At 70.3% G+C, this 115,343-nt stretch carries 85 protein-coding genes and 3 pseudogenes (1 of these 88 running past the window's edge); 31 read left to right on the top strand and 57 right to left on the bottom strand.

The window, feature by feature from the left end:
• The 4 genes from A6A25_RS10820 to A6A25_RS10805 all read right to left on the bottom strand — a co-directional run.
• A protein-coding gene (locus A6A25_RS10820) for a DUF1702 family protein (RefSeq protein ID WP_073888133.1) crosses the window boundary here: on the bottom strand, positions 1 to 636 show its 5' portion. 246 nt of this gene lie to the left of the window's left edge; the window shows 636 of its 882 coding nt (coding positions 1-636); it begins with the start codon at positions 634 to 636; the stop codon falls past the left edge of the window.
• Positions 637 to 899: 263 nt separating this feature from the next.
• Positions 900 to 2,657 (bottom strand): ABC transporter substrate-binding protein, encoded by a 1,758-nt coding sequence (locus tag A6A25_RS10815; protein WP_073888132.1) that lies wholly within the window; start codon positions 2,655 to 2,657, stop codon positions 900 to 902.
• Between the two features lie 39 nt (positions 2,658 to 2,696).
• On the bottom strand, positions 2,697 to 3,182 hold the full coding sequence (locus A6A25_RS10810) for an SRPBCC family protein (protein ID WP_073888131.1): 486 nt from the start codon (positions 3,180 to 3,182) through the stop codon (positions 2,697 to 2,699).
• Between the two features lie 104 nt (positions 3,183 to 3,286).
• Positions 3,287 to 4,693 carry a cytochrome P450 gene (locus A6A25_RS10805; protein WP_073888130.1) on the bottom strand — a complete coding sequence of 469 codons (1,407 nt, stop codon included), beginning with the start codon at positions 4,691 to 4,693 and terminating at the stop codon, positions 3,287 to 3,289.
• Between the two features lie 439 nt (positions 4,694 to 5,132).
• Between A6A25_RS10805 and A6A25_RS10800 the strand changes: the two genes are divergently transcribed.
• A complete protein-coding gene (locus tag A6A25_RS10800) occupies positions 5,133 to 6,164 on the top strand; it encodes a TerC/Alx family metal homeostasis membrane protein (protein WP_073888129.1) in 1,032 nt (343 codons plus the stop codon).
• 181 nt (positions 6,165 to 6,345) lie between these two features.
• Here the strand turns inward: A6A25_RS10800 and A6A25_RS10795 are convergent, their stop codons facing one another.
• The gene (locus tag A6A25_RS10795; protein ID WP_241828586.1) at positions 6,346 to 8,574 is read right to left on the bottom strand and encodes a rhamnogalacturonan lyase family protein; all 2,229 of its coding nucleotides are present in this window, start codon (positions 8,572 to 8,574) and stop codon (positions 6,346 to 6,348) included.
• Between the two features lie 552 nt (positions 8,575 to 9,126).
• Here A6A25_RS10795 and A6A25_RS10790 point away from each other — a divergent pair.
• The gene (locus tag A6A25_RS10790; RefSeq protein ID WP_083668242.1) at positions 9,127 to 9,984 is read left to right on the top strand and encodes a DUF4253 domain-containing protein; all 858 of its coding nucleotides are present in this window, start codon (positions 9,127 to 9,129) and stop codon (positions 9,982 to 9,984) included.
• A 167-nt stretch (positions 9,985 to 10,151) separates the two neighbouring features.
• Positions 10,152 to 10,631, top strand: coding sequence for a hypothetical protein (locus A6A25_RS10785; protein ID WP_143193072.1), 480 nt, complete (start codon positions 10,152 to 10,154; stop codon positions 10,629 to 10,631).
• Positions 10,632 to 10,641: 10 nt separating this feature from the next.
• Here the strand turns inward: A6A25_RS10785 and A6A25_RS10780 are convergent, their stop codons facing one another.
• Positions 10,642 to 10,881, bottom strand: a complete 240-nt coding sequence (locus A6A25_RS10780; RefSeq protein WP_143193071.1) for a hypothetical protein — start codon at positions 10,879 to 10,881, stop codon at positions 10,642 to 10,644.
• A 30-nt stretch (positions 10,882 to 10,911) separates the two neighbouring features.
• Positions 10,912 to 11,133: a hypothetical protein gene (locus A6A25_RS10775; protein ID WP_073888125.1), complete on the bottom strand. Its 222-nt coding sequence runs from the start codon at positions 11,131 to 11,133 to the stop codon at positions 10,912 to 10,914.
• A 14-nt stretch (positions 11,134 to 11,147) separates the two neighbouring features.
• Between A6A25_RS10775 and A6A25_RS46785 the strand changes: the two are divergent.
• Together A6A25_RS46785 and A6A25_RS10770 are read left to right on the top strand one after the other, a co-directional pair.
• Positions 11,148 to 11,327, top strand: a pseudogene (locus A6A25_RS46785) (DUF7507 domain-containing protein); the annotation flags it as partial.
• 33 nt (positions 11,328 to 11,360) lie between these two features.
• The gene (locus tag A6A25_RS10770) at positions 11,361 to 11,909 is read left to right on the top strand and encodes a DUF7507 domain-containing protein (RefSeq protein ID WP_443217049.1); all 549 of its coding nucleotides are present in this window, start codon (positions 11,361 to 11,363) and stop codon (positions 11,907 to 11,909) included.
• Between the two features lie 6 nt (positions 11,910 to 11,915).
• On the opposite strand, the pseudogene A6A25_RS10765 reads toward A6A25_RS10770, so the two are convergent.
• Together A6A25_RS10765 and A6A25_RS10760 are read right to left on the bottom strand one after the other, a co-directional pair.
• Positions 11,916 to 12,560 (bottom strand): annotated as a pseudogene (locus A6A25_RS10765) (DUF1152 domain-containing protein); the annotation flags it as partial.
• Between the two features lie 192 nt (positions 12,561 to 12,752).
• Complete coding sequence (locus A6A25_RS10760) at positions 12,753 to 13,019, bottom strand: hypothetical protein (RefSeq protein ID WP_143193069.1); 267 nt, start codon at positions 13,017 to 13,019, stop codon at positions 12,753 to 12,755.
• 226 nt (positions 13,020 to 13,245) lie between these two features.
• On the opposite strand from A6A25_RS10760, the gene A6A25_RS10755 reads away from it, so the two are divergent.
• A complete protein-coding gene (locus A6A25_RS10755) occupies positions 13,246 to 14,124 on the top strand; it encodes a LacI family DNA-binding transcriptional regulator (protein WP_083668228.1) in 879 nt (292 codons plus the stop codon).
• 71 nt (positions 14,125 to 14,195) lie between these two features.
• Here the strand turns inward: A6A25_RS10755 and A6A25_RS10750 are convergent, their stop codons facing one another.
• The 6 genes from A6A25_RS10750 to A6A25_RS10725 all read right to left on the bottom strand — a co-directional run bounded on the left by A6A25_RS10750 (position 14,196) and on the right by A6A25_RS10725 (position 22,236).
• The gene (locus A6A25_RS10750) at positions 14,196 to 15,977 is read right to left on the bottom strand and encodes a SulP family inorganic anion transporter (RefSeq protein WP_241828584.1); all 1,782 of its coding nucleotides are present in this window, start codon (positions 15,975 to 15,977) and stop codon (positions 14,196 to 14,198) included.
• Between the two features lie 31 nt (positions 15,978 to 16,008).
• Entirely contained in the window at positions 16,009 to 16,593 is a 585-nt protein-coding gene (locus A6A25_RS10745; RefSeq protein ID WP_083668227.1) for a carbonic anhydrase, read from the bottom strand.
• Positions 16,594 to 16,697: 104 nt separating this feature from the next.
• The gene (locus A6A25_RS10740; protein ID WP_073888121.1) at positions 16,698 to 18,278 is read right to left on the bottom strand and encodes a sensor histidine kinase; all 1,581 of its coding nucleotides are present in this window, start codon (positions 18,276 to 18,278) and stop codon (positions 16,698 to 16,700) included.
• Positions 18,275 to 18,997, bottom strand: a complete 723-nt coding sequence (locus A6A25_RS10735) for a response regulator transcription factor (RefSeq protein WP_083668226.1) — start codon at positions 18,995 to 18,997, stop codon at positions 18,275 to 18,277. Before A6A25_RS10735 ends, A6A25_RS10740 begins: the two co-directional genes overlap by 4 nt.
• Before the next feature lie 306 nt (positions 18,998 to 19,303).
• Positions 19,304 to 20,905, bottom strand: a complete 1,602-nt coding sequence (locus A6A25_RS10730) for an aminotransferase class I/II-fold pyridoxal phosphate-dependent enzyme (RefSeq protein ID WP_073888120.1) — start codon at positions 20,903 to 20,905, stop codon at positions 19,304 to 19,306.
• A complete protein-coding gene (locus A6A25_RS10725; protein ID WP_198932645.1) occupies positions 20,902 to 22,236 on the bottom strand; it encodes an NAD(P)/FAD-dependent oxidoreductase in 1,335 nt (444 codons plus the stop codon). The genes A6A25_RS10730 and A6A25_RS10725 overlap by 4 nt, the downstream gene beginning before the upstream one ends.
• A 233-nt stretch (positions 22,237 to 22,469) precedes the next feature.
• On the opposite strand from A6A25_RS10725, the gene A6A25_RS10720 reads away from it, so the two are divergent.
• Both A6A25_RS10720 and A6A25_RS10715 read left to right on the top strand, forming a co-directional pair.
• The gene (locus A6A25_RS10720; protein ID WP_073888118.1) at positions 22,470 to 23,351 is read left to right on the top strand and encodes a sigma-70 family RNA polymerase sigma factor; all 882 of its coding nucleotides are present in this window, start codon (positions 22,470 to 22,472) and stop codon (positions 23,349 to 23,351) included.
• Between the two features lie 85 nt (positions 23,352 to 23,436).
• Positions 23,437 to 23,907, top strand: coding sequence for a carboxymuconolactone decarboxylase family protein (locus tag A6A25_RS10715; RefSeq protein ID WP_073888117.1), 471 nt, complete (start codon positions 23,437 to 23,439; stop codon positions 23,905 to 23,907).
• Between the two features lie 200 nt (positions 23,908 to 24,107).
• On the opposite strand, the gene A6A25_RS10710 is transcribed toward A6A25_RS10715, so the two are convergent.
• Positions 24,108 to 25,994, bottom strand: coding sequence for a CBM96 family carbohydrate-binding protein (locus A6A25_RS10710; protein ID WP_143193068.1), 1,887 nt, complete (start codon positions 25,992 to 25,994; stop codon positions 24,108 to 24,110).
• A 528-nt stretch (positions 25,995 to 26,522) separates the two neighbouring features.
• Between A6A25_RS10710 and A6A25_RS42160 the strand changes: the two genes are divergently transcribed.
• The gene (locus A6A25_RS42160) at positions 26,523 to 27,815 is read left to right on the top strand and encodes an RICIN domain-containing protein (RefSeq protein WP_198932644.1); all 1,293 of its coding nucleotides are present in this window, start codon (positions 26,523 to 26,525) and stop codon (positions 27,813 to 27,815) included.
• A 33-nt stretch (positions 27,816 to 27,848) separates the two neighbouring features.
• Entirely contained in the window at positions 27,849 to 29,357 is a 1,509-nt protein-coding gene (locus A6A25_RS10695; protein WP_083668225.1) for an RICIN domain-containing protein, read from the top strand.
• Between the two features lie 253 nt (positions 29,358 to 29,610).
• Here the strand turns inward: A6A25_RS10695 and A6A25_RS10690 are convergent, their stop codons facing one another.
• Positions 29,611 to 30,828 (bottom strand): AGE family epimerase/isomerase, encoded by a 1,218-nt coding sequence (locus A6A25_RS10690; protein WP_083668224.1) that lies wholly within the window; start codon positions 30,826 to 30,828, stop codon positions 29,611 to 29,613.
• Positions 30,829 to 31,151: 323 nt separating this feature from the next.
• The gene (locus A6A25_RS10685; protein WP_073888115.1) at positions 31,152 to 32,168 is read right to left on the bottom strand and encodes a LacI family DNA-binding transcriptional regulator; all 1,017 of its coding nucleotides are present in this window, start codon (positions 32,166 to 32,168) and stop codon (positions 31,152 to 31,154) included.
• A gap of 569 nt (positions 32,169 to 32,737) precedes the next feature.
• Here A6A25_RS10685 and A6A25_RS10680 point away from each other — a divergent pair.
• Together A6A25_RS10680 and A6A25_RS10675 are read left to right on the top strand one after the other, a co-directional pair.
• Positions 32,738 to 35,650 (top strand): family 43 glycosylhydrolase, encoded by a 2,913-nt coding sequence (locus A6A25_RS10680; protein WP_073888114.1) that lies wholly within the window; start codon positions 32,738 to 32,740, stop codon positions 35,648 to 35,650.
• Positions 35,651 to 35,688: 38 nt separating this feature from the next.
• Entirely contained in the window at positions 35,689 to 38,040 is a 2,352-nt protein-coding gene (locus A6A25_RS10675) for a family 43 glycosylhydrolase (RefSeq protein ID WP_073888113.1), read from the top strand.
• A 43-nt stretch (positions 38,041 to 38,083) separates the two neighbouring features.
• On the opposite strand, the gene A6A25_RS10670 is transcribed toward A6A25_RS10675, so the two are convergent.
• Positions 38,084 to 39,433, bottom strand: coding sequence for an extracellular catalytic domain type 1 short-chain-length polyhydroxyalkanoate depolymerase (locus A6A25_RS10670; RefSeq protein WP_073888112.1), 1,350 nt, complete (start codon positions 39,431 to 39,433; stop codon positions 38,084 to 38,086).
• Between the two features lie 184 nt (positions 39,434 to 39,617).
• On the opposite strand from A6A25_RS10670, the gene A6A25_RS10665 reads away from it, so the two are divergent.
• Positions 39,618 to 40,637 carry a PaaX family transcriptional regulator gene (locus tag A6A25_RS10665; RefSeq protein ID WP_073888111.1) on the top strand — a complete coding sequence of 340 codons (1,020 nt, stop codon included), beginning with the start codon at positions 39,618 to 39,620 and terminating at the stop codon, positions 40,635 to 40,637.
• Positions 40,638 to 40,902: 265 nt separating this feature from the next.
• Here A6A25_RS10665 and A6A25_RS45385 read toward each other — a convergent pair whose 3' ends face one another.
• Positions 40,903 to 40,986 (bottom strand): hypothetical protein, encoded by an 84-nt coding sequence (locus A6A25_RS45385; RefSeq protein ID WP_241828592.1) that lies wholly within the window; start codon positions 40,984 to 40,986, stop codon positions 40,903 to 40,905.
• A gap of 311 nt (positions 40,987 to 41,297) precedes the next feature.
• On the opposite strand from A6A25_RS45385, the gene A6A25_RS45380 reads away from it, so the two are divergent.
• Positions 41,298 to 41,624, top strand: coding sequence for a hypothetical protein (locus tag A6A25_RS45380; protein WP_241828583.1), 327 nt, complete (start codon positions 41,298 to 41,300; stop codon positions 41,622 to 41,624).
• 736 nt (positions 41,625 to 42,360) lie between these two features.
• Here the strand turns inward: A6A25_RS45380 and A6A25_RS10655 are convergent.
• From A6A25_RS10655 to A6A25_RS10630, 6 genes are all read right to left on the bottom strand, one after another.
• Entirely contained in the window at positions 42,361 to 43,470 is a 1,110-nt protein-coding gene (locus A6A25_RS10655; RefSeq protein WP_073888109.1) for a ricin-type beta-trefoil lectin domain protein, read from the bottom strand.
• 57 nt (positions 43,471 to 43,527) lie between these two features.
• On the bottom strand, positions 43,528 to 45,906 hold the full coding sequence (locus tag A6A25_RS45375) for an RICIN domain-containing protein (protein ID WP_083668223.1): 2,379 nt from the start codon (positions 45,904 to 45,906) through the stop codon (positions 43,528 to 43,530).
• Positions 45,907 to 45,986: 80 nt separating this feature from the next.
• Positions 45,987 to 47,174: a mandelate racemase/muconate lactonizing enzyme family protein gene (locus A6A25_RS10645; protein ID WP_073888108.1), complete on the bottom strand. Its 1,188-nt coding sequence runs from the start codon at positions 47,172 to 47,174 to the stop codon at positions 45,987 to 45,989.
• A gap of 1 nt (position 47,175) precedes the next feature.
• Complete coding sequence (locus A6A25_RS10640; protein WP_073888107.1) at positions 47,176 to 48,003, bottom strand: carbohydrate ABC transporter permease; 828 nt, start codon at positions 48,001 to 48,003, stop codon at positions 47,176 to 47,178.
• On the bottom strand, positions 48,003 to 48,950 hold the full coding sequence (locus tag A6A25_RS10635; protein WP_083668222.1) for a carbohydrate ABC transporter permease: 948 nt from the start codon (positions 48,948 to 48,950) through the stop codon (positions 48,003 to 48,005). Before A6A25_RS10635 ends, A6A25_RS10640 begins: the two co-directional genes overlap by 1 nt.
• A 4-nt stretch (positions 48,951 to 48,954) precedes the next feature.
• On the bottom strand, positions 48,955 to 50,226 hold the full coding sequence (locus A6A25_RS10630) for an ABC transporter substrate-binding protein (protein WP_073888106.1): 1,272 nt from the start codon (positions 50,224 to 50,226) through the stop codon (positions 48,955 to 48,957).
• A gap of 275 nt (positions 50,227 to 50,501) precedes the next feature.
• Here A6A25_RS10630 and A6A25_RS10625 point away from each other — a divergent pair, with 275 nt between their 5' ends.
• Positions 50,502 to 51,548, top strand: a complete 1,047-nt coding sequence (locus A6A25_RS10625; RefSeq protein ID WP_073888105.1) for a LacI family DNA-binding transcriptional regulator — start codon at positions 50,502 to 50,504, stop codon at positions 51,546 to 51,548.
• 100 nt (positions 51,549 to 51,648) lie between these two features.
• On the opposite strand, the pseudogene A6A25_RS10620 reads toward A6A25_RS10625, so the two are convergent.
• From A6A25_RS10620 to A6A25_RS46265, 4 genes and pseudogenes are all read right to left on the bottom strand, one after another.
• Positions 51,649 to 52,899, bottom strand: a pseudogene (locus tag A6A25_RS10620) (RICIN domain-containing protein); the annotation flags it as partial.
• A gap of 130 nt (positions 52,900 to 53,029) precedes the next feature.
• Positions 53,030 to 54,727 (bottom strand): ThuA domain-containing protein, encoded by a 1,698-nt coding sequence (locus A6A25_RS10615; protein WP_073888103.1) that lies wholly within the window; start codon positions 54,725 to 54,727, stop codon positions 53,030 to 53,032.
• Between the two features lie 22 nt (positions 54,728 to 54,749).
• Positions 54,750 to 57,545, bottom strand: coding sequence for a PQQ-dependent sugar dehydrogenase (locus A6A25_RS10610; RefSeq protein WP_198932642.1), 2,796 nt, complete (start codon positions 57,543 to 57,545; stop codon positions 54,750 to 54,752).
• Between the two features lie 200 nt (positions 57,546 to 57,745).
• Positions 57,746 to 57,880: a hypothetical protein gene (locus A6A25_RS46265; RefSeq protein WP_274534301.1), complete on the bottom strand. Its 135-nt coding sequence runs from the start codon at positions 57,878 to 57,880 to the stop codon at positions 57,746 to 57,748.
• Between the two features lie 101 nt (positions 57,881 to 57,981).
• Between A6A25_RS46265 and A6A25_RS10605 the strand changes: the two genes are divergently transcribed.
• The 4 genes from A6A25_RS10605 (at position 57,982) to A6A25_RS10590 (ending at position 66,188) form a co-directional block, all read left to right on the top strand.
• Positions 57,982 to 60,831 carry a glycosyl hydrolase family 95 catalytic domain-containing protein gene (locus tag A6A25_RS10605; RefSeq protein WP_241828582.1) on the top strand — a complete coding sequence of 950 codons (2,850 nt, stop codon included), beginning with the start codon at positions 57,982 to 57,984 and terminating at the stop codon, positions 60,829 to 60,831.
• 149 nt (positions 60,832 to 60,980) lie between these two features.
• Complete coding sequence (locus A6A25_RS10600; RefSeq protein ID WP_241828581.1) at positions 60,981 to 61,766, top strand: FadR/GntR family transcriptional regulator; 786 nt, start codon at positions 60,981 to 60,983, stop codon at positions 61,764 to 61,766.
• A gap of 301 nt (positions 61,767 to 62,067) precedes the next feature.
• A complete protein-coding gene (locus A6A25_RS10595) occupies positions 62,068 to 65,535 on the top strand; it encodes a ThuA domain-containing protein (protein WP_073888101.1) in 3,468 nt (1,155 codons plus the stop codon).
• 53 nt (positions 65,536 to 65,588) lie between these two features.
• Positions 65,589 to 66,188 (top strand): hypothetical protein, encoded by a 600-nt coding sequence (locus A6A25_RS10590; protein ID WP_143193067.1) that lies wholly within the window; start codon positions 65,589 to 65,591, stop codon positions 66,186 to 66,188.
• 668 nt (positions 66,189 to 66,856) lie between these two features.
• On the opposite strand, the gene A6A25_RS10585 is transcribed toward A6A25_RS10590, so the two are convergent.
• From A6A25_RS10585 to A6A25_RS10555, 7 genes are all read right to left on the bottom strand, one after another.
• On the bottom strand, positions 66,857 to 68,410 hold the full coding sequence (locus A6A25_RS10585) for a glycoside hydrolase family 43 protein (protein ID WP_073888100.1): 1,554 nt from the start codon (positions 68,408 to 68,410) through the stop codon (positions 66,857 to 66,859).
• Between the two features lie 24 nt (positions 68,411 to 68,434).
• Positions 68,435 to 69,283 (bottom strand): carbohydrate ABC transporter permease, encoded by an 849-nt coding sequence (locus tag A6A25_RS10580; RefSeq protein ID WP_073888099.1) that lies wholly within the window; start codon positions 69,281 to 69,283, stop codon positions 68,435 to 68,437.
• Complete coding sequence (locus tag A6A25_RS10575; RefSeq protein ID WP_073888098.1) at positions 69,280 to 70,230, bottom strand: carbohydrate ABC transporter permease; 951 nt, start codon at positions 70,228 to 70,230, stop codon at positions 69,280 to 69,282. The genes A6A25_RS10580 and A6A25_RS10575 overlap by 4 nt, the downstream gene beginning before the upstream one ends.
• A 4-nt stretch (positions 70,231 to 70,234) precedes the next feature.
• Complete coding sequence (locus tag A6A25_RS10570) at positions 70,235 to 71,500, bottom strand: extracellular solute-binding protein (RefSeq protein ID WP_073888097.1); 1,266 nt, start codon at positions 71,498 to 71,500, stop codon at positions 70,235 to 70,237.
• 270 nt (positions 71,501 to 71,770) lie between these two features.
• Entirely contained in the window at positions 71,771 to 73,150 is a 1,380-nt protein-coding gene (locus A6A25_RS10565) for a glycoside hydrolase family 43 protein (protein WP_083668240.1), read from the bottom strand.
• On the bottom strand, positions 73,147 to 74,802 hold the full coding sequence (locus A6A25_RS10560) for a glycoside hydrolase family 27 protein (RefSeq protein WP_073888205.1): 1,656 nt from the start codon (positions 74,800 to 74,802) through the stop codon (positions 73,147 to 73,149). The genes A6A25_RS10565 and A6A25_RS10560 overlap by 4 nt, the downstream gene beginning before the upstream one ends.
• A 350-nt stretch (positions 74,803 to 75,152) precedes the next feature.
• Complete coding sequence (locus tag A6A25_RS10555) at positions 75,153 to 76,217, bottom strand: LacI family DNA-binding transcriptional regulator (protein ID WP_073888096.1); 1,065 nt, start codon at positions 76,215 to 76,217, stop codon at positions 75,153 to 75,155.
• Between the two features lie 104 nt (positions 76,218 to 76,321).
• On the opposite strand from A6A25_RS10555, the gene A6A25_RS10550 reads away from it, so the two are divergent.
• From A6A25_RS10550 to A6A25_RS10505, 10 genes are all read left to right on the top strand, one after another.
• A complete protein-coding gene (locus A6A25_RS10550) occupies positions 76,322 to 77,668 on the top strand; it encodes an ABC transporter substrate-binding protein (RefSeq protein WP_073888095.1) in 1,347 nt (448 codons plus the stop codon).
• The gene (locus A6A25_RS10545) at positions 77,665 to 78,507 is read left to right on the top strand and encodes a carbohydrate ABC transporter permease (RefSeq protein ID WP_198932641.1); all 843 of its coding nucleotides are present in this window, start codon (positions 77,665 to 77,667) and stop codon (positions 78,505 to 78,507) included. Before A6A25_RS10550 ends, A6A25_RS10545 begins: the two co-directional genes overlap by 4 nt.
• Entirely contained in the window at positions 78,504 to 79,298 is a 795-nt protein-coding gene (locus A6A25_RS10540) for a carbohydrate ABC transporter permease (protein ID WP_073888204.1), read from the top strand. Before A6A25_RS10545 ends, A6A25_RS10540 begins: the two co-directional genes overlap by 4 nt.
• 220 nt (positions 79,299 to 79,518) lie before the next feature.
• Complete coding sequence (locus tag A6A25_RS10535) at positions 79,519 to 80,967, top strand: endo-1,4-beta-xylanase (RefSeq protein WP_143193066.1); 1,449 nt, start codon at positions 79,519 to 79,521, stop codon at positions 80,965 to 80,967.
• Between the two features lie 47 nt (positions 80,968 to 81,014).
• A complete protein-coding gene (locus tag A6A25_RS10530; RefSeq protein ID WP_073888090.1) occupies positions 81,015 to 82,541 on the top strand; it encodes a non-reducing end alpha-L-arabinofuranosidase family hydrolase in 1,527 nt (508 codons plus the stop codon).
• Positions 82,542 to 82,620: 79 nt separating this feature from the next.
• Positions 82,621 to 84,714, top strand: a complete 2,094-nt coding sequence (locus tag A6A25_RS10525; RefSeq protein ID WP_073888088.1) for a family 43 glycosylhydrolase — start codon at positions 82,621 to 82,623, stop codon at positions 84,712 to 84,714.
• Between the two features lie 337 nt (positions 84,715 to 85,051).
• Positions 85,052 to 86,413: an endo-1,4-beta-xylanase gene (locus A6A25_RS10520; RefSeq protein ID WP_073888086.1), complete on the top strand. Its 1,362-nt coding sequence runs from the start codon at positions 85,052 to 85,054 to the stop codon at positions 86,411 to 86,413.
• Positions 86,414 to 86,488: 75 nt separating this feature from the next.
• Complete coding sequence (locus A6A25_RS10515) at positions 86,489 to 87,763, top strand: cellulose binding domain-containing protein (protein ID WP_073888084.1); 1,275 nt, start codon at positions 86,489 to 86,491, stop codon at positions 87,761 to 87,763.
• Positions 87,764 to 87,972: 209 nt separating this feature from the next.
• A complete protein-coding gene (locus A6A25_RS10510) occupies positions 87,973 to 89,319 on the top strand; it encodes a cellulose binding domain-containing protein (protein ID WP_073888081.1) in 1,347 nt (448 codons plus the stop codon).
• 76 nt (positions 89,320 to 89,395) lie between these two features.
• Positions 89,396 to 92,128, top strand: coding sequence for a beta-L-arabinofuranosidase domain-containing protein (locus A6A25_RS10505; protein WP_073888079.1), 2,733 nt, complete (start codon positions 89,396 to 89,398; stop codon positions 92,126 to 92,128).
• A 906-nt stretch (positions 92,129 to 93,034) separates the two neighbouring features.
• Here A6A25_RS10505 and A6A25_RS10500 read toward each other — a convergent pair.
• The 17 genes from A6A25_RS10500 to A6A25_RS10420 all read right to left on the bottom strand — a co-directional run bounded on the left by A6A25_RS10500 (position 93,035) and on the right by A6A25_RS10420 (position 110,448).
• On the bottom strand, positions 93,035 to 93,457 hold the full coding sequence (locus tag A6A25_RS10500) for a hypothetical protein (protein WP_198932640.1): 423 nt from the start codon (positions 93,455 to 93,457) through the stop codon (positions 93,035 to 93,037).
• 241 nt (positions 93,458 to 93,698) lie between these two features.
• Positions 93,699 to 94,799, bottom strand: a complete 1,101-nt coding sequence (locus A6A25_RS10495; protein ID WP_380735565.1) for a family 2 encapsulin nanocompartment cargo protein terpene cyclase — start codon at positions 94,797 to 94,799, stop codon at positions 93,699 to 93,701.
• Positions 94,800 to 95,317: 518 nt separating this feature from the next.
• Positions 95,318 to 96,178: a geranyl diphosphate 2-C-methyltransferase gene (locus tag A6A25_RS10490; protein WP_073888077.1), complete on the bottom strand. Its 861-nt coding sequence runs from the start codon at positions 96,176 to 96,178 to the stop codon at positions 95,318 to 95,320.
• A 25-nt stretch (positions 96,179 to 96,203) separates the two neighbouring features.
• Complete coding sequence (locus tag A6A25_RS10485; protein ID WP_073888075.1) at positions 96,204 to 97,610, bottom strand: family 2B encapsulin nanocompartment shell protein; 1,407 nt, start codon at positions 97,608 to 97,610, stop codon at positions 96,204 to 96,206.
• Positions 97,607 to 99,025 carry a family 2B encapsulin nanocompartment shell protein gene (locus A6A25_RS10480; protein ID WP_083668238.1) on the bottom strand — a complete coding sequence of 473 codons (1,419 nt, stop codon included), beginning with the start codon at positions 99,023 to 99,025 and terminating at the stop codon, positions 97,607 to 97,609. Before A6A25_RS10480 ends, A6A25_RS10485 begins: the two co-directional genes overlap by 4 nt.
• A 482-nt stretch (positions 99,026 to 99,507) precedes the next feature.
• A complete protein-coding gene (locus A6A25_RS10475; protein WP_073888071.1) occupies positions 99,508 to 100,554 on the bottom strand; it encodes an NAD(P)-dependent alcohol dehydrogenase in 1,047 nt (348 codons plus the stop codon).
• 88 nt (positions 100,555 to 100,642) lie between these two features.
• Entirely contained in the window at positions 100,643 to 101,743 is a 1,101-nt protein-coding gene (locus A6A25_RS10470) for a BMP family lipoprotein (RefSeq protein WP_073888069.1), read from the bottom strand.
• A gap of 646 nt (positions 101,744 to 102,389) precedes the next feature.
• Complete coding sequence (locus A6A25_RS10465) at positions 102,390 to 103,010, bottom strand: adenosylcobinamide amidohydrolase (protein WP_073888067.1); 621 nt, start codon at positions 103,008 to 103,010, stop codon at positions 102,390 to 102,392.
• Positions 103,007 to 103,810, bottom strand: coding sequence for an ABC transporter permease (locus tag A6A25_RS10460; RefSeq protein WP_073888065.1), 804 nt, complete (start codon positions 103,808 to 103,810; stop codon positions 103,007 to 103,009). Before A6A25_RS10460 ends, A6A25_RS10465 begins: the two co-directional genes overlap by 4 nt.
• A gap of 10 nt (positions 103,811 to 103,820) precedes the next feature.
• On the bottom strand, positions 103,821 to 104,774 hold the full coding sequence (locus tag A6A25_RS10455; RefSeq protein WP_073888063.1) for an ABC transporter ATP-binding protein: 954 nt from the start codon (positions 104,772 to 104,774) through the stop codon (positions 103,821 to 103,823).
• The gene (locus A6A25_RS10450; RefSeq protein ID WP_073888060.1) at positions 104,759 to 105,616 is read right to left on the bottom strand and encodes a phytanoyl-CoA dioxygenase family protein; all 858 of its coding nucleotides are present in this window, start codon (positions 105,614 to 105,616) and stop codon (positions 104,759 to 104,761) included. Before A6A25_RS10450 ends, A6A25_RS10455 begins: the two co-directional genes overlap by 16 nt.
• Before the next feature lie 25 nt (positions 105,617 to 105,641).
• Positions 105,642 to 106,547 (bottom strand): SAM-dependent methyltransferase, encoded by a 906-nt coding sequence (locus tag A6A25_RS10445; RefSeq protein WP_073888058.1) that lies wholly within the window; start codon positions 106,545 to 106,547, stop codon positions 105,642 to 105,644.
• On the bottom strand, positions 106,544 to 107,023 hold the full coding sequence (locus tag A6A25_RS10440) for a hypothetical protein (RefSeq protein ID WP_198932639.1): 480 nt from the start codon (positions 107,021 to 107,023) through the stop codon (positions 106,544 to 106,546). Before A6A25_RS10440 ends, A6A25_RS10445 begins: the two co-directional genes overlap by 4 nt.
• 30 nt (positions 107,024 to 107,053) lie before the next feature.
• Positions 107,054 to 107,632 (bottom strand): hypothetical protein, encoded by a 579-nt coding sequence (locus A6A25_RS10435; RefSeq protein ID WP_073888056.1) that lies wholly within the window; start codon positions 107,630 to 107,632, stop codon positions 107,054 to 107,056.
• Positions 107,633 to 107,670: 38 nt separating this feature from the next.
• Entirely contained in the window at positions 107,671 to 108,456 is a 786-nt protein-coding gene (locus A6A25_RS46260; RefSeq protein ID WP_073888054.1) for an ABC transporter ATP-binding protein, read from the bottom strand.
• A complete protein-coding gene (locus A6A25_RS10425) occupies positions 108,453 to 109,547 on the bottom strand; it encodes a FecCD family ABC transporter permease (protein ID WP_073888199.1) in 1,095 nt (364 codons plus the stop codon). The genes A6A25_RS46260 and A6A25_RS10425 overlap by 4 nt, the downstream gene beginning before the upstream one ends.
• A 16-nt stretch (positions 109,548 to 109,563) precedes the next feature.
• A complete protein-coding gene (locus A6A25_RS10420) occupies positions 109,564 to 110,448 on the bottom strand; it encodes an ABC transporter substrate-binding protein (RefSeq protein ID WP_241828580.1) in 885 nt (294 codons plus the stop codon).
• 356 nt (positions 110,449 to 110,804) lie between these two features.
• Here A6A25_RS10420 and A6A25_RS10415 point away from each other — a divergent pair, with 356 nt between their 5' ends.
• Positions 110,805 to 110,999: an ATP-dependent Clp protease proteolytic subunit gene (locus A6A25_RS10415; protein ID WP_073888050.1), complete on the top strand. Its 195-nt coding sequence runs from the start codon at positions 110,805 to 110,807 to the stop codon at positions 110,997 to 110,999.
• A 106-nt stretch (positions 111,000 to 111,105) separates the two neighbouring features.
• Positions 111,106 to 111,522: a hypothetical protein gene (locus A6A25_RS10410; protein WP_143193064.1), complete on the top strand. Its 417-nt coding sequence runs from the start codon at positions 111,106 to 111,108 to the stop codon at positions 111,520 to 111,522.
• Positions 111,523 to 111,620: 98 nt separating this feature from the next.
• Here the strand turns inward: A6A25_RS10410 and A6A25_RS10405 are convergent, their stop codons facing one another.
• The 3 genes from A6A25_RS10405 to A6A25_RS10395 all read right to left on the bottom strand — a co-directional run bounded on the left by A6A25_RS10405 (position 111,621) and on the right by A6A25_RS10395 (position 114,462).
• The gene (locus A6A25_RS10405; protein WP_083668217.1) at positions 111,621 to 112,067 is read right to left on the bottom strand and encodes a DUF4279 domain-containing protein; all 447 of its coding nucleotides are present in this window, start codon (positions 112,065 to 112,067) and stop codon (positions 111,621 to 111,623) included.
• Between the two features lie 227 nt (positions 112,068 to 112,294).
• Positions 112,295 to 113,128: a hypothetical protein gene (locus A6A25_RS10400; RefSeq protein WP_073888044.1), complete on the bottom strand. Its 834-nt coding sequence runs from the start codon at positions 113,126 to 113,128 to the stop codon at positions 112,295 to 112,297.
• 185 nt (positions 113,129 to 113,313) lie between these two features.
• Positions 113,314 to 114,462, bottom strand: coding sequence for a cystathionine gamma-synthase (locus A6A25_RS10395; RefSeq protein ID WP_073888042.1), 1,149 nt, complete (start codon positions 114,460 to 114,462; stop codon positions 113,314 to 113,316).
• Positions 114,463 to 115,343 lie beyond the last annotated feature (881 nt).

The following is a 115,343-nucleotide window of genomic DNA, read 5'->3' as shown; positions in this document are numbered from 1 at the left end:
GTCGAGCATTTCGGTGCGCGCCGCTTCGTCCGCCGCGCCCGCGTACGCGGCGGCGAGCCCGACGCCGCTCCACAGGTGCGGTCGCGCGACCGGGGGCGTGCGACCGATCACGTCGGCGACCCCCGACGGGCAGGCGGACTGGGCGAACCACAGCGCGCGCCCGCACCCGGCCAGGCGCGCCCGCCACACCGCTCCCGGGGTGCGTGCGGCCCGGCGCAGCAGCGCCCGCGTGCCGCCGAAGTACACCTCGCCGAAGCCCGAGCCGTCCACGGCGAGCCAGCGCAGCAGCGGTGTGCCGGGCAGGCGCGGCAGCACCGGCACGCGTGCCGCGGTGAACAACCACCCGGCGCCGACGTGCACCAAGTGGGCGTACGCGTCACCCGGCCCGGCGAGCAGCCGGTCGAGGGCGCGTGCCCGGCCGGCGGTGGCCAGGTCGAGCAGCCCGGCGAACATGGCGGCGCCTTCGTAGGCGAACCCGCGCTCCTCGCCGTCCACCCGGCTCAGCGGCTCGTGCGGTTCCCGCCACGACCGCACCGCGAGGTTGAACCCGGTGAGGAAGCTGCGGGCGTGCCCTTCGAGGACGGCGCGTTGGGCGGGGAGGTCGGTCCGGAAGCCGCGACGCGAGAAGTCAGCCATCCGGGGCGGCAACCGCAGTCGCGCCGCGACCGCCGTCGTCACCCCGGAGCCGGTAAAAGCAAGCCCGGAAGCTGCATCACTCCTCCAACGACCCCGGAATCACCATTTCCGGACACGATTGACACCGTGATTCCTGCCTACCAGAGCGCCTCGACCGGCCCAAGATCCACTGGTCATCTTCACGCGATGGTGGCGCCGGATATCCTGTGGCCACAACGAAAACGGAGTGAACCGAGGCGTGGGTAGCAGCTCGTCGGGCGTGCTCAGCCCGAGGTCGACTCGTCCGCGTCCGCCAGCCAGAGGTTGGTGAGGTCGCCGTTGAGCACCGGGTAGGGCAGCCAGTCGCGCACCCTCGTGGAGTGCCACCAGTACTGGTGGGCGAAGAGGATGGGGACGATCGCCCCATCCCCCAGGACCTCCGCCTCCACCTCCCGGAACAGCCCGCCGGCACGTTCCTCGTCGGCACAGGTCAAGGCCTCGGTGAGCAGCCGGTTGACCCGCTCGCTGCGGTAGCGGCCGAAGTTCGAGCCCCAGTCGCCGTCCTCCGGCACGTCGCGGCTGTCGAACAGCGGCTGCAGGTAGGTGCGGGCGTTGTTGCCGTACCAGTCCGGTTCCCAGCCGGTGAGCGCGAGCTCCCAGTCCCGCGACCGCGCCGACGACGAGGACAGGAACTCCGAGAACAGCTCGTTGATCGACGCCGGGACGAGCCGCACCCGGATGCCGGCCCGGGCCAGCGCCGTGCGCACCACCTCGGCGGTGGCCGGGTGGATGTCGCGGTCGCGGTAGACCAGCCGCAGGGTGAGGCCGTCCGGGTACCCGGCCTCGGCGAGCAGCCGGCGGGCCCGCTCCGGGTCGCCCCGGCCGCCGTCGGTCGCGTAGGGGTGGTTCTCGCGGTGGGCCTTGCACAGCGGTGGGAGGACCTGGTCGGCGATGTCGTTGAGCCTGGGCCCGCCCCACACCTGTGACACCGCGGCCTTGTCCACCGCGTACTGCAGGGCGGTGCGGACGGCTTGCTTGCCAGTGGCGCCGTCCTCGGCCGTGCTGGCGAAGTTCACCACGATGTACGGGCTGAGCAGCCCGGCGGGGCACACTTCCAGGCGGGGGTCGTCGGTGGCGAGCAGCGCGGGGAGTTCCTCGGTGAGCGGCTGGACGTCCCAGAGCATGTCGGCCGCGCCGCGGGCGACGAGGTCGTGCGCCTCGCGCTCGTCCAGGCCCTGCCTGATCACGATGCCGTCGACGTGGGCGGCTCGCAGGTTGTCGGTCCCGGGGTCCCAGGCCGGGTTGCGGCGCAACTCGATCCGCTCGCCGGGCCGGTACTCGGTGAGCAGGTAGGGGCCGTTGGAGATGATGGCCTGGTCCAGTTCGGGGCAGCCCGGCGCGAAGTGCAGGTACTCCCGCGGCGCGGGTGAGGCGAACGGCAGGGCCAGCATGTTGAGGAAGTCCGACATCGGGTACCGCGTGGTGAAGCGGACCTCGGTGTCGTCGAGCGCGACGACACCGCTGATCTCCGTGTGCTCCAACCGGTCCGCGACGGCTTCGACCGTGCGGGGCGAGGCCGCGAGCACGTCGCGGAACTCCGCCATGCCCTCGATCGCGTTGAGGTAGTAGGCCAGCCCGGGGCTGTTGGCCATCGGGTGCGCCAGGCGCTTGATGCCGCGCACCACGTCCCACGCGGTGACCGGGCGGGCGCCGCTCGGGGCGTGCCACCGGACGCCTTCGCGGAGGGTGAACGCGTAGCGGGTCCCGCCACCGGTGAGCCGACCGTTCGCCGCGGTCGGCACCTCCGTTGCCAGGTCCGCGACGAGCTTCCCCGCCTCAGCGCGGTCCCGACTGGCGGCGTACCCCACGAGTTGCCGGGTGTACGCGCGCAGGATTCCCCTGGTGACGGTGTGGTAGGCCAGTGCCGGGTCGAGGTGGTCGACGTCGCCGGCGCCGACCATCGTCAAGGTGCCCCCGCGCCGGGGCGTGACGCCGACCGCCGTATCAGGGGACCCGCGCAGCGCCTGCCGCACAGTGGACATCACGCCTCCACCGGGTAGCCGGGACTCCGGGTGGCGCGCTCAGCTCCCGCCGATGCCGTCGGGGTGCCGATCGGCCACGAGGGTCAGCACGATGTCGTGCTCCAGCAACGCCTTCGCGGCGGCGAGCACCTCGGTGAACCCACCCATCGAACCCATTGCCCAGGCGACGACCGCCTCGGGGTCGTCCCCGCCGAACCCGGTCTCGGTGAGGTCGACCTTGGTCGTGTCGTCCGGGTAGGGCGTGAACCGCATCTCCCACGTCGTCGGCCGCGGCCCGTTCTGCCACTCGATGACGAATCGGCGGTCCTGCTCGAACTCCTTCACCCGCACCGTGATCGACAGGTCGTACATCTCCCACGTCCAGCGCAGTTCCGCGCCGGGTTCCACCGGACCGCTGCTCTTGGTGAACCAGATCTTGGTGGTGAGCTCGGGATCGGTGAACGCGCGGAAGACCTCGGCCGGTGGCCTGCGGATCAGCATCGTCGTGTTGACCACGGGAGACAGTTCGGGGCGGGAATTGCCCATGGCTCTTCCTTCGGGACGTGACCCACAACCTGGCGCCCAGGGACGTTACCGCACCAGGATGCCGTGGATCAGCGCCCCGGCCCGGTTGACCCCGATCGAGTGCATCAGCCGTGGTGGCTCCGGTCTTCCCGTGCCACCACACGGCCATCGGCACGAGAGCCGACGCCGCGGCTGTGCGCGATCATGGGCAACGCGTTGACCGGCATCGTGATGGCGGGCTTGGGCCGCACGCGGTGGCCGGGCACCGGCACCAGCCGCCAGCGCGCGGCGATCGTGGCCAGCGAGACGGTGAGCTCGGCCCGGGACAGCCCTTCGCCGAGGCACCCGTGCAGCCCGATCCCGAACGGCAGGAACGCGGCGCGCGCCACCGGGTCGACGCGCTTGGGCAGCCACCGGTCCGGGTCGAACCGGTCGGGGTCGGGGTGGATGCGCGGGTTGTGGTTGAGCGCGTGGGCGCTGTAGAGCACGACGGTCCCGGCGGGGACGTGGTACTCGCCCAGTCGGGTGTCCACTGTGGCCACTCGGCTCTGGAACAGGCCTTGCGTCCGATACCTGAGCGTCTCGGTGATCACCTGCTGGGTGTACTCCAGGCGATCGATGTCCTGATAGGTGGCGGTCCGACCGGCCAGTACCCGGTCGACCTCCTCGTGCAGGCGGCGCTCGACGTCCGGGTGCGCACCGAGTTCGTGGAAGGCCCACGACAACGTGTTGCCGACGGTGTTGTAGCCCGCGATCAGGAAGGTCATGACCTCGTCGTGCAGCTGTTGGTCGCTCATGGCCGGTCGGCCGTCGTCGTCGCGGGCGAGGACCATCTTCGAGAGCAGGTCACCGCGATCGGTCGGGGTCGCCAGGTAGTCGTCGACCACCGCCCGGATCGTCCGCCGCAGGTACGCCTCCGCTTCGCGGTGACGACGATTGGCCGGCGTCGGCAGCCTGGACACCAGGGCCGGACCCGTCATCCGCCGGAACAGCCCGCCGAGCACCACCGCGGTCGCGGCCATGAACCGCGGCCGGTCCAGCGCGGCACCGTCGGCGACGATGACCCGGACGATGTTGGCCAGCGCGAGTTCGTCCATCTCCTCGTGCACCGCGAGCCGTTGGCCGTCATGCCACGAGTCCGCCTTGTCCGCCACGTGCCCGCTCATCACGGCGACGTAGTCGGCGATCCGCCCGTGGTGGAACGCGGGCAGGATCAACCTGCGCTGCCGACGGTGGAACGGACCGTCGGAGATGCCCAATCCGTTGCCGAACATCTGCCGGAACCGCTCGGCGATCGGGCCGCCCCTGGCGAACGCGTCGGGTCGGCGCATGACGTCGCGCACCAGGTCCGGGTCGTTGACGACGTACATCGGCTCGCGCCCGAGCCTGATCCGCACGACCGGTTCGCCCGACTGGAGCTCGAGCAGGAACGAGCCGGGGCTTCGCTTCATGCGCAGCGCGTGTCCGAGCAGGGGCAGCGCACCGGGGTGCGTTCCAGGTGGACGGATGACGCCGGTTCCGCTGGGAGACATCGGCTGTCCTCCCGTCGAGCGCTGGTGACCTCCAGGCAATGTAGCCGTGGGAGGTGGATGCGGCGACCCGTCCGCCTGGGACGGCCGGGGCCGCACCACCGCTGGGCGTTCCGGTGGGACCGACCCGATCACGACCGCCGACCGGCGTCACGCTGCGTGACCGGCGGGCACCCGGGCCGCACCGGCGGAACGCCCGAGGCGCGCAGATCCGGACCGCGGTCCACGTGCGCCGGTCGTGACGGTGCCTTTACCCAATCGAGCTACACCCATCGCTTTACCGGGTCTTTACGCGGTGGCGGCGCGGGCCGATACTGGGCGCCGAGGGGAGTACTTCCCAAGTGCCTGCCCGGTCAGTACGGACACCTCGATCGATGTCCCCGGGAGGCCGCCCCACCCGGGGTGAAGGAGACCTCGGACATCGACTGTTCGAGGAGGCCCGGTGCCCCTGTCAGCGGCAGTGCCGGCGAGTCCGGTGGAGTCCATCGGGTCGGTGGGGCTGTGGTCGGTCAGCCTCGCCGCCCTGGTCGCGCTGCTGGTCGCCGACTTCGCGGTCACCCACCGCCCGCACGAGGTGTCGATGCGCGAAGCGATCGGCTGGTCGGTGTTCTACTTGACCTTGCCGGTGGTGTTCGGGCTCTGGTTGTGGCGGGCGTTCGACACCGACGTGGCGTTGGAGTTCATGACCGGGTTCGTGGTCGAGAAGTCCCTCTCGGTCGACAACCTGTTCGTGTTCATGCTCCTGCTCGCCGCCTTCGCCGTCCCCGCACAGGTACAGCAACGCGTCCTGCTCTACGGCATCGTCGGCGCCCTGGTGCTGCGCGGTGTGTTCATCGCGGCCGGTGCGGCCATGCTGTCGGCCGGGACGTGGGCGTTCCTGGTGTTCGGGCTGATCCTGTTCGCCTCGGCGCTGAAGATCATCCGTGAGCTGACGACCGAGGTGGTCGTGGAGCACCACGTCTCCGACCTGTGGTCGGTGCGGCTGCTGCGCAGGCTGATGCCGGTCACCGACGACTACCACGGCGCCCGGCTCACCGTCCGCGAGCACGGGCGACGCGCCCTCACCCCCCTGGCAGTGGTCGTCGTGGCGGTCTTCGCCACCGACGTGGTGTTCGCCGTCGACTCCGTCCCCGCCGTCTACGGCATCACCGACGACCCCTACCTCGTCTTCGCCACCAACGCCTTCGCCCTGCTCGGCCTGCGCGCCCTCTACTTCGTCCTGCACACCGCACTGGCCAAACTCGTCCACCTCAACCACGGACTGGCCATCATCCTCGCCTTCATCGGCGCCAAGCTCATCCTGCACTGGGCACACGGCACCTGGCCCGCCGTCCCCCAGATCCCCACCCCGCTCTCCCTCGCGGTGATCATCGCCGTGCTCGGGACGGTCACCCTGACCAGCCTGCGCACCCGACGACGTACCGACTCCCCCTCCGCCCAACCGACCGAGAAGGCCGCCACACCCCTGGACTGACCATGCTCTTCGACTGGCTCTTCGACGTGCTGATCACCACCTTCATCACCGTGCTCGTCCTGGCCTCACTGGTGATCACCTGCGCCGCCCTGCACCCACCGCGCGGACCGCACGCCTGATCCGTTCCGACGATCGGTGGGCGGGTCGACCTCATCGGCCGGCCCGCCCACCGATCGGGTACTCAGCGGACGTAGATTTTCGGTTGGGGCGGGGTGCTCATGCCGTTGCCGAGGAAGAAGCTCGGGTGCGGCGGCTGGTTGTAGGCGGTGTTCTGCCAGGCGATGGCCACGCGGTACTGGGCGTCGTGCATGAGGGTGTGGATCCGCCGGTCGGTCTGCGTCGTCGTGGCATAGATGCGCAGCGCGGCGTTGTCGTCGCGGGGCAGGATCACCTCCTCCCGCCAGTCGCCGAACAGGTCACCGGACAGCGACGGGGTCGACTTGGTGCCGTTGACGGAGTGCGCACCGGTGCCGGTCATCAGGCGGGTGTCGCCGCCGGTGCCGTACTTGTCGACGTGGTTGCCGTCCAGCAGTTCCCGCACCGGGTCGGCGTCCCACCAGGCGACGAAGTTGGCGCTGCCGGGCGTGCGGCCGACGTTGCCGCCGGAGCCGTTGAACAGGCTGGTCAGCCCGGTGCCCCGGCCCCAGAACTCGCCGCCCGCGTTGCCGGCGTACACGTCGCCGGCCGCGCCGCGAGCGGGTCCTTCGCAGCTGCAGGTGTTGTTCTTCTGCATGATGACCGCGCCGCTGTTGCCGTCACGCAGGGTCGCGGCGGCTCCGGAGCTCTGCTCGTGGATCATCCAGATTTCCTTGCCGGGTCGGCTGGGGAGGAAATCACCGACGTGCAGCGCGTCACCGTGGGCGTAGAAGCTGGTGGTGTACCGCCCGGTGCCGTTGGAGTTGATGGTCATGCCGCCGTAGATGATCTCGTCGGTGCCGTTGCCGTCCACGTCGGCGATGGACAGCGAGTGGGCGCCGCGCCCGGTCCACTGGCTGCCGGCGGAGCTGGAGTCGAACTTCCAGCGCCGGGTGAGCTGCCCGTTGCGGAAGTCCCACGCCGCGATCGCGCTCTTCGCGTAGTAGCCGCGGCCCATGATGATGCTGGGGCGCTGCCCGTCCAGGTAGGCGGTGCCGGCCAGGAACCGGTCGCCCCGGTTGCCGTAGCAGTCGCCCCAGTCGCAGATGTTCCCGCGGGCCGGGTCGAAGGGCACCGTGGACATGGCCGCGCCGGTGAGCCCGTTGAACACGGTCAGGTACTCGGGTCCGGTGAGGACGTAACCGGAGGAGTTGCGGTGGTCGGCGCTGCCGTTGCCGATTACCTGACCCGTGCCGGACACCGTGCCGTCACCGGTCTTGACCGCCATCTCGGCCCGGCCGTCGCCGTCGTAGTCGTACACCTGGAACTGGGTGTAGTGCGCGCCGGCGCGGATGTTGCGGCCCAGGTTGACGCGCCACAGCCGCTGCCCGTTGAGCTTGTAGGCGTCGATGTAGACGTTGCTGGTGACCCCGGACTGGGAGTTGTCCTTCTGGTCGCTGGGGTCCCACTTGAGGAAGATCTCGTACTGGCCGTCGCCGTCGGCGTCGCCGACGCTCGCGTCACCCGCCGTGTAGTTGCTGCCCGGCCGGGAGATCGGCACGTCCAGGTAGTTGCCACCGGTGAAGCGCAGTGACGGCGTGGACGGCGCCTGCTCCACCCCGCCGACGACCGCGCGGACCGTGTACGAGGCGTCCCCCGCCGCGCCGGAGTCCAGGAAGTTGGTGGAGTTGGTGATCGGGGAGGCGTTCAGCTTCGTCGTGCCCCGGTAGACGTTGAACCCGGTCGAGACCGATTCGGTCCCGAGCAGCCGCCACGAGACCAGGTTGCCGGTGCCGGAGCGCACGCTGACCAGGCCCCGGTCGAGGTCCTCCAGCTGCTTGCCGGAAGGCTGGGGGCCCGCGACGTCGATTTCCAGGTAGTCGATGTTCGCCAGGCCGGTCGCGGTGGTCGGGCTCAACCGGATCGTGTTCGTGCCGGCGTTCAGCGGGACGGTGAGCGTCTTCGTGGTCCACGTGCTCCAGGCGCCGGTTCCGTCGAACGCGCTGCCCGCGTGGGCGACCGCACCGTTGACCAGCACGTCCGCGGGCCGGTTGGTGGTCGTGCCGTTGGCGTACCGGACGGCGACGGTCGCGGAGCCCGCGGTGGCCGCCGTGACGGTGAACTGCGCCGCCGCCCCGACCGCGTTGTCCGCGTTGCAGAAACCGCTGCCGGAGTAGCCCGCGTGGTTGGACTCGATGGCGCCGGCGCAGGTGGCCGGTGAGCTCTCCGCTTCGTAGCGGGTCGGAGCCGCCGAAGCCGGGAAGAGTGCGACACCGCTGCCGGCGACGGTCAGGGCGACGCCGGCGGCGAGCAGTGCGGAGCGCCGTCTGGTCACCGACATGGCGGACCTCCGGCAGGACGTTGACTGAAAGTGAGCACCGTTGCTCCTCCGTCGCAGGGTCTGGGAGCGTTCCCAGACGTAACCGGGTGCGTCCCCCCGGTTAGCAAGGCCGCAGGATGGCACCAGGCCGGATTGAAACGATTCATCTCGCCGGACGATTCGCTGGAAAGCGCTATCCCAGTGGTGGTCACCTCAGCCGCGAGATCACGCTGAACGGCTTCGGTCATCGTCCGATTCCGTTGGCACCTATCGAGGTTCGGGCGCCGACGTTGCTGGGGTAGACCGTACGAACGCCGCCGTCCCGGTGTCAACAGCCCCGGCGAAAGTTTTCGGACCGATCCGGCACCGGGGCCATTCGGGCTACAGATCGTGAGGAATGCTCGCGACCCATCGGGGGGCGTGGTCGCGGAAACCCTTGACACGACGACTGGAAAGCGCATTCCATGGATGGTGTCGAGCGGCTTGCTCCGAGGAGTGATCGGTGGACCGCACCGATCGCCCGAGGGTTCGCCGACGGTGTCGGACCGGCGGCCTACGATCCGCGTCATGATCTCCGAACCGCCGCTGCCCGCCGAGCTCCGGGCGCTGTTCGCCGACGGGTCCGACGCCGCTCGGACGCTGTCGGTCCCGCTGCCGCCCGGACGTCCGGTCCGATCCGAAGAGGAGCCCTCGGAGCGGCCCGCGTTCTGGCTCGGTGACGGTCCGGCCCCCGCGGGACTGTGGGCCCGGCTGCGGGCCGAGCACGTCCGATCGGGGCTGTGGCCGTTGCTGCTCGACTCGCTGGACGACGAGGACGCCGACTACCGGCCGTGGGGCAACGGGGAGGTCCTGCCCGGTGAGATGTCGTCGCCCGACGACCACGACCCGGACGCGTTGCTGGCGCGCTGGTGGGTCGACCACACCGCCGACGACCCGGACGACCAGCTGACACCGGCCGAACGCGCGGCGGTGACCGCCCCGTTCGGTCGCACCTGGCCCGGACTGGCCGTCGCCCCACCCCGAGGCAAGGACCCGGACCGCATCGCCGACGGCCTGGCCGAGCAGCTGGTCGCGGGGCACCCGTCGGTCCGCATCGGCCTGGTGGCGGCGGACCGCGGCGCGGACGCGGTGACGGTGGCCGGCTGGACCGGTCCGACGAACTACACCGGCGACACCGCGGAGGTCTCGGCGGTGCTGCGCAGCTGGGAGGACCGGTTCGGCGCACGGGTCGTCGGCGTCGGGTTCGCCACGCTCGTGCTCGCCGTCGCCGCCCCGCCGACCACCCGCGAGGCCGCCATGGCGGTCGCCGCCGAGCACTTCGCGTTCTGCCCGGACAACATCTGGCAGGGCGAGGCACCGCACACGCTGGCCGCCTACGCCGACCGCCTCGTGGACGACCACTCGTGGACGTTCTGGTGGGACTGACGCGATGACCTGTCCGGCAGCGAACTCGTCGTGCTGTCGGCGCAGGACATCGGTCGTGGCCTGATCGGTGATCCAAGTTCACTCCGCCGGGTGGAGTTTCGGGTGCCGCCGCTCCGTGCTCGGAGCGATCATGCTGCCCCTGTGGTGCTGTGTGCCGAAGACCACGAGTGCGCACGAGGACCCGGGAGGCGAGCGTGGTGCGGTCGACGGTGCGTCGGATCGGATCGGTGACGGCCGCGGCGGCGTTGGTCCTCGGTCTGCTCGTCTGGCCCGGTCCACTCGGGACGTGGCAGCGGTTCGCCGTCGCGGCGGCGAACTTCAGCTGCGGCTCGCTGTACTCGTTGCAGGGCACGAGCACCACGGCCTCCCGCACGATCTGGTCGATCAACCCCGCGAACGGCGCCGGCACGGCGTTCGCGTTGTTCAGCGGTGTGGTCGGCACGATCAACGCGCTCGGCATCGCCCCGGGCGGCAGCGCGGCGTACGGCGTGGCCGCCAACGGCACGGCCCGCACGATCTACCGCTACGACACCGCGAGCGGCACGACGACGGCGGTGGCCGCCGTGCCCGACACCCCGGTGACGCACGGCGCGGTCAACCCCCGCAACGGCTTCTACTACTACGGAGGTTCGTCGGGAACACGCTGAGGGTCTACGGCTACGACCCCAACACCGGCACCTCGCTCGGCCTGGTCGCGGAGGGCGTCATGCCGACCGACTGCCCCAACGGCGACTGGACGTTCGACCAGCAGGGCAGGCTGTACGTGGTCGGCGGTGTGCTGGGCGGCACGAACAGCGTGTTCGTGGTCAACGAGGACATCCCGACCACCCCCGGTGCCGCGAAGCCGATCACCGGCACCCGGATCACCACGATCAGCACGCCCAACCAGGCGCTCAACGGCATCGCGTTCGCCGGCGACGGCTACCTCTACCTGGCCAGCGGGACGACGCTGTACCGGGTGAACCCGAGCACCGGCGCGGTGCTCGACACCCGCGCCCTGTCGCAGACCGGCTCGGTCGACTTCGGCTCGTGCGCCTCGCCGAACACCATCACGGTGCGCAAGAACTTCCCGGCGGGCCGGGTCAACCCCACCGACCAGGCCACGGTGACGGTGACCGGCGGCGGCATCACCACCGGGAACACCGGCACGCGGAAACGTCACCCTCGACCAGGTCACCGTCACCGACCCCGAGGTCGGCGCGATCACCTGCCCGACCACCACCCTGGCCCCCGGCACGTCCACGACCTGCACCGCGGCTCCCTACGCGCTCACCCAGGCCGACCTCGACGCGGGCGAGGTGGACAACACCGCGACCGCCACCGGCACGCCACCGACTGGCGACCCGATCGTCAGCAGCGACGACACCACGACACCGGTGGACGCCGCCGCCCGGTTGACGCTGGACAAGCAGGCCGCGCTGGTCGACACCAACGGTGATGGCAAGGCGCAGGTCGGCGAGCGCATCGACTACGCGTTCGTCGTGACCAACACGGGCTCGGTCACGGTCACCGACCCGACGATCGCCGACGACCGGCTGGCCGGTGCCGGGATCGCGGTCACCTGCCCGACCGGGCCGCTGGCGCCGGGAGACCAGGTCACGTGCACCGCGTCGTACGTCGTCACGCAGGTCGACGTCACCGCGGGCAGTGTCGTCAACACGGCCACGGCCACCGGCAAGACGCCGGGCGGGGATAACGTCAGCTCGCCGCCGGACGTCGCGACCGTGCCGTCCGGCGAGGTCCCGGGGGCCATCCCGCCCAAGCCGACCCAGCCGCCGGTGCTGCGGCCGGAGGACCAAGTGCCGCCGTCCGACGACCTGTCGAGCACGGGTGTGAGCGTGGCGCTGACGATCCTGGGCGGGCTGGCGGCCTTGGTGCTCGGGCTGCTGGCGCTGTTCGTCGGGAGGTCTCGCCGGGAACGGTGAACCCGGTCAATGCGGGAAGGTGCGCCGTGCCCGTCGGGTGACCTCGTCGCGGTGGTCCTCGATGACCAGCGCCACCTCGGTCATGGTCCTGGTGTCCCGGAGCCGGTCCGGGTAGTCCACGGCCGCGGCGAGCACGGGCAGGTCGACCGAGAAGTACACGCCCATCAACGGGTTGACGAACAGGTCGCTGTCCGCGGTCCGCGTGCTGAGCGGCACGTTGCCGAACTCACCGCGCAAGGCCGCCGCGATCTGGCCGTTGACGATGCTGGGCCGCAGCGGGGTGGCGGCCTGGGCGTGCGCGACGGCATCCAGGTAGGCCCGCGCCTCGGCGGAGTCGGACGGTATCGACAGGGCGCCCAGGTAGCCGCCGGCCCGGTCCAGCGCGGCCAGGTTCTCCAGCACGTGGGCGTGGCACACGCCGTGGTAGGCGTCGATGCCGAAACCCAGGCACACCACCAGCCGCTCCACGCCGTCAAGCCCCGCGACGGCGGCGAGGCTGGTCATGTCCTCCTCGGGAGTGCCGATGCCGGCCTCGTCCCCGCGCATCAGGATGTCCGTGCCGCCGTCGACCAGCACGACCGCGTCCACGCCCAACCGTTCCACCAACGTCCGGTAGGCCGCCCTCAACGGCCGCACCCCCGTACGTGGGACAAGGAGAACACCCCGTGATCATAGGCACGGCAGCATGTGCGGCCCGAGGCGATTTCCGGGCGTGTGGCGGTGACGAGGTGAGGCCGTGTCGCGTCGGGCTAATCCGTCGCGTGGGAAGTCGTTGAAGTCGAAATCAGTTCGAGGCCCGTTCACATACGTGACCAAAAGCGGTCTAATCAGGTTCGTCGGCGCTCAGTCGTCGTCCACGTCGTCGCCCCCGTCGTAGTCGTCGTCGTTGCGCGGAGGAACCGGCGGAAGAGGTGATGGTGCCTCAGTCGTCCCGACCGTCGTTTCCGGTGGCGTTTCGTCGGTGGTGGAGGGCGGCACGAAGCCGACCGTGATCGCCGGCGGGACGCCGGACTCGGCTCCTACCAGCGCGGACACCCCGGCGAGGCAGGTGGCAGCAGCCAGGAAGGTCACCGCGACCCAAATTGGGAGGAACCGCATCGATCCACGCACACCGCTCATAGTGCCCGCGTGCAAACCGTGCGGCAATGCGCGAATCGGGTTTTCTTCGGGGCGAGTGGCGCAATGGATTGCGAACGTTCTTCACAACAAGTCGTGGAGTGATCCGATGGTTCAGCCGGTCAACAAATGACCAATATGCACAAAAGGACGTCCGGTCGGGCCGCTCGGGCTAATCTCGCGTTTTGGCTCGCGGTTGACGAGCCGAGGTGGCTCGGTGATGAGGAGGGCCGGCGTGGTCACGCTCGCCGACGTCGCCAGGCACGCCGGGGTGGCCGTCAGCACCGTCTCCTACGCGCTCAGCGGCAAGCGGTCGATCTCCGCGCGCACCCGTGAGCGCATCGAGCACAGCATCACCGCGCTGGGCTACCGGGCAGGCAGGTTGCGGCGCACCGCCGTGCTCGGCGTGGTGCTGCCCGCCGACCTCGACCCGGTCTGGACGGGCGGTTTCCTGGCCGCCGTCGCGGCGACGGGACGAGACCGGGGCGCGGACGTGCTCATCAGCTTCGAACCGAGGCGGCGGCACGTGGGCGCGGTGGTGGTCGTGTCGCCCGCGTCCGTGCCGGCGGCGGACGTTCCGGTGGTGCGCGTCGGGCCTGCCGACGGGACGCCTCACCTGTGCCGCGTGGACGTGAACCGGGTCGCGGCGGGCGTGGAGTGCGGGCGGCACCTGGCGAACTTGGGACACCGCAACGTGATCTTCGCCCACCGCACCCCGTTGGACGACTTCCACCGCGCCGTCCGGGCGGTCATCGGGTCGCGGGGTGGGGTCGTGCGGCCGTGCGCGGGTGCGGCGGAGGTGGAGCGGGCTTTCGCGGTCGGCACCAGGGTGCCGACCGCGGTGGTGGCGGCGGACGGGGCGGCGCTGGACCTCGTGCTGACCGAGTTGGACCGGCGTGGGCTGCGGGTGCCGCGGGACGTGTCGGTGATCGCCCTCGGTGCGGAGACCCGGCGAGCCCGCGCGGTGACGTCGCTGACGGTCTCGCCGACCACGTTGGCCCGCGCGGCCGCGGAAGCCGTGCTCAGCGGGGACGCCCGCGATCGGTTGTTCACCCCCCGCCTCACGTCACGCGGCACCACCGCCCGCCGACCCCTGTGACACGCGAACGCGGGGCGCACCTTGTCCCCAGGTGCGCCCCGCGAAGCCGCCGGGGTGAACGATGGCACGTGTCAGTGAGCCCCGTCGTCGGTCGGGTGCTCGTGTGCTCCCGGCGGCCACGCGGTCGTGACCTTCGCTCCCTCCTTCCCGCGCTGCCGCGCCCAGTCGTCCACCACGCCCCGGCAGGTCCGGTCGAGGTGGGTCAGGGAGGACAGGTCCAGGTGGGCGTCACCGCGCACGGCGTCGAGGGCGGTCTGCAGCTTCGGCACGGTCAGGAACGTCGCGCTGCCGCCGAACCTCAGTTCGACACGGCCGTCGGGTGCGTCGCGGCGGTCCACGGTCAGTCGCGACATCTGCCACGCCACCTTGAACAACGCCGCCACGAGGCCGATGACCACGCCTTCCAGCAGGTCGGTGGCGATGATCGCGGAGATCGTGACGACCAGCACCGCCGCCTCGCCCCGGTCGTGCCGCCACAACCGGGGCAGCTGCCCCGGGTTGAGCAGCTTCCAGCCGCTGTACACCAGGATCGCCGCGAGCACCGTGATCGGCACCAGCCGCAGCACGCCGGGCGCGAGCATCGCGAACGTCAGCATCCACACGCCGTGCAGCACCCGCGACAGCTTGGTGTGCGCCCCGGCGTGGACGTTGGCCGCGCTGCGCACGACGACGGCGGTGAGCGGGATGCCGCCCAGGAAGCCGGAGACGACGTTGCCCGTGCCTTGCGCGAGGAGTTCCTTGTTGTACTGGGTCTTCGGGCCGGTGTGCATGCGGTCGACCGCGGTCGCGCCGAACAGGCTCTCCGCCGACGCGATCAACGCGAACACCACCGCCGTGCCGAGGACGGCGGGTGAGAACAGGGTGGCGGCCGACTCCGCGGTCGGCAGGTGCACCGCGTCGAGGAGGGCGCCGACGGACAGCATCCGCACGTCGGCGTGGAAGAACGCGGCGAGCACCGCCACCACCAGCACCGCCGCGAGCGGACCGGGCACCACGCGCAACGCCTTCGGCGCACGTCCCCAGCACGCGATCACCACCAGCCCGCACACGCCGAGCAGCAACGCGCTCCGTGCCGCCGGATCACCCGAAACCTCCGGCAGCAGGGCCGGCAGGCCGATCAGGTTCTGCACCGCATCGCCCGGCGCCTTCCGGTCGGCCAGCGCGTACACCTGGCCGAGCAGGATCAGCAGCCCGATGCCCGACAGCATCCCGGCGACGACCGAGGACGCCATGGCCTGGAACCACTTGCCGAGCCGGGCCAGCCCCATGACGATCTGCAGCACGCCCGAGGCGAGCACGATCATGCCGAGGGTCGCCGTCCCGTGGACCTGCACGGCGTCGAACACCAGCACCGCGAGCCCGGCCGCCGGTCCGCTGACCTGGAGCGAACTGCCCGGCATGACACCGGTCACGATCCCGCCGACGATGGCGGTGATGATGGCGGCTTCCGGTTGGACGCCCGAGGCGACCGCGATACCGATGCACAGGGGCACCGCGACCAGGAACACGACGATGGACGCCAGCACATCCGCCCGCAAGCGGCCGATGAGGTCGTTGCGCCCGGGTCGGGGGGGTTCGCCGGTCGGGGGCGGGTCGTCGCGCGTGATGGGCAGGGGGCCGGTCGGTGCTTCCGGGTCGAACTCGCTGGTGGGGCGGCCCGGTGACGTCCGGTGGTTCGGTGGCGACGGGCGGCCGGGTGGGCGGCGGGGGTGGTGCGGGTGGGATGGGTGGTGTGGCTCGGGTGGGCGGACCTGCGGCACGGTCGGCTGGTGGTGCGGCGCGGTTCTCGGCGGCGGGACGGTGTGGGGCGTGCGGTGGTGGTCGGTGGGCTCGACGGGCATTTCCACGGCCATGGGGAGATGTCCTCCGGGGTTCTCGGGTGGGTCAGAGGGCGACGAGTGAGCCGTCGCGTAGTTGCCTGACCTCGCCGGTGTGCACTTCGTAGAACCAGCCGTGCACGCGGAGGCGGCCATCGGTGACGCGGCGGTCCACTTCGGGGTAGGTGCGGAGGTTCGCCAGCTGGGTGGCCAGGTGGCGGGTCACCGAGCCGGTCAACGCGGGGTCGTCCGCTTCGCTCGCGTGCGCCAAGCCGGGACCGATGTCGTTGCCGCGCAGCCATTCGCGCACGGCGGGGACGAAGCTCAGGTCGTCGCCGCGCACGGCCGCGCCGACCGCTCCGCAGTGCGAGTGGCCGCAGACGACGATGTCGCGCACGCCCAGCACGTGCACCGCGTACTCGATGGTCGCGCTCGCCGCGCACGGTCGGTTCGACGTGTACGGGGTGATCACGTTGCCCGCGTTGCGGTACTCGAACAGCTCGCCCGGTTCGGCGCCGGTGATGAGGCTCGGTACGACGCGCGAGTCCGAACAGGACACGAACAGCACGGTGGGCCACTGGCCGCGGGCGAACGCCGCGAGGCGACCGCCCCAGGTGCGCCGGAACGCGGTGACCTTGTCGATGTCGAGCACGTCGGCTCCGCCTTTCGTCGGGGGGTGGGGTGTTCCGACGATGGCCGCTGCTCGTGACCGCGGGAATACGGAGAAGGTGGATCTAGCGTCGTTTTAGGGTTGTTTTAAGACGCGCGGGCGAAGGTGAGCACGACTCGCGCACCACCCAGCGGCGACCGGTTCAGGTGGACCACGCCACCGGTGGCTTCCACGACGCGGCGGGCGATGTCCAGGCCGAGCCCGGTGGAACCGCTCGCCTGCCGGGCGGCCGGCGCACCCGGCCAGTTGCCGCCCGCGCCCTCACCCGCCGGTTGGGCTGCGGCCGAAGGGGCGGGCCGGCCAGGGCCCGGGTTCCCGGTGTCCTGCCGGGCCGCGGTCGACGCCTCCGGCCACACCGGGCCCGCGCTCCCGCTCCCCGGACCGGCCCCGGTCGACCCACCCGGCCAACCGGAACGCGGCTCCTCACCCACCGACCAAACCGCGGTCGACGCGTCCGGCCGGCTGGGGCCCGCGTTCCCACTCGGCGGCCGGGCGGCGGGTGGCGGATCCCGCCGGCCCGGGTTCGGGTCCCCGCTTCTCGGCCCGGTCGCGGTCGGCCGGTCGGGGAAGCCGGGGCCCGCGTCGTCCACCACGAGAGTCACCCGGGAACCGTCCGCGTGCACGGCGAGCCGGTACGCGGTTCCCAGCGCGGTGTGGCGGAACACGTTGCCGATCAGGATGTCCACGACGGCGGCGACGTCCTCGCGGCCCACGGGCACCGGTACCGGGCCGGTCGGGCACCGGACCTCGTGCGGTCGTCCCTCGTCCTCGGCCAGTGGTGACCAGAACGCGGCTCGTTCGGTGACGACGGCCGCGAGGTCGCACGAGGTGGCGGTCGGTGGGGTCGCGGGGCGGGAGGCGTCACGGATCATCCGGTCCAGTTCGGCGTCCAGGTGGAGGGCGGCACGCACCACGCGGGCGGCGGCGGGGTCGCGGAGCTTCTCGGCGTCGATCCGCAGCGCCGTCAACGGGGTGCGGAGCCGGTGCGACAGGTCCGCGGCACGGGAGCGTTCGGCGGCGAGCAGGGCGGTGATGCGCTGTGCCATGCGGTTGAACGTGAGCGCGACGTCGACCAGTTCCGGAGGTCCGGTGGGGTCGATGCGCTCCACCAGGTCGCCCTGCCCGAAGCGGTGCGCGGCGGACGCGAGACGGCGCACCGAGCGGACCAGGCCGAGCGCGAGCCGGTCCACCAGCAGCACCGCACCGGCGACCATCGCGATGACCACGGCGGCCAGCACCGCCCACGCCCGCCCCACGCCGTCCACCAGCCGCTCGTCCGGCAGGAACACCTCCACCACGAACGTCCGCTCCCCCAGCCGAACCGGCCGCAACAGCACCACACCGCCCGCCGACGGCTCGACCACCGGTGTCACCCGCGCCGCCTCGACCTGTGGCCGGGTGGCCTGCGGGAACCCCACCGGCCCGTCGGGCGTGTGCACGGACACCGCGTGCCCGGAGACGGCGACGACCTCGGCCAACCCGCGCGCGACGTCACCGCGACCCTCGGCGCCGGCGAGCAGGCCGACCACGGCCGTGACGGAGCGCTCGGCGTCGGCGAGGGCCGTGCGCCGCGCGACCTCCCGCGTGACGACGGCCAGCGGCACCAGGACCGCGACCAGGATGGCCGACGCGCACGCCAGCGCGACGAGCACCAGCGCACGTCTCACGCGGGCTCGACCAGGCGGAAGCCGACGCCGCGCACGGTGAGCAGGTGACGTGGTGCGGCGGCGCTCTCCCCGAGCTTGCGCCGCAGCCACGACACGTGGACGTCCACGCTCTGCTCGCGGCCGGAGTGATCACGCCCCCACACGGCACCGACCAGTTCGGCGCGCGGCACCACCCGGTCACGGTGCTCCGCGAGGTACCGGAGGATGTCGAACTCCTTGCGGTTGAGCTCCACCGGTCTGCCGTCGACGTGCACCTGTCTCAGCGCGAGGTCGATCCGCAGCCCACCCACGGTGACCGCGCGCGGTCCCGGCTCACCGACACCGCGCACGCGCCGCAGCACCGCACTCATCCGGGCGACCAGCACCGGTACGGAGAACGGCTTCACGAGGTAGTCGTCCGCACCGGCGTTGAGCAGCTGCACGACGCGCAACTCGTCCCGACGCGCGGTCGCGATCACCACGGGCACGTCGCTAGCCCCCCGCATCATGCGCAACGCGTCCGCGCCGTCCACGTCGGGCAGGCCGAGGTCGAGCAGCACGATGTCGGGCTCGTCGTGAGCGATGATCCGCAGGGCTTCCAACGCGGTGGGCACGCCGCGCGACCGGTAGCCCGCGCCGCGCAGTGCGTCGACCAGGGCGGTCGACAGGGACGGATCGTCCTCCACCACCAACGCCGACAGGATGGGCCCCAGCGTCGGTCGGCCATGGCGCGTGTACATCGCCTTCTCCGTCTGCTCGTTCCGGGGGCGGCGGCACGATGCGGCGGCTCATCGTGCCGGGAACGACCCGAAGGCCGCAAACACGTGTCGAACCCCCTGTCGAACGACCGGGCTCCGGAGCGTGAAGCTGATCAGAGATCCAACCGGCTTCCGGCAGCCGACCAGGGCGTTTCAGGCGTTCCTGCGCAGCGGTTCGGCAACCGCGCGGCCAGCCCGAACCCGCGGCGGAGAAGGGCGCCCCGGTTCCCCGCGAGCGCCCGTTCCCGCCTATCCCGCCCGTCCCGCCAGTGCCGCGACCGGCACTGATCAGAACGAGTTGCCGAACGCGCTGGACAGGTACTCCTTCGCGTCGCGGAGCGCCTCGTCGATGATCCGGGCCGCTTCCCGCGCCTGCTCCGGCTCGTGCGCGGCCTGCACCTGCAACCGGAAGCGCGAGGCGCCGGTCGGGGTGACGGGGAACTCGACCATGAACGCGAGCACCCCGCGGTCGAACAGCAGGCGGTTGACCGTGCGGGCGAGCTTCTCGTTGCCGATCAGGACCGGCACGATCGGGCTCGGTGAGCCCATGCAGGTCAACCCGCGGGTGGTCAGCTCGTCACGCAGGGCGTGGATGGCGGTGAACAGCCGTCCGCGCAGGGCCTCACCCTCGTCGGTGCGGATGATCTCGGCCGCCTTGAGCACCACCGCGGTCTGCATCGGTGACAGGGCGTTGGAGAAGAAGTGGGACCCGGCGAACATCTTGATGTACTGCTTCACCGCGGGCGACTTGGCCGCGACGAAACCGCCGTTGGAGGCGAACGTCTTGGAGAACGCGCCCATGACCAGGTCGACCTTGCCCAGCATGTCCTGCATGCCGAGCACACCGGTGCCGCCGGGTCCCATCGAGCCGAGGTCGTGGGCGACGTCGACCAGCAGGGTCGCGTCGTAGGCGTGGCAGACGTCCTGCAGGGCGACGACGTCCGGCCAGTCGGCGTCCACCGAGAACAGGCCGTCGGTGATGACCATGATGCCGTTGTTGGTGTCGGTGGCCCGGATCCGGGCCAGGTGCGTGCGCACGGCCTCGACGTCGAGGTGGGTGTAGCGGGTGATGTTCCTGGTCGCCGCCCGCGCCCCGCTCTGCAGGCACGAGTGCGCGAGGCGGTCGATGAGGATGTGGTCCTCCTGGCGGACCAAACCGGTGACCGTGCCGAAACCCGCCGACCACCCGTTCGAGAACAGCGTCACGTGCTCCAAGCCGACCAGCGCGCCGAGGGCCGCCTCCAGCTCGTCGGAGATGCGGGTGTTGCCCAGCACCATCGGCGACCCGGCGCTGTGCGGGCCGAAGTCGCGCATCGCCCGGACCGCCGCCTCCCGGATCTCCGGGTGCGCGTTGAACGACAGGTAGTCCTGGGAGTTGAAGTTGATGCCCCGGGCGGGCTTGCTCAGGTCGTTGGTGATGGTCGCGACCCCACCGGGCGCCGCCTCCAGGACCCGCGAGTACTGCCAGGTCTCGGTGCGCCTGCGCGCCTCCACCCAGCCGTGGAACTCCTCGGTCCGGGCGAGCAGGTTGGCACCTACGGGCCGGAAGAAGTCGTAGGCGTTCTTGTCGAGCGCGTAGTCCTCGTCCGGGTCGATCGCGGGCGCGGCCGTCGTCGCCGGTTCCCACATCGGTTCCAGGTCGGCCCGGATCGCCGGGAAGTCTTCGCCGAAGAAGCGGACGACCTCGTCCTCCGGGAGGGTGTCCACGTCCTCCAGGTCCTCCCACGGGATGTGGCTCGCCCAGTTCCGCATCATGTCCGACACCTCGCGCGCGGCGGCGGCGACCGCCTTGGCGGCGGTGAGCGGGTCGGTGCCGGCCGTGTCCGCGGCGGCGATGAGCGCGGCGACGACCTCGCCGTCCTCGCGCTCGTGTGCCAGGGTGCCGGTCATCGGGTCGCCTCCGCTTCGGCGAGCAGGAACGGGTTGCGCTGGTGCTCGCGGTAGGTCGCCTCGAAGTCGGCGAACGCACCGAGGTCGCGCGAGGACTCCTTGGCCGTGTCGTTGAGCAGGAACACGTTGGACGGGTCGAAGAACTCCGAGACGGGCGCCACGTCGACGTGGGTGGCGATGAAGCGGTCGATCTCGGTCTGGTTGCCTCGGAGGATCGCGAACAGCTGCAGCTCGTCGTGCCGCAGCGGTTTCATCTCCGCGAGCGTGCACACGTAGTCGTAGTAGGCCGCGGCGGTCTGGCTGCGGCGCTTGGTGGCGTAACCGGCCATCGCGGTGTCCCGGTCGGTTTCGCCGCCGAGCCACCGGCCGACCGCCTCCGCGGCCAGTTCCGCGTCACGCAGGGCGTGGGTGATGCCGAGAGCCGTGCACTGGTCCTCGAACGACTCGGCGTCGCCCACCAGCACCCAGCCGGGCCCGTGCAACTGCCTCAGGTACGCGGCCTGGTCGAGGGTCCCGTAGAAGCGTTCCTCCCGGCGTGCCCCCGCCACGGTGGCCGCCGCCTCTTCGCTGATCAGCCCGAGCGCACGGTGGAAGTTGCCCTCCACGTCGGCGCGGAACTGCGCGGCCCACTCGCTCGGCCCCCACGTCAGCACCATGGTCCGGCCGTGGTTGGTCGACGCCATCGCCATCCCGAGCCTGCCCCGCCGGTGGATCTGCGCGTCGGCGTCGGGGATGCCGCTGAAGTAGCTCCAGTAGGCGAAGGTGCACCGCGGCCGTTCGTCGAACTTCTCCACCCCGAGGGCGCGGGCGACGAAGGAGTTGCGGCCGTCGGCCCCGATCACCACCTGCGCGTGCTCGACCGTGCCGTCCCGGCCCTTGATGCCGATGACCGTGCCGTCCTCGTCCCGCAGGAGTTCCTTGACGGTGTAGCCCTCGCGGAACTCCACCCCGGCCCGCACCGCGTTGTCGACCAGGATCTTGTCCAGCACGTGCCGGCGGACCGAGAAGTACTCCGTGGTGATCCCGCTGTCGTCGTCGTGCAGCAACCGGAACTGGTTGCGCAGCAACTCCTCGGGAACGCTGCCGCGCAAGGCGATCCCCTCGTTGACCAATGTGACCTCGGTGTGCGCGGGCGTCACGGCCCGCACCTCGTCCAACACGCCCAACCGGTTCAGGTAGGACGCGCCGTGCGGCCACACGAAGTGCGTGGACAGCACATCACTGGGAAACCGCGACCGGTCCACCACCAACACCCGCAGCCCTCGCCGGGCCAGGTGCGCACCGACCGCCGCACCGGCGCACCGGCCACCTATCACAATGGCGTTGTACATGCCGATCATCCAACCGGACGCCCATACCCTGTACAGGCCCGAACGGCCGACGATTTCGGCAGCTCAACGGGTGTGTATATGACTCTGATGGATACCGGAATGGCGAGATCCGTTCCGCGCCGTCCGAAGTGGATTCCCCCGGCTCCGACCTCCAGGGCGCACGCCGGACGGTTACCTCGGCACGGTCGGGCCCGTCATGACCATGACGGAGTTCGCGCGAGGAAGGTGACGACATGGCCGGGTCAGGTCCGCACGACGCACTGGCGGAAGCCCTCGAACAGCAGCGCGAGCGCCTGGTGGCGGTCGCGTGCCGGATGCTCGGGTCGCGGGTGGACGCCGAGGACGCGGTGCAGGAGGCGTGGCTCCGGCTGGCGCGGCAGGACGCGGCCGCGATCGACAACCTGGCCGGTTGGTTGACGACCGTGGTCGGGCGGATCTGCCTGGACGTGCTGCGCTCGCGCACGACCCGGACCGAGATGTCCTACGACGACCGGCTGCCCGAGCTGGTGGTGACCGCGGACGACGGGCCGGCGCCCGAGGACGACGCGGTGCTCGCCGAATCGGTCGGGCCGGCACTGCTGGTGGTGCTCGACACCCTCACGCCCACCGAGCGGCTGGCGTTCGTGCTGCACGACGTGTTCGCGGTGCCGTTCGCCGAGATCGGGGAGATCATCGGCCGGTCCACCGACGCGACCAAGATGCTCACCAGCCGGGCCCGCCGGAAGGTGCGGGGCACACCGCAGCCGGAGCAGGAGCCGCGGCGGCAGCGCGCCGTGGTCGACGCATTTCTCGCCGCGGCGCGGAACGGGGACTTCGACGGGCTCGTACGCCTGCTCGACCCGAAGGTGACCTGGCGCACGTACCACCCGCAGGGCGTGATGACCACGGTCGGAGCCGCCGAGGTGGCCGATCCGATCCTGCGCGGCATCCGTTCGATGACCTCGGCGCTCCCGGTCCTGGTCAACGGCGAGCCGGGGTTCGTGACCTGGGGTGCGAAGGGCAAGGTGCTCGGCGTGGCGGCGTGCACCGTGGTCGACGGCCGGATCGTCGAGATTCTGACCGTCAGCGACCGCAAGCGCCTCGACGCCATGAACCTGCCCGCGCGGCCCGCGTAGCACACGTCGAGCGCAGGGGGCTGTTACGTCGTGGCGGGGCGCTTCGTCGTAGTGGTGCAAGCACCCGAAGACGGAGGAGATCGAGATGGAAACCCGGATCAACCCCATGCTCAACGAGGTCGGGTCGAAGTGGGCCAAGCACATCATCTCGTCGAACAAGGTCATCGCCGACTCGGCGCTGCCGCAGGCGGTGCAGGAGCTGGTGAAGATCCGCGCCAGCCAGATCAACGGCTGCGGCGGCTGCCTCGACATGCACACCAAGGACGCCGCGGCCGCCGGCGAGAGCGTGGTGCGGATCAACCTGGTCGGGGCGTGGCGGGAGACGACCGTCTACACCGAGGCGGAGCGGGCGGCGCTGGAACTCACCGAGCAGGGCACCCGCCTCGCCGACTCCAGCGGCGTCACCGATGAGGCGTGGGCGAACGCGGCGAAGCACTTCGACGAGGACCAGCTCATGGCCCTGGTGTCGCCGATCTGCCTGATCAACGCGTTCAACCGGCTGAACGTGATCACCCGCACGCCCGGCGGCGAGTACCAGCCCGGTCAGTTCGGCTGACCCGGAACACTCCCTCAAGCGCTAGCGCGGACCCGGGTCCGAGTCGGCTCCCCGCACGGTCAGCGGGGCCAGGGCCTCGGCGCAGAGCGATGCGAGCCGCGCGAAGCCGCAGAGGCTGCCGCGGGCCGCACCGCGACCGTGCCTCGATGGTGACCGGAGCACCGTCCCTCCCCGTCGCGCGACGGAGAGGGACGGGACGATCAGGCGACGCCGAAGGAATACGTGGCGTCGTAGGTGCTGATGCTGCCGTCGGGCCGGACCGCGTAGACGCTCAGGCTGTACCAGCCGGGACCCGGCGGCGTCCAGGTGATCGTCGCGGTGCCGTCAGGGCCGGCGGCGACATCGGTGTACGGCTCCAGCCAGTCGAACGTGTACCGGTACGCGGCGACTTCCGACCAGGTGGGCGGAGGCGTGAAGGTGAACTTGCCCGGCACTCCCGCCGCGCCGTGCGGCTGGTCGTCGGACGGGTAGACCTCCGAGGTGACGCCCGGCCACGGCGGGAAGTCCAGCCACCAGGACGCCTCGTTCGAGGTCCAGCCGTTGTCGCTGCGGCTGCGCACGGTCACGTGGTGGCCGTGCTCACGGTCGGCGCGGAACGTGACGGTAGCCGCGCCGTCCGGACCGGCCTGCACGACGCGCGGCTCCTGGCCGTCGAGCTGATAGGTGAAGTCGACCGTGCGGGCGGCGACGTCCGGGTGCGGCGTGAACTTCAGCGTCACGTCCTGGTTGAACCGGGGCGGCTCGCCGACGACGGACACCTCCGGGTGGCTGCTCGGCACGTAGATGGTGACGAAGACCGGCGACGAAGTGCGGCCCGCGGTGTCGACCGACCGCACCCCCAGCCTGACCAGTCCTGATCTGGACGGGGTGAGGTTGACGGTGGCCGTGCCGCCGGGCCGGTCGGCCCGGGCGGTGTTCCGGCCGGCGAGCCGGTCGGGGAGGATCACCCTGTTCAGCTCGCCGTACGTGTAGGTGTACGCCGAGAACTCGTCCCAGGCCCAGTCGAAGCCGGCGACGTCCGGGTTGCCACCGCCGTCGAACGTGAACACGCCCGGTTCGCCCAGCGGAGCCCACGTGGACCCGTCGAGCGGGTAGTTGGCCGAGGTCACCGCAGGCACGGGCGGGTCGACGGTGTCGACGGTGAAGTGGCACGGCTCGGACCACGCGGAGGTGTCCACCCCGTCGGTGACCCTGGCCTGCCACGAGTAGGTCTGTCCGTCAGTGGCGAACAGGGTCGCCGGGACCTGCCACCGGGCCACTCTGGTGGGTTCGGTGGAGGGCGCTCGCTGCTCGGTCCGCGCCGCCGGGTCGTCCTGAGGCCACAGCGCGAAGTCGATGGTGAGACCACCAACCCTCTGGTCGCCGGGGTCCGGGTCAGTGGGCAGGGCTTCCAACGCGACGAAGTGCTGGTCCAGCCTCGGGTACGGTGCGGTGGTGGCGCACGCCTGGCCGCTGTTGTAGCGGTGCTGGTCCACGATGGACGGAGCCCGGTTGTGCTCCACGCTCAGCGCCGCCCGGTGGTACCCGTTGAGCGTGCGGCCGTAGGTCACGTCACGCTCGAACTGCTGGGGGACCCTGACCTCCAGTGTGATCCTGGACTTGCCCCGGCTCACCGCGTCGCGCACGACCGGGGCCACGTCGAACGACGGGTAGCCGACGCAGGTGCCGGTGCTGGTGCTGGTGACGTCGTCCACCCACCGCTTGGGCTCCGGCGCGTGCGCCCACGTCGGGTCGGCGGTGGCGGTCTTGGTCTCCCACACCTCGATCGCGCGCTTGGCGCAGTCGGCGACTGCGCTCTCCCGCAGGGACAGGGTCGCGGCACCGATCCCCGCGCCCGCCAACGCGGACACGTCGAACGTCAGGTAGACGCGTGAAACGTGCGGCCGGCCGTCCGGTTTCGACGAACCCAGCGGGGCGTCCTGGCCCGTCCACGGGAACGCGGTGTGCGGCGCCGCGGAGTCCGTGTAGGAAGCCAGCACCGGGCTGAGCCCGGTGTAGTGCGGTGCGGCGGTCGCGGTCCCCGGCAGTGCGGTGAGCGCGACGGCGACGGCCCCGCAGAGCGCGAGCAGGGATCTTCGCCTCGACATGGTCCCCCCCTTGGTCATGGGTGCGGCCGGACCCGCTCGGGCCCGGCCGCCGCACATCTTCCCGCATACCACCGCTCGAGCCAGGGGATTTCGCCGCTCCGACGCACCCGGCACGTGCGGGACGCGGTCTGGAGGGTTCGGCGGTACCGCACCGGCGCGGCGATCGGCGGCGGGCGGAGGTGGGGCGAGGTCACGCTCTTGACACCGTCGTGTCACTGCTCCCACACTATGACCGCTCGAATGTTAACGCAAACATTCGCGGTTCCCGACCTAGCGGCACGCCGTCGACCCGCAGTCGACGGTGGTGCCGTGCTGGGCCCTCGCCGATGAGCCGTCGGTGCCCCGCCCGGGTCAGGGCGACCGGCGCGTCATCGACAGCCCGAGGAGATCAACGATGAACTCTTCACCCTCCCGGCGGGAACGCCACCCGCGTGCCGCAGCGATGACCAGGCGCCCTCCTTCGAGGTGAGGTCTCCCGTCTGTCCGAACCAGACACTCGCGCACCCCCTTCACCCCGGGAGTCCACCCGTGATCAGACTGCTGGCCCGACTCTGCCTGGCGGTGCTCACCGCCGCCTCGACCGCGGTGGCCGTCGCGCCACCGGCCCAAGCCGCCCCCGGCTACGTCTACACCACGTTCAAGGGAGATGCCGCGGCCGACCAGGAGCTCTGGGTCTACTCCTCGTCCAACGGCACGAACTTCAGCGTGCTGGCCGACACGAACTACCGCGGCCCCTCCGGGGTGCTGCGCGACCCCAGCATCATCCAGCACAACGGGCTCTACTACATCGCTCACACCGTCCAGTCGTGGACCACGAACTCGACCCACTTCAACATCGCCTCCAGCCCCGACCTGGTCAACTGGACGCACGTGGCCAGCGTCAACTCCGGCGTCGCCAACACGCGGTTCACGTGGGCGCCGGAGTTCTACGTCGAGAGCGGCACCGTCCGGATCATCGTCAGCATCGCCCAGACGACGTGCTCCAACTGCTTCCGCCCCTACATCTTCACCGCCCAGAACAGCGCGCTGTCGTCGTGGAGCGGGCCGGTGCAGATGGGTGGTCTCGGCTACAACTACATCGACACCTACGTGGTGAAGTCGGGCAGCACCTACCACGCGTTCACCAAGAACGAGACGTCCAAGTACATCGAGCACTGGACCAGCACGAGCCTGACCAGCGGGTGGGGCAACCGGGGTCAGTTGTGGACCTCGGGCTACGAGGGACCGGCCGTGCTGCGGATGGGCGACGGCTCCTGGCGCATCTGGATCGACAAGTACACCAACGGCGGCATCTGGACCGCGACGAGTTCGAACCTGGACTCCTGGTCGGGCTTGAGCCAGATCACGTGCCCCGGTTGCCGCCACGGCACGATCCTGCCGGTCGCCGACGTACCCGGCTCGGTGCCGGCCTACCGCGTGACCAACCGCAACAGCGGCAAGGTGCTGGACGTCGTCTCGGCCTCCACCGCGAACAACGCCGAGGTCAAGCAGTGGACCTGGAACGGCGGCGGCAACCAGGAGTGGGAGTTCCAGGACGCGGGCAGCGGCTACTTCCGCATCGTCAACCAGAACAGCGGCAAGTGCCTCGACGTCGCGAGCGGGTCCACCACCGACGGGGCCAACGTCATCCAGTACACCTGCGGCGGCGGCACCAACCAGCAGTGGCAGTGGCAGGCCACCGGGAGCTACTTCCGGATCGTGGCTCGGCACAGCGGCAAGTGCCTCGACGTCGTCGGCTCCGGCACCGGCGACGGCGCCGACGTCCAGCAGTACACCTGCGGCAGCGTGAACAACCAGCAGTGGAGCCGAACCCAGGTCTGAAACCGACCGGCAACCCTAGTGATTGGACATCTCATGACACTGATCATGACGTCTGGCGGTCACCCGTCAGGACCGTCGTGGCGCGCCCGGTCGTCGCGCCGGTTGCTGATCGCCCTGGTGGTGACCGCGTTCACCGCGGCGGCGAGCCTCGTCGTCTACTCGCCGCCGGCCGCTGCCGCCACCAGCCAGTTCCGCGGCATGAACTGGGCGGTGCTGGGTGACAACTTCAGCACCGGCGCGCTGGTCGTGCAGGGCCTGAGCCAGTCCGACAGCAACGCGACGGTGCGGGCCAAGGCCAACGCCCTCTACGACGACATGGCCGCCACCATGGGCGTCAACACCGTCCGGCTGCCCATCAACACCCACACCGTGGCCAACACGACCTGGTGGAACGCCTACCGCGGCGCCATCGACGCCGCCACCGCCCGCGGGTTCAAGGTCATCCTCGCCTACTGGGAGGACGGCGCCGCTTCCGGCGGCCGGATCACCAACCTCGCCGCGTGGAACACCATGTGGTCCAGCGTGACCCACACCTACGGCTCGAACGGCAACGTCTACTTCGAGCCGATGAACGAGCCACACGGCTACTCGTCGGCGGACTGGCGCAACGTCGCGGCGAACTGGCTGGGCCACCACACCTCGGCGGTGCCGAGCCGGGTGCTCATCGGCGGCACCGGCTACAGCCAGGACCTGCGCGACATCTGCAACGACAGCCGCTTCAACAACACCCTGCTGTCGTTCCACCACTACGCCTTCTTCTACAGCCCGATGACCTACGACCAGTTCCGCACCCACATCCAGACCCGGCTGGGCAACTGCGCGTCCCGTGCCGTCGCGACCGAGTTCGGCGCACCGATGTCGACCGGTCTCGACTACGGCGACCCGAACAGCACCGACAACTTCGTGCGCCACATCCGCGCCATGGCCCAGGTCATGCGGGACAACAACATGGGCGGCACCTACTGGCCCGCCTTGGGCGGCAAGCCGGGCACCATCGGCTACGACTGGTACTCGATGTACTCCCTGAGCGGCAGCGGCACCGACCTCAACCTGACCATCCGCAACGCCTCCGGCGCCGACCGGGTCAAGTACGCCTGGGGCGACAACTCCACGACCCCACCGCCAACGTACTACCGGGTCGACGTGCGCCACAGCGGCAAGGCCATGGACGTCCAGCAACCCAACACCGACAACGGTGCGCGCGTCGGCCAGTACACCTACGGCGGCAACGCCTGGCAGCAGTGGCAGTTCCAGGACGCGGGCAGCGGCTACGTCCGCATCGTCAGCCGCCACAGCGGCAAGTGCCTCGACGTGGTCAGCGCCTCGACCGCCGACGGCGCCGAGCTCATCCAGTACACCTGCGGCTCCGGTACCAACCAGCAGTTCCAGCTGGTCGCCAACGGCAGCTACTTCCAACTCCGGGCCCGGCACAGCGGCAAGTGCGTGGACGTACCGGCCGCCTCGACCACGGACGGCACGATCCTCAAACAGTACACGTGCAACACCGGCACCAACCAGCAGTGGTCCCGCACGGCCGTCTGACGGTCGTCCCGACCTGACCTCGCACCACGGACCCCCACCCCGGCGCCGACGCCGTTCCCGCGCCGGGGTGGGGTCCGATCTGTTCACGGTCTGGGTGCGGGTCAGCGCTTCTCCCGCGGACCGGCGCGGCAGACCGCCCCGGCCCCCGGCCGTCCTCCAGGCCACTCCCGATGAGCAGGGGCAGCTCAACGGCGTGACGGTGTCGGGCGGCGAGGTCCGGGCCGTGGGCTACCACTACGGCAGGGAGCCGACCTCACCGGCTGCGGTCCGCGCGGTCGACCCCGAGGCGCTCCACGAGCTGGAGGCACAGGCGTCCGTTGTGGTAGCAGCACTTCCACGGACCGGCCACCTCCTTGCGCAGCGGCACGTTGTCGGCGTCGCGGGCGTAGAACCACTCGCCGGTCGGCCGGGGATCGACCATGTTGGCGGCGATGTAGTCCCACGTGCCGCGCGCCAACGCGAGGAACGCCGGGTCGCCGGTGCGTTCGTGCGCGTTGACGAAGCCCACGACCGCCTCCGCCTGCACCCACCACACGCGCGTGGCGTCGACCCGGCCCGCGACCGCCTCGTTGGCCACCGAGCCATCGGCGAGCACGGCCCGTTCCGCCGTGGCCCCGGCCAACCCGATCACGGCGTCCGGCAGGTCCGCGCCGATCTCCCGGCACGCCTCGTCGATCAGCCAGCTCGCCTCGATGTCGTGCCCGAACGACACCAACTCGCCCAGCTCACGCCAATCGGCGCCCAGGAACACCCGCAGCGAACGGCGGCGCGGGTCGTAGAGCCGGTCGCGGAAGGTCTCCAGCAGGGTCGCGATGCGACCGGCCACGGCGGCAGGTGACGGCGCCACCGCGTGATAAGCGGTCAACGCTTCCAGCACGTGCAGGTGGGTGTTCATCGTGATCTCGGCCAGGTACTCCTCACCCAGCAGGACGTTGGGCTTCGGCACCCAGGAACGGTCGGACTGCTCGCGGTACGCGCCGGTGGCCGGGTCGAACCCGACACCGGTCACGACCTCGTACAGCTCCGCCGCCTTGGCCGCCGCACCCGGGTCGTCGGTGGCGCGGTGGTACTCGCTCACCGCGTAGAGCGCGAACGCCTGGGCGTAGACGTGCTTGTCGGTGTCGGCCGGCGCACCGGTGTGGTCGACCGACCAGAACACCCCGCCGTGCACGGGGTCGACCAGGTGGGCGGTCACGAACCGGTACATGTCCCGTGCCGCGGCCATATACGACAGATCACCGAAGGCGCGGTAGGCGGCGGAGAAGGTCCACAGGAACCGGCACGCCATGACCGCGCCCTTGTCGGCCGTCTGGTCGACCACCAGGTCCGCGTCGACGTACCCGTGCACACCACCGTGCTCGCGGTCAACCAAGCCGAGCCAGAACGGCAGGACGCGGTGCCGCAGCTCGGTCTCCGCCTCCCACCGAAGGCCGTGGTCAGGGCCGCTTAACCGGTTCGGTTCCGTGGTCATGGGTGGCAGGCTAGCGTGCGGCGGTTCCCGTCCGCGGAGGCGATGGCGGACGGGAACCGCCGCAGGGCCGGTTACCGGGTCAGGAGCGGACGGTGCCCGACCACCCGCTGACCACGCGATGGGTCACCGTGCAGCCGCCGCCGGGGTTCGACCGGATGACGTTCATCCGGCAATCGAAGAAGGCAAGCGACTTCGAAGCAATCTAGTCACGCGGTGATCACGCAGTCAATCATCAGCCCGCGCTAAAAATGGCGTCCCGGAATTTAGCCGACACCGCTCGCGGACGACTGCCCGCGCGACGGGCAATGTTTCGCAAGTTCCTTTCACGACTGCTTGCGGATCGCGCGGAACGCCCGGTCCGACGGCGGTCGGACGCTGTCCCGCGGCACGAGCGTCGGCGTGGACGTGCGTTGGGCCTCGCCGATCGGGTTGCCGTCGATCCGGGCCATCAGCAGGTCCAGGGCATCGCGGGCGACGGCGCCGAAGTCCGGCTTGACGGTCGTCAGCGGCGGGATGAAGTAGGCCGCCTCGGGCACGTCGTCGAAGCCCACGACGCTCACGTCGTGCGGCACCCGGCGGCCCCGCTCGTGCATCGCGCGCAGGATGCCGAGCGCCAGGTGGTCGTTGGCCGCGAAGATCGCCGTGACCTCGGGCATCCGGGCCAGCACCTGACCCGCCCGGTAACCCGACGCGGCACTCCAGTCGGCCGGCACGATCGGCGGCTCCTCCGCGCCGGCCGCCCGCAGCGCCGACCGCCAGCCCTTGATCCGGCCGAGGCTGTCGAACCAGTCCGAAGGGCCGGACACGTGCCACACCGTGCGGTGACCCGCCTCCAGCAGGTGGTTGGTCGCGGCGAGCGCACCCGCAACCTGGTCCACGGTCACCAGCGGGGTCGAGCGCTCCACGTCACCGTCGACCATCACCAGCGGCACGTCCGGGGGAACGGTGTCCACCGCGTCGTGCGCCGACGCGGTGGGCGCGATGACGACGATGCCCGCCACCCGCTGGTCGCGGTGCCGCTCCAGGGCCTTGGTGATCGACTCGCGGTCCAGCACGTTGACCCGGTGCGCGGTCACCACGAACCCGGCCGCCACCGCCACCTGCTCGAACGCCGCCAGCAACGACACGGGCCCGCACAGGGTCGTGTTCTGGGCCACCACCCCGATCAGCTGCGAACGGCCCGTGACCAGCGCGCGGGCCACCCGGTTCGGCCGGTAGCCGAGCTCCTCGATCGCCGCCTGCACGCGCGAGCGCGTCTGCTCCTGGACGTACGGGTGGCCGTTGAGCACCCGCGACACCGTCTGGTGCGACACGCCCGCGAGCCGGGCGACATCGGCCATCGCCGGCGCACCGGAAGTCCTGTTCCCCACTACCGCCCCCCAATCCACGCGCGCTCACCGAACCGAGGCCGAGCAGCGGAGAGCGCACCGCCGGGTTTGTCGCGGGGGAACTCCCAACGTCATCGTCAACGGGATGCCACGGCGGTGAACGGCGGTCCGCAATCGAAAAGTTTCGACATCGGGACTGATCGGCGGTGATCGGCGACTCAATGTAGCCAGGCGCCATTCGGGCAGTCAACGCGGGTGTGCGCTAAATATCCGGGCGTTCTTTTTAGCTGCCGTCGCCGCTGGTCACGCCCGCCGGTCACGCAAATGTTTCGCACGGTCGCGGTCGCCGGACAACGGAGCCGGCGAATCAACCTTGACACCTTGTTGTGTTATCGCTAACACTGTCCTGCAACATCACGTTGACACTGCCGACCCATGTCGTGCACCAGGACACGACGACTGCTTTGCTTCCGCGTTTTATCGCGCCCGGATGTTAGCGGTCACATGTGTCCCAACCGCGGGCTGCGCTCGACTGCCCGGAAAACACCCGGTTTCCGCCACGACCGCGTCTGGAGCCGTCCATGCCCCTGACCGTCCACGCACCCCCACCTCGGCGGAGAGCCGCGACCGCGGCCATAGCCGTGGTCGCCGCCGCCCTGACCTCGGTCGCCCCGCCGGCCCAGGCGGCGGACGAGTGGGTGCCCGCGCCCTCGTACACGTCCACCGACCGGGGTGAAGGGACCTACTCCGTGCCCCTGCTCAACTCCGACGTGCCCGACGTCAGCGTGGAGCGCGTGCCCGCGGCGGAGCACGAAGAGGGCCGCGACGTCTACTACATGATCAGCACGACGATGCACCTGAGCCCCGGCGCGCCGATCATGAAGTCCTACGACCTGGTCAACTGGGAGATCGTCAACTACGTCTTCGACCGGTTGGGCGTCGGCGACTCGTTCTCCCTGCGCAACGGCCAGAACTCCTACGGTCAGGGCCAGTGGGCGTCGTCGCTGCGCTACCACCGCGGGAAGTTCTACGTCGCCTTCAACACCAACAACCTCGGCGGCTCCTACCTCTACAGCACCGACGACATAGAGGACGGCGCCTGGACCCGGCTGCCGCTGGGACGCGCGTTCCACGACCCGTCGCTGTACTTCGACGAACGCGACGGCGGCACGCCGTACATCTTCTACGGGTCGGGGTCGACCAGCGCGGTCAAGCTGGACAGCGGCCTCACCAGGGTGGTGGCGGAGTACCCGAACATCCTGCGACCGGCGGACTACCCCGGCTCGCCCTTCCTCGGCGGGCTGTTCGAGGGCGCCCAGGTGCAGTACATCGACGGGCACTACTACGTCGTGATCATCACGTGGCCGCCGGGTCAGGGACGCCAGGTGGTGCTCTTCCGCTCGACGGAACTGCTCGGGCGGTACGCGACGGCCGACGGCAGCAACCCGTACCAGGCGCGTGGCGTGCTGAACTCGAACGGCTTCGCGCAGGGCAGCCTCGTGCCGATCGCCCGCGACGGCGGCCGGACCGACTGGTACGGCATGTTCTTCCGCGACTCGTTCCCGGTCGGCCGCATCCCGGCGCTCATCCCGGCCACGTGGCAGGACGGCTGGCCGACCTTCGGCGACAACGGTGTGGTGCCGGTGAACGGGGAGTTCGCCAAGCCGATCCGGCTGAGCCCGGCGCAGGAGGCGCTGGAGCGGCAGAAGAGCGTCGTCGCCTCGGACGACTTCGCCAACGACGCGCCGCACAAGGCCTACATGGACGAGCGGTGGACGATCCCGTCCCCGCCCGAGATCGACGAGTCGCTGCTCGGCGTGGAGCTGGTGCGCAACCCCGGCTTCGAGTCCGGCGCCGTGTCGCCGTGGGCGGCCCAGTTCGGCGCGCAACTCACCCTGGAGCCCGCCGACGGCACCACGGTGCTGAAGGTGGCGAACCGGACGCTCAACGGCTCGGGGCCGAACCAGTCGCTGGACGGGGTGCTGCAACGCGGGGTGACGTACCAGGTGTCGGCGAAGGTGAAGTACTCGGCGGGCCCGGCGACCGTGCGGTTCAACCTGGTCGCGGACTGGGGCGCGGGTGTGCAGGTGATGGCGTCCGGCGACGTCCCGGCGGGCCGGTGGACGACCGTCTCCGGCCGGTACACGGTGCCGAGCACGGCCGAGACCGGCAAGGTGAAGTTCGCGGTCGAGACGCCGTGGGCCAACCCGCAGCCACCGTCGTCCAGCGTCGAGTACCTGCTGGACGACGTCTCGGTCGTCGGGCAGCCGGTGACCACCGAACACCCGGCCGAGGCGGAGATCAGGCCCAACGGCTCACGGCTCGGCATGGCCTGGCAGTGGAACCACGCCCCGGACAACCGCTACTGGTCGCTGACCGACCGGGAGGGCTGGCTGCGGTTGACCACAGGAAAGGTCGTCACCGGGGACTACGTCTACACCAAGCTGTCGAACCGGGCCGAGCTGACGTGGTTCGAGGAGGCGCGCAACACGATCTCGCAGCGCACCTTCGGCCCGAAGTCCTCAGCCGAGACCAAGCTCGACTTCTCCCGGATGCGGGACGGCGACGTCGCGGGCCTGGCGATGTACAACCGCGGCTTCTCCTACGTCGCGGTGAAGCGGGTGAACGGGCAGCACACCCTCGGGGTGGTCAACCGGGTGCAGCCCTTCCCGGTCACCTTCGACCAGGCGACCGCGGAGAGCTTCGTGCCCGGCATTGCGGTGCCGCTCGGCGACGCCACCACCGTGCACCTCAAGGGTGACGCCGAGTTCGACGCGCCGACAGGTCAGGGCTGGACCACGTTCCACTACAGCCTCGACGGGCTCACCTGGCACCGGCTGGGCGACCGCGTCGGGCCGCAGACCCTGGACGGCAGCCTGGCCCACTTCATGGGCCACCGGTGGGGCCTGTTCAACTACGCGACCGCGCGGGCGGGCGGGCACGTCGACTTCGACCACTACCTGCTCAGCGACACGCTGACCGCCGAGGGCAAACCGCTCGACACCGGCGACCTGGACGCCGCGATAGCGCACGCGGCCACGTTGGACGAGCACCACTACCCCGCGGACGCGTGGGCCGCGATGCGCGCGGCGTTGGGCAAGGCACAAGCCGCGCGGGCGTCCGCCCTCGGGACGCAGAACCAGGTCGACGCGCCGGAGCGGGCGTTGAGCCTGGAGCTCGCCCGACTGGGCGTGGCGAGGTTCCCGGTGGCGGTGGCGGTGTCCGCGCGGACCCGGTGCGCGGGACCCAACGTCGTGCTCACCGTCGAGGTCACCAACCACGAGGAGGTCCCGGTGGACGTCTCGGTGGACACGCCGTACGGCAGGAAGTCGTTCGACGACGTCGAGCCGGGCAAGACCCGCTTCCACCCGTTCCAGACCCGTGAGCGGCACGTGCCGGCGGGTTCGGCGTCGGTCACCGCGTCCGCGACGGTCGACGGCGAGCCGCGGACCGTCGAGCTCACCGCACCGCACGAGACGCGCACCTGCCGGTGAGCGCACCCAGACCCCCACACCGAGAACAAGGAGAACCCGTGGATCGACAACGTCCGCAACGGCGCAGAGCCGCCGTGCTCTTCGCCGTCGGAGCCCTGCTCGCCGGCGGCCTCGCGGTCCCACCGGCAGCAGCCGCCGCCGGGCCGAACCTCATCACCAACCCCGGCTTCGAGGACGGCCTGTCCGGGTGGACCGTCAACAACGGCAACGCCACCGACGGCGCGACCCTGGCGCCCACCGGTGACGCCCACTCGGGTTCCGGCGCGGTGCTGGTGACCGACCGCAAGACGACCGGGTCGGGACCGGCGCAGGACCTGGCGGGCAAGGTGCAGGCCGGCAAGACCTACACCGTCACCGCACGGGTGAAGTACGAGAACCCGGCGAGCCCCGCGACCAAGCAGTTCTTCGTCACCATGCACTACGGCGGCTCGACCTACACCAACCTGGGCACCGGGACCGTGCCGCGCGGCCAGTGGGGCCTGCTCCAGGGCACGTTCACGATCCCCGCCGCCCAATCGGTCGCGACGCCGCGCGTCTTCGTCGAGACGCCGTGGGTCGCCGACCCGGCCGCCGCGCCGGCGACCCACCTGATGGACTTCAAGGTGGACGACGTCGTCCTGCGCGAGTTCACCCCGTCCACCACGATCGAGGTGCTCGGCAAGAACCCCGGCGAGGGCAACCCGCTGATCTCCCACAAGTTCGGCGCCGACGGCAACGCGTTCGTGCACGACGGCCGGGTGTACGTGTACATGACCAACGACACCCAGGTGTACAACCCGGGTCCGGACGGCACCTCCCCCACCAACACCTACGGCGGGATCAACACGATCACCGTCATCTCGTCCGACGACCTGGTCAACTGGACCGACCACGGCGAGATCCCGGTCGCCGGGCCGAGCGGACTGGCGAAGTACGCCTCGCAGTCGTGGGCGCCGGCGGTCGAGAGCCGCGTGGTCGACGGCAAGGAGCAGTTCTTCCTCTACTTCGCCAACAACGGCGCGGCGACCGGCGTGCTGGTCGGCGACTCGCCGCTGGGCCCGTGGCGCGACGAGCGCGGCAGCCTGCTCATCACCGCCCAGACGCCCGGCGCCTCCGACGGCCGCAACTGGCTGTTCGACCCGGGCGTGTTCATCGACGACGACGGCCAGGGCTACCTGTACTTCGGCGGTGGCGGCAACGACGGTTCCAACTCCTACGAGAACACCAACCACCCGAAGTCCACGCGCGTCATCAAGCTCGGCGACGACATGATCAGAACCGAGGGCGTGGCCGAGACCATCGACGCGCCGCTGATGTTCGAGGCCGGGCACGTCTTCAAGCGCGAGGGCAAGTACTACTACTCCTACTCGTCCAACTTCGGTTTCGGCGGTCCGATCGACCCGAACGGCCCGCCGACCGGCGCGATCGCCTACCTCGTGGCCGACAGCCCGATGGGCCCGTGGACGCCCGAGAAGTACGCGGGGGTCATCTTCAAGAACCCCGGGGTCTACTTCGGTGCGGGCGGCAACAACCACCAGTCCGTGTTCGAGCTGAACGGCGAGCACTACCTCACCTACCACGCGCAGACGCTGAACCGGCGCATCACCGGTGGCGCGACGCAGGGCTTCCGCAGCCCGCACATCGCGAAGCTGGAGTTCAACGCCGACGGCACGGTGAAGGAGGTCCTCGGCACGTTCGACGGCGTCGAGCAGATCCGCCACCTCGACCCCTACCGGGTGATCGAGGCGGAGACCATCGCGTGGCAGCAGGGGTTGGCCACCAAGCGGCTCAACGCTCCCAACGACGTGCCGCAGCTGGCCCTGCACGACGTCGACAACGGTGACTGGACGTCGTTGTCGTCGGCCGACTTCGGGTCCGGCGCCACCGGCGTGTCGGCGCGCGTCAAGCCGCTGGTGGCCGGTGGGAGCATCCAGGTCCGGCTGGACGACCGCACCGGTCCGGTCGTGGCGACCATCCCGGTCGACGGTCCGGTCGGGCAGTGGACCGAGGTCGGCGCCGAGCTCGACGGTGTGTCGGGTGCGCACGACGTGTACTTCACGTTCGTCGGACCTGACGGCCAGGACCTGGTGGAGGTCGACAGCTGGCGGTTCGCGAAGCCGTCGCTGAAGGTCGAGGGTGCCGCGGACACCCGGTGCGCCGGGCCGAACGCCAAGCTGACCGTGCGGGTGACCAACAACGAGTCCGTGCCGGTCGACGTGGTCGTGCAGACGCCGTACGGCTCGAAGTCGTTCGAGGACGTCGAGCCGGGCAAGACCCGTTTCCACCCGTTCATGACCGGTGAACGGGCCCTGCCCGCCGGTGCGGCGACGGTCACCGCGACCGCCACCATCGACGGGCATGAGGTGTCGAGCGAGCTCTTGGTGCCGTACGACGCACGCACCTGCCGTTGAGCGGCGAGGCGGCCCGGGAGGTCCCCCGGGCCGCCTCGTCCCGTCAGGCGGTGGCGCAGGCCATGCCGTTGAGGGTGAAGGAAGCGGGTTTGGCGGTGTTGCCGCCGTGGGTCGCCTGGAACCCGATGCCGATCGAGCCGTTCGGCGGGATCGAGGCGTTGTACGCGACGTTGCGAGCCGTCACCTGCCCGGACGTGGGCGAGTAGGTGGCGCTCCAGCCGGAGGTGATCCTCTGCCCGGTCGGCAGGGTGAAGACCAGGGACCAGCCGTTGATCGCGGTCGTGCCGGTGTTGGTGATCGTGATGGACTCGGTCAAGCCGGTGTTCCAGGCGTTGACGGTGCTGGTGACGCGGCACGTGCCGGGCGGTTGCGTTGTGGTTGTGGTTGTGGTTGTGGTTGTGGTTGTGGTGGAAGTCGTGGTCGACGTGGTGGTGGTCGTGCTGGTCGGGTCGACGGGGCGGTCCAGGCCGAAGAACGCGATGGCCTGGGCGGCCATGCCGCTCGACGGCAGGCTGTGACCGGCGCCCTGGATGCTGTACGCCTCGACGCGGGTGGTGCCGGAGGAGTCGTTGTAGCGGCGGCGGTTCCAGTTGGTCTGCGGTGTGTCCGTGGACGACGGTGTCTGGCTCAGCCCGAACACGTTGGTCCACTGCTCGATCGTCTCCTGGAGCAGCGAGTACGGCACGAGGGTGTCGTTGGTGCCGTGCCAGAGCTGCACGCGCGGCCGGACGCCGGTGTAGCCGGGGTACGCCTGGCGCACCGCGTCACCCCACTCCTGCGGTGTGCGGTTCGCGCCTCCGCTGCCGGTGCACCTGCTGCTGCCGGGTGGGTAGTCGGCGGCGTTGGCGAAGCAGTTGAACGGCACGCCCATGAAGGCGGCACCGGCCTTGAACACGTCCGGGTAGAGGGCGAGCATGTGGTTGGTCATCATGCCGCCGGACGACGAGCCGGTGGCGTAGATCCGGTTCGGGTCGCCGCCGTAGCGCTGCTGGACGTAGTTCACCATCGACACGATCGACACCGGGTCGCTGCCGCCGCCGCGCCGCTTGGCCGCGTCCGACCAGGTGTCGAAGCACTTGCCGAAGCCCGCCTGCTGCTCGGCGCTCGGGTAGATGACGACGAAACCGTGCCGGTCGGCCAGCGAGGCGAACTCGCTGCCCGAGTAGAAGCCGGGGCCCGAACCGCCGCAGCCGTGCATGGCCACGACGATGCCGGGGTTGGCCGGGCGCGAGTCCGGCACGTAGACGTGCATCCGCATCCCGCCCGGGTTGGTGCCGAAGTTCGTGACCTCGGTCAACGACGCCGCGGACGCGGGCGCCGGCGCGACGGAGACCAGGCCGGCCACGACCAGTGACGTCGCCGCGGCGAGTAACAGACTCGGTTTGACCTTCATGCGCTTGACTCCTTTGGTTCGCGCACGGGTGGCTGGTCGAATCCCCCTTCATATGACAGTTAGGGTGCCGCTCGGTCCATAAACTGTCAATCGACTGTCTCGACGGGTCGGTGTGCCCGCGCGGCGGGCCCGGCTTGATTAGGGTCGGTGGCGACGCCCTGTCCGAGCCACCGCCGGAGCCGCCGTGACCAGCCCGTACGACATCGAGGAGATCTTCCCGGACGACTCGGTCCGGCTTCCCCGACGGCAGTCCGGCAACTCACCGCAGGGCCTGACCGTGACCCTGCTGGCCGACTACACCCTGCGGGACAGGGCCTGGCTGCCGTCGGCGGCGATCGTGGCGCTGCTCGCCGAGGCGGGTGTCAGCCACGCCGGGGCACGCACGACCATCAGCAGGCTGGCCCGTCGCGGCATCCTCGAAGGCAGCAAGCAGGGCCGCAACAGCTCCTACCGGCTCACCGCGCCCGCCGCGCTCAACCTCGCCGCAGGCGGTCGGTTCATCGTCGCCGCAGGCGCCGTCGACGAGCCCTGGGACGAGCAGTGGACGTTGATCGCCTTCTCACTGCCGCAGGACGAGGTCGCGCAACGGCGCGAGCTGCGCAGCCGACTGCGCTGGTTCGGCTGCGCACCCCTCTACGACGGCCTCTGGATCTCGCCGCACGACCTCACCGACAAGACCAGGGCACAGCTGGCCGAGCTGGCGTTCGGCACCATGACCGTCTTCCGCGCACGCCACGTCGAACTCGGCACCTCAACCGGCCGCGCCCCGATCGATGCCTGGGACACGGCCGCCATCGCCCGCCACTACGAGGACTTCATCCGCCGTTGGCACCCGGTCCTGCCCGACATCCGCGCCTCCCGCATCACCGGCCTCGAAGCAGTCCGCGCCCGAACGGAGGTCATGGACACCTACCGCCGCCTGCCGATCCTGGATCCCCGTCTGCCGTTGCGGCTGCTGCCGTCGGAATGGCCCCGCGAACCCGCCCGGGACTTGTTCGCCGCGGTGTACGACGGCCTCGCCGGCCCCGCCCAGGACCACGTGCGTGCCGTGGCGAGCCGGTTCACCACCGACCCTCTCACCGACGTGCGGGCGCACACCGTCGCAGACATCCTCGTCGGCTTGGAGGGTGCCTGGGAGTCGGAGTCGCAGGTCGAAGGCGTACTCGCGGCCCGCGAGCGGGCACCGCACAGGCCGCGTCGGTAGGAAGATCACGCCCGCGCGGGTCCGGAGTCGCGCAACGGTACGGCGGACGAGCGGTTCCGTCGAGTCCTCGCCGGTTCACGCTTCCGGTCGATGGCGGACACGCGCGCGACCGACGGGGAAACCCTTCCCGGCGTGCCGGGCCCCGCCGGAACAGCGGTTCGGAATCGGCGGCGGTCGTCCACCTTGACCGCGAGTGACCGCCCGGTCGTCTGGCCGGCCCCGGTCTGCCCGCCCGCACGTACTCGGGCGGGCGTGCAGACGTGGATCACCCTCGGCCGGAGCGGCGTTTGCGGCTCAGGAACGCGAGCGCCGCGCCCGCGCCGAGGACCAGGACGCCGACGAGGATCACCCACGGCAGGTTGGACGAGACGCCGGTGGATGCCAGCGGGCCCTTCCCCTTGGCGGCCGTGGTCGTGGTCGTCGGTGGCACGGACGTCGTCGACGGGGTCGTCGTGGTCGTCGGCGGCGCGGGGATGTGCACGCCGGCGTCGATCGTGTGATCGACTTCGCCGGGGTTGTCCGGCGCCGTCACGGGCGCGTACCCGTTGCACAGCTGCCCGCTGGTCGGGGGCTCCACATTGGAGTCGTGCACCCGGTCGCTGCCGACCACCGGGAGCGTGAACCGCAGGTCGGTCGCGGGCGGCTGGTTCGGCACGGTTGATGTCGCCACCGGAGAAGCCGTTCTCCGGCAGGTCGTTGCCCGGTCGCGGGTCGAGCCCGCCCCAGCCGGCCACGTCCATGAACCGGTCGCGGAAGCCGAGGATCATCGACCCGTCGCGGGCGAAGGCCATGCTGGCCAGTTGCGGCTGCGGGTCGATCAGCGCGGCGCCGTCCGGGGTCACCTCGTGCCGGTCCCAGGACGCCGGGCTGGTGTTCCACGGGTTCCAGCCGTTGGTCTGGCCGGGGACGTTCCGGCCGGCCAGGACTTCACCGCGCTCGGCGGTCAGCGGCTGGGTCAGCACCGTGGTGAACCGCGTGCCGTCGTAGGTGTGGACGACGACTTCCAGGTCCGCGCGGTCCTGCGTGCTCTCCGCGCTGCACACACCACCGACGTACAGGGTGCTGTCGTGCGCGGCGACGCTGAACGGCCGCCAGTCGGTGGGCGCCGCGCAACCCGGGTCCGGGATCGGCACCGTGGCCCCGGGCGTCGAGGCCGTGGCGCCGGTGGCGTCGAAGCTGACCAGGCTGCGGGTCAGCAGGTTCACCGCGTACAGCGTGGCGCCGTCCTCCGACAGCGCAAGGCCGCCGATGCTCTCCTTGCCGGGCGCGTCGGTGAACCCGGCGTCCTTGATGAGGTTGGCCGTGTCGTGGGGCGTCACCGCGGCGCCCGGCACCTTCGCGAACAGGGTCGGCGCGCCACCGCCGTCGACCGGCACGGTGTCAGAAGTAAGGGTTCGTGTCATCCCGCCGACCTGGCTTTGCCCTACCGCACGTGTCAAGGGGGCACCTCTCGGCATGACCGGAACGTCGGGCTGGAACTGCCCCCTTGACGCGTGTGGTAGCCCGGAGGGGGTCGGTGGGATGACACGCACCCCGGACCCACAACCCAACCGGACTTCCCAACGGAACAAGAGCGAGACGGAACCGGGGGATGTCATCCTGCTGATCTGCCCGTCCGGCGAGGACGCTCTTGATCTTTCAAGCTTTTCAACGCTCTTCAAGGCACTTCAAGGCACTTCAAGGCACTTCAAGGCACTTCAAGGCACTTCAAGCTCCACACCCATCACCCCGGAACCCGCATCGCCCACTGCTGATTGGACTGGCCGCTGCACGTCCACAGCACCAGCTTGGTGCCGTTCCCAGTACCGAAGTTGTACGCGTCCAAGCACAACCCCGACAGCACGTTGGTGATCGTGCCGTTGGCGTTCACGTTCCACTGCTGGTTGGTATCACCGTGGCAGTCCCACGTCACCACCTGGGTGCCGTTGGTCGTACCCCGGCCATAGGCATCCAGGCACTTGGTACCCAGAACCACCAACTGCCGAGCCGAGTTGTGCGTCCACGACTGGTTGGGCCGGCCGTGGCAGTCCCACAGCTGCAGCTGCGCACCGTTCGCAGTCGTCGACCCCGGCACGTCCAGGCAACGGCCCGAGGCCACGCCGACGACCTGCCTGCCCGACGAGGTGACCGGGTCCCCGATGCTCCCGGGCACGGCGCGCAGCGCGGCGTACCAGGTCGCGGCCATCTTGTCGTAGCCGGTGGCGGTGGGGTGGATGCCGTCGATCAGGTCGGCCGTGGTCAGGGCGGAGTGCATGTCCACCAAGCGCACCCGCTTGCCCGCGTTGACCTTGCCCTGCACGATGCCGGGGATCGCGGCGTTGTAGGTCCTGGCCGCGGCTGCCTGACCGGAGTTGGCGAGCGGGATGATGGTCGCGACGAACACGTCGGCGTTCGGCGCGGTCGTGGTGATGCGGTCGACCAGGGCCGACAGGCGGGCGGGTGCGTTGGCCACGTTGTAGTTCTGCAGGATGTCGTTGGTGCCGATGTGCAGCAGCACCGTGCGCGGGTTCGTGTTGCGCAGCCAGGTGACGACGTTCGCGTCGATCTGGTCGATGCGCCAACCCGGGTGGCCCTGGTGGTCGTGGTCCCCGAGCGAGGCCGGACCGTTGAACTGGGAACCGACGAAGTCCACCCGGTAATCACCCGCCCCGAACCGCTGCCACAGCCCGATCCGGTAACCACCGGGCACCTGCGTCCCCTCGGTGATGGAGTCGCCCAGCGGCATGACCCGGACACCGCCGTTGGACTCGGCGGCGGCGGGGGTGGCCGTCAGCAGCGCGGCGGTGACGAGGGCCGCGGCGCAGGCGGCGAGCTGTCGGAGGCGTGGTCGCATGTGTTCTCCAGGGAGTTCGAACCGAGGTTCCGGACGGGTCGGCCACCGCGGCCGGGCTCAGGCGCGCACGCTCCACTGCTGGTTCGTGCCGCCGTGGCACGACCAGAGGTGGATCAGGGTGCCGTTGGCGGTCCCGTTGCCGCTGGCGTCCAGGCACAGCCCGGACTGCACGCCGGTGATGCTGCCGTTGGCGTTGAGGTTCCACTGCTGGTTCGTCTGGCCGTTGCAGTCCCAGATGATCGCCGCGGTGCCGTTGGTGGTGCCACGGCCGCTGGCGTCCAAGCACTTGCCGTTCACCATGAGCTGCTTGCCCGCGGTGTAGGTCCACCGCTGGTTGGCGCCGCCGTTGCAGTCCCACAACCGCGCCTGGGCACCGTTGGCGCTCCCGACGGCGACCTCGACGCAGCGACCCGACTGGGTGCCCACGAGCATGGCGTTCTGCGGGCCACTCGTACTGCCGCCGGGACTGGCGTTGGCCATCACGGCCTGCGCGCCGGACGGCCAGTTGCCACCGGTGACCGTGACGTTGCCGGACACCACGTTGCCGCGATCACCGTTGGTCACGTTGGTGCTGTTGTTGGTCGACCAGTTGTTGGTGACGGTCCAGTTGCCCATGTTCTCGCCGCCCCAGTAGTTGGCGGTGGCCCAGACCCCGGTGGACGAGAACACGTTGTTGGTCACCGTGTAGTACCGGGAGCCCTCGTCGAAGTAGACGCCGAAGTGGCCGTTGGTCCGCAGGCAGTGGTTCCCGCTGATCATCGCGTTCGGGTTCCACGCCAGGGTGTAGATGCACCCGCCGTCGTTCATCTGCTGCATGACGTCGTGGATGTAGTTGTTGATCAGCCGGTTGTTGGACGCGGTGGTCGGGGTCGTGTAACGCGGCTGGTAGTTGTACAGGCCGCGGTTGGCGTAGTGGTTGCTGCCGCCCGCGTCGTTGGCGCCCCAGCCGTAGCCGATCGACATGCCCGAGTACGGCATGTTGTAGACCTCGTTGTGCGCCACGGTGGCGGTGCTGACGTAGGTGTTGAGCACCGAGACGTTGCCCCGGTACTCGATGCCGAGGTCGTGGATGCGGTTGTGGCTGATGGTGATGTCGCGGTTGACCATCCGCTGGTCGCTCGGGTGGTGCGCGTCCGCGCGCACGCCGCCGACCACCACTCCCCCGGCCGAGCTGCGGGCGATCTCGGACCGGGTGACCGTGATGTCGGCGGCGCCCAAGCCGACCCCGCTGGCGTGGGCGTTGGCGTCGTTGCCGATGCCGATCGCGGTCTGGCCCAGGTTCACGAACTGCGACTCGCTGAACGTGATGTTGTTCGCGGCGGACACCTGCACGGCCGCGGGCATCTGCGACCAGTGCGGTCGGACGGCCTCGAACTGGGCGCACCCGTTCTGGCACGACGTGATCCGGTCGGCGGGCCAGTTCCAGTTGCCCGCCATGTAGGCGCCGGTCTGCTGGTCGGCGTACCCCTGGTTGCTGCTGGGGCCCAGCCAGCTCGTGCCGGTGAACGTGATCCCGCTGAACGAGATGTGGTGCGCGGGCGCGTCGTAAGTGCCCCCGACGTTCACCAACGACTGCAGCACCGGCAACTCCACGCTCACGGTGCTCATGTTCTGCCCCGCCAACGGGATGTAGGACAACGCACCCGTCCCCGGGTTGAGGTACCACTCCCCCGGCGAGTCCAGGAACTCGTAGGCGTTGGCCAGGTAGAAGGGGCCGGCCCGGTGCGGCTGGCTGAGCGTGTCGTAGCCGAACGTGTTGTTGTTCCACGCGGGCTGCTGCATCGTGAGGAAGTTCCCGCTGATGCTCTGCACCGGCGAGTACCGGTCGGTGAACGAGTTGACGCTCTCCACCTCGACCCGGTTCTGGTTGGCCAGGTTGTTCAGGTAGCCCAGCGCGGAGTTCGAGAACCTCATGCCGGTACTGGTGAACGTGAAGTCGGCCCGGTTCACCTGCGTCCGCGCCCGGGTCGCGACCGCGCCGTTGACGTACAGCTGCCGGGAGTCGATTCCGGTGGGCACGTTCGCGCGCCAGATGTTGCGACCCGCGTCCACGAGCGACCAGCCGGTGACGGCACGGGCGCCGCTGATCGCGGGACGCGCGGACGGCGCCGCCTGCCACAGCACCCGGTAGCCGTTCGTGCCGGAGTCCGCCGCGGTCAGCCGCAAGGGCTCGGCGAGCCGGTACACGCCGTCCGCCAACTGGACGACGATGTCACCGGACATGGCACCGACCTGCGACCGCACCGCCGCCTGCGCGGCGGACAGCGAACACGGCTGTGCGGCGGAACAACTCGTGCCGGTACCGGAAGGCGACGCGTAGAGGGTCGTGGTGGCGGCGTGCGCGGGCGGCGCGACGGCCACCACCGCCGCCAGCACCGCGGCAGCGGCGCCGACCGACAGCGGCCTTCGCACCGCGGAGGACGAGGACGCGAACAAGGGGGCCTCCTGGCATTTGCGGCGGCCGGCCCGCAACGGGCTCGGCACAGGGTCGGAACGTGCTCTTCACGAACGGGCGATCAGGACGGCAGTGGGTCCAGGTGATCGGGGGTGACGGCGTCCCGCACCTCCGGCAGCAGCCGCTGCCCGGCGCGTTCCGGCCGGATGTGGGGGCCGTCGGCGGTCGGCGCGGCGGGCCGGAACCGGGACGCCGTGATCGCCTCCTCATCGACCCGCAGGCCCAGCCCCGGGCTGTCACCCAGCACGAACGCACCGTCCTCGATGCGGAGGTCGATCGCGACACCGGACGGCGGCCGCAGTTCCTGCAGCTCGCTGACCAGGTGGTTCGGCACCGAGGTCGCCGCGTGCAGCAACCCGATCGGGGTGTTGCCGATGGGGCTGACGGGCAGGTCGTGCGCGTGCGCGAGGGCCGCGACCCGCAGGAAGTGGGTCACGCCCCAGCCCGCACCGGCCTGCACGACGTCGACCGCGCCCGCCGCGAGCAGCGGGCGGTACTGCTCGAGCCCGGTGAGGTTCTCCCCGCTGGCGACCGACGCCCGGACCCCTCGGCTGACGGCCGCGTGCCCTTCGGCGTCCCACCGCCGGACCGGTTCCTCGACCCAGATCAGGTCCAGCGTCCGCTCCAGCTCGCCGACGTGGCGGACGGCCTGCTTGCGGGTCAGGGCCTCGTTGACGTCGAGCATCAGCCCCGGCCGGGCGCCACGTCCGGCGGCGGTGAGCACGTCGCGCACCAGGATCAGGCGGTCCCGGTCCCGCTCCACGTCGAGCCCTCCCTTGATCTTCGCCGCACGCAGCCCGCGCGCGGCGTAGGTCTCGTACGCCGCCACGAGCTCGTCGTCGCCCAGCCCGATGTCCAGGCCGGAGGCGTACGCGGGCACGCGGCGGTCGCGCCCGCCGAGCAGCCGCCACAGCGGCTCACCGGCGGCCTGCGCCTTGATGTCCCACAACGCGGTGTCGAGGGCGCCGATGGTGCCGAACACCGCGCCCGCGTGGCCCGCCTTGAACACCCGGCGCAGCATCCGGTCGTAGAGGGCGGTGACCCCACGCGGGTCCTCGCCGTCGAGGGCGGCGAACACCGACTCGATCTCGACGTGCGGCCCGAGCCCGACCCCGGTGATCCCCACGTCGGTCTCCACCACGACGATCGGGATCCGGACCACGCCGTCGGCGAAGACGCCGTTGGCGTCGCCGACCGGCCTGCCCCAGTCCTGGACGGTGGTGAGGGTCCGATAACCGGTGATGCGCATATCAGCCCTTCGTGGCTCCGGCGCTGACGCCGTCGGCGATCCGGCGCTGCAGGAACAGGTAGACGACGAGGACGGGCACCGCGGCGATCAGCACACCGGACGCGAAGACGGGGATGTCGTCGGAGTACTGGCCCCGCAGCGAGGTCACCCCGACCATGAGCGTGCGGTGTTGCGCCGACGGCATCACGAGCAGGGAGATGAGCACGTCGTTCCAGCAGAACAGGGCGTTGAGGACGCCGACCGAGATCAGCGCGGGCACGCCCATCGGCAGCATGATCCGCCAGTAGACGCCGAACGCCGTGTTCCCGTCGATCCTGGCCGCGTCGACCACCTCGGCGGGCACCGTCGAGTAGTAGCCGGTCATCAGGAACACGGTGAACGGCAGGAACTGCGCCACGTACGCGAGGACCAGCCCGGGGTAGGTGTCCACCAGGCCGGTGTCGGCCAGGACCCGGGTGAGCGGGACCATGATCACCTGGAACGGGATGAACAACGCGGCCAGGAAACCCAGGTACAGCGCCGACGAGCCGCGGAACCGCAGGCGGGCCAGCGCGAACCCGGCCATCGACCCGAACAGCAGCAGCAACGCCACCGAGCACGTCACCACGACCGCCGAGTTCAGGAAGTACCGGGACATGCCGACGGTCGTCCACGCCGACGCGATGTTCTCCCACCGCAACGAATCCGTCAGGGAGAACCGGTCGAGCACGTACTCTCGCCGGCTCTTCATGGCGACGTTGGCGGTGAACACCAAGGGGTAGACCGTCGCCAGCGCGAGCGCGGCCATCGGGACCGCGACGACCCACCTCGTCCACCGCCCGCCGGCCATCAGGCCTCCCTGCCCGCACGCCGCAGCACGCCGATCTGGGCCAGCCCCACCAGCAGCATGATCAGGAACAGCGCCGTGGAGGCCGCGGACGCGAGCGCGGGCTGGTTGAACTGCCCCTGCTGGACCCAGATGTAGTACTCGGGCAGGTAGGTGGACGCCTCCGGCCCACCACCGGTCATCACGAACAGCAGGCCGAACATCGAGGTCAACAGGCCGATCATGGTGGTGACGAAGACGAACTGGATCGTGCGGGTCAGCCTCGGCACGATCACGTGCCGGATGGCCTGCGGCAGGGACGCGCCGTCCACCCGGGCCGCGTCCAGCAGCGACGGGTCGAGGGCGGCGAAACCGGCCAGGAACACGACCAGCGCCATGCCGAACGTCGCCCAGACGTGCACCCCGGCGACCGCGAAGATCGCCACGTCGGGATCGCCCAGCCAGTCCACCGGCCCGAGGCCGACCACCCCGAGGACTTCGTTGAACGGTCCGTCGTAGGCCAGCAGCAGGTTGAAGATCGCGCCCACGATGACCGGGGAGAGCACCGCCGGGAAGAAGTAGACGGCCCGGTACACCCGGTGCCCGGGCGTGCGCAGGTAGATGAACGTGGCGAGCAGCCCCGGGATCGCCACGGCGACCGGGAGCAGCAGCACCAGCAAGCCGACGTTGCGCAACGCGGTGCGGAACAGCGGGTCGCCGAACAGCGTCACGTAGTTGTCCAGCCCGACCGCCGTGCCGTTGCGGTCGCCGTCACCGGTGAAGGAGAAGTTGATCCCGAGCACCAGCGGCCACAGGCGCAGCCCGACGACGATCAGCACGGCGGGCGCGACCAGGACGAACGGTGCCAGCGACTCGGTCCGCGACCCGCGACGGCGGGCCACCGCGCCGGACGCCCGCGGCTGCCTGGTCGGCGCGGGGCGGACGGGGGCCGGTGCGGCTCCGGGCGGCACGGGGTCAGCCCGCCTCGTCGGAGGCGGCCAACTGCGCCACGGCCTCGTCCACGGTGACCGAACCGCTGAGCAGCTGCTGCGAGAGGCGCCCCATCAGGTCGACCGTCTTGCTGGGCAGCGCCACGTGCAGCGCGGGCTTGCCGGTCTCGAGCCCCGAGGAGATCGCGGTGACGGCCGGACCGCCGGCGGAGACGTCGATGGTGGTGTCGGACGCGATCGCACCCGCGTCCGCGTGGAAGGCCCGCAACGCCTCGGTCGACGTCAACGACCGCACCAGGTCCGCGGCCACCTCCGGGTCACGCGTCCACTTGGCGACCCCGTAGCCGATGCCGCCGTCGTAGGGCAGGCTCGGCGTCGCCCCGGGGACGACCACCGGCGCCGCCATGACGCCGACGTCGTCGGGGTCGAGGAACTCGGCGAAGTCCTTCCAGTGCCCGATGTCGGACATCAGGCCGATGACGTGCGCCGCCTTGCCGGACTGGAAGACCGCGAACGCGTCGTTGAACATCGCGGTCGAGTTGACCCCGTCGTTGTTCAGCCCGGCAGCCTCGACCTGGCGCCACAGCTCGAAGATCCGCTTCACGCCCGGCGAGGTCCAGTCCCGCTCGCCGGCGATCCACCGGTCGTACTCGTCGGGCGCCAGCACCGCCGATCCCGTGGCGGACAGGAAGAACTGGATGCCGATGCCTTCCTTGTTGCCCACGGCGAAGCACTTCTCGCCCGTCCTGTCGGCGATCACGCCGCAGTCCTCGACGAACTCGTCCCACGTCCCGGCGGGTGCGTCGGGGTCCAGCCCTGCCTCCTCGTACAGCGCTTTGTTGTAGTACCAGGGATGTCCTTGCAGCGTCACGGGTGACGCGTAGGTCTTGCCGTCGTGCGCGAACGCGTCCCACCCGGCCAGCCGCTGCCGGTCCGCCGCGACGTAGGTGTCCAGCGGGAGCAGCGAATCGACCCGGTCGCGCAGCTGACCGCCACCGTTGAACAGGATGACGTCGGGGCCCTTGCCCGCCTGGATCGCCGCGCCGAGCAGCGTGTAGTACTGGTCGAACGGTTGCGCGACGAACTCGACCTCGACACCGGGGTGGCTCTTGGCGAAGTCGGCCTTCGCCTTGTCCAGGTAGGCCGCCGCGCTGGGATCGCCGGATTTCCAGTCCCAGACCACGAGTTTGTCGCCCGAACCGCCGGGTGGGGAACCGGACACCCCCGCGCTGCCACAGCCGGCGCTCAACGCCAACCCGAGGACCAGGACGGCCGACCACAGTGTGCGCTGCCTCATCGCTGCTCACTTCTTCAGACGGCGACCGGGTGATCCACCCGCTCGGCGTGGTTGCGCCGGCGAAACCACCTCGCAGCATACTGATCCGAGGCCCTGCTGGGAATGATGAGTCGTACTTACTGCGGTCGCCCGTGCCAAGTCCGAGCTTCCTCTTGACGCAGTAGCAACAGAAGAGCTGTGATGGGGAGCGAGGACCGCCATCCCGATGAGTCCGACTCATCGAGGCGGTACCCAGCTCGCCGGACCGAGGCCCCAGAGCCGACGGGAGGTCGACGTTGCGCACACGACGGGTCACGTTGGCCGATGTCGCGAAGGTGGTCGGCGTCTCGCAGACCACCGTGTCCCTGGTGCTGTCGGGGCGCGGCCCGGACCTGCGGATCTCCGAGGCGGTGCAGCGGCGGGTCCGCGAAGCCGCGATCGAGATGGAGTACCGCCGCAACCGGGCCTCGTTCGGGCACCGCGGGGCGGGGACGCGGACGATCGCCTTCGTGTCCGATTCGGTCACCGGCTCACGGCTGGCCGGCGACCTGGTCGCGGGTGCGCACGGCGCGGCCCGCAGGCACGGCGTGACGTTGCTGTCCGGTGAGACCGAGGGCGACGCGGGCCTGGAGCGCACGTTGATCGAGGCGATGCACGGCTACCCGGTCGACGGCATCGTGCTGGCCTGCGCGCACACCCGGACGATCAGCGTGCCGTCCGGGCTCACCGCCGGGCCCGCGGTGCTGCTCAACGCGGTGTCCCGGGAACCGTCCCCGCTGCTGTCCGTCTTACCGGACGAAGTCCAGGGTGGCCGCGCCGCCGCACGCCTGCTCCTCGACGCGGGTCACCGTGAGGGGATCCACGTCATCGGAGCCGACGCGGACGGGCACGACGTCCCGCCGGGCCGGTCCGCGGTGGTCGACCGGCTCACCGGTATCCGCCGGGAGCTGGGCGAGGTGGGTGTCGAGGTGGAGAGCGGCCGGCCGTGCCGGTGGTGGCTGCCGGAGCACGGCTTCGACGCGACGCGCGACCTGCTCGGCACGGCACGCCCCCGCGCGTTGATCTGCCTGGACGACCGGCTCGCGTTCGGCGCTTACCAGGCCTTGCAGGACGCCGGCCTCAGCGTGCCGCACGACGTTTCCGTGGTCTCGTTCGACGACCACCCGGTGGCCGCCTGGCTACGGCCCGGTCTCACCACCATCGCCCTGCCGCACCACGAACTCGGCGCGAAGGCCGTGGACCTGCTCATCGCCGAGCACGACTCGGGTCGGTCCGAGCGGGGCCGGCGCCACTACGTCCCGATGCCCGTGCGCGACCGGGATTCCGTCGCACCACCCCGATAACCGCCATCGCTTCGCACAGGCTGATCATCACCGGGAAGCCCGGGGTTCCCACCCGATGTAGCGGACGGGAACCCCGGGCGAACAGCGCCGGGTGCGGTCAGAACTGCGAGATGAACCTCCAGGCCTCACCCTTGGTCCAGGTCCGGACACCGCTCTCGGCGTACGTGCCGTCCACCGGTCCGGGCATGTGGCCGTTGTCGAACGCCGCCCACTGCACCGGGTAACCCGCCCGGCACGAGTACGTCGTGGTCACGTGGGTCATGCTGCCCGGCGCGGGCTCACGCGGGCTCTGCGCCGCGCAACCGTTGTTCGCCACGAACCGATCCCGCAGCGACCGTCCCATCGAGATGTTGAGCACGTTGTCCGAGATGCCGTGCAGGCCGAAGTACGCGATCGGCTGGCTCCCGCCCGAACACCCGCTCAGCTGCGCCCCGGCGTACACCACCACCGCGCGGAACACGGTCGCCCGTGCGCACGCGAGCGCGTAGCTCATGCCACCGCCGTAGCTGAAGCCCATCGCGAAGCGCAGCTTCGGGTCGACGCACAGGTCGGCTTCGATCCGCCGGATCATGTCGTCCACGAACGTGACGTCCTCGCCGCCGGAGTTCGCCCACCCGTTGCCCAGGCCCTGCGGCGCCACCAGGATCGCGCTGTTGTTCGACTGCTCCTGCATCCCGTAGTACGACCACGCGGTGCCGCTGGTACCGCCGGACGACACGTCGTTCATGGTGCCGCCGCGCCAGTGGAACCCGAAGATCAGCCGGTACGGCCGGGTGTTGCTGTACCCGTCGGGCACGCGCAGGATGAAGCTGCGGCTCTTGCCGCCGCTCTGGATCGTGTGCGTGCCGCTGCGCAGGGTCGGCGTCTTGCCGCAGCCGGTGCCGCCGCCGGGGTCGCCGCCCACCTTGGCCAACGCCCACTGCTGGTTGTTCCCGCCGGTGTCGGAGTACTGGACGATGGCGGCGTTGTCCGCGGTGGACGCGCCCTGCACCTCCACCGCTTTGTTGCTGTGGCGGGCGATCAGCCGCACGTGGCCGCCGTCGGAGTCGGCCAGCCGGAACTGCTGGTTGGTGCCGCCGTGGTCGGTCCACTGCTGGATCGCGGCACCGTCGGCGGTCGACGAGCCGGGCACGTCGAGGACCTTGCCGGAGTGGCGTGACCGGATCCGGTAGTAGCCACCGCCGGAGTCCACGAACTGCCACTGCTGGTTGGCCGCGTCGTGGCGCGTCCACTGGGTGACCCGCGCGCCGTCGTTGGTCGCGGAACCCGCCAGGTCGAGCGCCTTGCCGCTGTGGCGGTTGACCAGGACGTACCACGCGGTCGGGTCGACCGTCGCCGCGGCGGCGGGCACCGCGCTGACCGCAGTGACGGCACCGGCCGCGAGGACCACGGCCGCCACCGCCGCCGTCACCGGTCGTCGCCCTCGGGTCTGGGTGGAGGCGGAGGCCTCACCGCTGGTTGTCATCGAGCACTCCTTCGGTTCAAGGCAGGGTCCACCGCTGGTTGGTGCCGCCGTGGCAGGTCCAGAGGATCAACTGCGTGCCGTCGGCGGAACTGCCGCCGTTGGCGTCCAGGCACTTGCCCGACTGCGGGTTCACCAGCGAGCCGTTCGCGCCCGCGGTCCAGTTCTGGCTGCCACCGCCGCGGCACGTCCACAGCCGCACGGTCGCGCCGTTGGCGGTACCGGCCGCGTCCAGGCACTTGTCCAACGCCCTCACCGTCGACCCGCTCACCGTCCAGCGCTGGTTCGCGCCGCCGTTGCACGTCCACAGCTGCACCTTCGTGCCGTCCGCCGTGCCGCCGCCGTTGACGTCCACGCACTTGCCCGAGGCGCCGATGATCGGTCCGGTGCGCGGGGTCGTGCCGCCGAGTTCCTTGATCCGGACGTGGCGGAACGACACGTCGTCGCCGTCGCCGTGGTTCTGCAGGCCGATGTGCCCGGAGGTCAACGACCGGGCCGGGTCGGTGTTGGTGAAGTCGTTGACCTGCACGCCGTTGAGGAACACCCGCAGGCGCTCGCCCTCGACCAGCAGCTCGAAGGTGTTCCACTCGCCGGGCGGGTTGAGCGCGGCGTCACGGGCCGCCTGGTCGGCGGCCTTCACCCCGTACACCGCGCCGGTGGTCTTGTCCGCGGTGTCGGTGGCGTCGATCTGCACCTCGTGACCGTTGGCCATCGCGGAGTTCGGGTCGGAGCTCGGCGGGAAGCCGACGAAGACGCCGGAGTTGTCGTCGCCCGCCGCCCGCCAGTCCAACTTGAGCGAGTACGAGCGGTACTCGCGCGCGCTGTGCCAGAGCAGGCCGAGACCGCCGAACGAGGTCAGCGTGCCGTCGCTGTTGGTGAAGCCGCCCGGTCCGGCCTGCGACCAGCCGGTCGTGGCACCGTTGTACAGCGCGGTGTAGCCGGTCTCGGGTCGGCAGTCGGCCTTGGTGCGGTTGGCCGCGTACCGGATGCCGCCGAGGATCAGGGCGCGGAACCCGGGCTCGGCGTAGCTGGCCTGCGTGTGGCCGCTGCCGGTGTAGAAGGAGCGTCCGCCCTGGACCGCCTTGCACCAGGTGTGCGGGTGGTCGGCGCCCATCGAGCCGCCGCTGTAGGTCGACTCGTCCAAGGTGGCCAGGACGCGGGCGGTGGAGCGGACGTTGCCGCGGAAGTTGTACCACTCGTCGGTCCTGGTCCACGCCGGGGCGAGGTGCGCGGTGGCCGCGTGCGCCCGGTTCTCCACCCGGACCGTGGCCTGCTGGATGGCCGGGTGCGAGGTGAAGTACGTGCCGACCAGCTCGCCGTAGAACGGCCAGTCGTACTCGGTGTCGGACGCCGAGTGCACGCCGACGTAACCTCCCCCGCCGCGGACGTAGGACTCGAACGCCGTCTGCTGGGTCGCGTTGAGCACGTCACCGGTGGTGTTGAGGAAGACCACGGCTTCGTACCGGGCCAGGTTGGCGGTGGTGAAGTGGGCGGAGTCCTCGGTCGTGGTGACCGTGAAGCTGTTGGCCGCGCCCAGGTCCCGGACCAGCTGGATGCCCGCCGGGATCGCGTCGTGGCGGAAGCCCGCGGTCTTGGAGAACACCAGCACGTCGTACGGCACGTCGGCGGCGACGGCCGGTGGAGCGGGGTTGAGCGCGGCGACGGTGATCGCGGCCGCGGCCAGGCCGATCACGCGTCGGGTCGGTGAGCGTCTCATCGTTCGCCGTCCTCGCGGTTGGTCAGGGCAGGGTCCACCGTTGGTTGGCGCCGCCGTGGCAGCTCCAGATGATCAACTGCGTGCCGTCGGCGGAACTCCCGCCGTTGGCGTCCAGGCACTTGCCCGACTGGGGGTTCACCAGCGACCCGTTGGCACCGGCGGCCCAGTTCTGCCCGGCGCCGCCGTGGCACGTCCACAGCCGCACCAGGGCGCCGTCGCCGGTACCGGCCGCGTCCAGGCACTTGTCCAACGCCCTCACCGTCGACCCGCTCACCGTCCAGCGCTGGTTCGCGCCGCTGTTGCACGTCCACAGCTGGACTTTCGTGCCGTCCGCCGTGGCGCCGGCGTTGACGTCCACGCACTTGCCCGACGAGCCGGTGATCGGTCCGGTCCGGGTGCCCGTGGACGTGCCGAACGTGTACGCGTCGACGTCGAAGAGGGTGCCCGTGCCGCCGGCGAAGGTGAGGTAGAGCGTGACGGTGCCGGTCGGCACGTTCGCCAGGGTGGTGGACACGTCGGTGAAGGTGTCCCACCCGCCGGTCACCGGCACGGTCACGGTGCCGAGCACCGGCCCGGTCGGCGACCCGGTCCGCACGGACAGCGTGCCACCGGCGCCGGCTGAGGACACCCTCGCGGTGAACTGGTTGGCCCCGCCGAGCGCGTAGGGCGTGAACGCGATCCAGTCGCCGTTCTGGATGTCGCCGACGGTCCGGCCGCCCTCGGCGGTCGCCTTGTCGTAGAGACCGGTGCCGGACTGCGTCGAGTAGTGCTCGGCCTGGCGGTGCCGCAGCTGCAGCACGTGCTGCGTGTGCGTGGTCACCGGCGGCTGGCCGTTCGCGCCGAGGTCGGTGTACTCGGCGTCGAACACCGCGAACAGGTTCGCCGCCGTGTCGTGCTCGCCGTCGACCGGGATCTGCATGGTCCCCGAGCACCCGGTGCGCGTGCTGATCGGGTGGCCGTGGCTGTCGTGGCCCAGCACGTAGCTCAGCTTCACCCGGGTGCAGTCGATCGTGCCGTCCTCGCGGTCGGACACCGTGATCGTGTACGGCACGGTGTCGCCGAAGCTGAACAGGGCGCCGTTGGTCGGGCTGCCCAGCGTCACGACGGGTGCGGTGTTGCCGACCGAGATCGACACGCCGGCCGAGCCCGACCGGCCACCGGGGTCGGTCACGGTGAGCGTCGCGGAGTACTGGCCGTTGGCGGTGTAGGTGTGGCTGGGGTTGGCCGCCGTGGAGGTGGTGCCGTCACCGAAGTTCCACGAGTAGGTCAACGCGCCGCCCTCGGGGTCGGAGGAGCCCGCGGACGAGAAGTTCACCGTCAGCGGTGCGCTGCCGGAGGTGCGGTCGGCCGCGGCACGGGCGGTCGGCGCCTTGTTCCCGGCGGGGTTGTACTCGATGCGGTAGAGGGCGGAACTGGCGTCACCGCTGCCCCAGCCGGTGCCGTAGTCCAGCACGTAGAGGGCGCCGTCCGGGCCGAACGTGGCGTCCATGACCTGCGTGCCGCGCCACGGGAAGTCGTTGACCTGCCCGGCCGAGCCGTCGGCGTTGACGTCGATGGTCTTGATCCAGCGCCGGCCGAACTCGGTGGCGAACACGTGCCCGTCCAGCGACGCCGGGAACTTCACCGACGACGGGTTGGCCGCGTCGTACCGGTACACCGGCGCGGCCATCGGCGACTCCGAACCGCAGCCGAACGCCGCGAACGAGCAGTTGTCGTACTTGATCCACGCCGACTTGGCGGCGGGCAGGGTGGACAGGCCCGTGTTGCGCGGCGAGTTGTTGACCGGCGCGGCGCAGTTGAACCGGCTGCCGGACGGCCCGGACGGGAACGTGTAGTCCACGTACGCCTCGGCGGTGGTGTTCGAGCCGACGCAGTAGGGCCAGCCGTAGTTGCCCGCCGAGGTGATCCGGTTGAACTCCACCAGCCCGGCGGGGCCGCGGGTGTTGCTGCTCGTGCCCGCGTCCGGCCCGTACTCGCCGAGGTAGATGGCGCCGGTCGGCTTGTCCACGTTGAAGCGGAACGGGTTGCGCAGGCCCATCGCGTAGATCTCCGGCCGGGTGTTCGCGGTGCCGACCGGGAACAGGTTGCCGGGCGGGATCGAGTACGAGCCGTCGGCGTTCACCTTGATCCGCAGGACCTTGCCGCGCAGGTCGTTCGTGTTGCCCGCGCTGCGCTGCGCGTCGTAGGCGGGGTTGCGGTTGGTCCGCTCGTCGATCGGGGTGTAGCCGGCCGAGTCGAACGGGTTCGAGTCGTCACCGGTGGACAGGTACAGGTTGCCCGCCGCGTCGAAGTCGATGTCACCGCCGACGTGGCAGCACATGCCCCGGTCGGTCGCCACCTCCAGCACGGTCACCTGGCTGGCGAAGTTCAGGGTGAAGTCGGCGTTCAGGGTGAACCGGGTCAGCCGGTTGACCCCCTTCCACGCCGAGAAGTCCGTGCCGGTGGCCGGTGCGTCGCCGCCGGGGGTGGACAGCGGTGGTGCGTAGAACAGGTAGATGTGCCGGTTCGTGGCGAAGCCGGGGTCCGCCCCGATGCCTTGCAGGCCTTCCTCGTCGTGGGTGTAGACCGGCACGGTGCCGATGACGCTCGTGACGCCTTCGGCCGTGGTGCGGCGTACCGTGCCGTTGCGCGAGGTGTGCAGCACCGAGCGGTCCGGCAGCACGGCGAGCGTCATCGGTTCGCCCATCTCGGCGACCCCGCGCGCGAGTTCGACCTGCTGGAAGTCGGCCGGGTTGACCGCGTGCGCGGCGGCGGGCGGCGAGGAGCCCACCACCGTCGCGACCACGCCGGCGGCCACGAGGAGGGCCGCGCTCGACACGGTTCCGATCTTGTCCTTTGTGGACTTCCTGCCGGTCCTGATCCGCCCGACGGCAAATAAGTATCGTCGCATCGAAGAGTCTCCTCGTCATCGTCGACGGGCGGACCGGAAAGGCGCGCGACACCGGCGCCTGCTCGGCACCGTAGCCATCGGCGATGTGGAGCGTCAACGTTCGGCGGTGCTAAAAGTGTTAGCGCTAACTAGATGGCGGACAGCTCATTGTCCGACACAGCAATGGCGTCACGCGTCGAATCCGGGTTCGATGAGGTCAGCGCGGTGCTAAAGATGTTAGCGCTCACATTGAGCTGGTCCGGGTGGTTGACGGCCAGGATCACCCCTGGCTACGTTGCCCGCAGGCTCCGGCCGCGAGGTTCCGCCCACCACACCGCCGGCGCGTGGACGACCGTCCCCTTTGGAGGGTGCTTCGATGACGGACATGCCACGAAGGCGACTGATGAAGCTCGGTGCGGTGGGCGTCGGGGCCGCGCTCGCACCGGTCGGCTGGACGGCGACGGCCCGTGCGCAGTCGGCCGCGCCGCCGGAAGTCCGCGCGGTCGGCGACCTGGCGCTGTGGTACGACGAGCAGGCCGGGACGGACTGGCTGCGCGCGTTGCCGGTCGGCAACGGCCGCCTCGGCGCCATGGTCTTCGGCAACGTCGACGCGGAGCGGTTGCAGCTCAACGAGGACACGGTCTGGGCGGGCGGGCCGCACGACTACACCAACACCCGCGGTGCGGCCGCCCTGCCGGAGATCAGACGGCTGGTGTTCGCCAACCAGTGGGCGCAGGCGCAGAGCCTGGTCGACCAGGCCATGCTGGGCAACCCGGCGGGCCAGCTCGCCTACCAGCCCGTCGGCGACCTCCGGCTCACCTTCCCCGCTCCGGGCACGGTCACCGGCTACCAGCGGTGGCTCGACCTGACCACCGCGACGACGGTGGTGACCTACACGGCGAACAACGTGCGGTACCGGCGCGAGGTGATCGCCAGCGCACCGGACCAGGTGATCGCCGTGCGCCTCACGGCCGAGACGCCGGGTTCGATCTCGTTCACCGCGTCGTTCGGCACGCCGCAGCGCGCCACGGCGTCCAGCCCCGACGGCACGACGATCGGGCTGGACGGCCGGTCGGGCGACCAGCGGGGCATCGCGGGTTCCGTCCGGTTCCTCGCGCTGGCCAAGGCCGTCGCCGAGGGCGGGACCACCAGCAGCTCCGGCGGCACGTTGCGGGTCTCCAACGCCACCAGCGTGACGTTGCTGATCTCGATCGGCACCAGCTACGTCGACTACCGCAACGTGAGCGGCGACTACCAGGGCATCGCCCGGGGACGCCTCAGCGGTGCCCAAGGCCTGGCGTACGACGTGCTGCGCGGCCGGCACGTGGCCGACTACCAGCGGCTGTTCGGACGCGTCACCCTCGACCTCGGCCGCACCGCCGCGGCGGACCAGCCGACCGACGTGCGGATCACGCGGCACAACAGCACCGTCGACCCGCAGTTCTCCGCCCTGCTCTTCCAGTACGGCCGCTACCTGCTGATCTCGTCGTCACGGCCCGGTACCCAGCCGGCCAACCTGCAGGGCATCTGGAACGACCAGATGGCACCGTCGTGGGACTCGAAGTACACGCTCAACGCCAACCTGCCGATGAACTACTGGCCGACCGACTCGACCAACCTGTCCGAGTGCCACGAGCCGGTGTTCCGCATGATCGAGGACCTGACCGTGACCGGTGCCCGCACCGCGCGGGCGCAGTACAACGCCGGTGGCTGGGTCACCCACCACAACACCGACGGGTGGCGGGGCTCCTCGGTGGTCGACGGCGCGGTGTGGGGCATGTGGCAGACCGGCGGCGCGTGGCTGGCCACCATGATCTGGGACCACTACCTGTTCACCGGCGACGTCGCGTTCCTGCGGTCCTACTACCCCGCGATGAAGGGCGCCGCCCAGTTCTTCCTCGACACGCTGGTCGAGGAACCGACGCTGAAGTGGCTGGTCACGAACCCCTCCAACTCGCCGGAACTGCCGCACCACCCGAACGCCAGCGTGTGCGCGGGTCCGACGATGGACATGCAGATCCTGCGCGACCTGTTCGAGGGCTGCGCCCGCGCCTCGGAGGTGCTGGGGGTGGACACCGACTTCCGGACGCGGGTCCGTGCGACGGCTCAACGGCTCGCGCCGACGCGGGTCGGCTCCCGCGGCAACATCATGGAGTGGCTGCACGACTGGGTGGAGACCGAGCCGAACCACCGGCACGTCTCCCACCTGTACGGCCTGCACCCGAGCAACCAGATCACCAAGCGCGGCACGCCTCAGCTGTTCGAGGCCGCCCGCCGCACCCTCCAGCTGCGCGGCGACGACGGTACCGGCTGGTCGCTGGCCTGGAAGATCAACTACTGGGCGCGGCTGGAGGAGGGCGGCCGGGCGCACGACCTGATCCGCTCCCTGGTGACACCGGCGAGGCTCGCGCCCAACATGTTCGACCTGCACCCGCCGTTCCAGATCGACGGCAACTTCGGCGCCACGTCCGGTATCGCCGAGATGCTGCTGCACAGCCACAACGGCGAGCTGCACGTGCTGCCCGCGTTGCCGTCCGCCTGGTCGACCGGGAGGGTGGTCGGGCTGCGCGGCCGGGGCGGGTACACGGTGGGTGCCGCGTGGAGCGGCGGCTGGGCGACCGAGCTGTCCGTCACCCCTGATCGCGACGGGGTCGTGAAGGTGCGCGGCCGGGTGTTCACGGGGGCGTTCGAACTGCGTGACGAAACCGGTGGCGCCGTGGTCCAGCCGGAGCGGGTCGAGCCCGACCTGGTCCGGTTCGTCGGGCAGGCCGGCCACACCTACCGCGTGACGCCCCAGGGACGGCCGCCGCTGGTCGAGCCGGGCGTGCACTACCGCCTCGTGGCGCAGCACAGCGGCAAGCGGGCCGACGTCACCGGCGCGTCGACGTCCGCCGGCGCCGTCCTGGTCCAGTGGTCGGCCACGACGGGCCAGAACCAGCAGTTCGACTTCCTGCCCTCCGGCGACCACTACCGGGTCCGGGCACGGCACAGCGGCCTGGTGCTCCAGGTCGCGGGCACCGCCAGTGGTGCCGACATCACCCAGCAGCGCGATGCCGGCACCCCGAACCAGCTGTGGCGGCTGATCGACCACGGCGGGGGCGTGATCAGCCTGGTCAACCAGCAGAGCGGGCTCGCGATGGACGTCTGGTCGGCGGCCACGACCGACGGTGCCCGCATCTCGCAGTGGACGCCCACCGGCAGCTCCAACCAGCGCTTCCAGCTCCAGCGCGTCTGACGCACATCGAGGAGGTACCGCCCACTGCACCCCCGCGATGAGTAGTACTCATCCCCACCACCGCGCTCCGGCGGTCGACCGGTCGGATGTAAGCTGTCCGGACGGTGTTGAGCCGTCGTCTTCAGGCGACCCGTCACGAAGGAGCGGCGTTGACGGATGGCGCACTCGCGCCCGGCGACCCGACCGGCGCGTCCCCCGGGCAGCCGGACACCACCCGTGCGACCGGTCCCTACCGCCCGGGCTACGAGCTGGTGGCGGAGCAGATCCTGCAGCTCATCGCCGAGTTGGAGCTGAGGCCGGGCGACCGGATGCCGACCGAGAACGAGCTGGCCGCGCGGATGGGCACCAGCCGGACGGTGGTCCGGGAGGCCGTCAAGATCCTCTCCGCGATCGGGCGGGTGCGCGCGCACAAGGGCCGCGGGCTCTACGTGGCCGACGACGAGGGCATGCTCGGCTCGTCCCGGTGGGGCGGGTTCTTCCTGCCGACCGACCTCGACCACGTCTACATGCTCTTCGAGTTCCGCCGCGTGCAGGAGACCGCGGCCAGCCGGCTGGCCGCGATCCACGCGACCCCGGCCGAACTGCGCGCCATCGGCGACGCGGCCGAGACCTGCCGGCAGGGCCACGTGACCGGGCAGGTCGCGCTGTTCGACCAGGGCGACGACGACTTCCACCTCGCCGTCGCCGCGGCGTCGCACAACCAGTTCCTGGTCGCCGCGGTGCGCGAGGCCCGCCGCCTGCAACGCCAGTCCAGCACCATCGGCCTGCACGGCACCATCGGCGGGCACGCGGCGGAGGCGGTCGAGGAGCACCTGGCGATCTACCGCGCGATCCGCGACGGCGACCCGGAAGCCGCCGCGGACGCCGCGGGCGTCCACATCGACAACACCCTGCAGGACTACCGCAGCGAGATCCAGCGCCGCGTCTTCGGCTGACCGGGACGGTCCCGGGCGGCGCCGCCGTGTCTGGACTCGTTCCGGAAATGTGTGCTACAAATCTCAGCGCAGTAGCGTGTCTTTGTACGACATCCAGTCGTTCCGCACCGGGCGTGTCGCCGAGCGCCACGCAGGCCCGACCTTCACGTACTCGCATCCCGCCCGCGGCGCGGTAGGCCGCCACTTCAGGCGCGACGACCGGGCCGGGCCCGCGGGGTGAGTCCGACGCACACCCCTACCGCGCACACCGCCGCCGCGTAATCCGAATCCGTCGCCGTTCGAGTGCCCCAGAGGAGTGGCCATGCGACACAGGTTCGCGCGCCTTCTTTCGATCGCAGGTTGCGCGCTGGTGCTGATGGGACTTGCGTCCGCGCCCGCACCCGCGCACCCGGAGGGCTTCCACGTGCTGCTGTTCAGCAAGACCGCCGCCGGGGCCTACCGGCACGACTCGATCCCCGCCGGGATCACGATGTTCGAGCAGCTGGCCGCGCAGCACGAGTGGGAGCTGACCAGGAGCGAGGACTCGTCGATCTTCAACGACGCCGCGCTCGCCACGTTCGACGTGGTCGTCATGCTCCAGACCTCCGGCATGGTGTGGGACAACGACGCCCAGCGCGCCGCGGCGCAGAAGTACATGCGCGGTGGTGGCGGCTTCGTCGCCATCCACAACGCGACGGACATGAACATCGAGCAGCAGTTCCCGTGGTGGGACCAGATGCTCGGCGCGACCATGACCCAGCACTCGGCCACCGTGACGGGCACCGCGAAGGTAGCCGACCGCAAGCACCCGTCCGGCACGGCGCTGCCGGACCGGTGGACGCGCACCGAGGAGTGGTACAACTTCACCCGCTCGGTCCGCGGCAACGCGCACGTGCTGGTGACCGCCGACGAGACGACGTACGACCCCGGCACGAGCCGGATGGGCTACGACCACCCGATCTCGTGGTGCCGCAACTTCGAGGGCGGTCGGCTGTGGGCCACCGCCATGGGCCACCAGGCGTCCAGCTACTCGGAGCCGCTCTTCCGCGAGCATGTCAGGGGCGGCGTCGAGTCGGCGGGCGGCAAGGTCCAGTCGGACTGCGGTCCCACGGTGTGGAGCAGCTTCGAGAAGGTCGCGCTGGACGACAACACCGTCGGACCGGCCGCGCTCGACGTCGCCAAGGACGGCCGGGTGTTCTACGCCGAGTACGGCGGCAAGGTGAAGGTCTACAAGCCGGACACCCGCACCACGGTCACCGCCGCCACGCTCAGCGTCTACACCGGCGGTGAGGACGGCCTGACCGGTCTCGCGCTCGACCCGAACTTCGCCACCACCAAGTGGATCTACCTGATGTACTCCCCCGCGGGTGGCGGCGAGGACATCGCACGGGTTTCCCGGTTCACCGTGAACGGTGACGCGTTGGACCCGGCCAGCGAACGGGTGGTCATGAAGGTGCCGTCGTCACGGCAGGCGCCGGAGCCCGGCCACACCGGCGGCTACATCGCGTTCGGCCCGAACGGCAACCTCTACATCGGCACCGGTGACGACGTCCAGCCGCACCGCTCGGACGGCTACGCGCCGATCGACGAGCGGCCGGGCTGGGCGAGCAACGACGTGCAGGCCACCTCCGCCAACACCAACGACCTGCGCGGCAAGATCCTGCGCATCCACCCGGAGACCAACGGGACCTACACGATCCCGGCCGGCAACATGTTCGCGCCGGGCACGGCCAGGACGAGGCCCGAGATCTACGCGATGGGCTTCCGCAACCCGTTCCGGTTCTCGGTGCACCCGACCACGGGGGTGGTCTACGCGGCCGACTACGGCCCGGACGCGGCCAACGACAACCCGAACCGCGGACCCGGTGGCACCGTGGAGTGGAACATCATCTCTTCGCCGGGCTTCTACGGCTGGCCGTACTGCATCGGCGACAACATCCCGTTCAACGACTACAACTTCGCCACCGGCCAGTCGGGCGCGAAGTTCAACTGCGACCGGCCGGTGAACAACTCGCCCAACAACACCGGCCTGACCGAGCTGCCCGCCGCGCGCAAGGCCGACGTCTGGTACGGCAACGGCGCGAACGGCAACAAGTTCCCGGAGATGGGCAGCCCCTCGGGTGGCGAGGCGCCCGGCGCGTTCCCGATCTACCAGTACGACGCGAACAACCCGTCGCCCACCAAGTTCCCGGCCTACTTCGACCAGACGCCGTTCTTCGGCGAGTGGTCGCGCAACCGGATGTGGGAGTTCCGCCTCGGCCAGGACGGGAAGCTGTTGAAGATCAACGACTTCCTGTCGAACCTGAGCTTCAAGTCGCCGCTGGACATGAAGTTCGGCCCGGACGGTGGCATGTACCTGCTGGAGTGGGGCTCCGGCTATGGTCGGGACAACCCCGACTCCGGGCTCTACCGCATCGATTACCGCAGCGGCGACCGGAGCCCGGTCGCGACCGCGACGGCCTCACCCACCTCGGGTCCGGCGCCGCTATCCGTCCGGTTCTCCAGCGCCGGTTCCGGTGACCCGGAAGGCGGTCCGGTGACCTACCGCTGGGAGTTCGGTGACGGCACCACGTCCACCGAGGCCAACCCCACGCACATCTACACCGGGAGGGGGCAGTTCAACGCCAAGCTCACCGTCACCGACGTCGGCGGGAAGTCCGGTGTCACCAGCGTGGTCGTGACCTCGGGCAACACCGCGCCGACGGTGAACCTGAGCATCCCGGACGGCGGTGTGTTCGGCTGGGGCGACACGATCCCGTACACGGTCACCGTCACCGATCCCGAGGACGGCGCGGTCGACTGCGGCCGGGTGACCACCACCCCGGCACTGGGCCACGACCAGCACGCGCACGACCTCTCGCCGATCCCCGGCTGCACGGGCACGTTCAAGGCGGAGACCGACACCGCGCACGCCGAGCTGAACTCGTTCTGGGTGGCGGCGAGCAAGTACACCGACAACGGCACGACCGGTGTGCCCGCGCTGGACGGCAGCCGGAAGGTCCTGCTGCAGCCCAAGCGCAAGCAGGCCGAGTACTTCACGGGTTCCTCCGGCGTGCGGGTCGTGTCGCAGGCCGGGGCGGAGTCGGGTGCGCGGATCGGCGACATCGGCAACAACGACTGGATCTCGTACACCCCGTACAACCTCACCGGTGTCAACCAGGTGTCCCTGCGGCTGTCCTCGCCGAGTGGTGGGGGCACGGTCGAGCTGCGCGCCGGATCGCCGACGGGTGCGCTGATCGCCACGGTCCCGGTGCCGAGCACCGGCGGCTGGGACAACTACGTCAGCACACCCGCGGTGAACGTCACCAACCCCGGTGGCACCACGGAGTTGTTCCTGGTGTTCAAGACCGGTTCGGTGAACAACTTCGACGTCGACTCGCTGACGTTCGTCGGACCAGGGGTCGGCACACCGGGCACCGGCGGGACCGGCCGCATCGTGGGCATCGGCGGCAAGTGCGTCGACGTCAACGGTAATGGCACCGCGGACGGCACGAAGGTTCAGCTGTGGACGTGCAACGGCGGCGCCAACCAGACGTGGACGCGCACCGGGCAGACGTTCCAGGCGTTGGGCAAGTGCCTCAACGTCCAAGGTGGCAGCACTGCGGACGGCGCGCTGGTGCAGCTGTGGACGTGCAACGGCTCGGCTGCCCAGAACTGGTCGGTGCAGTCCGACGGCACGATCCGCAACGGCACCAGATGCCTCGATGCCTACGGCGGCAGCTCGGCCGACGGCGCCCAGCTGATCATCTGGACTTGCAACGGCGGCGCCAACCAGCGGTGGGCGCTGTGAGCAGGCGACCACCGGCCACCCGGCCGCGCTCCTCGTGGACCTCGGTCACCGCTTTGGTCACCACGTTCGTGCTGGGGTTCGCCGTGGCATTCGTGTCCGTGTCGTGGGCGTCGGGTCCGGATGCGACGCAGCGTCGGATCGCGGAGTTGCAGGAGGAGGAAGCACGGCGCGACGTCGAGCAGGTCGGTGCGTTGATCGAGCTGGCCCGGGGTGGGCGGGAGCGCTTGGTACCGGTGCTGGAGGCGATGGCCCGAGCCGTTCCGCTCGACGGCTCGGTACCTCCGACCGCGCCCACTGTTGAGGAGGTGCGTGGGTGGCGTGAGGTGGTGGGGCGAGAGGTGGAGCGGTATGCGGAGACGCCGTCGGCTGGGAACGGGGTGAACGTCGCACGCACTGGGCTGCGGACCGCCGTTCAGCAGCTCGCCGCTGCCGTTGACGGGTTCGCCGTGGCTGTCAGCGCTCCGGTGGTGGGGGCCGATCTGCTGGTTCTGGCCGGTGTGCAGCGCACACTGGCGGTGCGCGCTTGGTCGGTCGCTGCGCTTCAGCTGGATGTGATCAGTGTCGAGGCGGGCAAGGGTCACGTGCACGTCCAGTTGCCCGCCGGGCCGGGCTCCGGTGCGATCCCTGCTGACACCGCTCCGGAAGGTGGCTGAGAAGATCAAAAGATAAGAGCATGTCCTCGCCGGACGGGCAGATCAGCAGGATGACCTCCCGCTCGTTCCGCCTCGGTCTCGTTTCGTCGGGGACGTCCTGTTGCGTCGTGGTCCCGGACTCCGTGTCACCCCACCGACCTCCCTCCGGGCTACCACACGTGTCAAGGGCGGCGCGCGGTCCCAGTGAAGTGACAGTCGAAGTTGGACGCGCCGCCCTTGACACGTGCGGTAGGGCAAAGCCAGGTCGGCGGGATGACACGAAGCCCTCCTATTGGGGAGAAGGACGTGCCCATTGCACAGCGCGCGGGGGTCGCCGACGAGCGCGGAGTCGAGCGGGCCCGGGGCGTGTGCGGCGGCGTTGCTTCCGCTTTCACATGGGAGGGGTTCGTGTCATCCCGCCGACCTGGCGTAGCCCTACCGCACGGGTCAAGGGGGCCTCGTGCCAGCGCTGCCTCATACTCCGACTTCGAGGCCCCCTTGACGCGTGTGGTAGCCCGGAGGGAGGTCGGTGGGATGACACGTACCCCGGGACCACCAACCCACCCGGAGTTCCCGACGGAACAAGAGGAAGCCGGAACCGAGGGATGTCATCCTGCTGATCTGCCCGTCCGGCGAGGACATGCTTTTCCAGGCTCTTACCCCGCACCACCTACGGGCCAGACAGGGGATCAGATCTGGTCCGGTTCATCGAGCGGACCGTGCTCGAACCAGTCGAACCAAGCGGTGCCCTCGGTGACGTACATGCCGATCACCCGGCCGGTGAACCCGGTCGCCACCTCCGTCGACAGGTACCTCCCGTCCAACTCGGCCATCGGCTCCGGGTCGTCGCCCACGTGGAAGGCGACGTAGTCCGGAGCGGCGACGTGCAGGCCCGACCTCCGCTCTTCCCCCTCCGACCACTTCCGCACCGGCCGCGTGGTGATCACCAACGACAGCGGGCCGGGTGGGACGGGGCGGGTGGCCACGACCTGGCGCACGGGGCCGATGCGGGCGATGACGGCGGCCCGCCCGTCGGCCACCTCCAAGTCGTAGTGGTGGCCCTCGTCCAACCGCACCGACAGCCCGGCACGACCGGCGGAGTGATCAACCGCGACCGCGGTTCGGCTCACCATGTACTGCTGCCGTCGACCGAGGAACGTGCAGCCGGGCCGGTCCAGCGTGGATCCGGTGGCGTGCAGTGCGAGCCACCCTGGCCGTTCGGTCAGCGACCATGAGCCGTCGGCGCGCGACCGCGGCGAGATCCACCGCGGTTCGAGCGCCGGTGCGTCGAAGTCGTCCCGCCCTGGTGCCTCCGCCACCGGCCGGGCGCCGCTCGGCGCCCGCTCACGCAAGTTGACCGGACCGACCCGAGGCCAGCCGTCCTCCCACCGCACCGGCGTGAGGAACGTTTCCCGGCCCAGCACGTGGAACTTCGGGCTGTACCCGACGGGTCGGGTGGCCAGCAGCACCATCCACCACTCGCCGTCCGGTGTGGTGACGAGGTCGGCGTGGCCGGTGCTCTGGATCGGGTGGTTCGTGCTGCGGTGCGACAGGACCGGGTTGGTCGGCGCCGGCTCCCACGGGCCCAGGGGCGAGCGGGCCCGTGCCATGGCCACGGTGTGGCCGCGTTCGGTGCCGCCCTCGGCGATCATCAGGTACCACCAGTCCCCGATGCGGTACAGGTGAGGTGCCTCCGGCCACTGCAACCCCGTACCGGCCCACGCGGGGACCGGACCTTCCAGCACCTTCCCGGCCTCGGGGTCGATCCGGGCGACTTGCACGCCGGAGAAGGTCGGCCCGTGGGCGCCCGCGAAGGAGCACCAGCAATGACCTTCGTCGTCCCACGCCAGGTCGGGGTCGATACCGGGCAGGTCGATCCACACCGGGTCCGACCACGGACCTTCCGGCCGTTCGGCGGTGACGATGAAGTTGCCGCCGTGCGAGACGTTGGTGGTGATCATCCAGAACCGGCCGTCGTGGTGCCGGATCGTGGGTGCGTAGATGCCGTCGGACGCCATCGCGTCGTCCGGCAGCGGCAGCTGGGACGGGCGGTCCAGGACGTTGCCGATCTGCCGCCAGTGCACCAGGTCCCGGCTGTGGAACAACGGCACACCCGGGAAGTACTCGAAGCTGGAGCACACCAGGTAGTAGTCCTCCCCCACCCGGCACACGCTCGGATCGGGGTGGAACCCGGGTACCACGGGGTTGTCGAAGAAAGATGCCTCGGACTGCGGTGAGGTCATGGTTTCCCTTGTTGTGCGAGGTGTTCAGCCCTTGAAGGCGCCGTCGAGGATCCCGGCGACCATGCGGCGACCGACGAGGACGAACAGGAAGACCAGCGGGATGGTGGCCAGGAAGGAACCCGACATGGCCAGCCCGAGGTCGACGTCGTAGCTGTTCTGCAGCGCCTTGATCGCGATCTGCGCGGTGTACCGCTCGGGCGACTTGAGCACGATGAACGGCCACAGGAAGTCGTTCCACGCGGTGACGAACCCGAACAGGCCCAGCACGAACGCCGCCGGCCGCACGATCGGGAACGCGATCCGCCAGAACACCTGCCACGTGGACGCGCCGTCGATCCGGGCGGCCTGCATCAGCTCGTCGCTGATCGTCGCGGAGATGTGCTGGCGCATCCAGAAGATGCCGAACGCGCTGGCCAGGCCGGGCACGATCAGCGCCTGCAGGGTGTCGACCCAGCCCAGCTCCGACATGATCAGGTACTGCGGGATGACCGAGAGCTGCGTCGGCACGGTCATGGTCAGCACGACGATCAGGAACAGGGTGTTGCGGCCGGGGAAGCGCAGCTTGGCGAAGGCGAACCCGGCCAACGCGCACAGCAGCGCCTGCCCCACGCCGATCGCGGTCGCCACGGCCAGGCTGTTGAGCAGCGACTGCACGAACGGCACCGTCTCCAGCACCAGCCCCAGCAGGTGGAAGAAGTTGCCGCCCGGCACGATCTCGGGCGGCATCTTCGTCGCGGTGGCGGTGTCGGTGGTGGCGACGATGAACATCCAGTACAGCGGGAACAGGCACACCACGGTGGCCGCACCCAGCAGCAGGTAGGTCCACCAGCGGACCCGGTCGATCGGCCGGTGGCGCGGTGCGGTGCTCGTCATCGGTCCGCCTTGATCCGGGTGGACAGCAGGTAGTTGATCGCCGCGATCGCGACCACCATGACGAACAGGGCGACCCCGATCGCCGAGCCGTAGCCGAACTCGAACTGCCCGAAGCCCTGCTCGTACAAGAACAGCGTCAGCGTCTGGCACTGCCGAACCGCGCCGCAGGTCAGCGGCGCGCCCGAGGCGATCAGCAGTGGTTCGGTGAAGATCTGCAGGCCGCCGATGGTCGAGGTGACCACGGTGAAGATGATCACCGGCCGCAGCGACGGGACGGTGATGTGGCGGAACCGCTGCCACGGTCCCGCCCCGTCGATCGCCGCCGCCTCGAACACCGACCTGGGCACCGACTGCAGCGACGCGAGGTAGAGCAGCGTCGTGTAGCCGAACCACCGCCAGGTCACCATCGTGGCGATGAGGACGTGGCTGCCCCAGGTGGACTGCACGAAGTCGACCGGTTCGACGCCGACCAGCCCGAGCAGCCAGTTGAGCAACCCGTAGTCGCGGTCGAACAGCTGCGCGAAGACGATCGCGGTGGCCGCCACCGACGTGACGTACGGGACCAGCACCGACATGCGGAAGAACAACGCGAACCGCAGTCGTGCGTGGTTGAGCACGTGCGCCAGCACCAGTGCCAGCAGCAGCTGCGGGATGGTGGACAGCGCCCAGATGCTCAGCGTGTTGCCGGTGGCGTTCCAGAACCGGGGGTCGCCGAACATCCGGGTGAAGTTGTCCACGCCGATGAACACCTGGTCGCCGATGGGGTTCCAGTCGAACAGCGCGACGTAGAAGGTGAAGGCGAACGGGAACAGCCCGAACACCCCGAAGATGACGAAGAACGGGGCAATGTAGGCGTACGGCGACAGGCGCTCCCCCAGCCCGCGCGCCTTCGGTGCGGCGGGCGGTGGCAGGTCGGCCGTGGGCAGCGGGGTGAGCGTGGCGGTCACGGCGTCACTCGCCGATGGCGGTCTTGATGTTGCGCACCGCGTCGTCCCACGCCGTCGCCGGGTCACCGCCGCTCTGCTCGACGTTGGTGATGGCGTTGAGGAACTCCTGGCCGATCGCCGCGCTGTCCGGGCCGATGTAGAACGGCTTGAGCCCCAGCAGCGAGTCGGTGTAGATCTTGCCGGTCGGCGCGTCGGAGAAGAACGGGTCCTTGGCGTCGGTGAGCTTGGCGTCCTGGTAGACCGAGGGGGTGGAAGGCAGTGCGCCGACGCGGGCGAAGTGCTCCAGCTGGCCCTGCGGTGACTGCATCTCCTTGATGTAGTTCCAGGCGGCCTGCGGGTTCTTGGCGCGCTTCGGGATGGCCAGGTAGCTGCCGCCCCAGTTGCCGGAAGCACCGGGGATCTTCGCGATGTCCCACTTGCCCTTGGTGTCGGGTGCGGTGCTGCGGATGCTGTTGAGCATCCAGGACGGTGCGGACACGGCGGCGTACTGGCCCTGCGCCATGCCGGCGCTCCACGCGCTCTCGAACGAGGACTGCCCGGCCGTGATGCCGGCGGTCGCGGCCTTGATGCCGAGGTCGAACGCCGCCTTCACCTGCGGGTTGGTGCTGTAGACCAGCTTGCGGTCCGCGCTGTAGTACTTCTCCGAGACCTGGTTGACCGCCTGGTAGAACACGCTGGTCGCCGCGTTGTCGGTGAACGCCTTGCCGGTGGCCTGCTTGTAGCGCTTGCCGGTCTCGATGAACGCGTCCCACGTCGGCCACAGCGCGCTCACGGCCTCGCGGTCGGTGGGCAGGCCGGCGGCGGCGAACAGGTCGGTCCGGTAGGCCACCGCCATGCCGCCGACGTCGGTGGGCACGCCCAGCACCTCGCCGTCCTTGGCGACGCTCTGGTTCCACACCCAGTCCAGGTACTCGCCCTTGATGTCGTCGGCGCCCAGCGTCCGCAGGTCCACGAAGTTCTGCGGCTGCTCCACGAACTGCGGCAGGTTGTCGCCCTGGATCAGCACCAGGTCGGGCACCTTCCCGCCGGCCAGCGCGGTGGTCAGCGACTGGGCGGTCTCGGTCGAGGTGCCCACCTCGGTCAGCTTGATCTCGATGTCCGGGTGCTTCGCCGTGTACGCGTCGACGGTCAGCTTCTGGTTGATGGCGGAGAACGACCAGAACTCGAACGACTTGCCGTCCCCTCCCCCGCCGCCTCCCGTGCCGGGTGTGCAGGCGGCGACGAGGGCCAGGACCGCGGCAGTGCTGAGCAGGGGCAAGCGGAGTTTCACGGCGCTTCTCCAAGGTGTGCGAGAAAAACAGGCGGCACCGCCACCTCGCGGTGGGCCACCGCGGGTCGGCGATCGCGTGAACCGGGTCGAGTGCCTGCCGCACCGTGCGGCCGAAAGTTTCGCTCTCAACTCCGATTGTTAGCGCTCACGACAGTAAGCTGTGTCACAAGGGTCGTCAAGAACTCTTGTGCCGCCTGCCTTCCCCCGCCGAAGCACTCCCCTCTCAGGACTCGTCAACCGATCAAACTTTGTGAACGCGAACTATCTAAGCTACGCGGCGAACTGCCACCAGTTGACGTTGAACAGGTAGCCGCTCCCACCGGTGAACCGCAGGTACAGGTCACGGGTGCCGGTCGCACCGCTGACCGGGCACGAGACCGTGGTCCAGTTCTGCCAGCCACCGGTACCGGAAACCCCGCAGCGACCGACCACCGCACCGCTCGGACCGTCCAGCCGGACCTCGATGGTGCCGCCCGCGGCGGCCGAGGCGACCCGCGCGCTGAACGTCCTCGCGCCCGTGCCGAACGCGGCACCCTTCACCTTGATGTAGTCGCCGTTCTCGATCCAGCCGACGTTCATCCCACCCTCGGAGGACGGTTCGGTCTCGATGCCCGACCCCCAGGCGATGGTTTCGGCTTCCTGGCGCACGAACGGGTTCAACGTGCCCGCCTGCGGCGCTCCACTCGTGGTCATGTTGATGGTCGGGATCGTCCCGTCGGCGTTGTAGCTGAACCGCTCCACCGCCACGGAACGCGTGAAGCCGCCGCCGCCCGGCAAGGCGCCGTTGTGGTAGAAGAAGTAGGAGCTGCCCTTGAAGTCGATGATCCCGGCGTGGTTGGTGAAGCTGCTGCCCTGCGTGGGCATGATCGTGCCGCGGTAGGTCCACGGCCCGGTCGGGGTGGGCGCGGTGGAGTAGGCGATGAACTCCGAGCAGCACTTCGCCGCGAACACGTTGTAGTACAGCCCGTTCCGCTTGTAGACCCAGGGGCCTTCCTCGTAGAGGGTGGGCCTGGCCGCGTCACCGGTCCGGGTGCCGAAGCCCGCCGTGGTGAGCGGGATCCGGGTGGGGCTGCCCGAGAACGAGGTCATGTCGGCGTTGAGCCGCACGTACCACAGGTTCGGGTTGCCCCAGTACAGGTACGCCTGGCCGTTGTCGTCGATGAAGACGCTCGGGTCGATCTCGCCGTTCTCCACCAGCGGGCGGCCGAGGGCGTCGCGGAACGGACCGGTGGGGCTGTCCGAGACGCCCACGCCGATCGCCATCCGGCCGGTGGCCCGGTTGACCACCGGCACGTACCAGTAGAACTTGCCGTTGCGGTGGATCGCCTGCCCCGCCCACGCGTCCTGCTTGGCCCAGGCGAACGTGCCCACGTTCATCGGCGCGCCGTGGTCGGTCCAGTTGACCATGTCGTCGGAGGACCAGACCCGCCACTCCTTCATGGTGAACCAGGTCGAGCCGTCCTCGTCGTGCCCCGTGTAGAGGTAAACGCGTCCGTTGTGGACCAGGGGCGCCGGGTCGGCGGTGTAGATGTGCTGCACGATCGGGTTGTCGGCCTTGGCCGTCGCGGGTGCGAGCACCAAGGCGCAGAGGAGCGCGGTGAGCAGGGCTCCCGCCCGTCGGATCGTCGGGGAAGACAGCGTCGGTGTCATGCGGCGAACCTCGTCCACTTCTGGTTGTTCTGCCCGTTGCAGGTCCACAGGATCAGCGTGGAGCCGTTGGCGGTGGCCGCCTGGTTGACGTCCAGGCACAGACCCGCCTGCGCGTTGCGGATGGAACCGTCGCCCTGGAACGTCCAGCGCTGGTTGGCCTGGCCGTTGCACGGCCACGTGATGACCCGGGTGCCGTTGGTCGTGCCCTGGTTGTAGGCGTCGAGGCACTTGTCGCCGAAGACGCGGATCTCACCGTTGCCCCACGTCGTCCACAGCTGGTTGGCCGCGGTGTGGCAGTCCCAGATGAGGGTCGCCGCGCCGGCGGCGGTCGAGGCGTTGTCCACGTCCACGCAGCGGCCGGAACCGGTGCCGCGCAGGCGCGAGGTCGTGGCGGGTGACGGCGTGCCGCCGGAGACCCGGAAGACGGCCGAGCCGTGCGCCGGGACGTTCGCGCTGATCTGGCCGGTGCTGCCGGACGTGGCCCCGGTCCACAGGTCGGTGAGGGTGAACGAACCGCCGGTCAGGCCGACCTGCGCGGCGGTGGTCGAGATGGTGGCGCTGCCGCTGCCCCGGTTGATCAGGCCGACGGCGACCGAGCCGTCCGACAGGGCCTTCGCGAAGACTTCGGTGTTGCCGTCGTCGCGGACCCGTCGGCCGCCCGCGCCCAGCCGGTCCTGGTTGACCGCGATCAGCCGCGGGTTGCGCAGGACGGCGCTGATGTCGGACGACATGGTGCGGATGTCGTTGCCCGCCATGAGGGGTGAGGCCATCAACGCCCACAGGGCGAAGTGCGTGCGCGACTCGGTGAGGGTCAGGCCGGGTCGACCGACGACGAGCATGTCGGGGTCGTTCCAGTTGCCCGGACCGGTCTGCGCGGCCAGCGGCGCGGTGACGTCGAGGACGTTGCCCACGCCCATGGGGTAGCTGTTGACGTTGCCGTTCTGCCAGATGTCCAGCAGGTCCTCGGTGGTGCGCCAGAGGTCGGCGACTTCGCCCCAGTCGTACTTGTCGCCTGTAGGCGCGTGGAAGCTGTTGGAGTTGATGCTGTAGACGATCGGGCGGCCGGTGGCGCGCAGGGCGTCCCGCATGATGGTGAACCGGGCGACCTGCTCGTCGCGGGTGCCGCTGCCCGAGCACCAGTCGTACTTGAGGTAGTCCACGCCCCAGGACGCGAACGTGCGGGCGTCCTGGACCTCGTGGCCCTTGCTGCCGGTGGAGCCGGGGTGGGTGCCGACGCCCTGGGCGCAGGTCTTCTCGTTGGGTGCCTGGTAGATGCCGAACTTCAGGCCGCGGGCGTGGATGTAGTCGCCGAGCGCCTTCATGCCGCTGGGGAACTTCGTCGGGTGGGCGCGCAGGTTGCCCGCGGAGTCGCGCTGCGGGTCGAACCAACAGTCGTCCACGACCACGTACTGGTAGCCGGCGTCGCGCATGCCGGAGGACACCATCGCGTCGGCGGCTTGCCGGACCTGCGCCTCGGTGATGCCGCAGCCAAAGCTGTTCCAGCTGTTCCAGCCCATCGGCGGGGTGAGCGCCGGGCTGCCGGGCGCGGCCTGGGCGACCGGGGCGGCGGTCGGGGCGGCGGCGAGCACGCCCAGTGCCGTGACGGCCGCCAGACCGAGGTGGAGGAGTCGTCCACGGGTACGGGTGGGCATCATTGCCCCTTTCCGCTTCGACGAGGACGCCGCCGACGTCGGACGGTCGGCGGCGCGGGGTTCGAGCAGGGGTTCGAGAGCCGTCCGGAGCTGGCTTTCCTGACGCGGCGGAGTCACACCGGAAGCGGAGCGGCCTTGGTCGTGACGTCACCGTAACCAGCGGCGCACAGCGAGGTCAAAGCTAAATTTGTGAGCGCTAACTTTAGCTTTTTGCGGCACCGACGATGGTTAACTCCTAAATTTTCCGCAGCGCTGAGCCGGTTTCGCGGCAGGTTACTCCGTTCAGTCCCTTGAACCTGCCCGTCGCGTCGTTTCGGCTTGTGAGCGTGCACAGACGCCCTGGCCCAGCTCTACCGCGACGGTGCGGGCACGGTCCGGACCGACTCGCCGAGCTGGACGGACATGGGGACGCGGTGCACCACGGGAGCGCTCTTGGTGCGCCTCCGCCGCTCCGACGCCGCGAACAGCACCTCCACCGCCTTCGCGCCCAGCTCGTGGTGCGGCAGGGCGATGGTGGTGAGGCGGGGCCGCACCCAGGACGCGATGGGGTGGTCGTCGTAGGAGACCACGGAGACGTCGTCCGGCACGGACAGCGCGGCCTCGGCGAGCGCCTGGTAGGCGCCGAACGCCAAGCGGTCGTTCAGGCAGACCAGTGCCCTCGGGCGGTGGTGGCGCAGGATCTCCCGGGTGGCGTCGTAGCCGTCCTCCGGCATCCACTTCGGGCACTGGTGCGCGCTGACCACCTCGACGCCCGCGGCCTCGAAGACCTGGAGCATGCCGATCAGGCGTTCCCTGGCGGCGATGCTGTTCGGCGGGACGTCGTCGAGCCCGGGACCCGCCCCGACCAGGTGGACGCCCTCCCGGTGACCCGCGTCCACGAGGATCCGCGCGGCGGCACGACCCGCCTCCACCTCGTCCGGCAGCACCGACGGCACGGGCGAGTACGCCGCGGGCAGGGCGTTGAGCAGCACGGCCGGACCGTCGTCCAGGCCCTCGGGCACGGCGACCGTCCGGGTGTACATCGCCGCGAAGATGATGCCGTCGACCCGGCGGTCGTGCATCGCCTCGACCAGGGCGCGCTCGACGTCGGGATCACCACCGCTCTCGCCGCAGAACAGCATGAAGCCCCGCTGGTGGGCGGCTTCCATCGCACCTTTGATCATGTTCCCGGCCAGCAGCGAGGACGCCACCGTGTCGGACACGAACCCGATCGTCTGGGTGTGCCCGGTGCGCAGGCCGACCGAGAGGGTGTTGCGCCGGTAGCCCAGCTCCTGCGCGGTCGACCGCACCCGCCGCTGCACGTCGTCGGAGATGCGCAGCTCGGCGCCGCGACCGGCCAGCACGAGGGACACGGTCGTGGTCGAGACACCGGTCGCCTTCGCCACGTCGGCCAGCGTGACGCGTCGTCGCCCCACTGCGCTCCTCCGTCCTCAAGGGACCGCCACCGGCCTTGACACCGGATCGGACCGTCCTGAAACTCTGGGAAGCTAACACGATTTAGCGCAGGTGAGGGAGAGCCTTGTCCGGTCCACGACGATCCAGCGCGGTCACCATCACCGCGCTGGCGGCGGCGCTCCTGGTCGGCTGCGCGGCGCCGGGCGGTGACCGGACGACCGGCGCGGCCACGTCGGCGGCCGTGACGTCCGAACCGGGCTGCGGCACCGGACCGGTCGTGCTGCGCGCCCGCTTCGAGGCCGGTTTCCCCTTGGCGAGGGCCCTCACCGACGAGTTCACCCGGCAGCACCCGGACGTGACGTGGGAGGTCCGCGAGGAGCAGTACGCGGTGTTGACGCAGAACGCGCCGCGCCTGCTGGCCGACGACCCGCCGGACCTCGTGCGGCTGCCCCAGGTGTCCGACCTCGCGGCCGACGGCCTGCTGCGCGACCTCGACGGTTACGCGGCGTGGTTCGGCTGGGACGACTGGCCCGCGGCGCACCTGCGGCAGCTGCGCGTGGACCCCGGCGGCCGGCCGCGCGGTACGGGTCCGCTGTACGCGATGGGCTTCTCCACGAGCGTGACCGGCGTGTTCTACAACAAGGACCTGGCGGCGCGGATCGGGTTCCGCGAGCCCTCGACGCTGGCGGAGTGGGACGACGCCCTGGCGCGGGCGAAGGACGCGGGCATCACGCCGCTGGCCGGGTTCAACTCGGGTGCCGCGGCCGGTCTCGCGTTCCCCCTGCAGGGCCTCATGGCCGCCTACGGCTCACCATCGGTGATCGACGCCTGGACCTTCCAGCAGCCCGGGGCGCGGATCGACACCCCGGCGAACACCGAGGCCGTGCGGCACCTGCGGCGGTGGCTGGCCGCCGGGTACTTCGACGCCGACCTCAACGCCACCGACTACGCGCGGATGCTCGACCGGTTCACCTCCGGCCGGGCGCTGTTCATGGTCGACGGCGACTGGGAGTCCGCGACGCTCGACCGGCTGATGCCGGGCCGGGTCGGCTTCTTCCTCGTGCCGCCGGTGCGGGCCGGTGAGCCGCGGGCGGCGATGACCGGACCGCCGACGTACGGCATCCCGGCCGGTGCGGCGCACCCCGACTGCGCGGCGTACTTCCTGAACTGGGCGGTCACCGACCGCGCGGCGCGCGAGATCACCGTGCGGGTCGGCGGGGCGCTCCCCCTCGGGCCGCCCGACGCGCACGTGCCCCCGGTCGAGCCGGGTTCGGTCACGGCCGCCACGCTCGCCGCCGCCGCCCGAGTCGCCGCGGACGGCACGGGCATGGACTTCATGGCCAACGCCACCCGCGCCGTCCTCGCCGAGAGCTGGACGCCGCGCCTGCAGGAGCTGGCGGCGGGCGAGTGCGAGCCGGACGACCTGCTGCGCGAGGTGCAGGCCGACTACGCCGACCAGGTCGACCGGTGAGGTGGCGGCGGGTCGGCTGGCTGTTCGTCCTGCCCGCGCTGGTGGTGTACGCGGTGTTCGTGCTGCGCCCGCTCGCGTTGACGGCCCAGTACTCGCTGTACCGGTGGGACGGTGTCGGCCCGTCCACGTGGGTCGGCCTGGCCAACTACCGGGAGGTGCTCACCGACCCCGACCTGTACGGCGCGATCGGTCACGCGCTGGTGCTCGTCGTGTTCTTCACCGGGCTGCCGGTGCCGCTGGGCCTGCTGGCCGCCGCGGTGATCCGGCGTGCCGCGACGAGGCCGGTGCGGGCGGTGCTGCTCCTGCCCCAAGCGGTGCCGTTGGTGGCGGCGGGGATCGCGTGGAGCCTGCTGCTGTCGTCCACGGGCGCGGTGAACCGGCTGCTGGACGTGGTCGGGCTGGGCGGTCTCTCGCGGGCGTGGCTGGGTGACTCGGCGACCGCGTTGGCGGCGGTGGGGCTGATCGGGGCGTGGGTGCTGCTCGGGCTGTGCACGACGTTGTTGCTGGCCGGCGCGGATCGCATCGACCCCGCGCTGTACGAGGCGGCACGGCTGGACGGCGCGGGTACCTGGGCGGAGTTCCGCGCGGTCACGCTGCCCGGCGTGCGGCGTGAGCTGGGGGTGTGCGTGGCCGTGACGGCGATCGCCGCGTTGGCGAGCTTCGACATCGTCTACGTCACCACGCGGGGCGGTCCGGGCAACGCCACGTCCGTGCCGGGCTTCGAGGTGTTCTCCCTGGCGTTCGCGCAGCGGGAGGTCGGCCTGGCCTCGGCGTTGGCCGTCGTGCTCGTGGTGCTGGTCCTGGCGGCGGTGGCACCCGCCTTGCGGTGGTCGCGGTGACCACCGGGCGGTGGGAGCGGGCGGCGCGGAGGCTGGTCCCGCTCGCGCTGGTCGTCGTGACGCTGGTGCCGTTCGCCGACCTGTTCGTGACCGCGCTGCACCCGCCGGGCACCTACCCACCGGGGCTGACCTGGCCGTCGGACCCGCACTGGTCGAACTTCGCCACGGCGTTCCGGTCCGCCGCGGTGGCCGACGTGCTGGCGTCCAGCGGCCTGATCGCGCTCGGCGTGGTCCCGCTGACGCTCGCCCTGGCGGCGCCGGCCGGCTACGCGCTCGGGCACCTCCGGTTCACCGGCCACCGCGCGGTGTTCGGACTGTTCGCGGTGGGGCTGGTGCTGCCGCTGGAAGCCATCGTCACGCCGCTCTACCAGCAGTTCAAGGACCTGGGTCTGCTCGACACCCGGTCCGGTCTGGTGGTGGCGCTGGCCGCGGTGCACCTGCCGTTCGCGGTGTTCTGGCTGCGCGCGCACTTCGCCGGTGTGCCACCGGAGCTGACCGACAGCGCCCGCCTGGACGGTGCCGGGCCGTGGCAGGTGTTCCGGCTGGTGCACCTGCCCCTGGCGCGGCCGGCGACGTCGTCGCTGGCGGTCCTGCTGCTGGTCTGGACGTGGAACCACTTCCTGCTGGCGATCGTGCTGGTCGACGACCCGGTGCGGCGGACGGCGGCGGGTGCGCTCGGCGCGTTCCAGGGGCGTTGGGGCACGGACGTGCCGCTGCTGTGCGCCGGGACGTTGTTGCTCATCACGCCGCTGCTCGCCGCGTTGGCCCTGCTTTACCGACAACGGAGCTAAAATTGTTTGCGTTAACTTTAGCGATCCGGGCCGCATTCGTTTCGGTACGAAACATTTTCGCGACGTCTTGACCCCGGCGTGGACCATCCTTCACAGTCTGAGGCACGACAGGTACGGGCGGTGACGACTACCGCACCCCTTCCGCGATTCAATTCGACATCGACACCTCGGACACCGAATTGTTAGCGCTAACAGAACAGCGGATCCGTAAGGACACTTGATGAAACATTCGACACGAGCAATGACAACGGCGTTGCTGCTCGTCGTGGGCCTCGTCGCCACCCTGATGGTGACGGCGTTCCACGGCCAGGCCCTGGCGGGTACGACGCTGGGCACCTCGGCGGCCGAGAAGGGCCGCTACTTCGGCACCGCCGTCGCGGCCGGGAAGCTCGGCGACAGCACGTACACGACGATCCTGAACCGCGAGTTCAACAGCGTCACCGCCGAGAACGAGATGAAGATGGACGCGACTGAGCCCAACCAGGGCCAGTTCACGTTCACCAACGGCGACCGGATCGTCAACCACGCCATCAGCCGCGGCATGACGGTCCGCGGCCACACGCTGGCCTGGCACTCGCAGCAGCCCGGCTGGATGCAGCGCATGGAGGGCGCGGCGCTGCGCTCGGCCATGGTCAACCACGTCAACCGGGTCGCGTCCTACTACCGCGGGAAGATCCACTCGTGGGACGTGGTGAACGAGGCCTTCGCCGACGGCACCAGCGGCGGGCGGCGTGACTCCAACCTGCAGCGCACCGGCAACGACTGGATCGAGGTCGCGTTCCGCACCGCCCGCACGGCCGACCCCGGCGCGAAGCTCTGCTACAACGACTACAACACCGACGGCATCAACGCCAAGAGCACCGGCATCTACAACATGGTGCGCGACTTCAAGGCCCGCGGCGTGCCGATCGACTGCGTCGGTTTCCAGGCGCACCTGACCAACTCCGCGCCGAGCGACTTCCAGGCCAACCTCCAGCGCTTCGCCGACCTCGGTGTCGACGTGCAGATCACCGAACTGGACATCTCCGGTTCCAACCAGGCCAACGCCTACGCCGCCGTCACCCGCGCGTGCCTGGCCGTGGCCCGCTGCACCGGCATCACCGTGTGGGGCATCCGCGACAGCGACTCGTGGCGCACCGGCCAGAACCCGCTGCTGTTCGACGCCTCGGGCAACAAGAAGCCCGCCTACACCGCCGTCCTCAACGCCCTCAACGAGGGTTCCGGCCAGCCGGGCCTCATCGACCCGACCGCGTGGTACGTGCTGGTGAACCGCAACAGCGGCAAGGTGTTGGACGTCTACAACCTCGCCACGAACGACGGCGCCCGCATCACCCAGTGGAGCCGCAACGACGGCAACCAGCAGCAGTGGCAGTTCGTCGACTCCGGCGGCGGCTACTACCGGGTGAAGTCGCGGCTGTCGGGCAAGGTGCTCGACGTCTACAACTTCTCCACCACGGACGGCGCCGCCATCGTCCAGTGGACCGACCACAACGGGACCAACCAGCAGTTCCGCGCGGTCGACGCGAGCGGCTACATCCGCCTGATCAACCGCAACAGCGGCAAGGCGCTCGAAGTCCAGGGCGCGGCCACCAACGACGGCGGCAACATCGTCCAGTACACCGACTGGGGCGGCGCCAACCAGCAGTGGCAACTCGTCCGCGTCGGTTGATCCGTCCCACCCCCAATCCCCCCACCTCGACGAAGAGGAGCACGCCCATGGCCGGGTCAGGCCACCAACCGCCCACCACCGTCGCGCCAGTCGGCAGGCGCCGCAGGGTCGCCGGTCTCGCCGCCGCGGTCGTCACCGTGCTGCTCGGCGGCTTGCTGGCGGCGTTCGGCGCGACGACCGCGTCAGCGGCGACCGTGGACACCAACGCGTGGTACGTGCTGGTGAACCGCAACAGCGGCAAGGCGCTGGACGTCTACAACCTCGCCACGAACGACGGCGCCCGCATCACCCAGTGGAGCCGCAACGACGGCAACCAGCAGCAGTGGCAGTTCGTCGACTCCGGCGGCGGCTACTACCGGCTCAAGTCGCGGCTGTCCGGCAAGGTGCTCGACGTCTACAACTGGTCCACCGCCAACGGTGCCAACATCGTGCAGTGGAGCGACAACAACGCCGCCAACCAGCAGTTCCGGCTGGCCGACTCCGACAGCGGTTACGTCCGGCTGATCAACCGCAACAGCGGCAAGGCGCTCGAGGTGCAGGGCGCGGCCACCAACGACGGCGGCAACATCGTCCAGTACACCGACTGGGGCGGTGCCAACCAGCAGTGGCAGCTCGTGCGCATGGGCTCCGGTCCCACCACCACCACGACGACCACGAACCCCGGCACGTGCTCGCTCCCGTCGACCTACCGCTGGACGTCGAGTGGCGTGCTGGCGCAGCCGAGGTCGGGCTGGGTGTCGCTCAAGGACTTCACCTACGTCCCCTACAACGGCAGGCACCTGGTCTACGGCACGACGCACGACACGGGCACGCGCTGGGGCTCGATGAACTTCGGGCTCTTCAGCAACTGGTCCGAGATGGCCTCGGCACCCCAGCAGGCCATGAACATCAGCACCGTCGCGCCCACGCTGATCTACTTCGCCCCGAAGAACATCTGGGTGCTCGCCTACCAGTGGGGCGGGACCGCGTTCAGCTACCGGACGTCGACCGACCCCACCAACCCGAACGGGTGGTCGGCGCAGCAGGTGCTGTCCACGGCCAGCATCACCGGTTCCGGCACCGGGCCCATCGACCAGACGCTCATCGGTGACGACACGAACATGTACCTGTTCTTCGCCGGTGACAACGGCAAGATCTACCGCCAGGTCATGCCGCTCGGGAACTTCCCGAGCAGCTTCGGCTCGTCGTACACCACGATCATGAGCGACACGACGAACAACCTGTTCGAGGCCCCCGAGGTCTACAAGGTCAAGGGCCAGAACCAGTACCTCATGATCGTCGAGGCGATCGGCTCGAACGGGCGCTACTTCCGCTCGTTCACGTCCAGCAGCCTGGGCGGTTCGTGGACCCCGCAGGCCGCCACCGAGAGCAACCCGTTCGCGGGCAAGGCCAACAGCGGCGCGACGTGGACCAACGACATCAGCCACGGTGACCTGGTCCGCGCCACCGCCGACCAGACCAAGACCATCGACCCCTGCAACCTGCAACTGCTCTACCAAGGCCGCAGCCCGAACTCCGGCGGCGACTACGGCCTGCTGCCCTACCGACCGGGCGTCCTGACGCTGCAACGCTGACCGACCCCCGGCGCCCCGCACGACCACGTGCGGGGCGCCGGGCCGTTATCCGCCCTTCAGCGGCGGGTGAGGAGCAGTCATGTCCGTCCCCGATGAACTGCCGCGGCGCTTGACGCGCAGGCGGAGCCGGGTGTCGAGGATGGCCGCGGTCATGGCCGCGGTCGTGCTCGGCGGTGTGCTGGTCGTCTTCGGCTCGGCGACCAGCTCCGCCGCCACGGTCGACACCAACGCCTGGTACGTCCTCGTGAACCGCAACAGCGGCAAGGCTTTGGACGTCTACAACCTCTCCACCGCCGACGGCGGTCGCATCACCCAGTGGACCCGCAACGACGGCGCGAACCAGCAGTGGCAGTTCGTCGACTCCGGCGGCGGCTACTACCGGCTCAAGTCGCGCCACTCCGGCAAGGTGCTCGACGTCTACAACTTCTCCACCACGGACGGCGCCGCCATCGTCCAGTGGGCCGACTGCAACGGCACCAACCAGCAGTTCCGGCTGGCCGACTCCGACGGCGGCCACGTGCGCCTGATCAACCGCAACAGCAACAAGGCGGTCGAGGTGCAGAACGCCGCGACCAACGACGGTGCCAACATCGTGCAGTACAGCGACTGGGGCGGCGCGAACCAGCAGTGGCAGCTCGTCCGCGTCGGCACACCGCCGACCACCACCACGACCCCACCGAATGGCCAGTTCACCAACCCGGTGGTGTGGCAGGACTTCGCCGACGTCGAGGTCATCCGGGTCGGTGACGCGTACTACATGACCGCGTCCACCATGCACTACTCCCCCGGGGCGCCGATCCTGCGTTCGTACGACCTGGTCAACTGGGAGTTCGCCGGCCACTCCGTGCCCTCACTGGACTTCGGCACGAAGTACGACCTGACCAACGGACAACGGGCGTACGTCAACGGCATCTGGGCGTCCACGCTGCAGTACCGGCCGAGCAACCGCACCTACTACTGGGCCGGGTGCATCGACTTCAACGACACCTACATCTACACCGCGAGCAGCGTCGAGGGGCCGTGGAACCGGCACGCCCAGCTCGACAACTGCTACTACGACGCGGGCATGCTGATCGACGACAACGACACGATGTACGTCGCCTACGGCAACGGCACGATCAGCGTCGCCCAGCTGTCCGCCGACGGCCGCACCCAGGTCCGCGCGCAGCAGGTGTTCCAGACGCCGTCGAACATCGGCACGCTGGAAGGCGCGCGGTTCTACAAGCGCAACGGCAGCTACTACATCTGGCTGACCCGGCCCGCGAACGGCCAGTACGTCCTCAAGGCGAGCAACCCGTTCGGCCCGTACACCCTGCGGCAGGTGCTGCTCGACCTGCCGGGCCCGATCCCCGGCGGCGGCGTGCCGCACCAGGGCGGCCTGGTCCAGACCCAGAACGGGTCCTGGTACTACATGTCGTTCGTGGACGCCTACCCCGGCGGCCGCGTCCCGGCGCTCGCGCCGATCACGTGGACCGCGGACGGGTGGCCGACCCTGCAGACGGTCAACGGCCGGTGGGGCGTGAACTACCCCTCGCCGCTGCCGACCCGGCCGGTCAAACCGCTCACCGGGTCCGACACCTTCGCGGGCACGGCGCTCGGCCCGCAGTGGGAGTGGAACCACGACCCGGACACCAGCCGGTATTCGGTGAACAACGGGCTGACGTTGCGGACGGCCACGGTCACCAACGACCTCTACGCCGCCCGCAACACGCTGACCCACCGCATCCAGGGGCCGACCTCGACCGCCACCGTCGAACTGGACTACAGCGCGATGCGCGACGGCGACCGGACCGGCCTGGCCATGCTGCGCCAGTCCTCGGCCTGGATCGGGGTGAAGCGCGAGAACGGCCAGACCCGCGTGTCCATGACCACCGGGCTGGCGATGGACAGCAGCTGGCGCACCACCAGCACCGGCACCGAGGCCGCGAGCGCGGCGGTCAGCGGCGGCCGGATCTGGCTGCGGGTCAACGCCGACATCCAACCCGGGTCCAACCGCGTCGCCCGCTTCTCCTACAGCACCGACGGCACCACCTTCACCGCGCTCGGACCGTCGTTCACGCTCAACAACGCCTGGCAGTTCTTCATGGGCTACCGCTTCGGCATCTTCAACCACGCCACCCAGGCGCTGGGCGGGTCCGTCACGGTGCGAAAGTTCGACCTGACGACGCCCTGAACCTCGAAAACAGTTTCGAATTGTTTCGAAAGAACGACCCTCCTCCGATCTTGTTCACAGCCCAGCTGACGAACCACTCACAAGGCGCTTCACCAGCAGATATGTCACACTTCAAGATCAAGCTTAACCGGTTCGACGGTGTTCACAGAAGTTGAAGCGCGGCGCGTGAACCCGTCGAACCGGGCCTTGATCAGTCGAACGTTTCGGTTGATACTGCTTAACGTTTCGAGCCGAACAGTGTGTGGCTTCGAGGGATTCCCGAGCGGTCCACCGACGGCTCCACTCCCCCATCCGTCCCTACCCGCTCCGGCGGGTGCTACCCCAGAAAGCGCCGAACATGACGCTGACATCGAAGTCAGTCGCACGAGCCGCGCTCGTGTCCACCTTGGTCGCCGCCGCCGCGGGCGCCGCGGTCCTCGTCGCGTCACCCGCCAGTGGCGCCGCCTCGACCCTCGCCGCGGCGGCACAGCAGAGCGGCCGCTACTTCGGCACCGCGGTCGCCGCCAACAAGCTGGGCGACTCCACGTACGTCGGGATCCTCAACCGTGAGTTCGACATGGTCACGGCTGAGAACGAGATGAAGATGGACGCGACCGAGCCGCAGCAGGGCCAGTTCAGCTACGGCAACGCGGACCGGATCGTCAACCACGCCCGCAGCCGGGGCATGAAGGTGCGCGGTCACGCCCTGGCGTGGCACTCGCAGCAGCCCGGCTGGATGCAGAACATGTCCGGTACCGCGCTGCGCAACGCGATGCTCAACCACGTCACCCAGGTCGCGACCTACTACCGGGGCAAGATCCACTCCTGGGACGTGGTGAACGAGGCGTACGCCGACGGCAGCAGCGGCGGACGCCGCGACTCCAACCTGCAGCGCACCGGCAACGACTGGATCGAGGCCGCGTTCCGCGCCGCCCGCGCCGCCGACCCGGGCGCCAAGCTCTGCTACAACGACTACAACACCGACAACTGGTCGCACGCCAAGACCCAGGGCGTCTACCGGATGGTGCAGGACTTCAAGCAGCGCGGCGTGCCGATCGACTGCGTCGGCTTCCAGGCGCACTTCAACAGCGGCAACCCGGTGCCCAGCAACTACCACACCACGCTGCAGAACTTCGCCAACCTCGGCGTCGACGTGCAGATCACCGAGCTGGACATCGAGGGCTCCGGTTCCTCGCAGGCGCAGCAGTACCAGGGCGTCGTGCAGGCCTGCCTCGCCGTGACCCGCTGCACCGGCATCACCGTCTGGGGCATCCGCGACAGCGACTCGTGGCGCGCCTCCGGCACCCCGCTGCTGTTCGACGGCTCCGGCAACAAGAAGGCCGCCTACACCTCGGTCCTCAACGCCCTGAACGCCGCGTCGACCACGGTCCCGACGACCACCACCACCGACCCGACCGGTCCGACCACGACCACCACCACCCCGCAGAACCCCGGTGGCTGCACCGCGACGTACCGCGAGGGTCAGAAGTGGGGTGACCGCTTCAACGGCGAGGTCACCGTCTCGGGCACGAACAACTGGGTCGTCACGGTGACGGTCAGCTCGCCGCAGCGGATCATCGCCACCTGGAACACCTCCGCCACGTGGCCGTCGGCCAACGTGATGGTGGCCCGCCCCAACGGCAACGGCAACACGTTCGGCTTCACCGTCATGCACGGGGGCAACTGGAGCTGGCCCAGCATCTCCTGCCAGGTCGGCTGAGCACGCGGTGGGAGGGCCCGGCGCACCCGGGTCCTCCCACCCCTCGAACCCGATCAGCCGGGAAGGAGCAAGTTCATGCGCAGGAACCACTCCCGCGCGTCACGATCGGCCGCGTTGGTGTCCGCCGTCGCCCTCGTCGCCACCACCGGGGCACTGCTCGGGTCGCAGTCCGCGTCGGCCGCGGCCGGGTGCCGGGTCGACTACGCCCTCGCCGCCGAGTGGCCGGGCGGGTTCGGTGCCAACGTGGTCGTGACGAACCTCGGCGACCCCGTGACCGGGTGGCGGCTGTCGTGGTCGTTCTCCGGTGACGAGCGGATCACGCAGTCGTGGAACGGGTCGCACACCCAGTCGGGCGCCCAGGTCACCGCCGTCAACGCCGCGTGGAACGGCTCCATCGCCACCGGTGCGACGGTGTCGTTCGGCTTCAACGCCACTTCCGGCGCCCGCACGACGCCTCCGTCGGTGTTCACCCTCAACGGCACCGTGTGCACCGGTTCGACGACGACCACCACCAGCACGACCACGACCACGACGAGCACGACCACCACGACGACCACGACGCCTCAGCCGGGTCGTCCGATGATCGAGAACAACTTCCCCGTCACCAGGGAAGGCGCGTACGGCGACAACCGCTACACCGTGTTCCGCCCGGCGAACCCGCAGGCGGTCGACCGGTCGCTGCCCGTGCTGGCGTTCGGGAACGGCGCGTGCGCGCACACGGACAACAGCGAGGTCACCCGGATCCTGACGTTCATCGCGTCGAAGGGCTTCGTCGTGGTGGACACCGGCTCCGTCGACGGCTCGCCCAACGGCGTGCCGAGCGGATCCCCGATCCCCTCCCTGCTGACCGACGCGATCACGTGGGCCGAGCGGGAGCAGAACCGCTCCGGGGCGCCGCTGCGCCAACGCCTGGACCTGACCAAGGTGGCCACCGCGGGCCACTCGTGCGGCGGCCTGGAGGCCATGGTCGCGGGCCAGGACGGTCGCGTGTCCGCGGTCGTCTCGTTGAACAGCGGTTTCTTCGCCGACGGTTCCTTCGGCTACCCGCGCTCCGAGGTCCGCAAGTTGCACACGCCCGCCCTGTTCATGGACGGCGGTCCGTCCGACGTCGCCTATGCCAACAACCAGGCCACCTACGACCTGGCCACCGTCCCGTCCGTGCTGGCCCGCCACCCGCAGGCCGGTCACGGTGGCTTCATCACCGGCAGCCAGCTGACCGACGGCATGACGACGGTCGTGCAGTTCCTCGACATGGTGCTCAACGGCAACCAGGCAGCGCGCTCCTACATCCTCAGCCCGTCCGGGTTGGCGGCGAAGGCGCCCTGGGTGGTGTCCACGAAGAACTTCTGAACCTGACACCGAGGCAACGGCCGTCATGGGCACGCGTCACCCGCGTGTGCCATGACGGCCGTTCGGCGTCTCCCGACCGGAGAGGCCGTGAATGTTATCGCTAACCAATCGACTTCCATCAAATGGTGCAACCTAAAGTACAGCCCGTCAGAACCTCTTGTGAGCGTGAACATCGCGCGTCAGACTCATCCACAACGAAGGGGACAACGATGTTCCACCAGCACGCGGACCGCGCCACGTCCCGGCGCAGGTCCCTGATAGCGGCCGCGGCCGCGGGTGTCCTGCTCTTACTGGGAGCGGGTGGCGTCGCGCTCGGCGGTACGCAGACCGACCAGGTGGGCACGGCAGCCGCGACGGCCGGGTGCGGCAAGGCACCCGGTCTGGCCAGCGGCACGCACACGATCACCAGCGGCGGCCAGAACCGCAGCTACATCCTGCGGGTGCCGGCGAACTACGACCCCAACCGCCAGTACCGGCTGTTCGTCGGCTTCCACTGGCTCAACGGGACGGCCAACGACGTCGACTCGGGAGGTGGCGCCGGGTACAACTGGTCCTACTACGGGTTGCGGAAGCAAGCGGACGCGGCGAACAACAGCATGATCTTCGTGGCGCCGCAGGGCATCAGCAACGGCTGGGCGAACACCAACGGCCGTGACCTGACCTTCGTCGACGACCTGCTCCGGCAACTCGACGCCGCCCTGTGCATCGACACCACCCAGCGCTTCGCCGGCGGCTTCAGCTACGGCGGCGCGATGTCGTACGCGGTGGCCTGCGCCCGCGCCACCACGTTCCGCGCGGTCGTCGTCTACGCGGGCGGCCTGCTCAGCGGGTGCAACGGCGGTACCCAGCCCATCGCCTACATGGGGTTGCACGGTCTCACCGACAACGTGCTCAACATCTCCCAGGGTCGGACGATGCGCGACGCGTTCGTGCGCAACAACGGCTGCACCGCGCAGAACCCGCCGGAGCCGCGCCAGGGCAGCCTGTCCCACGTGGTCACGACCTACAGCGGCTGCCGCGCCGGTTACCCGGTCGTGTGGGCGGCGTTCGACAACGGCCACACCCCGGCTCCGGTCGACGGGTGCTCGTGCGAGGACGGCGGGCGGACCTGGACGTCGGCCGAGGTGTGGAAGTTCGTCAACCAGTTCGCAGGCACCAGTCCGACGTCTACCACCACCACAACGACCACATCGACGACCACCAGCACGACAACGACAACGACCTCGGTGCCCGGCGACTCGACCTGCCGCGTCACCGACACCATCAACGCCTGGAACACCGGCCTGACGTCGAACATCACCGTCACCAACACCGGCACCACCCCGGTCAACGGCTGGTCGCTGGTGTTCACGCTGCCAGGTGGCCAGACCATCACCTCCGGCTGGAACGCCACCTACTCCCCGACCTCCGGTCAGGTGACCGCCCGGAACGTCTCCTACAACGCCAACCTCGCCCCGAACGCCTCGGTCACCATCGGCTTCCAGGCGAACCACACCGGCAACACCTCCGCACCGACCTCGTTCACCCTCAACGGCACCACCTGCGCGACCGGCTGAGGGCGCCGAGGACCGACCACGCCGCCCCGGGCTCGTACGACTCGCGACGCCCGGGGCGGCCCACGACAGGAGTGCCATGTCGTCCTCACCGTTGAGCCGACGCCGACTGCTGCAAGCCGCCGGGGTCGCCGCCGTCGCGACCACCGCACCGTCCCTGATCGTCGGAACGGCACACGCCGCCTCCGTTCCGCCGGTCCGCACCGACATCGGGGTGTCCACGCACCCGTTCGACCTGAGCCAGGTCCGGCTGACCTCCGGGCGTTGGCTGGACAACCAGAACCGCACGCTGACCTACCTGCGCTTCGTGGACGTGAACCGGTTGCTGTACAACTTCCGGGCCAACCACCGGCTGTCCACCAACGGCGCGGCGGCGCTCGGCGGGTGGGAGGCACCGAACTTCCCCTTCCGCACCCACAGCCAAGGCCACTTCCTCAGCGCGTGGGCGCAGGCGTGGGCGGTGCTGGGTGACACCACGTGCCGCGACCGCGCCAACTACGTGGTCGCCGAGCTGGCGAAGTGCCAGGCGAACAACTCGGCGGCGGGCTTCAACACCGGTTACCTGTCCGGTTTCCCCGAGTCCGACTTCGACAGGATGGAGGCGGGCAGCCCGGTATCCGTGTCGTACTACGCGCTGCACAAGACCTTGGCCGGTCTGCTGGACGTGTGGCGGCACATCGGCAACACCCAGGCGCGCGACGTGCTGCTGCGGTTCGCGGGCTGGGTCGACTGGCGCACGGCGAGGCTGTCCTACAGCCAGATGCAGCGCGTGCTGGGCACGGAGTTCGGCGGCATGAACGCCGTGCTGACCGACCTGTACCAGCAGACCGGCGACGCCCGGTGGCTCGCGACCGCCCAGCGGTTCGACCACGCGGCCGTGTTCGACCCGTTGGCCGCGAACCAGGACCGGCTCAACGGCCTGCACGCCAACACCCAGGTGCCCAAGTGGATCGGCGCGGCACGCGAGTACAAGGCGACCGGCACCACGCGCTACCGCGACATCGCGTCCAACGCGTGGAACATCACCGTCGCCGCGCACACCTACGTGATCGGCGGCAACAGCCAGGCCGAGCACTTCCGCGCGCCCAACGCCATCGCCTCCTACCTCAACACCGACACCGCCGAGGCGTGCAACACCTACAACATGCTCAAGCTGACCCGCGAGCTGTGGCAGCTGCAACCGGACAACGCGGCGTACTTCGACTTCTACGAGCGCGCGCTGATCAACCACCTCATCGGCCAGCAGAACACCGCCGACCCGCACGGCCACATCTGCTACTTCACCGGCCTCAACCCCGGTCACCGACGCGGCAACACCGGGCCCGCGTGGGGTGGCGGCAACTGGAGCACCGACTACACCACCTTCTGGTGCTGCCAGGGCACCGCCCTGGAGGTCAACACGTCCCTGGCCAACTCGATCTACTTCCGCAACGGCACCACGCTCACGGTGAACCTCTACGCGCCGTCGGTGCTGACGTGGTCGGAGCGCGGCATCACGGTCACCCAGACCACGACCTACCCGGCGTCCGACACCACCACCATCACGGTCAGCGGCAGCGTGGAGGGGTCGTGGACGATGCGCCTGCGCATCCCCGCGTGGACCACCGGTGCCACCGTCAGCGTCAACGGCGTCGCCCAGGGCGTCACCGCCACTCCCGGCACCTACGCCTCGTTGACCCGGTCGTGGGCGCCGGGTGACACGGTGACGCTGCGCCTGCCCATGCGGGTGATCGTGCGGGCCGCCAACGACAACCCCGCCGTCGGCGCGATCACCTACGGACCGGCGGTCCTGGCGGGCAACTACGGCAACACCGCCCTGTCCCGGCTGCCCGCGCTCAGCGTCGACTCCATCACCCGCACCAGCACGTCGTCACTGGCGTTCACCGCGCGGGCCGATGGTGCGACGGTCAACCTGGGCCCGTTCCACGACGCCCACGGCTTCAACTACACCGTCTACTGGAACACCGCCGGTGGTGGCTCGGAATCCTCCTACCGACTGTTCAACGCCGCCAGCGGTCTGGTGCTCGGCGTGCAGAACATGTCCACTTCGGATGGTGGACTGGCCGTGCAGTGGGGCGATAACGGGACCGCCGACCACAACTGGCAGATCGTCGTGGACGGGAGCAACATCCGGCTGCGCAACTCGCACAGCGGCAAGGTGCTCGGCGTCGAGAACATGTCCACCGCCGACAACGCCCGCGTCCTGCAGTGGGGCGACACCGGCACCGCCGACCACCGCTGGACCGTGGTCGATCACGGTGACGGCACCCACAAGCTACGCAACGTCAACAGCGGCAAGCTGCTGGGCATCCTGAACGGCTCGACGGCCCAGGGTGCGCAGGCCGTGCAGGACTCGGACAACGGCTCGGCCGACAACCGGTGGCGTTTCGTCCCGAACGGCGCCCGCCGCGTGCAGAACCGCGCCAGTGGCTTGGTGCTCGGCGTGCAGGACATGTCCACTTCGGATGGTGGTCTGGTCGTGCAGTGGGACGACAACGGCACCGCCGACCACCTCTGGACCGCCGTGCTCGACCCCGACGGCTACTTCCGGTTGCGCAACTCGCACAGCGGCAAGGTCCTCGGCGTCGAGAACGGCGCCAACACCAACAACGCCCGCGTGCTCCAGTGGTCCGACAACGGCACCACCGACCACAAGTGGCGCCTGCGCCACGGCAGCAACGGCTACTTCCGCATCCAGTGCGGCAACGGCAGCCGAGTCCTCGGCCTCACCAACGCCTCCACCGCCCGCGGCGCCCAGGTCGTGCTGTACGACGACAACGGCACCACCGACCACCTCTGGCGCTTCATCTGACCGCACACCCCGGCGTCGCACCCACTCCTGGGTGCGACGCCGCCCCAAATCCCCACCCACCCACCGCTCCGCTGCCTCTCGCTCCCCGCCCCTCGCTCCCCCGTCCCCCGTCCCCCGCTCCCCCGCCCACCGATCCCGTGCCGACCGATCCCGTGCCGACCGCCCAACCCCGCCGCTCCCGCGCCCGGCGTGGCGCCAATGCCCCAACGCCTTGCCACCCCCCTTTGCCGGAACGCTCCCCCACGGCCGGAACCGATGCCCGTGACCGCCCCGCTCCACCGACCCGGCACGGGACCGCACACAGACCACCGCTGGACCTACCAGGTCGACACCTGCACGACGCACCCGACCCGACGGGTTCGCGACCTCGCCCCTGCCGGTACCCGACCACCGCACTACCGCAGGACAGCGAGGCGACCAGGGCAACCATCGCCCTGGCCACCCTGCCGGCGCCCCCGGCACCAGCGCCCCCCGCACCAGCGCGCCTCGGCATCGGCGGGTGTCGGCGCCGGCGAGACTCGGCGCCGGCGAGACTCGGCGCCAGCGGCCTCGGCGCCAGCGGCCTCGCGCTGCCGGGTCCGCGAGGCGGCAGTCGCTGTCCGCGACCACGTGCGCGGCGGGCGGCACCCGCATCGAGGTGCTCGAGTCCGGAGCCGTCGAGCGGCCCACGCGTCTGCTGGGACGCCGCCGGCCGCGGCGGGCGACGTCGGCGGCGGCGGCTTACCCCGGGACAGCCGCGAGGCCCGAGTCGGTGCGGGCGTGCGGCCGGTCGAGGCGGGCCTTGTTGTTTCTCCCGACGTATCAGTTGAATAATAACACCGTGTTCTTTGAAGTCGGGAGCATGATCACCCGATCGTGGAACCGACGTTCGGCAAAGGTGCAGGTCAGGGTGTCGGAAGGTGGGTCCTAGTCGCGTTCGTAAAGTCGTCGGTGCCACCAGTGGCCCGGGGTGGTCGAGTGCGGGTTCGGGAGGGTCCGTCGGTGGAACTCCTCGTCCAGCGGGGCGAGCAGTCGGCGCAGGGCGGCGCGGGCGGCTCGGGGCAGGTGGTCGAGCGCGAGTTCCAAAGTGTCGCGGCCGTGGGTCGGGGCGCAGCACGGGCAGTCGTGGAAGGGCACGTAGAGCCAGCGGCCCGGTTGGTGCAGGAAGCGTCGGTAGCCCTCGAAAGCCGCGCCGGCGCTCAGGCCCAGGCGGTCGACCGCGTGTTGGGCGTCGGGGCTGAGTCCCTTGATCGGCGGGTCGCCGGTGGGACGGTGGGCAGGCGGGGTGGCCTGCGGGCGGCGGATGCGCGGGGTGTCGGCGCGAACAGCGCCCGGTGACCTACGCGGCATCGCCCTTTCGGGTGGTGATCATGCGGCGATGGTGCCACATCGGTGTCGGGTTCGTCAGCGGATCGGGTGGTCGTCTTGGGTTGCCGCCGGCCGCCGCCCGGTGTCAACTAGGTTGACACCCTCTACCACGGTTTCGACGCCGTGGAGGAGAGCGGCCGTCTCCCGGTCCTTCGTGGACACTCAGGTGACCTCGCTGGCCGATGCTCTCACCGGTCGTGCGCAGCGCGCCTGGCGCTCCAGGTCAGGAACGGGCGGTCCGGTAGCGCGGGTTGGTGTTGTGCCACTCGAAGCCGCCGCCCATCCAGGCGCGCAGGCCGCGCAGGAACCGCTGGAGTTCCGGTGACGGCACGGCGCTCAGGCTCTCGTGCGACTCCTCGAAGTCGTGCACGAACTTGTTGTGCAGCGCCACGGTGGCCTCGGTCGCCTCCTCGATCGAGCAGTTCCGGTCCGCCGCGATCTGCAGGACCATGTTGACGACGGGGTTGGCGTCGGCGGCGTCCTTCGCCACCGACAGCAGGTCGTTGACCAGCACGGACGCCGTCCCGGCCTGGGTGATGGCGCGGCGCACGCGGGGGTCGTAGTAGAGGTTGGCCGGCACCTCGTAGCCACCGACGGGGTCCACCAGCGTCATCGAGGTGGCGAAGGTGTCGTGCTGCCGGGTGGCGAGGTACTTCCAGGCGGGCGGGTACTCGCCGGTGTACCGCCACGCCGCGTAGGTGTTCCAGCTGACGAACATGGTGAACGTGGAGTAGCAGATCCGCTGCACCTGGGCCGGGGTGCCGGCGCGTTCCAGGTGCTCGACGGCCGACCGCAGCGCCACCAGCACCGGCTCGGCGCGCAACGCCTCCTCCAGCGGCTCGTCGAACTCGCCGGCGGGCGCGACCGGGTCCATCGCCACCATCGCCAGCGCCAGGCGCGGCGGCAGTTCGGCCGGGGTGGCGCCCATGTCGGTGTTGTCGGCGTACAGGTCGTCGGCGGCCCACCACGCGGCGTTGAGCCGTGCCGCGATCAGCAGTTGCTCGGGGTCTTCGGTGTCGGTGTGGGTGAGCATCGCCAACCGCCCGAAGCCGGCCTTGCGCAGCTGGTCGAGCTCCTCGCCCCGGAAGCCGCACTCCTCACCCCACCGCACCAGCCGGTCGTCCACCTCGTCGGCGAGCGCGTCATCGATCCGCTCCACCACGGGCACGTAGACCGGTGACGCCGTCCCGTCACCCCACTCCCGCTCGACGTAGCCGGGACTGGTGGTGGGGGAAACGGGTGCCCGGTCGGCGGCCTCGGCGAGCCCGGCCGCGAAGTGGGCCGCGAGTCGGGCGGCAGACGTACCCAACCCGGACGTACCCAACCCGGACGTACCCAGCCCCGACGTGCCCAGCCCCGACGGCGCAGTCGGAACCGCGCCGGCGGAAGTACTGGCTCCCGGTGCGCTCGTGTCGGGCGGCGCGGATGGGGCGGCGCCGGCCGGCCGGGAGGTGCCGACCCCCGGCGGGCGCAGATCGGCAGGGAGGGATGGGGCCGCGCCGCCAAGCCCGGCCGCGCCTGGTTCCGGCGAGGCGGACGGGCCCGCGCCGGATGGCCCGTCCCGCCCTGGTCCGACCGCTCCGCTCGACCTGCCCAACACTGCCGCGGCTGCCCCGCTCGGCCTGCCTGGCACCGACCCGACCGCTCCACTCGGCGTGCTGGACACCGGTCCGGCTCCGCCGCTTGGTGTGGCCGACACCGGTGTGGCCGCCTCGCTCGGAGCGGCAGGCGGCGGGCCGGCGGGTACCGGGGCGGCAGGCACGGTGCCGGTCGGGAGCAGCCCTGGTGGCAGGGACGGGCCGCGGGGGATCCGTCCGGTCGGGGCCGGGGTCGGCGCGGTGGTCATCGCACCCGGTCCGCGACGATCAGCAGGTAGTGGAAGCTGCCCTCCCGGTACGCCGTCAGGAACGACTTCTCCACCCCCGTCGCCACCGACGACTGCTCGCGCAGCTCCCAGTACGGGATGGTCTGCGGCGTCAGGTCGACCACCTCGATCGGCACGAGGTTGTTCGCGGTGAGCGCCTTGAAGTACTCGCTGCGCGCGTGGACGCTGCACGTGTAGCGCTCGTCGATCTGGCTGACGGCCTTGGACCGCCCACCGGTCACGTCGTTGTAGCAACCGGTGATGCACACGTACCGCCCACCGTGGCGCAGCAGCCGGGAGAACTCGCCGAACAGCTCGAAGAGGTCGACGTACATCGTCGTCTCGTTGGTCCAGACGGCCGCGAAGTCACCGGTCTCGAAACCCGTGTCGAGCATGTTCTTGAAGTGGAACCGCACCTTGTCCGCCACACCCCACCGGGCGGCCTGGGCGTTGGCGAAGTCGACCTGCTTCTGCGAGATCGTCACGCCGTCCACCCGGCACCCGAACCGCTGGTTGGCCATCAGGCTGGTGCCGCCGCGGCCGGAACCGCCGTCCAGCAGCCGGTCGTCCGGCCGGATCGGGCCGAGGTGGTCGAGCAGCACGTCGGCCTGCGCGCTCTCCAACCGGTGCAGCTCGGCGATCACGCGCTCGTCGCGGGTCTCCGCGGGGCCGGACAGCACCGACTCGTCGTACGCACCGAGCCCGTAGTGGTGGTGGTAGATCCCGTCGACCTCACCCAGCTTGATGTTCACCGGGTCCTGCTCGTTGTTCCAGTAGTCCGCGATGGACCGCTGGTAGTCGGTGCGCAGGACGGAGGATGCGGCGGTGGTGGTCGTCATATGTGGTTTCTCCTTAGGGGTGTTCTCAGCGGGCGATCTCGACGTCGTCGAGCACGCCCAAGGCGTCCGGGACGAGTACGGCGACCGAGTAGTAGGCGGTGACGAGGTAGGAGGTGATCGCTTTCGCGTCGGTGCCCATGGGCTGCACCGTCAGCCCCGGTTCGAGCTCGTTGGGCAGCCCGGTCTGGTGCAGGCCGATGACGCCTTCGTCGGCCTCGCCGGTGCGCAGCGCGAGGATGGCGCTGGTGCCGCGGCGGCTGATCGGGATTTTGTCGCACGGCAGCACCGGGACCCCACGCCACGCCGGCTGGCGGACACCGCCGTCCACCTCGACCGTGCCGGGGTCGAGCCCCTGGCGGGTGCACTCGCGGCCGAACGCCGCGATCGTGCGCGGGTGGGCCAGGAACAGGCGCGTCTTGCGCCGCCGGCACAGCAGGTTGTCCAGGTCGTCGGGGGTGGGTGGGCCGCTGCGGGCGTGGATGCGCTGGCTGGGGTGGACGTTGTGCAGCAGCCCGATGCGCGGGTCGTTGACCAGTTCGTGCTCCTGCCGCTCCCGCAACGCCTCGACGGTCAGCCGCAGCTGCTGCTCGGTCTGGTCCATCGGCTCGTTGTAGAGATCGGCCACCCTGGTGTGCACCCGCAGCACCGTCTGCGCGACTTCCAACCCGTACTCGCGCGGCGAGGGGTCGTAATCGACGAACGTGCTCGGCAGCTCCGGCTCGCCCGCGTGACCCGACGCCACCGCGATCTCCGCCTCGCCCTTCTTGTTGCGCGGTGGCAGCGGCCGGTCGCGGTTGCGCTCGACGTGCGCGCGCAGGCTCGGTGAGGCGTCGAGCAGGTCGGCCACCGCCTGCCACGACAACGTGAGCGCGATGACGGGGGTGAGCGCCTTCGCGGTGAACCGCGCGGTGCCCGGCGCGCCGGTCAGCACCTCGGTGCCCAGGCACTCGCCGTCGGCCAGGACGTCGACCACGACCTGGTCGCCGTACTCGCCCGCGGCCAGCTGCGACACCCGGCCGTGTGCCACCACGACCAGGCGGTCGGTCGCCTCACCCGCGCCGACAAGGATCGATCCCGGCGCGTACCGGCGCTGCTCGAACCGGTCCGCCAGGGCGCTGAGCACGTCCTCGTCGTCGCAGTCGCGCAGCGGCGGCAGCTCGGCCAGCGTCTCGGGCACGACCCGGAACCGCCCGCTCAGCGCCGTGCACGCGACCCGTTCGTGGCCGGCCTCGTAGGTGCGGCGCCGGTTGACCCGGTACGTGCCGCCCGCCGCCTCCACCCACGGCAACCGGCGCAGCAGCCACCGCGGCGTGATCGCCTGCGCCTGCGGCCGGGTCTTGGTCGTGGTCGCCAGCACCCGGGCGGCCTCGGTGCCCAGGCTCAGGCGGTGCTCGGCGTGCTCGACCGACTCGGCCGGTTCGACGGCGGTCATGCCTCCTCCCGCCCGATCTCGACCTGCTCCAGGACCGCGAGCGCGTCCGGCACCAGCACGGCGGCGGAGAAGTAGGCGCTGACCAGGTAGGAGGTGATCGCCTTGCCGTCGGTGCCCATGTCCTTCACGGTCAGCCCGGGCCGGTACTCGTCGGGCAGGCCGGTCTGGTGCAGGCCGATCACGCCCTGGTTCTCCAGGCCGGTGCGCAGCAGCAGCACCGAGCTGGTGTGGTGCCCGCTGATCGGGATCTTGTTGCACGGGAAGAGCGGCACGCCCCGCCACGCGGGCACGTGGTGGCCGTGGACCTCGACCGGGTCGGGGTGCAGGCCCCGGTGGTTCCACTCGCGCGCGATCGCCGCGATGGTGCGCGGGTGCGCCAGCAGGCAGCCCGGTTCCTTCCACACCAACGACAGCAGGTGGTCCAGGTCGTCCGGGGTGGGCGGGCCGCCGCGGGTGCGGACGCGCTGCTTCAGGTCGGCGTTGTGCAGCAACCCGGTGCGCGGGTTGTTGACCAGTTCGTGCTCCTGCCGCTCCCGCAACGCCTCGATCGTCAGCCGCAGCTGCTGCTCGGTCTGGTCCATCGGCTCGTTGTAGAGGTCGGCGACCCTGCGGTGGACCCGCAGGATCGTCTGCGCGACCTCCAACTCGTACTCGCGCGGCGCCGGGTCGTAGTCCACGAACGTGCTCGGCAGGTCCGGTTCACCCTCGTGGCCCGAGGCCACCGCGACATCCGCCTCGCCGTGCTCGTTGCGCTGTGCGCCGCGGTTCGCCTGGAACCACCGGAGCCGCCCGCTCAGCGCCTCCGACTGGGCGAGCACCTCGTCGAACGCTCGCTGCGGCAGCACCAGCGCGGTGCACCGGGTGACGGCTTTGACGGTGAGGTCCCACGTGCTGCTCGGGTCGGTGAGGCTGTCGTCGCCGAAGTGGTCGCCGTCGGCCAGCACGCCGAGCACGGTCCGGTCGCCGTACTCGCCCGTGCCGACCTGGTTCAGCCTGCCGTGCACGATCAGGAACGCCTCGTCCGACGGGTCGCCGGACGCGACCACCACGTCGCCCGGTTCGTAGTCGCGCCGCTCGAACCGGCCCGCCAGGGCGGCCAGCACATCCGGTTCGTCGAACCCGCGCAGCAACGGCAGCTCGCCCAGCTCCGCCGGGATGACGGCCGGCCCGGAACCGGTGTCGGTGAACGTCACCCGGCCGTCGCCGACCTCGTAGCTGAGCCGCCGGTTGACCCGGAACGTGCCGCCCTCGGCCTCGACCCAGGGCAGCACCTTGAGCAGCCACCGCGAGGAGATCGCCTGCATCTGCGGCACGGACTTGGTCGTGGTGGCGAGGTTGCGGGCGGCGGCCGGGCCGAGGCTCAGCCTGGTCTCGGACGCGTCGGGAACCGATTCCACCGGTTGCGCGAGAGTCACGAGCACCACCAATCCGAGTCTTGAGGCAATTCACGCCAACGCCCGACCGCAGCGGAATGAGCGCCGCGGTCGGTCATTACTGCGGCGCTTATTCGGAGAACGACGAACCCGACGCTAGCAGCGCCTTCCAACCGTGTGAAGTCACTCGAAAGAGGCCTGTGGATAACGTGCCGCCGTTATGCCGTGCGAGTGAATTACCGCCCCGATGCGGTGAGAGCCGGAGGCGATATCTACGGTGCGTCGTATTCAACTACCCGCGCGTGTGATCTTGCGCGTCCACCGCTATTTCACAGATCTGCGAGATGCGGCCCGTGCGGAGCAGTGACGACCGACAACCGTGCACCCGCCGGTCACCACGGGTAGGGGTGGACGGGTGAGTCGCGGTGGACGTGCCGGGGCGATCTGACTTCGGCGCTGTGGGACGTCGGTCGGCACGAGCGGGCCGTGGCGGGGTCCGACGCGCGTTCGGTGATGACCCCGGGTCAGTCCGCGAGGGTGGCGATGTCGATGACGAACCGGTACCGGACCTCGGCGTCGAGCACGCGTTGCCACGCCTTGTTGATGTCCGCGGCACGGATGACCTCGACCTCGGGGGTGATGCCGTGCTCGGCGCAGAAGTCGAGCATCTCCCGCGTCTCGGCGATACCGCCGATCGTCGACCCGGCGAACGAGCGGCGGTTCGCGAAGAGCGTGAACAGGGAAACCGGTACCTGCTCGGGCGGCGCGCCGACGTTGACGATCGTGCCGTCGAGGGCGAGCAGCCGGAGGTAGGCGTCGAAGTCGAGCGGGGCGCTGACGGTGTTGACGATCAGGTCGAAGGTGTTCGCCAGTCGCTCGAAGGTCGCCGGGTCACTGGTCGCGTGGTAGTGGTCGGCGCCGAACCTCAGCGCGTCCTCTCGCTTGCGCGGGCTGTGGGACAGCACGGTCACCTCGGCGCCCATCGCGTGCGCGAACTTGACGGCCATGTGGCCGAGCCCGCCCAGGCCGACGACCGCGACCTTCTTGCCGGGCCCGGCGTTCCAGTGCCGCAGCGGTGAGTAGGTCGTGATGCCCGCGCACAGCAGCGGTGCGGCCTTCGCGAAGGGGATGGCGTCCGGGAGGCGCAGCACGAAGTGCTCGTCAACGACGATGTGGGACGAGTAGCCGCCCTGCGTGACGCGGCCGTCGCGGTCGATGGCGTTGAAGGTGTCGGTGAACCCGCGCAGGCAGTACTGCTCCCGACCGGACCGGCAGTTCGCGCACTCGCGGCAGGAGTCGACCATGCACCCCACGCCGACCCGGTCACCGACCGCGTGCCCGGTGACCTCCGCCCCGACCTGGACGACGGTCCCGGCGATCTCATGCCCGACCGTGAGCGGGTAGGGCACCGGACCCCAGTCGCCCCGGACGGTGTGGATGTCGGAGTGGCAGATCCCGGCCCAGGCGATCTCGACCAGCACGTCCTTCGGACCGACGTCCCGCCGCTCGACCACACCGGGGACGAGCGGGTCCGTGGCCGAGATCGCGGTGAATGCGCGTGCGGAAATCATCAACGTCCTTCGTCACGAGGTTGGAGCAGTGCCGGTGGGTTCCCAAGCCGGGTGCACGCCACGAGGACGCGTGGCGTGCACCCGCCGTCTAACGCTTGTCCGCGACCTTGATCTTCCCCTCGATGATCTGGGCCTTGAACCCTTCCAGGATGCCCTGCAGCTTCGCATCGATCCGGCCGCCCGAGGTGGCGTAGCCGACACCGTTCACCTTGAGGTCGAAGACCTTCGGCAGGGACGCGAGGTCGTTGCTCGCGGCGGCCCGGACGAAGTCGTAGACCGCCACGTCGACGCGCTTGAGGCTCGACGCGACGATGACGTCCTTGGTGTCGGCGAGCGCGGGCTGGTGGTACTGGTCGGCGTCACAGCCGATCGCCAGCACACCGGCCTGCTTCACCGCGGAGAAGACGCCGATGCCGGACGCGCCCGCGGCGGGGTAGAGGACGTCCGCGCCCTTCTCGATCAGGCCCTTCGCGGTCTCCAGACCCTTCGCGGGGTCCTGGAAGCCGGTGAAGTCGGTGGCCGGGGTGATGTACTTCTTCTCGACCACGATGTTCGGCGCGGCGGCCTTGGCGCCCTGGACGTAACCGGCCTCGAACTTGTGGATCAGCGGGATGTCGACGCCACCGACGAAACCGACGTGGCACTTCTTGCTCTGGTACGCGGCCACGACACCGGCCAGGAACGCGCCCTCCTGTTCGGCGAAGACCAGCGGCGTGACGTTGGCCGCGCCCTCCACCGCCGAGTCCACCAGGCCGAACTGGACGTCCGGGAACTCCGGCGCGACGACCCGCAACGCTTCGGTGTAGGCGAAGCCGACGGCGACGATCGGGTCGAAGCCCTCGCGTGCGAGCTGGCGCAGGCGGGACTGCTTCACCGACTCGTCCTCGTTCGGGGCGGCGGAGAGCTCGCGGGTGTTCTCCTTCTTCACCCCCGTGTCCTTGATCACCTGGTCGAACCCGGCGGCGGCGAGGTCGTTGAACGACGCGTCACCACGACCGCCGATGTCGTAGGCCAGGCCGACCTTCAGCGCGCTCGCGTCGACCTTCTCGCCGCCCTTGTCCTCGGTGGCGCTGGTGTTGGAGCCTGCGGGCGCGCTGGGCGCCGGCGCGAACTCACAAGCGGCACCGGCGGAAGCGGACGACCCGGTGGCGCCGGCGCCGGAGTCCTTCGCGCAGGCGCTCACCACCATGAGGCTGGTCAACGTGATCGCGGCAACAGCGGTCCTATACGTACGACGGCGCACGGCTCGTCCCCTCCCTGCTCGTTCGAGCAGACACTCCCCCGATGGCCGTATCAGGGCTGGCGCGACGGACCGTACCTGCTCACCGCGACCGTCCGGACGAACGCTCATCTGCTGGGAACGGGGCCACCGGTGGCGGAGGTCCCCGGGGCGGGGTCAGTCGGACGCCCGCGGCGCGGAGCTTCGGCCTCGCCCAGCACGAGAGTTTGGGCGGCGTCGGGCAAATGGCCCGGACCCGGCCCGCTGCACGCCGGTGGCGGCGGCCGGCGTCCTTGGGCCGGCTCACCGTCGCCGGTGCTGCCTCAAAGGTCGCCGAACCGCCACGCGAGCTGCCAGTGGTCGATCCGGCCGCGACCGCCAACTCTCGGACGCGGCGATGTTGATACGGGCCAACCGCGGGGCGTGACGCCAGCCACCTCTCTGACCTGCACCTTTGCCGAATGCCGGTTCCACGATCGGGTGATCATGCTTCCGACACCAAAGAACACGGTGTTATTATTCGTCTGAAACGTCGGGAGAAACAACAAGGCCCGCCTCGACCCGCCGCATGTCCCCAGCCCCTCGGGACGGCGGAGTGGCCGACCCCGGGGCCGCTTCACGACATCGGGGAGGTTCGCAGGCCCGCACGTACGCAGGCGTGCACGGCGCGCGCCAGCCTGGAGCCGTAGACGGAGCGAGGGCCGCCGTAGCGGTCGAACGGGTCCGTGGTCGGGCAGAGCAGGACTGTGGCGTCAGTGGGGGTGCCGGTGCCGGGCAGGCCGGCTTCGCGCAGCGCCTGCGCCTTCGCCTCGGCCACCGTGGCGACGGCGTTGACGAGCGCGGCGGGGGTGAGGCGGAGCGGGAGCCAGGCGACGACGTTGATCGTGCCCGGCAGCCAGGCCAGCTCCCCGTCCCCGGCCGCCCACGTGCAGTGCGCGCCGATCCCGGTGGTGGCGGTGACGGTGACGCCGCGGTCGGTCGTGGTCACCTGCCGGCGCACGTCGAGGGCGGTGAGCAGGCCGGTGCCGGTGCCGGTCAGGCCGCACGCGGCGGCCAGTTCCGCCACGTGGTCGCCCGGGTCGTCACGGCGGTAGTCGGAGCCGACGGTGGCGTTGAGGACCCACTCGCGTTCGCCGATGCCGCCGCCGTGCACGGCGGACGAGATGGCGAACCACGGGTGGTCGAGGCGCCACAGCAGGAGTGGGGCGCCGGCGGCCAGGTGCAGTTCGGGTGTCACGACGCTCCCCCTGCTTGCTTGCGGAAGGCCAGGTAGGCGGCTGCGACGCACGCCGCGGCGAACAGCGACAGGCCCGCCAGGTAGCCGACGAGGCGGGGGTGCCAGCCGCCGAGCACCAGTTGGCGTGACGCCTCGTTGGCGTAGGTCAGCGGGTTCAGCCGGGCGACCGCGGCCATCCACCGGGGCATGGCGGCCAGCGGCACGAAGGCGTTGCTGGCCAACAACAACGGCAGCGCGGCGAAGCCGCTGACGGTGAAGAACGTGTTGTGCCCGGGACCGTGGTGGGCCAGGGCCAGGAAGGCCGCCGTCAGCGCCACCGTGAGCAGCGCCGCCACCAGCGACACCAGCAGCAGCCCGGCAAAACCGGTGGCGACGCGCACGCCGAGGACGACGGCGACCAGCAGGATGAACGCGACCTGCACGCCGGTCACCGCCACCTGGAACAGCAGCCGGCTCAGCAGGATCGAACCGCGGTGGATCGGCATGCTGAGCAACTTGTGCAGGTAGCCGGTTTCCTTGTCCCACAACAACGGCACGGCGCCGCTGATCGCCGAGCCGATGACGGTGGACCCGATGACCCCGGGCAGGATGAACGCGGTGTAGTCGTCGGTGCCGACGGTGGCGCGGTCGACCAGCCTGCCCACGCCGAGCCCGAAGAACACCAACCAGAACGCCGGCTGGCACAGCGTGAGGACCAGGTGCGCCCGTTCCCGCACCAACTGCAGGTACCACCGGCGCAGCAGGGCCCGCAGCTCCTGCGCCCACGGGCCGAGCCGGGCGGCACGGGCCGCGCCCGTCACAGCCGGCCCGTCACGGCACGCCCGCCGCGGCGTGACCGGTGAAGTGCACGAACACGTCGTCCAGCGTCGGCCGCTCGTAGGTCGCCCGGAGCACCGCCACGTCGTGCCGCCGCGCCGCAGCCATGATCGCGGCGAGTGCCGAGGGCGCGTCCCCGACGAACACCGACACGTCGGCATCGACCACCTTCACCTGCCGCACCCACGGCAGCCCGGTGAGCGCCCGGCCCAACCGGTCCGGCTGCCGGGTCCGGACCACGACCACGTCCGCCCCGACCTTCCGCTTCAGCTCGGCCGGTGTCCCCGTGACCACCTCTCGACCCCGGTCCAGGATCGTCACGCGGTCGCACAGCGCGTCCGCCTCGTCGAGGTAGTTCGTGGCCAGCAGCACCGTGCCGCCACCGTCGCGCAGTTGCCGGACGTGCTCCCAGACCTGCCGCCGGGACGGTACGTCCAGCCCCAGGGTCGGTTCGTCCAGGATCAGCACGTCGGGGCGGTGCAGCAGCCCGCAGGCGAGGTCCAACCGGCGTTGCAGGCCGCCGGAGTACTCCGACACGAGCCGGTCGGCGTCGGGCAGCAGGCCGAGCAGGTCCAGCACCTCGGTCACCCGCCGGTCCCGGTCCCGGCGCGGGATGTGGTGCAGGTCCGCCTCGATCTCCGCGCTCTCCCGGCCGGTGAGCAGGTGCCGCACCCCCTTCTCCTGCGGCACGTACCCGATGTGCCCGCGGGCGCGGGCCGGGTACCGCCGCACGTCCAGACCGGCGACGCGGGCGCTGCCGGAGGTGGGCGCGAGCAGTGTGGTCAGCATCCGGATCGTGGTGGTCTTGCCCGCGCCGTTGGGTCCGAGCAACCCCATCACCTGACCGGTCGGCACCTGCAGGTGGAGGTCGCGCACCGCGTGGCGATCACCGAAGGCCCGGCCGAGACCGGTCGTGGTGATCGCCTCGCCCGTCACGGGTTCGGCCACGTCGGCTTGCGGGAGTAGGCCATCATGCGGTCCCGGTCCGGGCCGTCGTACGTCGGCAGCAGCTCGCCGAACGGGGTGCCGACCAGCGGGTGCTCGGGGTCCTCCCACCAGCCGACCGGCGGTTGGCAGAACTGGTTGGTGTAGTGCGCGCGGAACTCCGCCGGCAGCGAGGAGAAGTGCGGCACCAGCAGCAGGTCCACCGCGGTGCGCCACGCGTCGGTGGTGTTCGGGTGGGTGGCGTGGATGACCCGGACGTCACCGATCACCAGGTCGCCGGGCTGGGCGAGCACGTCGACCTCGCCCGGCCACCGCTGGTGCGACGGCGAGTCGGCGGGTTGGCCCTCGATCTCCAGGGTGTGCGGTTCCGGGAGGTCGTGCAGCGGGTGGCGGGCGAGGTGGCTGCCCGGGATCGCCCGCAGGCAGCCGTTCTCGGGCGTGGTGGGTTGCAGGTAGAGCATGCAGAACAGCTGGGTCGGCTCGGCGGTGTACGTGCGGGGTGTGCCCCACGCCCACCAGTCCTGGTGCCACCACAGGCCCGGTGACCGCGGTGGTTTCGCGATCACGTAGCCGTTGATCCACTTCGGGTCGGTCATGCCCAGGCTCCGGAAGGCCTCCCGCACGCCCGGTGACAGCAGGACCGCGACGAGTTCCGGGTCGTCGTAGCGCACCGGGATGAGGCTGCCGTGGTGGGAGAACCGCTCGAAGTGCTCGGGCCGCTCGGCGTCGAGCTTGCGCCGGGCCAGTTCCGCCAGCCCGTCCAGCTCGGCTCGGCCGAGCACCCCGGGCACCAGGCAGAAACCGTCCCGGGCCAGGCCCTCGACCAGTTCGGTGTTCGCGTCCATGCCGGATCCTCTCGCGCGGGACGGGTCAGCGGGGCTTGCGCACCAGCAGCCGCCGGTAGGTCATGCGGTGGTCTCGGTACAGCTGGAGGGTGAGGTTCACCGCCGCGATGAACTCGTCGAGCATCAACTGCCCGTAGGCGGGCCGTCCCGGCAGCACGTGCGGGTCACCGGGCCAGTCGGCGAGCACCCTGGGTGCGAAGTAGCTGCGCATCTGGTGCTCGAAGTGCTCGGCCATGGGACCGCGGCCGATGTGCCCGAGGTCCAGGATCGCCTCGGCGGGCGGGAAGCCCGCCGCGAGCAGTTCGTGCTCGATCCGGTCCGTGTGCGTGAAGTGCGGGTACCGGAAGTGGGCCGAGAGCCGCTCGACGTCGCGGTCGTCGGCCAGCGGGGTGAGCATCCAGTCGTCCACCACGAACCGGCCGTCGGGCCGCAGCGCGTCGAACACGCGGGTGAACGCGGCCTGGTGGTCTGCGACCTGGTAGATCATGTTGATGCTGATCGCCACGTCGTACGGCCCGGGCGGGAGTTCGCGCTGGCAGTCGGCGAGGTGCACGCGGACGGTCTCGCGGAACTGCGGGTGGCGTTCGGTGATCCGCCGGTAGGTGGTGGCGTGCGCGACGGAGTTCGTGACCGAGGTGACCCGTACGCCGTAGTGCTCGGCCAGCAGCCGGGCGGGGCCGCCCACGCCGCCCCCGACGTCGAGGACGTGCTCACCCGGAACCAGCCTGGCCAGCCTGCCGACGTCCAGCGTGTGGTCCCGCGAGCCGCGCCACCACTGCTCGCCGTCGGCCCACATCTCGGTGTCCGCGACCATCGGCGGGTGCAGCAGGTCCTTGGTGAAGTAGGCGTGCAGGCCGGCGCCGGGGACGCCGACGTGCGCGCCGACGATGTCGGACGTGTAGTGCTCCTGGGGTGGGCTGGACGCGGTCATGCCCGGAACCCGAAGGTGGCGACGAACGCGAAGTCCGCCGCGGAGTTGCTCAGCCGCACGAGCAGGAAATCGTCGTACAGGCCCGGCGGCACCTCGGTGTCCACCGCGACGCGCACCCCGAGGAACGCCGGGAAGGCGAGCCCGGACAGGTCGACCTCGACCTCCTTGACGTTGTCGTCGGCGCTGGTGAGGCGTTCGGTGGCCAGCACGGTGGGCACGCTGTGGTTCGGGTCGCCGGGGTCGGGGACGTAGGCGGTCACCGTGATCAGGTGGCCCGGGTAGCCCTGGAAGGTCTGCACGTCGCGGGTGCGCACGACCAGCGTCGTCGTGTCCGCCGCCGAGGGGTCGGTCTTGTCCAGCGTGAGGGGTAACTCCACGCCCAGGCCGCTGTAGGCGGCGTTGCCGTGGATGCCCGGCTCGTCGCCCAGGTGGATGCGACCTTGCCAGACGAGTTCCGCCTGCGGGCTCAACGCCACGGTGTCCTCCTGAATTCGTTGTCTTGGTCTTTAGGTGAGTACGCGCAGCAGGGCGGCTGCCTCGGCCGCGACCGCCGGGTCGGCGCTGTGCTCGGCGGTGACCTGCAACGCGCGAGCGGCGGCGGGGTCGTGGCGGCGACCGGCGGCGATCGCTTCACGTTCCCGCGCCACGTCGGCGCGCGGGTCGTAGGCGACGACGTCGAGCGGCAGCCCCCGCCAGTAGTGGGCCAGGGGGTCGTCGCGGCCCTGCCCCGGCCAGGTGCGGTAGACCTCGTCCCAGTCGCCGTCGTCGAGTTCGACGCAGTCGCGGCACACCGGTTCGCGCAACGGCTGGTAGCGGCAGTCGGCGGACAGCCGCAGGCCGCCGGTGTCGGGGCTGCCGCCGTGCACGGTGTGCGCGGTGAACAACAGGACGTCACCGGGACTTACCGGTCCACAGTGGACGGTCTCGACGGGTACGTCGGTCTCCCAGCCGACGATCGTCCCGGCGCGCAGCCGCAGGGGCAGCACGTTCCGCAGGTAGAGGTAGCCCTCGTCGGCCAGGCGGTCGGCCAGCCGCGCGCGGTCCGCGAGCAGTTCCGTGGAGTCGGTGCAGGGCTGCTGTTCCACGAAGTCCTCCTCTGTGTCCCGATGTGCGGTCCGGCGGGTCAACGGGCGCGGATGGGCACCACCAGCGGCCCGTCACCGGTGTCGATCACCCGGACCCGGGCCTGGTAGTGGGTGGCGAGCGCGGCTTCGGTGATCACCTCGCGCGGGGTGCCGTCGGCCACCACGCGGCCACCGGCGAGCAGGACCACCCGGTCGGCGTACGCGCCGGTGATCGACAGGTCGTGCATCGTGGTGAGCACGGTCAGCTCGTGGTCGCGGCGCAGGGCGTCCACCAGGTCCAGGACTTCCTGCTGGTGACCGATGTCCAGGGCGCTGGTCGGCTCGTCGAGCAGCAGCAGCCGTGCCTGCTGGGCCAGGGCGCGGGCCAGGAAGACCCGTTGGAGCTCGCCGCCCGACAACGTGGTCAGCACGCGGCCGGTGAAGGGGTGCAGCTCCAGCCGGACCAGCACGTCGTGCACGACGTCGAGGTCGGCGGCCGACTCGCGGCCGAACCGGGGGATGTGCGCGGTGCGTCCGAGCAGGACGTAGTCGAGCACCGTGACGCCGGGCGGCACGACCGGTGACTGGGCGACGGAGGCGACGAGGCGGGCCCGCTCGCGGTGGCGCATCCGGCGCGCGTCCCGGCCGAGCAGGTACGCCTCACCGGCCGCCGGGACCAGGCCGGTGACCGCGCCGAGGAAGGTCGACTTGCCGGCGCCGTTCGGTCCGATGACCGTCACCCACTCGCCCGCGTGGACGACCAGGTCGACGCCGTCCAGGATGCGGTTGCCGCCCAGTTCCACCCGCAGGCCGCGGGTCTCGATCACCGGGTCGGCGGCGGTCACGAGCGGGCCGCCGTGCTGGTGCGCAGGACGAGGACGAAGAACGGCGCGCCGAGGAACGCGGTGACCACACCGATCGGCACCTCGGCGGGCGCGGCGGCGGTGCGGGCGACGAGGTCGGCCAGCACCAGGAACGCGCCGCCGACCAGCGCGGAGACCGGGAGGATGGTGCGGTAGCCGACGCCCGCGAGCAGCCGGACCGTGTGCGGCACGATGATGCCGACGAAACCGATCAGCCCCGACACCGAGACGGCCGCCGCCGTGCCCAGCGACGCCGCGGCGGTGAGCAGGTATCGGGTGCGCTGCGGGTCGAGCCCGAGCGCGGAGGCCTCCGCGTCACCCACCGACAGCACGTCGAGGTCCCGCCGGTGCAGGAGCACCACCGCGGCGGTCACGATCGCGTAGGGCAGCACCAGCAGGACGTCGCGCCACCCCGCGGTGCCGAGCCTGCCCAACAGCCACGAGTAGACCTCGCGGATGGCGTCGGCGTCGCGTTGCATCAGGAACGTCTGACCGGCCGCGAGGAACGCCGACACCGCGACGCCCGACAGGATCAGGGTGGACGGCGCCCGGTCACCACCTCGCGACGCGAGGGCGTAGGTCATGGTGACGGCGGCGATCGCGCCGACGAACGCGGCCAGCGGGGTGCCGAACGGCAACGCACCGGTGGCGGCCCCACCTCCGCTGCGGCGCAACGTGATCACCGCCGTGACGCCCAGGCCGGCGCCCGCCGCCACGCCCAGCAGGTGCGGGTCGGCGAGGGGGTTGCGGAACACGCCCTGGTAGCAGGCACCGGCCAGCGCGAGCAGCCCGCCGACCAGCAGCCCGAGCACGACCCGGGGCAGCCTCAGTTCCAGCAGCAGCGCCTGTTGTCGTTCGGACAACCCGCTGTCCAGGTCGACCCACGGGAGCAGGCTCACCAGTTCCCGCGCCACGCCGGTCGGCGGCAGGTTGACCGGTCCGACGCTCACCCCGACGACCAGCGAGCCGACGACCGCGAGCAGGCCCACCACCAACCACACCGGCCGCAACCGCGCGGGCCGCAGCGGGACGCGGACGTGCTGCGCGGGGGTGTCGCGGTCGGCGGGTTTCACCACGGTGCGCGGCCCTTCACCCGGTTTTGCCCACCGCGTCCGCGATCACCCGGACCAGCTCGACCACGCGCGGCCCCCACCGCGAGGCGATGTCGTCGTCCAGGGCCACGATCCGGTCCTCCCGCACCGCCGTGATCGCGCCCCAGCCCGGACGTGCCTTGACGGTCTCCGCGCTCTGGCCGCAGCACTTGGTGTCGGCGAGGAAGATCAGGTCCGGGTCGGCCTGGATGAGGAACTCCACGGACAGCTGCGGGTAGCCGGCGTTGAGCTGCCGCGGGTCCACGGTGTCGGCGACGTTGACCAGGCCCACCTGGTCGAACAGCGAGCCGACGAACGTGTCACCGGTGACCGAGTACAGCGACTGGTCCAGCTCGTAGTAGTAGGTCGGCTTGTCGGCGCGCTTCGGCGTGTCCGCCAGGATCTTGTCGATGTCGTCCTTCATCCGCCGCACGACGTCGGCGGCCTCCGTGCCGTGCCCGGTGAGCCGGCCGAGGTCTTCGAGCTGGGTGTAGGTGTCGTCGAGCGTCTGCGCCGGGCCGGCGAGGTAGACGGGGATCTTCAGCGTGCCGAGCTGGTCCTTCACCTGGTTGATGTCGTTGGAGATCACGACCAGGTCGGGTTCGTAGGAGGCGATGGCCTCGGCGTTGGGCTGGAACCCCGACAGGTCCGACCTGGGCGCCTCGGCCGGGTAGGTGGAGTTGTCGTCCACCGCCACGACCTGGTCGCCCGCGTCCATCGCGAACAGCATCTCGGTCGCCGTGGGCGCCAGCACGACGATCCGCGCGGGCCGTTCGGCCAGGGTCAGGTCGCCGACGGTGACCGGGTACTCGGCTGCCGTTTTGGCGGTCGGCGAGGGGTCGGCGGGCGTGGCCGTGCCACAGGAGCCGATCAGGACACCCACTACCAGGATGGCCGCGACACGAAGACGAGAAATACCCGACACCAGTCCCCCAATCGAACAGGTGGCGCGTCCACAATCGTGATCCTCACGGAACTCGTGAACCGCACGCCCGCCGGGCCAAATCTAGCCGCTGCGACCCCGCCCGGGATACCCCATCAGGGGTAATCACCGGTGGGTGCGGAGTTTGGTGAGAGGTGCACACGTAAAGCGAAATATTCCACTTGGTCCGGTAACGTCCGGCTCGATATTCCACCCGAGCCGGTTCTGGCAGCATCAGGTCAGCGGATCCCGCCGCGTGTTCCACCCGCCTACGGTCGTTGCATGTTCCGCCGCTTGGCACTGTTGACCCTCCTCCCGTGACGGACGTGCAACTCGACCTGCTCGCCAGGACGCTGCGCGAGACGACGATCATGGTCGCCGAGCAGACCGGCCAAACCGTCGAGCGGGTCGCCGCGGATTTCGCCGCGGAAAGGTGGTTCTCCGCGCAGGAGGCGCTCGACTACGGCTTGATCGACGGGATTCACGACAGGCTGGGGTCCGCTCCGCGGTGAGCCTGGGGCCGGTTCACCAAGGCTGGAACGCCGCAATTCCGAGCTGTCTTCGTGCTGTATCGCGGCTTGTTCTGCTTGACGCTCCCGCAAGGCAGAAGGGATGGCCATGACCGACGAAATCGAATACGACCCGGAGTCCATGCCGCTCGGGCTCAAGGTCGTGGGCGGCCTGCTGTGGTTCCAGGCGGTCGCGAACCTCGTCGTGACGATCGCGGTGTCGGCCGAGGTCGTGGAGGGTGTCGGGCGCGGTCGGGACGACGTCGAGGACGTCTTGCCCGGGCTTGTCGTCGCGTTGGTGGCGTTTCTCATGGTGGCGGTGCTGGTTGTCTGCGCGCTCGGGATTTCCTGGCGCAAGCGCTGGGTGCGCACCACGATCATCGTTTTCCAGGCCGTGAACCTGGTGGCCGGTGTGGTGGCCGTGTTCACCGCCGATCCGGTCTACGCGCTGATCGGCGTGGGACTGGCGGCCGTGGTCCTCTTGATGCTCAACAGGCGTGACGTCGAGGCGTGGTTCGACCTCTGAGCCGGCCGGCCGACGGAGCGGTCACTGGCCAATTCTGGGACACCGTGGACGGCTCGGTGACCTTGCGGTGTGAAGCCTCGTGACGTGGCGCAGCGGGCTCAACCATCGGTCGCCGACCGTGGTGACGGGGGCGAGGTCCCGTGGTCGAGGTAGGCGTCGATGTCGAGGCCTATCCCGCAGGCCGCCGCGAAGGCCGCGACTTCCGGCGGCACCCACATCGCCGGCAGGGAATCGTCCTCGTCGCGGGCGTCGAAGTGCAGCACGGCCTCGATCGCGACCTCGCAGTCCGGTCGCCGGGCGAGTTCGCGGACCGCGTCCACCCGGTCGTGGAACCGGTGGAGGAGCGCGACGAGGTGCTCTTCCAGTTCGGCGTCAGGTGACAGCCCGGAGTCCCATTCCCAGAGGTGCGGCCACCGACGTGCGGCCACCGACGACGTGTGCTCGGCCGGAACACCCAGCCAGGCGGTGATGTCGTCCGCGGTGGGACCGGCGCTGCGCACCCCCAGGCACACCCGCCACCGGTACGGTCTTGCCGGCTCTGTCATCGACGTCGCCTCCCGCCTCGTCGGCCCCCACCCTGGCCGGGGTCCTCGCTGGAGAACTTGATGGTGCCGTACAAGCCGGTCTCAGGGTCCCAGTTGACCGAGACGTGTCGGTCCGACCCGGTGAACTCCTCCTTGGTCGCCCGCTGCCTGCGCCAAGTCGAGCACGGCCGTCAAGGCGATGCACCGACCGGGCGGCACGGTCGACGTCGTGCCGCCCTCGCTCGTGCTCAGGCGATGTTGATGTGGTAGTTGAACCGAGGGCTGCGGTTGTCGTTCACGACGCGGGACTTCTTCAGCGACCAGTTGCTCGTGTCGCTGGGGGTGATGCAGGTGTTCTGCTTGCCGCGCCACCACACGGCGAGCTCGTTCCAGACGTTCCGGCTGACCGCCGACACCGCGAAGCCGGCGCCCGCGCCGCCCGCCGAGGTGCCCCACGTGCCGATGTCGTTGCAGCCCTGCGCGTCGTCGCGCTTGCCGTCCCAGGCATTGAGCTGGACGGTGATGTTGTGCTGCTCGACTTGCAGGGCGTGTTGCTCCTGCTCGGTGAGCGGTGAGACCTTCGCGGCTCTCAGCTTGTACTTGGCCTTGTACCGGTTGCGGATGTCGGTGCGGAATTGGTCGGCGACCACCCACTTCGCCAGCCGGGCGTCCGGTGCGATCCGCGGCGAACGGTCCTTCCAGATGTTCATGAACATCTCGTCCTTGCCCGGGTTCTCGCCGCGGAGCACGTCCACCTGGGCCTCCACCGCGTCCTGGTACGCGGTGGTCGCGTCGCCCACGTACCGCTGCGCGGCGTCGAGCAGGAGGTCGTACTCGGTTTCCAAGTCGATCCGCAGCTTGCGCCGCTTCTGCGAGGTGATGTTGGAGCTGTCGAACTGCTTCTCCACTGCCTCGACCCGGGCGAACCTGGTGTTCAGGTCCTGGGCGTCCGCGTCGGCGCTGCACGCCTTCAGGTATTCGACGTCGGTGAAGCCGTTGCCGTTCAGCAAGGCCTTCAGCGAAACGCGCTCGTGGTCCGGGACGCGGCCGGGCTTGGGCTTGGTGAGGTCGTTCAGGGGCATGGTTCCTCGCTTCGGAGTGGGAGCTACTCCGTAAGAGAGCCAAGACCCGGTTCGAGTACTGGTCTGAAAGGGTACGTTTCACCGCGCCCACGACCGAGTCGGTGGCGTGCGCCGAGACGCGAACACCGCGGCCGACCGTTTCGGATGACGGGTGGCCGCGGTGTTCGTTCGGGTCGGGTGCGGGGTCAGTCGAGGGCTGCCACCAGGTCGGCGATCAGGTCGTCGGCCGACTCGATGCCCACCGAGAGCCGCACCAGGTCACCCGGTACCTGCAACGGCGAACCGGCGGTGCTCAGGTGCGTCATCTTCCCGGGGTGCTCGATCAGCGACTCGACACCGCCGAGGGACTCGGCGAGCGTGAACAGGCGGGTGCGGGAGCACACGCGCAGCGCGGCATCCACGCCACCTTCGACGGTGAACGACACCATGCCGCCGTAGCGGCGCATCTGCTTGGTCGCCACCTCGTGACCGGGGTGCTCGGGCAGGCCCGGGTAGAAGACCTTGGTCACCTTCGGGTGGTGCAGCAGGGCCTCGGTGATCTTCTCGGTGTTGTCCGAGTGCTTCTCCATGCGCACTTCGAGGGTCTTGAGGCCGCGCAGCGTCAACCACGCGTCGAACGGCCCCGGCACCGCGCCGGCGGCGTTCTGCAGGAAGCCGAAGGCCGCGTTCAACTCGTCGTCGGACGTGACCAGCGCGCCGCCGATGACGTCGGAGTGCCCGCCGATGTACTTGGTGGTGGAGTGCAGCACCACGTCCGCGCCCAGCTCCAGCGGGCTCTGCAGGTACGGCGACGCGAACGTGTTGTCCACCAGCAGCCGCGCGTCCACCGAGTGCGCCAGCTCGGCCAGCAGGGCGATGTCGGCGATGTAGAGCAGCGGGTTGGTCGGCGTCTCCACCCAGACGAGGCGGGTGTTCGGCCGCACCGCCGCGCGCACCGCGTCCACGTCGGCCAGCGCCACGGGCGTGTACTCGATGCCCCAGTGCGCCATCACCTTGTCCAGCAAGCGGAACGTGCCGCCGTAGGCGTCGTTGGGGATGATCACGTGGTCGCCGGGCCGCAGCATCGTGCGCAGCGCGGTGTCGGTCGCCGCCATGCCGGACGCGAACGCCCGCCCGTGCCGTGCGCCCTCCAACGCGGCCAGGCACTCCTCCAGTGCGGCCCGGGTCGGGTTGCCGGTGCGGGAGTACTCGAACCCACCGCGCAGCCCGCCCACGCCGTCCTGTGCGAACGTCGACGTCGCGTGGATCGGCACGATCACCGAACCGGTCGTGGGATCGGGGTCCTGGCCGGCGTGGATTGCCCTGGTCGCGAACCCGTAGTGATCTTCGGTCATGGCGTCCAGCGTATCGCCGACCAAGATCGTTTCAAGGCCGGCGGTACGGACGGCCGGATGACCGGTTCGGGTGAACTCTCCGCGGAGCGCCGTGACGCCCTCGTACGGGTGGCGGCCTGCGGGATTCCGCTGTCGGACGCCGGACGGTGGACCCGGTCACGGCCACCGGTCCGCAGGACGATCTTCACAGCACCGCCCGCGCCGGAGACTCACGCCTTTTCGCAGGTCAATACCGATTTCACCGCCGAAAACAACCGGCCCTCCGCCTTCTTTCGCCGGAAAAACGTCAACTGTCGACGTTCGTCCGAACGAGTGTCGGGCGGTGGCGGACACCGCCATCGTTCGGCGTAGCAACGACCCGGCCACCTGCCGACCCACCACCGCTTTCTGCGGACTCGCGATGGGCCGATCACCAGCACCTCCCCTGGCGATCAGCGGCATGATCGGGGTGTCTATGAACCATTCGTGTGAACGCCATGTTTCAGGCGAATGACCGACATATGGTAATGCCTTTGACCCGAATGGCCACCTTGCCGATCGGACGACGACTGCTGCTAATCTGCCAATGTCTGGACGGCAGCAAATTATCAGCACCGCGAATGCTGTGGGACCAGGGGGGAGGCCGAGCCGGAGAAGGTGTTTCGAACGAGCCACGTTCGACCTTCGTCTTCGCCGCGCCGAACCGACCGCCACTGAACTCTCGACCGGGCCGCGGCATTGTGCCCGCTCGGCTGAACTGGATCCGACGATTCAACCCGGCTTTGTTCGGCGTGCGTTCGACCGCGCGCTGGGCGAGGTCAGGGAGAAGTGCGCTGGGGGGAGCGTGCCGATTAACGCGGCATTGGTGTTGGAAGACGGTCGTGTGTTCCGTGGTGAGGCCT

Origin of the sequence: Saccharothrix sp. CB00851, from assembly GCF_001905065.1 — a bacterium.
Taxonomy (GTDB): domain Bacteria; phylum Actinomycetota; class Actinomycetes; order Mycobacteriales; family Pseudonocardiaceae; genus Actinosynnema.
Note: the sequence above shows the minus strand (reverse complement) of the source record. Positions and strands in the feature narration are given on the sequence as shown.

Excerpts from the sequence above, each read along its gene's own strand:
- A6A25_RS10815 (WP_073888132.1), bottom strand. The coding sequence starts at position 2,657 with ATGTCCACTGTGCGGCAGGCGCTGCGCGGGTCCCCTGATACGGCGGTC.
- A6A25_RS10605 (WP_241828582.1), top strand. The coding sequence starts at position 57,982 with ATGCCACGAAGGCGACTGATGAAGCTCGGTGCGGTGGGCGTCGGGGCC.
- A6A25_RS10560 (WP_073888205.1), bottom strand. The coding sequence starts at position 74,802 with ATGCCCACCCGTACCCGTGGACGACTCCTCCACCTCGGTCTGGCGGCC.
- A6A25_RS10505 (WP_073888079.1), top strand. The coding sequence starts at position 89,396 with ATGTCGTCCTCACCGTTGAGCCGACGCCGACTGCTGCAAGCCGCCGGG.
- A6A25_RS10655 (WP_073888109.1), bottom strand. The coding sequence starts at position 43,470 with ATGCGACCACGCCTCCGACAGCTCGCCGCCTGCGCCGCGGCCCTCGTC.
- A6A25_RS10645 (WP_073888108.1), bottom strand. The coding sequence starts at position 47,174 with ATGCGCATCACCGGTTATCGGACCCTCACCACCGTCCAGGACTGGGGC.
- A6A25_RS10805 (WP_073888130.1), bottom strand. The coding sequence starts at position 4,693 with ATGTCTCCCAGCGGAACCGGCGTCATCCGTCCACCTGGAACGCACCCC.
- A6A25_RS10755 (WP_083668228.1), top strand. The coding sequence starts at position 13,246 with ATGAGGAGGGCCGGCGTGGTCACGCTCGCCGACGTCGCCAGGCACGCC.
- A6A25_RS10685 (WP_073888115.1), bottom strand. The coding sequence starts at position 32,168 with ATGGCCGATGTCGCCCGGCTCGCGGGCGTGTCGCACCAGACGGTGTCG.
- A6A25_RS10530 (WP_073888090.1), top strand. The coding sequence starts at position 81,015 with ATGGCCGGGTCAGGCCACCAACCGCCCACCACCGTCGCGCCAGTCGGC.
- A6A25_RS10395 (WP_073888042.1), bottom strand. The coding sequence starts at position 114,462 with ATGACCGAAGATCACTACGGGTTCGCGACCAGGGCAATCCACGCCGGC.
- A6A25_RS10580 (WP_073888099.1), bottom strand. The coding sequence starts at position 69,283 with ATGACGAGCACCGCACCGCGCCACCGGCCGATCGACCGGGTCCGCTGG.
- A6A25_RS10715 (WP_073888117.1), top strand. The coding sequence starts at position 23,437 with ATGGAAACCCGGATCAACCCCATGCTCAACGAGGTCGGGTCGAAGTGG.
- A6A25_RS10410 (WP_143193064.1), top strand. The coding sequence starts at position 111,106 with ATGACCGACGAAATCGAATACGACCCGGAGTCCATGCCGCTCGGGCTC.
- A6A25_RS10690 (WP_083668224.1), bottom strand. The coding sequence starts at position 30,828 with ATGACCACGGAACCGAACCGGTTAAGCGGCCCTGACCACGGCCTTCGG.
- A6A25_RS10595 (WP_073888101.1), top strand. The coding sequence starts at position 62,068 with ATGCGACACAGGTTCGCGCGCCTTCTTTCGATCGCAGGTTGCGCGCTG.
- A6A25_RS10475 (WP_073888071.1), bottom strand. The coding sequence starts at position 100,554 with ATGATTTCCGCACGCGCATTCACCGCGATCTCGGCCACGGACCCGCTC.
- A6A25_RS10710 (WP_143193068.1), bottom strand. The coding sequence starts at position 25,994 with ATGTCGAGGCGAAGATCCCTGCTCGCGCTCTGCGGGGCCGTCGCCGTC.
- A6A25_RS10725 (WP_198932645.1), bottom strand. The coding sequence starts at position 22,236 with ATGTACAACGCCATTGTGATAGGTGGCCGGTGCGCCGGTGCGGCGGTC.
- A6A25_RS10525 (WP_073888088.1), top strand. The coding sequence starts at position 82,621 with ATGTCCGTCCCCGATGAACTGCCGCGGCGCTTGACGCGCAGGCGGAGC.
- A6A25_RS10640 (WP_073888107.1), bottom strand. The coding sequence starts at position 48,003 with ATGGCCGGCGGGCGGTGGACGAGGTGGGTCGTCGCGGTCCCGATGGCC.
- A6A25_RS10735 (WP_083668226.1), bottom strand. The coding sequence starts at position 18,997 with ATGTACACGCGCCATGGCCGACCGACGCTGGGGCCCATCCTGTCGGCG.
- A6A25_RS10670 (WP_073888112.1), bottom strand. The coding sequence starts at position 39,433 with ATGAAGGTCAAACCGAGTCTGTTACTCGCCGCGGCGACGTCACTGGTC.
- A6A25_RS10515 (WP_073888084.1), top strand. The coding sequence starts at position 86,489 with ATGCGCAGGAACCACTCCCGCGCGTCACGATCGGCCGCGTTGGTGTCC.
- A6A25_RS10730 (WP_073888120.1), bottom strand. The coding sequence starts at position 20,905 with ATGACCGGCACCCTGGCACACGAGCGCGAGGACGGCGAGGTCGTCGCC.
- A6A25_RS10810 (WP_073888131.1), bottom strand. The coding sequence starts at position 3,182 with ATGGGCAATTCCCGCCCCGAACTGTCTCCCGTGGTCAACACGACGATG.
- A6A25_RS10585 (WP_073888100.1), bottom strand. The coding sequence starts at position 68,410 with ATGACCTCACCGCAGTCCGAGGCATCTTTCTTCGACAACCCCGTGGTA.
- A6A25_RS10510 (WP_073888081.1), top strand. The coding sequence starts at position 87,973 with ATGTTCCACCAGCACGCGGACCGCGCCACGTCCCGGCGCAGGTCCCTG.
- A6A25_RS10615 (WP_073888103.1), bottom strand. The coding sequence starts at position 54,727 with ATGAGACGCTCACCGACCCGACGCGTGATCGGCCTGGCCGCGGCCGCG.
- A6A25_RS10500 (WP_198932640.1), bottom strand. The coding sequence starts at position 93,457 with ATGCCGCGTAGGTCACCGGGCGCTGTTCGCGCCGACACCCCGCGCATC.
- A6A25_RS45380 (WP_241828583.1), top strand. The coding sequence starts at position 41,298 with ATGTCGCCACCGGAGAAGCCGTTCTCCGGCAGGTCGTTGCCCGGTCGC.
- A6A25_RS10790 (WP_083668242.1), top strand. The coding sequence starts at position 9,127 with ATGATCTCCGAACCGCCGCTGCCCGCCGAGCTCCGGGCGCTGTTCGCC.
- A6A25_RS10565 (WP_083668240.1), bottom strand. The coding sequence starts at position 73,150 with ATGACACCGACGCTGTCTTCCCCGACGATCCGACGGGCGGGAGCCCTG.
- A6A25_RS10470 (WP_073888069.1), bottom strand. The coding sequence starts at position 101,743 with ATGGTGGTGAGCGCCTGCGCGAAGGACTCCGGCGCCGGCGCCACCGGG.
- A6A25_RS10450 (WP_073888060.1), bottom strand. The coding sequence starts at position 105,616 with ATGGACGCGAACACCGAACTGGTCGAGGGCCTGGCCCGGGACGGTTTC.
- A6A25_RS10720 (WP_073888118.1), top strand. The coding sequence starts at position 22,470 with ATGGCCGGGTCAGGTCCGCACGACGCACTGGCGGAAGCCCTCGAACAG.
- A6A25_RS10490 (WP_073888077.1), bottom strand. The coding sequence starts at position 96,178 with ATGACGACCACCACCGCCGCATCCTCCGTCCTGCGCACCGACTACCAG.
- A6A25_RS10695 (WP_083668225.1), top strand. The coding sequence starts at position 27,849 with ATGACACTGATCATGACGTCTGGCGGTCACCCGTCAGGACCGTCGTGG.
- A6A25_RS10680 (WP_073888114.1), top strand. The coding sequence starts at position 32,738 with ATGCCCCTGACCGTCCACGCACCCCCACCTCGGCGGAGAGCCGCGACC.
- A6A25_RS10630 (WP_073888106.1), bottom strand. The coding sequence starts at position 50,226 with ATGAGGCAGCGCACACTGTGGTCGGCCGTCCTGGTCCTCGGGTTGGCG.
- A6A25_RS10750 (WP_241828584.1), bottom strand. The coding sequence starts at position 15,977 with ATGGCCGTGGAAATGCCCGTCGAGCCCACCGACCACCACCGCACGCCC.
- A6A25_RS10520 (WP_073888086.1), top strand. The coding sequence starts at position 85,052 with ATGACGCTGACATCGAAGTCAGTCGCACGAGCCGCGCTCGTGTCCACC.
- A6A25_RS10405 (WP_083668217.1), bottom strand. The coding sequence starts at position 112,067 with ATGACAGAGCCGGCAAGACCGTACCGGTGGCGGGTGTGCCTGGGGGTG.
- A6A25_RS10485 (WP_073888075.1), bottom strand. The coding sequence starts at position 97,610 with ATGACCGCCGTCGAACCGGCCGAGTCGGTCGAGCACGCCGAGCACCGC.
- A6A25_RS10535 (WP_143193066.1), top strand. The coding sequence starts at position 79,519 with ATGAAACATTCGACACGAGCAATGACAACGGCGTTGCTGCTCGTCGTG.
- A6A25_RS10445 (WP_073888058.1), bottom strand. The coding sequence starts at position 106,547 with ATGACCGCGTCCAGCCCACCCCAGGAGCACTACACGTCCGACATCGTC.
- A6A25_RS10400 (WP_073888044.1), bottom strand. The coding sequence starts at position 113,128 with ATGCCCCTGAACGACCTCACCAAGCCCAAGCCCGGCCGCGTCCCGGAC.